The sequence below is a fragment of the Rhodococcus daqingensis genome (genome assembly GCF_042665615.1).
GTDB lineage: Bacteria > Actinomycetota > Actinomycetes > Mycobacteriales > Mycobacteriaceae > Rhodococcus_G > Rhodococcus_G daqingensis.
In genome coordinates this window covers 126,835-241,228 of sequence record NZ_JBHTCS010000009.1, presented here as the reverse complement: position 1 = coordinate 241,228, position 114,394 = coordinate 126,835, and the positions used below count along the sequence as shown (strand labels likewise).

Below are 114,394 nucleotides of genomic sequence, written 5' to 3'. Positions count from 1 at the left end.
GCCGGCCACGACCCGCGCGACTCCACCTCGGTGAACGCGCCGGTCCGTCCGGTGGTCGAGGCCGCGCGTCAGGGCGCGAGCGGCGACCTCAAGGGTTTGCGCGTGGGCGTCGTCAAGGAATTGCACTCGGAGAGTTACCAGCCCGGCGTGATCGCCTCCTTCGATGCGGCGGTCGCACAGCTCACCGAGCTCGGTGCGGAGGTCGTCGAGGTCTCCTGCCCGAGCTTCCTGCATGCCCTCGCCGCCTACTACCTGATCCTGCCGAGCGAGGTCTCCTCGAACCTGGCGCGCTTCGACGCGATGCGGTACGGCCTGCGCGTCGACGACGGCAACATGAGCGCCGACCAGGTGATGGCCGCGACGAGGGCCGCCGGATTCGGCAAGGAGGTCAAGCGCCGCATCATGATCGGCACCTACGCGCTGTCCTCCGGCTACTACGACGCCTACTACGGCTCGGCGCTGAAGGTCCGCACGCTCATCGCCCGCGACTTCGACAAGGCCTACGAGTCGGTGGACGTGCTGGTCTCCCCGACCAGCCCCTTCACCCCGTGGAAGCTGGGGGAGAAGGTCGACGACCCGCTCGCGATGTACCTCTCCGATCTGTGCACCCTGCCGACCAACCTGGCCGGGCACTGCGCGATGTCGGTGCCCTCGGGTCTGTCCGCGGACGACGGGCTGCCCGTCGGCCTGCAGATCATGGCGCCTGCGATGGCCGACGAGCGGCTCTACCGCGTGGGCGCGGCCTACGAGACCGCCCGGGGTCCGATCACGCGCTGACGCGCAGTGGAGTGCTTACGGAGTGTCCGCGCTCCGTTGGCACTCCACCGGCCCAGCCATTCAGCCGCCGAACCAGCGCTTGTGCCGGTCGGCCGCGAATTGCTTCTTCTCGGCGGCCAGTTCGACCGACGGCCCGAAGAACGGTGCGACCGGTGCTGGGCCGGAGAGGAAGTCGGCGTCGACCTTCCCGACGAGTCCGTTGCCGAACTCGATGTAGCACGACCCCCGGCCGCGGTACTTCTCCGGCGGCGGCGTTCCGTGCAGGGCGGCGACGATGCCGGACGCGACGGTGCGGGCCGCGTTCTCGGCGAACACGCCGGCGCGCGCGACGGGGGCGTCCGCGCAGTCCCCGACTGCGTAGACACCCGGATACGGGGTGGCGAGGGTAGCCGGGTCGACGTGGATCCAGCCATCCGTGCCGCCCTCGGTCAGGCCCGACGCCTCGACGACCCGCGGGACCGTGTGCTTCGGGATGCCGATGAACAGGTCGTATCCGAGTTCGCCGGCATGTGTCGCGGCGGTGTGGGCGTGCGGGTCCAGCGAACGCACCCGTGTCCCGGTCGTGTACTCGATCCCGCGCTCGGCCATGGCTCCGGTCAGTGCGGTGTTGGTGCCGGGGGACACCGGGACGGGCGAGTCCATCGGGGTGATCACGTGCATCCGAGTGGTGTCGCGCAGACCTCGGCGGACCAGTTCGTCGTGCAGGAGCAGGGCGCCCTCATACGGGGCGGGCGGGCATTTGAACGGGACGCTGAGAATCGAGAGCAGCACGGTGCCGCCGGTGAAGGCGTTGAGGCGGTCGCGGAGTCGGCAGGCGCCCTCGATCGAGTAGAACTCGTGCCCGTCCTCCACGAACCCCGGCGTGGCCGCCTGGTCGTAGTCGGCGCCGAGCGCTACGACGAGGGTGTCCGGCTCGTACTCGGAACGGTCGGTGACCACGCGGCGGGTCCGCGGGTCGATCGAGGTCACGGTCTCCTGCCGGAACTCGACTCCCGGCCGGGTGAGGTCGCGGTAGGGAATCCGGACCGATTCCGGCGGTCGGTCCCTGAACAGGATGTCGATCTTGGAGAATCCGAAGGTGAACGAGTCGTTCTGGTCGACGAGTACGACGCGGGCCTCGTCGGCGAGCGACTCGGACAGGCACGCGGCCAGCTCGAGGCCGCCGAAACCGGCGCCGAGGATCAGCACGGTGTGCATTCATCAAGGCTCCTCCTGCGTCCGGGCCGAGGCAAGGGCGGCCGAGCACTACGCCACCCGGCAAGACGTAACGTCTCGTCTCGCTGATAGGGTGGGCGAATGACGACGAAGCCCAAGGTCGTGCCCGCGCGCCGCAGCGAGCGCGCCCGCTCGGCGATTCTGGCCGCCACCGCGGAACTGGTGTTCGAGGTGCCGTACGGCAGGTTGTCCATCGAGGCGATCGCCGCGCGCGCCGGTGTCGGCAAGCAGACGATCTACCGCTGGTGGCCGACCAAGGGGGCGCTCCTGTTCGACGCGCTCCTCGAGCTTTCCGGCGGCCCGGACGGGGTCGCCCTGCCCGACACCGGTGACCTGCGCGCCGACCTCGGTCAGTTCCTGCGCGCGACCGTGGCGGAGATGGCCGAACCGCGCTTCGACGCCTTCCTCCGCGCGCTCATGATCGAGATCCAGTCGGACGCGGATCTCGCCGAGGTCTACCGCGATCGGCTGCTCGCGCCGCAGCGCGAGGCAATTCGCGAGCGGCTCCGGGTCGCGGCCCTGTCCGGCGGGATCCGGGCGGACGCCGACCTGGAGGTCGCGGTCGACCTGCTGGTCGGGCCCGTGCAGACCCGCTGGGCGCTCGGCCTGGGAGGCCTGAATGAGGGTTACGCGGACTCCCTGCTCGACCTGGTCCTGGCGGCGGTGCGCCCGCACTGAGCCATGCCGACCCGAACTGTGCATGATCTCGCCGTCATTGGGTGAAACACACGCACCGGCGGCGCAGCCGCGGTCGGGAATGCGGTTGGCGCTGCGTGCTGTGTCAGTCAGTCGCGGGAGGGAGCGACTGCGGCTAACGGGAGGATCCGACACGAGGGTGGTGCCAATCGAACAGTTCTTTCTGCTGCTCGGGGGAGTGCTTGAGCACGCGGCCCCGGTCCTTCCCCTGCTCCTTGGCCCTGACGCCGCCCGAGGTCCGCATCCGGATCAGCCCAGAATCGAACTCGGCGAACGTTGTGCGGAGCATGTCGAACACCTTCCGTCCGACCGGGTCCCCGACGTCGTAGGTCTGTCCGTCGAACGACAGCGTCACGCCCCGGTCCTCGAGTTCGGTGACCGTGTGGCTCAGATCAGCCACTGACCACGCGAGACGCTCCAGCTTCGTGACGACCAGGGTGTCGCCGGCCGACAGCCCAACGAGCGCGGCAGGCAACCCCTCACGTTCACGATCCGTGCCGGTCAACCCGTGATCGAAGAAGATACGGTCCGCCGGCACCCCGAACTCGACGAGGGCCGCACGCTGCTCGCGTTCGTCATCGCCCTCGGCGGCGCGCCGTGCCTATCCGGTGAACACGCCTACCGGTTACCCAAACGGCCAGGTTCTCGAATACAACACTCGGGAGCGATACCGCCTGGTGCGACGAAAAGGGGCCGCCACTGCCTCAATCGAGGTGGTGACGGCCCCTTCGGGCGCGACTTCTACGGGACGACGACCCAACTGCTGACGCCCTTGCTGACGTTCGGAACCGTCAGTGTGCAGACCAGCGAAACACCGGGCCCAGTGAAGATCTCCGTGCTCGTCGGCGCGCCGTCGACCTGAACAACCCTGGTCTGCTGGTTTCCGCCCGTCAGCGGACGAACCGTCACCGTCGTGACGCAGCCCGGCCCCGCGAGCTGTCCCTGCGGCACGAACCGGAAGGTGAGAAGCCGCTGCGGTGCGAGGGCGTTGCGGTAGCCGGGTGGCAATTCTCGGTTGACGATCGGCTTGTCCTCCTCCATGGACGGCAGGGTACGTCGGTGCGGCGAAACGAATCGCCACGGCGGGTGCCGAGCGAGGCGCGAGGTGTCGCGGAATCGGTCGTTTCGAGACACGTTCGCAGGAGCTGGCCTTCGATGGCGAAAGGTCCGGCTACACGTCGGCGTGCCAGTGGTGCCGAAGTCCGCACGGAGACTACGTTGCAAATCGAAGAAGGCACACGCAGGAGGAGACCGCTTTTGACGCCGGAGGCCATTCAAGGTTGGTTGGCTGTTGTCGGAGGCGTTCTTGCGGCGCTTCTCGGAATCTTCAAGTACTTCAACTATCGGAGCAAACGAGACCTACGTGCCGCTGTAGGCGCATCCTTCGCTTCGACCGTCGACGCATTGTCCTCCGACAACGAGACGTCACGCATGGCTGGTGCGGTGTTGCTTCGACGCTTCTTCGATCGCCGGACCGAACAAGGGGCCGCAGGCACTCCATACGTCACAGAGGCCATCGAACTCATCGCCGGCATGCTGCGTGAAGAGCAACCCCCGCGTATCCAAAAAGTGCTCGCTGATGGTCTGCGTTATGCGATCGACTTGCGAAGAGCCGATCTCCAGAACTGCGACTTGCGGAATGCCTACATCGGCATGAAAAGGGGCGATCGTCGCGGCGTGGACCTGTCCGCAGCGGACTTGTTTGAATCGGACTGCGCTGGTGCGTCCTTCAGGAAGGTTGTTGCGCTCAAGACTGTATTCTACAGGGCCCGGCTTGAGGGAGCGGTCTTGACAGATGCGGACTGCAGGGACGCCGACTTTCGTGAGGCTAAATTGATGGGCGCTATGTTTGATGGTGCTCAGATAGAGGGAGCACGATTTGCTGGGGCGGAGGGGATTCCAGTCGAGGTGGCGAATCTGCTCGACGAACACAAGGTCGGTCGGCCTGGAGCTGTTGTTCCGTCGGCAGGTTCCCAATGAGACCGATCGTCTTTCTGTGTGAACCAACCGGACTTACCTGTGAGCAACGTCGGATTAGTGACTGGTGGCACGAACGCTTGTGCGGTCTGGGCTTCGACGTCGAACAACTCCGTCGGGAGGAGTATCAACAGGACCCATGGCAGGATTTGCTACGTTTTTTTGGCTCCGCTGACGGGGTGCTCGTGCTCGGGTTCCGGCAGCTCACCATCGACTCAGCAGTTTGGCGAAACGGCACCCTCGAGGAGGCCAAGGTCGAAGCAGTCAACTGGACGTCCCCGTGGCTGCACACCGAGACCGGCATGGCGCTTGCCGCTGGGGTGCCCGTCCTGGTGGCACCCGAATCCGGGGTATGCGAGGGAGTATTCGCCCAAGCAACATGGACTGGCGCACTCCTGGGCACCAGTGCAGAAGCGCCCAGTTCCAACATTGTCGATCAGTGGGCATTCGAGGTTGCATCGCGAGTCCGCCCGTTTGCGGACAGGCAAAACGCACGCACTCTTCCATCGTGGGAGGTTCGACGCGACCGCACCGAGCCCAGCAGTCATCTCCGAGAAACTCGTCAAGACCACCATCCGTAACCGTCCGTTTCGACGGATACGCGAGGCGTGTCAGCTCGAAGCCCAGGAGCTTGACTGACGCCGGGCCAACTTTACGGGGTCGCGTCGGCGGCCGCCCCGCCGCGCTCAGCCCAGCAAAGAGGCGCCTAGCCAAGACGATGCGTGCAGAGGGCACGCCGATGGCGGAGATTGCCGAAGTGCTTGAAGTAGCCCGAAGCACGCTCTACCGACACATTGGATGAGGGTGCTAGGCGCGCTGTGTAGAACTGCGTAGTCCCTGCGAATCCGCGTTGCCGTGGACTTACCTCCCTGCTGGGTCAAGGGCTCCGCACCCAGGGTGTAGGACCTGTCCTTGACCACGCCATTCATCGACCTTGTCGGGTGGGGTGGCCCCGGTATGTCGGCGGCTGGCCGCGACTTGTGCGATTTGACGTTCCGGCCGCCACCTCCGTGACGGTCAACGAGTGACCTTTGCGGGCGCCCTCTTCGCCGCCTTCTTGGCCGGTGCCTTGCGGGCGGTTGCCTTTCTGGCCGGTGCCGCCATGGCGGGTATGTCGGCCGTCTCGCCATCCGGTGACGCACCGCCATCCCGTTGCGCCTGGAGCAGGTCGGCGAGGTAGTCGACGACCGTCTTGCCGCCGAGCTGGGGCCAACCGTTTCCGTCGGGTCCGCGAAGTGCCGTCCAGATCTCCTCCAGCAGAACACGATCCGATCGCGGATTGGGGGGCGGAGGGAGGATCGGCGGCGCGACCGGGGCCGGCGGTGGCACCACGACGGGCGGCGCGGCCTCGAACTCACCACGCATATCCTTGGCGACCTCGCCGCGGAACCAGTTCATGTCGATGTTGCCGGGGTCCCATTTCCCTTGCGCGGCACCGGCGTATTCCTTGTGTCCGATGACCTTGTCGGCGCCGACACCGAGCTTGAGCGCCAGCGCAGCGCAGGTGTCGCGCATCGAGATGATCTGTGCATCCGGCCAGAGCTCGTGAGCGTCGTATGTCGGCTCACCACGTGCGTCTGTGCCCGTGATGGTGGGCCAGGCGCATTCGATCCCGATCATGTGCGGATTGGCGTTATTCGTCGGCAGCCACGGATAGCTGCCCTTGCCGGCGTGCCAGCAGACGCCGACGGCGACGATGGTGACGGTGCCATCCGGCGCGATGTGCAGGTTGGCCAGCGGTCCCGCCAGGTCCGGTCGGCCCCTTTTGATCGACTCGGCCGTCTCGTTCTTGTTGCCGGTGTGGTGGACCATCACGCCGCGGATGTCCCTGAAATCGCCGTGACCCCGGTTTTGCCACCCGGGCAGCGTCTTGAGCCGATCACCCAGCACCGGCCGCAACACCTCTTCGAGCCAGACCGGGTCGCCTGTCCATGTTCCCATCGCGGTTACCTCCGTTGCGGGTGTTACCGGGCCTAGTTCGAGTGCGCGGCGCAACACCGACCACGCCTCGTCCCACTTTTCCGCGTAGCGGCCGGGAAAGGCGCTCTGCTGCACACGCTGCGCGAATTCGCCTGCCAGCGCGGCGTTGTTGGCCGCGCTGGTGTAGTTGTCGGCGAGCGCGGCGAGGAACATGTCGGCGCTGTCGGCCAACGTCATTCGCTTGCGGTTGCCGTTGATGTCGCCGAACAGGCCGCCCCAGCCCCACGGCCTGCCGGGCGCACCAGGCCGCGAGAGTTGCTGCTGGAAGTAGCCCGAGGAGAGGCCGTCGTCGGATCTGCTGTCGTGCGGGAACTGCTCGGACTGTGGATCTTTCCGGTTGAACGGACACCACCATTGACGTTCGCCATTGCGGTCGTTGTGGCCGACCTCGGTCGAAATGGTCATCAACGCGATGACGGTCGCGAGTTCATCCAGCCTGCGGCGAAGCGACACGGCGTGGACTTCGCGCGCGATCTGCTCGCGGGTACGCAATGGTCGGTCGGCGAATGATACGAAGCTCATGTGGGTGCCCTCCCGGTACGAATCGAGGTTGTGGTTGATGGCCTTGAATGTCGGCAACCGCGCGCAGTCGTCCCATGTGGGTCCAGCCCATCGGCAGTGGACTCCATGGGAAGCGTCGTTGGCCCCGGTGTGGTGGCAGTCGTTCTCGGCGGGTGTCCGGGGATCGCCGTGGCCGGGCTCACGCCGCCGCCCTGGGAACTCGACAGCATCAAAGCCCTCGTCACGCGGCAGATCCACGAGCCGGGGGCGGTCAATTGTCGCCATGGATCTCTCGGTTCTTCGTCAGACAACGAGCGCAGCGCAGTTCCCAGTATGGGCCCGTCACCCGTCGCTGATCACGAGTAGCGCACTACCCGAAGATGCGCCACGACCTCGGCCAGCGGCGTGGTGCAGCCACTTCGCCGGGATTGATCGGACCCCATGTGGCGCGTAGGTGCTGGTAGGGAGACCTATCGAGGTCCCCGTAGTAACGGCGGCGAAAAGGGCATATGTGCATATGCAGGTCGGACCGGCGTGGGGTGAGCCTCCGTCGGCTGGGCTTCCGTACGTCGCGAGCTCGGACTGCGTATGAGCCGGCGGCTCGCTGCCTCCCCCGCTGGAGTTGCCGAGTATCTGCCCCAGCGGCCGCGGATGCCCAGCGGTTGCCACCTCCATCGGTGAGAATCGCGATGCCGGGCGGCCGACGTCATGCATGGACCCCACCGGCGGCGCAGCCGCGGTCGGGGAGTGCGGTGCCCTGATCGGTTCCGTACCGGTGACCGTGTCCGGCCGGGGCGTCGAGTGCGGAGATCAGGTCCACGCTGGTCTGCACGAAGCTGACGACCGGCAGCCAGCTCGGGCGCGGGGCATCCGTCCTGGTCCGGTCCAGTGTCGGGGGGTGAAACAACAGTCGGGGCGACCACCACACCACCGGATCGGACGAGTTCGCGAGTACCACGGCTCCCGAGCCGTGGCCGGATCCCGCGGGCGCACCGGCGTAGAGAGCGCCGCAGGCCCGCTCGCCCAATCCGGCGTCCCGGAGGATCGCGCTCGCGCCGACGGCTCCGAGGCTCTGTCCGTAGACGTACAGCCGGGGGCGCTCGTCCGCGGGCAGCAGGGCGATCCGGTCCGACACCGCGGTGAACAGCGCCCGTGCGGACTGCTCGGCGGCATCGCGGTCGAACAGGAACGTCACCCAGCTGGGCGCGCTGGAATACTGCACCCCGATGACGGCGACGTCCCCGTCGAAGCGCTCCTCGAAACCCTGCGCGGCGTTGCCGTCGATCCATCCGGACCCGGTGGGGACGGCCACCACGATGTTCGACTTGGCCAGCCCGCCGCCGCGCTCGAGTTCGCGGACCGCCAGACGAACCCGGGCGTCCAGGCCGGGGGCGTTGTCGAGGCCCACGTAGGTCCGCATCGCACCGGAGGTCGCCGCGCCCGCGACGAACTTGCGTCCCTGCGCGCCCAGCGAGGCCCAGGCCGTCAGTGAGTCGTCGCTCCCGGAGGTCGACGTGGAAACCGGTTGCCGCAGTGAGGTGTCGATGATGGCGTTCGCCGCACGGTACGACTCGGCGCCCGACTTCCAGAGCGCCGGCCCGGCCCAGAACTGCACCGCGACGGCGAGCGCGAGGACGACCGCGGCCGCGCGCGGCGCGCCCAGTCGGCGGCAGCAGGCCGCCACGCCGGTCGCTGCGGCGGCCAGGATCAGCGCGATCGCGCCGCCACCCGCGACGACCTGCGCCCAGTGTTCGCCGCCGACCGTCGGCACCCCCATCGCGACACGGAGGGAGTCCTGCCAGTGGTCGGCGAGCAGCATCGTCCACGTCACGGTCACCGCGCCCGCCAGCAGCACCAGTAGCCGTGCGGAGTCACGCGAGGGCGCCGGACGGGTGGCGCCGCGCCGTCGGGGCCGGTGATGCCACACACTCGCCACACCCCAGCCGAGCGCCGCGAGCAGCCCGGTGAGGATCGCCTGGACCACCGCGCTGCGCGGGAGCAGGGACGGTGCGAGGGAGACCGTGACCATCGACGTGACGGCGACGCTGGTGAGCACCCGGGGCAGCGCGACGGATGCGGCGACGTCGACGGTCGCCGCGGGCCGGCCGAGCACGGCGGTCATGCGAGCACCGATCCGGTGCCGGCGACGGGCCCCGCCGCGTCTCGCCCGCGCCGCGCGGTCAGTGCGACCGCGCCGACGATCAACGCCGTCCCCAGCCCGCCGGCGAGCAGGTAACCGGTCATCGGCTCGGGCCGCGGGGCGATGTAACCCTGCCGCCAGGAGTTCGAGCTCACCGCGGTGGTCGCGATGTTGGCCATCACGTAGCAGGACGTCCGCGTCGCATCGGCCGGCCGGGCCTCGCAGGCGCGGTGCATGCGGCGGTCCAGCTGCGCGTCAAGGCTTTTCCGCGCCCACGGTCCGAGTGTCGTGCCCCGTCGGTCCGAGTAGCGGAGCAGGTCGTAGCCGAGATCGTGTGCCTTGCAGGCGGTCTCGAACTCTGCGGGCAGGGTGACCGGTGAGGAGCAGTTTCCGGTCGGGTTCACCAGCATCCCGGACTCGATGGTGGGGTGGTAGCCCATCGTCACGGCGAAGTCCGCCGGTATCGACGACTGTCCCGCGAGGTCGGCGGACGTGATCGAGGTGATCGCGGCCGCCGCCGGGGTGTTCTCGCGCAGCTGGGCGGCACCGGCCGGGCCTGCCATCAGTGTGGTCGTCAGGGTGGCGGCCGCGGCCACCGTCAGCGCTGTCCAGGTCGTCTTCCGCATGGTGGAGAACGGTAGAAATCGGCCCTACCCGGGCACATCACCCCGCGGCGTGGTCCGGGGGTGCCCCGGAGGTGCCGTCGGCGCGGCGCACTCATACCGTGGTGCCGCGCCGATCTCACCCCGCAGTATGAGGACTTTTCGGTTGCCGGTTCCTACTGTTCTCGGTGTGAGTAAGACACAGCGCGCGCTCAAGAAGGCCACGAACCAGGCTGCCGTCGCGGCCGCGCCGAGGCTTCGGCGGCTGAGCTCCAGCCAGTGGGTGGACATCGTCATCGTGTTCGTCACCGGCGTGCTGTTCGCCATCGCCTGGCCGACCCTGCAGCTGACCCATCACGTGCCGGCCGGGGTGCAACCGGTCATCGCCGGCCTCGCGGCGCTGCCCCTGCTGCTCGTTCGGGCGAATCCCGCTCTGGGGTGGGCGATCTCGGCCGCGGGCGCGCTGGTCATCCCGATCGTCTTCGATCGGGTCGACGGATATGACTTCCCGTGGCAGGTGGTCCACGTGATGGTCATGATGGTGTTGCTGGTCGCGGTCAGCATGCGGGCACCGATCCCGGTGGTGGGGGTGGCCTGGGTGTCGACGGTGCTGCTCTTCCTCGCCGAAGCTCCCGGCCAGGACGGTCGGGGATGGGCGGTGGGACTGACCGCGTTGGTGCTGTTCGGGCTGCTGATCCGCTGGCTGGTGCTGTCCCGTCGGCAGCTCGCCCAGCAGGAGGAGGTCACCGAGGTCGAGCGGGCGCGCCGCGCGATCCTCGAGGAGAAGGCGCGCATCGCCCGCGACCTGCACGACGTCGTCGCCCACCACATGTCGCTGGTCGTGGTGCAGGCGCAGAGTGCGCCGTACCGGATCGACGATGTCTCGCCCGCGGCACGGGCGGAGTTCGAATCGATCGGGGCCACCGCCCGCGACGCCCTCAACGAGATCAGGGGGATGCTCGGGGTGCTCCGCAGCGACGGTCAGCTCGCCGAGGATGCCCCGATGCCCGGGCTCGACCGGATCGACGAGCTGGTGGAGGGTAGCCGGAGGGCGGGCATGCAGGTGTCCGTCGATCGAGCGGAGATGCCCGGGCGGCTGTCGGATTCGGCGGGGCTCACGGTGTACCGGATCCTGCAGGAGTCGCTGTCGAACGCCGCCCGGCACGCGCCGGGGGCGCCGGTCCGCGTCGTCCTCGGCCGGGATGGGGACCTGGCCACCCTCGCCGTGGTCAACGACCCGCCCGCGGGTGTGCGCCCGAGCGCGGTGGTCGATCGGGCCGGTGGGCACGGCATCGCCGGCATGCGGGACCGGGCGTTGTCGGTGGGCGGGACCCTGTCCGCGCAGCCGCGCGCGAACGGCGGGTTCGAGGTCGTGGCGAGGGTGCCTGCGGTCCCCGGGGCGGCGGCGTCGAGCGGCCACGTCGCCCCGGCATAGGCTGGCCGGGTGGCGATCACGGTGTTCATTGCGGACGATCAGGCGATGGTGCGACAGGGCTTCGGGGCCCTGCTGCACGCCCAGCCCGACATCAGCGTCGTCGGAGACGCACCCGACGGGAAGGTCGCGGTCGCGGAGGTGACGCGGCTACGGCCGGACGTCGTCCTGATGGACGTCCGTATGCCCGAGCTCAACGGCCTGGAGGCGGCGCAGCAGATCTTGTCCGCGGCGTTCGACCCGCCGGTGCGGGTGCTGATGCTCACCACCTTCGACATCGACGACTACGTGTACGAGGCGCTGCGGATCGGCGCGAGCGGGTTCATGCTCAAGGACGCCCCGGCGGAGGAACTGATCCGCGCGGTACGGGTTGTCGCGGACGGCGAGGCGTTGCTCGCCCCCACCGTCACCCGCCGGCTCATCGCCGACGTCACCAGCAGGCGCGCGCCCGCACGACGAGAGCCCGCGCAGCTGGCGGCGCTGACCCCTCGCGAGCGCGAGGTGCTGGAACTGATCGCCAGGGGGTTGTCGAACGTGGAGATCGCGGAGTCCCTGTTCGTCGCGGAGCAGACGGTCAAGACCCACGTGGGCAAGGTGCTCGGCAAGCTGCACCTGCGCGACCGCGCCCAGGCCGTCGTACTGGCCTACGAGTCGGGACTGGTCACCCCAGGCTGACCGTCCGCGGGCCCGAACCGCCGGGCGGAGGAGGGGATGCAGTGGGACACTGGGCGCATCCACCTGCACCCAGAACAGGGGATCGACGATGACGACGATCGGCATTCTCACCAGCGGCGGCGATTGCCCCGGCCTCAACGCGGTGATCCGAGGTGCGGTGCTCAAGGGATCCGAGGTGCACGGACAGGAGTTCGTCGGGTTCCTCGACGGCTGGCGCGGCCTGGTCGAGGGCGATGCGATGCCCCTGGACCGCAGCCGCGTTCGGGGACTCTCGCACGAGGGCGGCACGATCCTCGGGACCAGCCGCATCGGTCCCTTCCAGGGGCCGCAGGGTGGGGCGGAGAACATCGCCCGCACCCTCGAGCGGCTCGGGGTGGACGCCGTGGTCGCCATCGGCGGGGAGGGCACCGCCGCCGCCGCCCAGCGCCTGTTCGACGAGGGCATCCGGATCGTCGGGGTACCCAAGACGATCGACAACGACCTCGATCAGACCGACTACACCTTCGGGTTCGACACCGCCGTGGAGATCGCGACCGAGGCCATCGACCGACTGCGGACCACGGGCAACTCTCACAAGCGGTGCATGGTGCTCGAGGTGATGGGCCGCAACGCGGGGTGGATCGCCCTGCATTCGGGGACGGCGGGTGGCGCGCATGCGATCCTGATCCCGGAACACCCCGAGAGCATCGAGCAGATCTGCGAGTGGACGAACAGCGTCCGCGAACGCGGCCGGGCCCCGATGGTGGTCGTCGCGGAGGGTTTCACCCTCCCGGACATGGCGCAGGCGCATTCGACCAAGGGCATGGACGGCTTCGACCGCCCGCGGCTCGGTGGGATCGCCGAGCTGCTGGCCCCGATGATCCAGGAGCGCACCGGAATCGAGACCAGGGCGACGGTGCTCGGCCACATCCAGCGGGGCGGCGTGCCGACTGCGTTCGACCGCGTCCTCGCGACCCGGCTCGGCATGGCGGTCACCGATCTGGTGGCGGACGAGCAGTGGGGCCACATGGTGGCACTGCACGGAACCGAGATCGTCCGGGTGGGTTTCGACGAGGCGCTCGTCGATCACAAATCGGTTCCGGCCCAACGGTATCAGGAGATGCGCGTCATCTTCGGGTGAGGCCGGCTCGGCGCCCCGTGATCCGCGGTAGCACGAACACGGCGACGGTCGCCACCGCCGCGATCGCCGAACCGGTCGCCATGACCGCGTTCAGTCCCTGAGCGGTGGCCCCGCCGGCCAACTCGGACAGCGCGGGCACCGCCGCGGCGAACTGATCGGGGACGAACTCGATGACCCGTTGTCCGGCACCGGATCCGAGTGCCTCGGTCAGCACGGCGGCCTGCTCGTCCGGCACCGCGACGGTCATCGTCCCGACGGTCAGTGCGGCGAGCCCGGCGCCCGCCTCGGTGGCGACCGCGGAGGAGAAGACCGCGCCGAGGCCCGCCACCCCCACCACGATGCCGATCTGGCGGGCGGTGTTCACCGCCCCGGTGGCCATGCCCGCCCGGTCCACCTCGACGAAGGTCAGCGCGGACTGTGAGGCGATCACGGTCACCGCGCCCAGCCCCGCGCCGCCGAGGATCGATCCGGCGATGAAGTGGGTCCAGGTGGTGGCGGCGTCCGCGCCCGTGCACAGCCACAGACCCGCGGCGACCACGGCCATCGAGGTCGGCAGCGACCACCGGACGGGCAGGCGGTCGTGCAGTACGGCGATCGGCGGGGCGACGACCAGGGCGGACAGGGTCAGGGGGAGGGCCCGCAGGCCCGCCTGGAACGGGTCGTGGCCGAGCGTGTTGATGAAGTACAGCGCCAGGAAATTGGTTGCGGCGACCAGGGTTCCGGCAGCGGCGAAGGCGGCGAGCGCGTTGGCTGCGAAGGCGGGCCGGATGATCAGGCGCAGGTCCAGCATGGGGTGCGCGGCGCGCAACTCCCAGGCGACGAAGGCGAGCAGGCTCGTGATCGACACGGCGCCGAGGCCGATCACCCGCGCGGAGGACCAGCCCCACGCGTTGCCCTCGATCAGGGCGAGCACTCCGGGCAGGAGGGTGAGGGTGAGCAGCCCGGTTCCGGCCCAGTCCGCGGGCGCGGCCCGGTCCGCGCGGGATTCGGTGACGTACCGGTAGGCCAGTGCCACCGCGATGATTCCGATCGGGACGTTGATCAGGAAGATCCACTCCCAGCCGATGGCCGTGACGAGGGCCCCGCCGACCAGGGGCCCGGCCGCGGTGGCCGAGGCCATCACCGCGCCGTAGACGCCGATTGCCTTGGCCCGCTTCGTCGGATCGGGGAAGGCGGCCGCGACGAGCGGCAGCGAGACGCCGAACAGCAGCGCGGCCCCGACGCCCTGGACCGCACGCACGATGTTGAGTGCGACGATGCCGTCGGCGAGGGCGCAGCCGAGCGAGGCCACGGTGAAGGTCGCCATGCCCGCGATGTAGAGCCGCCGCCGGCCCAGTCGGTCCCCGAGGGTGGCCGCGGTGAGGAGCAACGCCGCGACCGGCAGGGTGTAGGCGTCGACGACCCACTGCAGGCCGCTGAGGGAGGCGTCGAGGGACGTCTGGATGTTCGCCAGGGCGGCCGCGACGATCGTCATGTCCAGCATCAGCATGAACATTCCGATGCAGACGGTGACCAGCGTCGCGGTCGGGTGGGTGGGGGCCGACTCCGCGGTGATCTCGTCGGAAACATCGGTGAGCGAGCCGGTACCGGCCATCGGTCCTCCTGTGCGGACGCGCCGTGCCGGATCGGGTAGCGCTACGGGTGTAAATTAACAGGCGTAGCCCTACGGGTGTCAATGCGGAGCGCCCGGCACCGACCGGCCGGACCGCCCGCGGCTAAGGTGGCTCGCGTGATCTCGACGAGGAAGAAGGCCCAGCGCACTCCGTCCAGGAGGGGTGCGGGCGAGTCGCTGCGGACGGACATCCTCGCGGCCGCGGCGGACATGCTCGGCGAGACCGGGGACGTCGACGCGGTGTCGCTGCGCGGGGTCGCCAGGCGCGTCGGTGTCACGCCGACCTCGATCTACCTGCACTTCGCCGACCGCGAGGAGCTCCACCTCGCGGTGAAGCAGCTCCGGTTCGAGGAGTTCGCCGCGGTGCTCCAGGCGGCCGCCGAGGACGCGGGGGACGACCCGGCCGCCCGGCTGCGGGCGATGGGGCACGCGTACGTCGGGTACGGGCTGGCCAATCCCGGGCACTATCGGGTCCTGTTCGTCTCCAACCTGCGTCATCCGGCCGGTGAGAAACTGGCCGACTCGCATGCCCACCGCGCGATCCTGCTCATCACCGAGGAGGTCGGGCGATACCTGGCACTGCCCGCCGGGGCAAAGGAGACGGTGATGCTCGCGTTGCACCTGTGGAGCGCGACGCACGGCATGGTGGCGCTGCGGCTTGCGCAAACCCGCTATCCGCACGCTGAGGGTGCCCGCGACCCTTGGCCGGATGTGCACGAGCAGATCGACAACCTGGCCGATCTGCTGCTGCCGAAACGGGGCGCATAAACTCGTGATCATGACTGCAGCCGGCCGGGTGGCGACAAGTACTGACCTTCTCGACTACGACGAGGTGCTCGCCCGTTTCGAGCCGGTCATGGGCATGGAGGTGCACGTCGAGCTGCACACCGCGACGAAGATGTTCTGCCCGTGCCCGACGACGTTCGGCGCGGAGCCGAACACCCAGGTGTGCCCGGTCTGCCTGGGCATGCCGGGCTCGCTGCCGGTCGTCAACCAGGCGGCGGTCGAGTCCGCCATCCGCATCGGCCTCGCGCTGAACTGTTCGATCACCCCGTGGGGACGCTTCGCCCGGAAGAACTACTTCTACCCGGACCAGCCGAAGAACTACCAGATCTCCCAGTACGACGAGCCGATCGCCACCGACGGGTACCTCGACGTGGTGCTCGACGACGGCACCACCTGGCGGGTCGAGATCGAGCGCGCGCACATGGAGGAGGACACCGGCAAGTCGCTGCACGTCGGCGGCGCCACCGGCCGGATCCACGGCGCGAGCCACTCGCTGCTCGACTACAACCGCGCGGGCGTCCCGCTCGTCGAGATCGTCACCAAGACGATCGAGGGCGCGGGTGCGCGGGCCCCCGAGGTCGCCCGCGCGTACGTGACCGCGCTGCGGGACCTGCTCAAGTCCCTCGACGTGTCCGACGTCCGGATGGACCAGGGCTCGATGCGTTGTGACGCGAACATCTCGCTGATGCCGATCGGTGCCAAGGAGTTCGGCACCCGCACCGAGACCAAGAACGTCAACTCCCTCAAGAGCGTCGAGGTGGCGGTCCGCTACGAGATGCGCCGCCAGGCGGCCGTGCTCAGCGCGGGCGGCGAGGTCATCCAGGAGACCCGTCACTTCCAGGAGGCGGACGGCACCACCTCCGCCGGCCGGCGCAAGGAGACCGCGGAGGATTACCGCTACTTCCCGGAGCCGGACCTCGAGCCGGTCGCGCCGAGCGCGGAATGGGTCGAGGAGCTGCGCGGCACGCTGCCCGAGCTGCCGTGGATCCGGCGCGCCCGGATCCAGGCCGACTGGGGTGTCTCCGACGAGGTCATGCGCGACCTGGTCAACGCGGGTGCGCTGGAGCTGGTCATCGCGACCGCAGAGGCGGGTGCGTCCCCGGAGGCGGCACGGTCCTGGTGGGTCTCGTATCTCGCGCAGCAGGCCAACACCCGCGGCGTCGAGCTGGGGGAGCTGCCCATCACGCCCGCGCAGGTTGCGCAGGTGGTCGCGCTGATCGACAGCGGCAAGCTCAACAACAAGGTGGCCCGCCAGGTGGTCGACCACGTCCTCGAGGGTGAGGGCGACCCCGAGCAGGTCGTCGCCGCGCACCCCGAGCTGGTGGTCGAGCGCGACGAGACCAAGCTCAAGGCCGCCGTCGACGAGGCCCTCGCGGCCAATCCCGATGTGGCGGACAAGATCCGCAGTGGCAAGGTGCAGGCCGCGGGCGCCATCGTCGGTGCCGTCATGAAGGCAACCAAGGGCCAGGCCGACCCGGCTCGGGTCAAGGAACTCGTGATCGAGGCCTGCACGTAGCCGACACGCAGCCCGCCTGAGCGCTGTCGGAGGGATCGCCTGGGAGAGAATCAGGCGGTGCCCTCAGTCTCCGCCTCGTTCTTCTGGATAGCTCTCTGCGCTGTCGTCGCCCCGCTGATCGCCGGGTTGGTGCCCCGCAAGCTGGTGCCGGAGGTGGTGCTGCTGCTGATCGCCGGCATCGTCGTCGGGCCGCACGTCCTCGACCTCGCCGTCATGGGCAGCGAGATCGAACTGCTGCGTGAGCTCGGTCTCGGCATGCTGTTCCTGCTCGCCGGGTACGAGATCGACACCAGTGAGCTGACCGGTCGCGGCGGTCGGCGGGCGCTGATCACCTGGCTGGCCTGCCTGGTGCTGGCCTTCGTGGTGATCGGGTTGCTCGGCCTGACCGGCGCGATCAACGCGGAGATCGCGGTGGCGATCGCCCTGACCTCCACGGCGCTCGGCACGCTGCTGCCGATCCTCAAGGACAGCGGGATGATCGAGACCCGCTTGGGCAGAACCGTTCTCAATCACGGCGCCTTCGGCGAGCTCGGCCCGGTGATCGCGATGGCGATCCTGCTGAGCTCACGGAGTGCGGGCGCGTCGCTGGTCGTGCTGGCGGCGTTCGCGGCGGCCGCAGTGGGAGTCGCGTTCATCCCGAAGGGCCTGCGCCGTGAGGGCTCGAAGCTGGCCTCGATCATCCGGCTCGGCTCCGAGACCACGGCGCAGACGACCGTGCGGTTGACGATCCTGTTGCTGGTCACGCTGATCGCGGTCGCGGCCATCTTCGACCTCGACATCATCCTGGGCGCCTTCGCCGCGGGCTTCATCCTGCGCCGCGCGATGCCGTCGGGCGATGAGAAGCTGGAGGCGAAGCTGGACGGGCTCGCCTTCGGGTTGCTCATCCCGATCTTCTTCGTCACCTCGGGCATGGCGATCGATGTCAAGGCCGTGGCGGCCGCGCCGGGAGTCCTGCTCGCGTTCCTGGTGCTGATCCTGTTGGTGCGCGGGCTGCCGGTGTTCTTCGCCGAACGCTTCGACCGGGGTCCGGAGCTCAAGGATCCGCAGCCGACCGTGCGCGAGCGGGGGCAGGTGGCGTTGTACGCCGCGACCGGGCTGCCGCTGATCGTCGCGGTGACGGAGGTCGCGGTGGACGCCGGGCAGATGACCGCGTCCAACGCCTCGATCCTGGTCGCCGCGGGCGCGATCACCGTGCTGGTCCTGCCGCTGACCGCCTCGCTGCTCGCGCCGAAAGCGACGAAGAAGGTTCCGGCCCCCAGCACCGGCTAGCGCCGAGTGTGCAGTTGTCGGAGCATCACCCGAGTGCGGCGACGTTCCCCCTAGCACTTCGTGCAGGGAGGTGCCCCCAGGTGCACGCTCGACGGCTAGTCGAAGCCGCCGCCGCCCTGCGGTGCGGGGATCTTGACCACCCGGTCGTCGGTCGGGCCGCCCACACCGTCGGTCTTGTTGACGGTCGACACCCAGATCATGTTCTCGGCGCCGAGCGCGGCCGCGCCGAGCCGGCCGTACCGGTCCTCGGCGATCAGCGACGGCGCCGCGGTCACGGCTCCCGTCTGCGGATCGGTGTCGAGCAGCGCGAGTGCCCTGCCCGCGGTCAGCGCGATGGCGACGGAACCGCCGCCCGCCGTGCAGCCCGCGACACCGGGCCGGTCCGGCCAGGTCCAGACCGGGACGCCCGCCGCGCCGTTCGGCGCGACCTTCTGCAGGCGGTCCTCGAGCGGGGTCCGATCGGTCACCCAGATGTTCTGGTCGGTCGGGTCCACGCAGACGTCGCCCGCGCCGCCGATGCCCGACAGCGCGACCTGGGGGAACGGCTGTGCCCCGGGAGGTCCGGGCGTCAGCGCGGTCACGCGGAGCAGCTTTCCGGCCAGCGAGCCGGGATCGGTTGCGGCGGAGGGGTTCCCGGCATCGCCGGTGAGCACCAGCAGTTCGTTCGGGCCCGCGAAGGTCAGGGCCCCGGTGTTGCCGACGGGTCCGCGCGGGATACCGGTCAGGACGTCCTTGGGGACATCGCCCTGCGCGATCCGCACCACCCGGTTGTCGCCGGGGGTGGAGATGTAGGCGTACACCAGGCTGTCCTCGACGAAGGTCGGCGACAACACGACGTCGAGCAGGCCGCCGTCGGAGGAGCCGTCCACCTCGAGCCGGGCGAACTCCTCGGTGGGTTTTCCGGGGGTGACGCGGAGGATACGGCCGGTGCGGCGCTCGGTGACCAGTGCCGAATCGCCTCCGGGCAGCATGGCCATTCCGCCGGTGGTGTCCAGGCAGGTGGCCACCACGGCGGGGTCCGGGTCCACGCAGGGTGCCGGTTCGACGGTCGGGAGGGGCGTGCGGGGGCTGGTCGGGGGCGTGCCGGGCGATCGGGGCCGGACCTCGCCGCCGGCGTCGAACGTCGGCGCGGGGGTGAAGGGGCTCGTCGCGGAGTCGTCGAACCGGGCACAGCCCGCCACCGCGACGACGATGGACACGGCCGCCAACACCCTGACCCGACTTGCTCCCATGCCTGCAAACGGTACGGAATCCGGTGCGGGCGGCGCCACGGCGGCCCGGTGCGGCGCGCCGGGCCGCGTATCGGCCGCCCGCCCTTACGCTGTCCATCGTGACAGCGAAGCCGCAAGAGAATCCCGGCCGTGACGGTGCCGAGGGAACCGCCTCGAGCCCCTTCGACCTGCCGACCGAGCAACTCCCCGCCTCGTTTGACGGTGCGCTGCCGGTGTCGGACGACGATCTCGGGCTGATGCCCACCGAGCAGATCCCGACCTTTCGCGGCGCTTCGGTCGACGAGGTGTATCCCACCGAGGAACTTCGCTTCTCCGATTCGTCCGAGCCGGTCGGCGCGTCCGCCTTCGTCTCGCCCGTCTCGCAGGCCATGCCGGAAACGATCGCCCCCGAAACAACTTCCGGGCGTGGCACGCTCGACCTCGGCTTGCTGGTTCTCCGGCTGGGACTCGGAACGGTCGTGCTGTTCCACGGCCTGCAGAAGCTGTTCGGCTGGTGGAACGGCCCGGGACTCGAGGGCTTCGAGACGACGCTGTCCGACGCCGGCTTCGAGCAGGCCCGGCTGCTCGCGATCCTCGGTGCGGTGGGTGAGGTCACGGCCGGGACCCTGCTGATCTTCGGCCTCGCGACGCCGCTGGCAGGCGCCGCCGTCCTGGTGGTGCTGATCAACGCGTGGTGTGTCCGTCAGGTCGCGGAGCCGGGACTGCAGTTCTTCGCGCCGTCCGGCGTCGAGCACGAGACGATGCTCGTGGCCGCGGCCGTCGCGGTGGTGCTGACCGGTCCCGGCCGATTCTCCGTGGACGGCGGCCGGAAGTGGGCCACCAGGCCGCACATCGGGTCCTTCTTCGCGCTGATCCTCGGCGTCGCGGGCGGCGTCTGCCTGTGGATCTTCCTCAACGGGGCGAACCCCCTGATCTGAGTGATCAGGGGGTTCGCGCTCGGGCCGGTCAGGCGGTAACAGTCTCCAGCTGCTCCTCCGGGGGCGGCGTGGCCTGCGCGGCGAGCCGCTTGCCGAGCACCGACTTGCGCTTGCTGTAGGCGAAGTAGATCACCACACCGATCGCCATCCAGGCCAGGAACCGGATCCAGGTCTCCACGGACAGGTTCAGCATCAGCCACCCGCAGGCCAGGACCGCGAGGATCGGCACCAAGGGGACCAGTGGCACCCGGAAGCCGCGCGGCAGGTCGGGTCGCGTCTTGCGCAGCACCACGACGCCGATGCAGACCAGGACGAAGGCGAACAGCGTGCCGATGTTGACCATCTCCTCGAGGGTCCCCATCGGGAAGAAGGCCGCGAGCAGCGCGACGACCACGCCGACGATGACGGTGATGCGCACCGGGGTGCCCTTGGTGCCGGTCTTGGCGAGGCCGCGCGGCATCAGCCCGTCCCGCGACATCGCGAACAGCACCCGGGTCTGGCCGAGCATCATGACCATGACGACGGTCGTCAGTCCGGCGAGGCCGCCGAAGTTGATCGCCATCTGGGCCCAGGTGATCCCGTGCGCCTCGAATGCGGTCGCGAGGGTGGCGCTGCTGTCGCCGACGAGCGGGCTGCCGGTCCTCAGATCGGTGTACTTGACCATGCCGGTCAGGACCAGGGTGACCGCGACGTACAGGACGGTGACGATGGCGAGCGAACCGAGAATGCCGCGGGGCAGGGCCTTCTGCGGGTTCTTGGTTTCTTCGGCGGTGGTCGCGACGACGTCGAACCCGATGAACGCGAAGAACACGAGGCTGGCCGCGGCGAGCAGGCCGTACCAGCCGTAGCTGCTGCCCTCGGCGCCGGTGAGGAACGAGAACAGGGTCTGGTGGACGCCGCTGGCCGTGCTGGACGCGCCCTCGCTCGGCGGGATGTACGGCGCGTAGTTGTCCTTGTTGATGTAGAACGCGCCGACCACGATCACGAGCAGGACCACGGCGATCTTGATGGCGGTGATGATGGCCGACACCCGCGAGGAAACCTTGGTGCCGATGGCGAGCACGGTGGTGAGCGCGCCGATGATCAGCAGGGCGCCCCAGTCGAAGTCGATGGGGCCGAGATGTGCGGTGGTCGAACCGCTGGCCCCGATTACGTTCCCCAGGTAGAGCGACCAGCCCTTGGCGACCACCGCCGAGGCGAGCGCGAACTCGAGGATCAGGTCCCATCCGATGATCCATGCGACGAACTCACCGAACGTCGCATAGGAGAAGGTGTACGCGCTGCCTGCGACCGGCACGGTGGAGGCGAACTCGGCGTAGCAGAGGGCCGCGAGGCCGCAGGCGATGGCGGCGAGGACGAACGCCAATGAGATGGACGGTCCGGCAACGTTTCCGGCCGTCCTCGCGGTGAGGGTGAAGATGCCCGCCCCGATGACCACGGCGACGCCGAAGACGGTCAGGTCCCAGGCGGTGAGCTCTTTGCGTAGGCGGGTACCGGGTTCATCGGTATCAGCTATCGACTGTTCGACGGACTTGGTGCGCCAGATACCGACTCCGGGCATGGATGGGCTCCTTGGTTGACTCCCGACGACCTTGTGGGTCACCAGGTGGGGGTTGCGCTTGACCGAATGTGATCTGTGTCTCATCGGCGTGAAGAGAGAACCATCTGTGAACCCGATGCGCAACACCCGGTGGCTCGATGGTGCATCGTGCGCAGTTCCGTGCCGAATCGTTCGGGCGAGCTGAGCCGTGTGCGCACCAGGTTGCGTCGATTCGCCGAGTTTCGCTGTTCTCGGCCCGCGATGGGGACCCTGCTCGGCCCGTGGCCGAACGGGCCGTGGCTTGACATCCGTGTGACGCGCCTTACAGTTCATTCCGGGCAGGTACTCCGCCCGTCGCGGCCACAAGTGCCGTAATTCTATGTCCTACAACCGATTCGCCCCACAAGGGCGTCATCTGTCGTGGGCCGACCTCAGGAGCAGTATTGAGCGCCATCAACTCACTGGCCGAGCAGGACTTCGAGCAGCTGTCGATCCAGCGCACCGAGAACGGCATCGCCAGCATCATCGCCGTGCACGACACCACCCTCGGGCCCGCGCTCGGTGGCGTCCGGATCCGCAAGTACGAGTCCGACGATGCGGCGGCCGCGGACGCGATGCGGCTCGCCCGCGCGATGACCTACAAGGCGGCGCTCGCCGGGCTCGCGCTCGGCGGCGGGAAGAGCGTGATCAACGCCGATCCCCGCAGTGAGAAGACGCGAGCGCTCCTCGAGGCGCACGGCAGGCACATCGGGTTGCTCGGCGGCCGGTACATCCCGGGCGCCGACATGGGCACCGGCCCCGCGGACCTGAAGGTGATCGCGGAGCATGCTCCCCGGGTCTCCAGTGACGGACGGGACCCCTCGCCCTATACCGCCAGGGGAGTGGTCGCCTCGATCTCGGCGGTCGCGAACCATCTGGGCCGAGACGGCGTCGAGGGTCTGCGTGTGGCCGTGCAGGGGGCCGGCAACGTCGGGCTGGGGATCGTCGAACTCCTCTCTTCGGCCGGTGCCACCGTGCTGGTGGCCGACCCCGATTCGGAGCGGGTGCGTCTGGCCGTGGAAGGGTTTGGCGCCCAGGCGAGTTCGCTGGGCGAGATCCTGCACAGTGACGTCGACGTGGTCTGTCCGGCCGGTCCGGGGCTGGTGATCGACGAGCGGACGGTCGACCGGCTCAAGGCCGTGGCGGTGGTCGGCGCGGCGAACAACATGCTCGCGTCCACGGCGGCGCGTGACGCGCTGACCGCCCGCGGCATCGTGCACGTCCCGGACTTCGTGTCGAACGCCGGCGGACTGATCTCCTGCGATGCCGAGGTGAACGGGGTGACGGACTTCATCGGCAAGGTGGATCGGATCGGCGGCGTGGTGATGGAGATCCTCGACCGGGCCCGGGTGGCCGGGGTGGACACCACCACCGCCGCGATCGGGCTGGCCGAGCGGCGGATCGCGGCGGCCCGCGCGGCCTGAGGGCAGACACGAGCGCGCCCCTGCGGTTCCGGGGATTCCCGGGACCGCAGGGGCGCGTTGCGGATCGTGAGGACTACGGCACGTAGCGAACGGCGCCCTTGTCCGCGGAGGTCGCGAGCGCCGCGTACGCGCGCAGCGCGGTGGTGACGGTGCGCTGGCGGTCGACCGGCTGCCACGGCCGCTCGGACGCCTCCATCTTGGCGCGGCGCTCGGCGAGCACGGCGTCGTCGACGAGGATCTCGAGGGTCCGGGTCGCGACATCGATGCGGACCTGGTCGCCGTTCTCCACCAGGCCGATCACGCCGCCCGCCGCGGCCTCCGGGGAGATGTGCCCGATCGACAGCCCCGAGGTGCCGCCGGAGAAGCGGCCATCGGTGATCAGCGCGCACTCCTTGCCGAGGCCCGCGCCCTTGAGGAAGGCGGTGGGGTGCAGCATCTCCTGCATGCCCGGTCCGCCCTTGGGGCCCTCGTAGCGGACCACGAGGACGTCGCCGGGCTTGATCTTCTTCTGCAGGATCACCGAGACGGCCTCTTCCTGCGACTCGACCACGAGTGCCGGGCCCTGGAAGGTGAACAGCTCCTCGTCGATGCCCGCCGTCTTGAGGATGGCGCCGTCGAGCGCGATGTTGCCGCGCAGCACGACCAGCCCGCCCTCGACGGTGTACGCGTGCTCCTTGTCGCGGATGCACCCGCCGACGGCATCGGTGTCGAGTGCGCTCCAGCGGTTGGACGTGGAGAACGGCTCGGTGGTGCGGACCCCGCCCGGCGCGGCGTGGAACAGTTCGATCGCCTCGTCGGTTGCCTTGCCGGAGCGGATGTCCCAGTCGTCGAGCCACTGGTCGAAGCTCTCGGTGTGGACCGTCGAGACATCGGTCTCGAGCAGGTTCGCGCGCCGCAGTTCGCCGAGCAGCGCGGGGATTCCGCCCGCCCGGTGCACGTCCTCCATGTGGTAATCGGAGTTGGGGGAGACCTTCGACAGGCACGGCACCTTGCGGCTGATCTCGTCGATGGTGTCGAGATCGAAGTCGACCTCGCCCTCCTGCGCGGCGGCGAGGGTGTGCAGGACCGTGTTGGTCGAGCCGCCCATCGCGACGTCGAGGGCCATCGCGTTGCGGAACGCCTTGGGGGTGGCGATGTTCCGGGGGAGCACCGACTCGTCCTCGTCGCGGTAGTACTTGATCGCGGCCTCGACGACCGTGGTCCCGGCGCGGGAGAACAGCGCGCGGCGGGCCTCGTGGGTGGCCAGGGTGGAGCCGTTGCCGGGCAGCGCCAGGCCGAGTGCCTCGGTGAGGCAGTTCATCGAGTTCGCCGTGAACATGCCGGAGCAGGAGCCACAGGTCGGGCAGGCGCTGCGCTCGACCTCGTCGAGGCCCTCGTCGGACACCGCGTCGTTCGCGGATGCCGAGATGGCGGTGATCAGGTCGGTGGGAGCCTGTGCGACGCCGCCGACGACGACGGCCTTGCCCGCCTCCATCGGACCGCCCGAGACGAAGACGGTCGGGATGTTCAGGCGCATCGCGGCGTTGAGCATGCCGGGGGTGATCTTGTCGCAGTTGGAGATGCAGACGAGAGCGTCGGCGGTGTGCGCGTTCGCCATGTACTCGACCGAGTCGGCGATGATCTCGCGGCTGGGCAGCGAGTAGAGCATGCCGCCGTGGCCCATGGCGATGCCGTCGTCGACCGCGATGGTGTGGAACTCGCGGGGCACGCCGCCCGCGGCGCGCACGGCCTCGGCGACGATCTCGCCGACGTCCTTGAGGTGCACGTGCCCCGGGACGAACTGGGTGTAGGAGTTCGCGATCGCGACGATCGGCTTGCCGAAATCGGAATCCGTCATACCGGTTGCGCGCCACAGGGCGCGGGCTCCGGCGGCGTTGCGTCCGACGGTGGTGGTGCGTGACCTCAACGGGGGCATAGGGCTGTCCTTAATCGTCAAACTGCGAACGTTGCCGTGACTCGAGCGGCTCCGGCGGGCTGGGCCGGTGGGCGGGTCCTCGGCACGGGATGGATGCCGACGGCGCCCTGGGCGTCGAGTGTCCGTAGCAACGCTACTCGCGGGCTATTTCGTTCCCGGATCCGACTCCGGGCCGGACCCGGGCTCCGTGTCCTCGGGCGCGCTGTTCTCGGGCGCGGTGCTCTCGGGCGCGCTGCTCTCGGGCGCGCTGCTCTCGGCCGCGGCCTTCTCCCGCGCCGCGCGATCCGCCGCCGCGTACGGGTCGGTCACCCTGCCGCCGCTGGCCGCCGCGATCTGGGGGAGTCGGCCGAAGGTGACCACCGGCAGGCTCACCTCCCTGCCGTCGGTCAGGTCGGCCCGCGCCCACCCCCGCTTGGGGAAGCGGAACCCCTTGATCTCGCTCCACCCGATGGTCTCGCTGGAGAACATGCGTCGCAGACGCAGTCCGTCCGCGGTGACCGTGGTGCGCACCCGCAGCATCCACCAGCCCACCACGACGGGGATCACCAGCAGGACCGACAGGAGGGCCGGGTTGGTGAGCACGATCGGACTCAGGCAGATCGCCAGCAGGCCCACCGCGAGGAGCCCGAGCTTCGAGATGTGAACGGACTGCTCGATCGGATCGGCGATGTGCGAGGATGAGTGAGGTGGCACGGACTGCGATGAGGATGACACCGCACCATCCTTGCATTGCGGTCAGCGCTTCTCACATTCTGGGACAGCAGACTCACCAAGTTGACTGTTCACCCTTGACGCGCCTACCTTCGAGCGCGTGAAGCAGAATGAGTTGCTCGTAATCGGCCGGCGCGTCGTCGCCTGAGTCGATCTCGTCTACTCACAAGCACGACGCGCCACCCTCGTACAGCAAGATTGCTGACGGGGGTTTTTTCTTGCCCGGAGCCAGCTTGAATCGTCAAGACCAGAGGAATATGCAGTGAGCGCACCAACCGCACGGCCGCAGCCCACGCCGCGCAAGTCGGGGGGATCGGGTCAGCCCAGCCCCGCGGCAGCGCCGGCCGCCCAGCCCGGTACTCGCCGTCAGATCGCCCCCGAGCGAGTGACCGGTGCCCAGTCCGTGGTTCGGGCCCTCGAGGAGCTCGAGGTCGACACTGTATTCGGCATTCCCGGCGGCGCGGTCCTGCCCGTCTACGACCCGCTGTTCGACTCCAAGCGGGTCCGCCACGTCCTCGTCCGGCACGAGCAGGGCGCCGGACATGCCGCGACCGGGTACGCCCAGGCCACCGGCAAGGTCGGGGTCTGCATGGCCACCTCCGGGCCCGGTGCCACCAACCTGGTGACCCCGATCGCGGACGCGCAGATGGACTCGGTTCCGATCGTCGCGATCACCGGACAGGTCGGCCGCGGTCTGATCGGCACCGACGCGTTCCAGGAGGCCGACATCTCCGGCATCACCATGCCGGTGACCAAGCACAACTTCCTGATCACCGACGGCGCCGACATCCCGCGCATCATGGCGGAGGCCTTCTACCTGGCGTCCTCCGGCCGCCCCGGCGCCGTCCTGGTCGACATCCCGAAGGACGTGCTGCAGGCGCAGACCACCTTCTCCTGGCCGCCGGAGATGCACCTGCCCGGCTACCGGCCGGTCAGCAAGCCGCACGGCAAGCAGGTCCGCGAGGCAGCCCGGCTGATCGCCGAGTCGACGTCGCCGGTGCTCTACGTCGGCGGCGGCGTCATCAAGGCCAACGCCTCCGCCGAGCTGCTCGAGCTTGCGGAACTCACCGGTATCCCGGTCGTCACCACGCTGATGGCCCGCGGCGCGTTCCCCGACAGCCACCCGCTGCACTGCGGCATGCCGGGCATGCACGGCACCGTCGCGGCGGTCGGCGCGCTGCAGAAGAGCGACCTGCTGATCACCCTGGGTGCCCGCTTCGACGACCGCGTGACCGGTCAGCTCGATTCGTTCGCGCCCGACGCCAAGGTCATCCACGCCGACATCGACCCGGCCGAGATCGGCAAGAACCGCTACGCCGACGTCCCGATCGTCGGTGACTGCCGCGAGGTGATCACCGAGCTGATCGAGGCGATCAAGGCCGACCAGGCCACCGGGACCACGCTCGACTACGCCGAGTGGTGGTCGTACCTGGACGGTCTGCGCGCGACCTACCCGCTGGCATACGACAAGCCGTCCGACGGCGCGCTGTCGCCGGAATACGTGATCGAGGCGGTCGGCCGGCTCGCGGGCCCGGACGCGATCTACTGCGCAGGCGTCGGTCAGCACCAGATGTGGGCGGCTCAGTTCGTCAAGTACGAGAAGCCCCGTACCTGGCTCAACTCGGGCGGACTCGGCACGATGGGGTACGCCGTGCCCGCCGCGATGGGCGCCAAGATGGGCATGCCGGACACCGAGGTGTGGGCCATCGACGGCGACGGCTGCTTCCAGATGACCAACCAGGAGCTCGCGACCTGCGCGCTCGAGGGTGTGCCGATCAAGGTGGCGCTGGTCAACAACGGCAACCTCGGCATGGTCCGGCAGTGGCAGACCCTGTTCTACGACGAGCGGTACTCCAACACCAACCTCGGCACGCACGGTGCGGTCCGGATCCCGGACTTCGTCAAGCTCGCAGAGGCGTTGGGCTGCCACGGAATCCGTGTCGAGCGCGAGGAGGACGTCGAGGCGGCGATCCGCGAGGCGCAGTCCATCAACGACAAGCCCGTGGTGATCGACTTCATCGTCGGCGCCGACGCGCAGGTGTGGCCGATGGTGGCCGCAGGCACCAGCAACGACGAGATCCAGGCGGCGCGGGGCATCCGCCCGCTGTTCGACGACGACGAGACGCTCGCCGAGCCCGCCGTCATCCACGAGGCCATGGAGCGCGAGCAGCAGTCGGGTCAGGCCGCCGCCGCAGCAAGGGAGGACAACCAGTGAGCACCAGCCACACCCTCAGCGTTCTCGTCGAGGACAAGCCGGGAGTGTTGGCCAGGGTGGCCGCGCTGTTCTCGCGTCGAGGCTTCAACATCGAGTCCCTCGCGGTCGGGGGGACCGAACTCCCCGACGTCTCCCGCATGACGATCGTCGTCACGGTCGACGAGTTCCCGCTCGAGCAGGTGACCAAGCAGCTCAACAAGCTGATCAACGTGCTCAAGATCGTCGAGCAGGACACCGAGGCGTCGGTGGCCCGCGAGCTCGTGCTGATCAAGGTGCGCGCCGATGCCAGCGTGCGCACCCAGGTCATCGAGACGGTGAACCTGTTCCGCGCCAAGGTGATCGACGTCTCGCCGGAATCGGTCACCATCGAGGCGACCGGCACCCGGTCGAAGCTCGACGCGTTGCTGCGGATGCTCGATCCCTACGGCATCCGCGAGATCGTGCAGTCCGGCGTGGTGGCGGTCGGCCGTGGGCCGAAGTCCATCACCGCGGCCCGCTAGTACTTTCTATTCACGAACCAAGTCTTCAGATAACCCAGAGGAGAGGTAATACCAGTGGCAGTCGAGATGTTCTACGACGATGACGCCGACCTGTCGATCATCCAGGGCCGCAAGGTCGCGGTGATCGGCTACGGCAGCCAGGGACACGCGCATTCGCTCAGCCTGCGTGATTCGGGCGTCGATGTGCGCATCGGCCTCAAGGAGGGTTCGAAGTCGCGGGCCAAGGCCGAGGAGCAGGGCCTGACCGTCGGCACGCCGGCCGAGGTGGCCGAGTGGGCCGACGTCATCATGGTGCTCGCGCCCGACACCGCGCAGGCGTCGATCTTCACCAACGACATCGAGCCGAACCTCAAGGACGGCAACGCGCTGTTCTTCGGGCACGGCCTGAACATCCACTTCGACCTGATCAAGGCCCCGGAGTTCGTCACCGTCGGCATGGTCGCCCCGAAGGGCCCCGGCCACCTGGTGCGCCGTCAGTTCGTCGACGGCAAGGGCGTTCCCGCCCTCATCGCCGTCGACCAGGACCCGAAGGGTGAGGGCCAGGCCCTCGCGCTGTCCTACGCGAAGGCGATCGGCGGCACCCGCGCGGGCGTCATCAAGACCACGTTCAAGGAAGAGACCGAGACCGACCTCTTCGGCGAGCAGGCCGTGCTCTGCGGCGGCACCGAGGAGCTCGTCAAGACGGGCTTCGAGGTCATGGTCGAGGCGGGCTACGCGCCCGAGATGGCGTACTTCGAGGTGCTGCACGAGCTCAAGCTCATCGTCGACCTCATGTACGAGGGTGGCATTGCCCGGATGAACTACTCGGTGTCCGACACCGCGGAGTTCGGCGGATACCTGTCGGGCCCGCGCGTCATCGACGCCGGCACCAAGGAGCGCATGAAGGCGATCCTGGCCGACATCCAGTCCGGTGAGTTCACCCGCCGCCTCGTCGCCAACGTCGAGAACGGCAACACCGAGCTCGAGGGCCTGCGCAAGGCCAACGCCGAGCACCCGATCGAGGTCACCGGCAAGAAGCTGCGCGACCTGATGAGCTGGGTCGATCGTCCGATCACCGAAACCGCTTAGGCGGCTGCGTCGCTCGTGAGTCCTTCCGGTCCCACAGGGGAACCGAAGGACTCACGGGGCGCGAAGCGCAATTCGGGGCCCGATGTCACCCCATGACGGTGCAGACTGTCACGGAGGGCATCGGGCCCTGTGCGTTGTCCCGGTAGGTGGTCGATGGCACAACAAACGTCACTGCGGTCGTGGCTTCCCGGTCTGGAGGTGGCCCGCCGATATGAGCGGTCGTGGCTGCGCTCCGACCTCACCGCGGGGATCGCGCTCACCGCGCTGCTGATCCCCGCGGGCATGGGATACGCCGAGGCCGCGGGCCTGCCCCCGGAGACCGGCCTCTACGCGACCATCGTGCCGTTGCTCGTCTACGCCCTGGTCGGGCCGTCCAAGATCCTGGTGCTCGGCCCCGACTCCTCGCTCGCCCCGATCATCGGCGCGGCGGTCCTCCCGCTCGCCGCCGGGGACCCGGCGCGGGCGGTCGCCCTCGCCGGCCTGCTGGCGATCCTGATGGGCGTGATCCTGATCGTCGGCGGCCTGCTGAATCTGGGCTTTGTCACCGACCTGCTGTCCAAGCCGATCCGGCTCGGCTACCTCAACGGGATCGCCCTGGTGGTGATCGTCAGCCAGATACCGAAGCTGCTCGGATTCTCCGTCGACGGGGTCAACCTCATCGACGAGGCGCGCAACACCGTCGCCGCCATCGCGGACGGCGAGATCGATCCGATTGCCGCCGTGATCGGTGTCGGTGCCATCGCGGTCATCCTGGTCTTCAAACTGCTGCGCAGCCGCATCCCCGGCGTACTGGTCGCGGTGGTGGGCGCGATCGCCCTGGCGTATGTGCTGGGTCTGCAGGCCGACATCCCGATGGTCGGCGCGCTGCCGCACGGCCTGCCCGCGCCCGCGCTCGGCGGGCTGACCTGGTCGGATGTCGGCGACCTGATCGTCCCGGCCGCCGGTATCGCGCTGATCGCGTTCGCCGACACCGGGGTGCTCTCGCGCACCTTCGCGGCGCGGCGCGGCGAGAGCGTGAACGGCAGCGTCGAGATGCGCGCGATCGGCACCGCCAACGTGGCCAGCGGGCTGCTCGGCGGTTTTCCGATGTCCGCGAGCTCCTCGCGCACCCCGGTCGCGGAACAGAACGGCGCCAAGACCCAGCTCGTCGGGGTGATCGGCGCGCTGGCCATCGTGCTGTTCATCCTCGTCGCACCCGGCGTCACCGGCTACCTGCCGTCGGCGGCGCTGGCGGCGGTGGTGATCGTCGCAGCGACCTCGCTGGTGGACCTCCGCAGCATGGTGGCGATGTGGCGGATGAGCAAGGTGGAGGCGTCCCTGGCGATCGCGGCGTTCCTGGGCGTCGCACTGGTCGGGGTGCTGGAGGGCATCGTGGTGGCGATCGCCCTGTCGTTCGTGGCGGTGGTCGTGCACGCGTGGCAGCCGTACCGTGCGGAACTGGTGGTGGTGCCCGGCCTCGATGGCTACCACGACCTCGCCAGGCATCCCGAGGGCCACCGGATCCCCGGCCTGGTCATCGCGCGGTTCGACGCGCAGCTCTTCTTCGCCAACGGCGCCCTCTTCGACGACTACGTGCGGGGGCTCGTCGCCGACGCGCCCGACCCGGTCCGATGGGTGGTGATCGCCTCGGAGCCGCTGACCGGGCTCGATACGACGGCGGTGGACGAGCTGGTCGAGCTCGACCAGTACCTGGACAGCCGCGGGGTGCGATTGGTCTTCGCCGAGATGAAGGGCCCGATGAAGGATCGGCTGATCCGGTTCGGCGTCGGCGACCGCTTCGGCCAAGACCGGTTCTATCCGACGCTCGACGGCGCCGTGGAGGCGTTCGATGCCGGCCACCCCCACTGAGTGATCCGTCCCACGAGGCGTCCACTATCTGGTATCGACGCCCCCAGGGTGCGGAAACCCGGGGGCTCGCACACTAAGCTGTCTTCGGTCACGGCCTCACGTGGGCGCCCGAGGCGGCGCCGGGCCGCGGACGATCCGCCCGACACCTAACACAGGAGTTCACTCGTGAGCCAGCCAGGCCGTCCCGTTGTTCTGATCGCAGACAAGCTCGCGCCGTCCACGGTTGAGGCACTCGGCGATGGCGTGGAGGTGCGCTGGGTCGACGGTCCCGACCGTCCCGCGCTGCTGGCCGCCGTCCCCGAGGCCGACGCGATCCTGGTCCGCTCCGCGACCACGGTCGACGCCGACGTCCTCGCCGCCGGCACCAAGCTGAAGATCGTCGGCCGCGCCGGCGTCGGACTCGACAACGTCGACATCCCGGCCGCCACCGAGCGCGGCGTGATGGTCGTCAACGCGCCGACCTCGAACATCCACACTGCCGCCGAGCACGCCGTCGCGCTGCTGCTGGCCACTGCCCGCCAGATCCCGGCCGCGGACCGCACGCTGCGTGAGAAGACCTGGAAGCGTTCGAGCTTCAACGGCACCGAGATCCTGGGCAAGACCGTCGGCGTCGTCGGACTCGGTCGCATCGGTCAGCTGTTCGCGCAGCGACTCGCGGCCTTCGAGACCCACGTCATCGCCTACGACCCCTACCTGCCCGCGGCCCGCGCCGCGCAGCTCGGCATCGAGCTCGTCGACATCGACGAACTGGTCAAGCGCTCCGACTTCATCTCCGTGCACCTGCCGAAGACCAAGGAGACCGCGGGCCTGATCAACGCCGAGCGTCTCGCCACCGCCAAGGACGGCCTGATCATCGTCAACGCCGCGCGCGGTGGCCTGATCGACGAGGACGCCCTGTACGACGCGCTCGTCTCCGGCAAGGTCCGCGCCGCGGGCCTGGACGTGTTCAACACCGAGCCGTGCACCGATTCGAAGCTGTTCGACCTCGACAACGTCGTCGTCACCCCGCACCTCGGCGCGTCCACCTCGGAGGCGCAGGACCGCGCAGGCACCGACGTGGCCAAGAGCGTGCTGCTGGCGCTGGCGGGCGAGTTCGTGCCCGAGGCCGTCAACGTCTCCGGCGGCCCGGTCGGCGAGGAGGTCGCCCCGTGGCTCGACCTGGTTCGCAAGCTCGGCCTGCTCGCGGGCACCCTCTCCCCGGAGGCCGTGCAGAACGTGCAGGTCATCGTCAGCGGTGAGCTGTCGGCCGAGAACGTCGAGATCCTCGGCCTCGCCGCGCTGCGTGGACTCTTCTCCGCCAGCAGCGACGAGCCGGTGACCTTCGTCAACGCCCCGGCGCTCGCCGAGCAGCGCGGCGTGAGTGTCGAGGTCGACAAGCACAGCGAGGCGCTCACGCACCGCAGCGCGGTCGAGGTGCGGGCCGTCGCGGCCGACGGCACCGTCACCGCCGTCGCGGGCGCGCTGACCGGCCTGCAGCAGATCGAGAAGATCGTCAACGTCAACGGCCGCAGCTTCGACCTGCGTGCCGAGGGCCACAACATCGTCGTGCACTACCAGGATCGTCCGGGCGTGCTCGGCACCCTCGGCACGGTGCTCGGCAACGCGAGCATCGACATCCAGGCCGCCGCGCTGAGCCAGGACGTCGAGGGCGAGGGCGCCACCGTCATCCTGCGCGTGGACCGGGTTGTCGGGGATACCGAGGTCGCGGAGATCGTGACCCAGCTCGACGCCCGCGTCGCCCAGGTCGACCTGTCCTGATCCGTCTCCGCGAGGAAGTGAGTACGTTCATGAAGCTTGCAGTCATCCCCGGTGACGGCATCGGTGTCGAGGTCACGGCAGAGGCGCTCAAGGTACTGCGCAAGCTGGTCCCGGACCTGCAGACCACCGAGTACGACCTCGGCGCCAAGCGCTACAACGCGACCGGTGAACTGCTGCCGGACGCGGAGCTCGCCGAGATCCGTCAGCACGACGCGATCCTGCTCGGCGCTATCGGCGACCCGCGCCTCGTCGGCCCGGGCATCCTCGAGCGCGGTCTGTTGCTGAACATGCGGTTCCAGCTCGACCACCACGTGAACCTGCGCCCGTCGCGGTTGTACCCGGGCGCGACGTCGCCGCTGGCCGCGAACCCGGACATCGATTTCGTGGTCGTGCGTGAAGGCACCGAGGGCCCGTACACCGGCAACGGCGGCGCCATCCGCGTCGGCACCCCGCACGAGATCGCCACCGAGGTGTCGATCAACACCTGGTTCGGTGCCGTGCGTGTGGTCCGCTACGCCTTCGAGCTGGCACAGACGCGGCGCAAGCACCTGACCCTGATCCACAAGACCAATGTGCTCTCCAATGCGGGTGCGATCTGGTCGCGTGCGATGGAGACGGTCGGTGCCGAGTACCCGGATGTCGAGACCGCATACTGCCACATCGACGCCGCCACCATCTACATGGTCAGCGACCCGTCTCGCTTCGACGTGATCGTCACCGACAACCTGTTCGGCGACATCATCACCGACCTGGCCGGCGCGGTCACCGGTGGCATCGGACTCTCCGCGAGCGGCAACATCGACGCCTCCGGCACCAACCCGTCGATGTTCGAGCCGGTGCACGGCAGCGCCCCGGACATCGCGGGCAAGGGGATCGCCGATCCCACCGCCGCGATCCTGTCGGTGGCGCTGTTGCTGCGCCACCTCGGTCGTGACGAGGACGCGGCACGGGTCGAGCAGGCCGTCGAGGCCGATCTCGCGACCCGCGGCGACGGTCCGATCAAGACCACCGAGGTCGGCGACCGCATCGTCGCGAGCCTCTAGCCCCGCGCATTCGCGTCAACGCACTCCGCCCGCGAACCGAGAGGTTCGCGGGCGGAGTGCGTTCGGGGTGGGTCACGCCGACGGCGGCGGGTCGGCGGGGACCAGGGGGACCGCGGCCAGCGGCAGCGCGGCGGCGATCGCGAAGGCCGCAGGGAAGCCGAGCGTCCCGATCACCGCGCCGAACACCGGCGGCACGAACGCGGCGGCCAGGTACTGGCCGGTGTTCTGGGCGCCGAGGGCCCGTCCACTCCAATAGGGGCCGGCGATCTCCGCGACCGCGGTGAAGGCGAGTCCGTTGTCGGCCACGGTGATCACTGAGGCCGCGACCATCAGGGCGACGGATATCGGCGAGCCGAGCCAATCCGTGACGGCGAGCGCCGCCATGGACAGCGCCGCGGCGACCGCGACGGTGCGCAGCGGACCCATTCGGCTGCCGACGCGGTCCGACCAGATTCCCGCGCCGATCCGTCCAGCGGCGCCCAGCAGTTGGGTCGCAGTGACGAGGATGCCGGCCGCCGCCGCGGACCAGTGCCGATCGGTGATCAGCCACACCGGCACGAACGTCCACACCAGGTACTGCGGCACCACCAGTGCCGCCGAGACGGAGTGGATTCGCCACAGCACGGCCTGATTCCGGTAGGGGTTGGCCAGCAGGCCCTGTTCGGATGCGGCGGTGCGGGTCGGTCGCGGCGGGTCGACGACGAACAGCAGACACGCGATCGCGGCGACCGCGCCGAAGACCGCGGGCAGGACCAGTGCCCAGCCGACCCCGTGGTCGGCGGCGAGGCTCGGCACGGTGAGCGCGGCCACCGCGACCCCGAGGGGCAGGGCCATCTGGCGCACGCCCATCGCGAATCCGCGGCGGTGCGGCGGGTACCAGCCCACCACCACGCGCCCGCTGGCCGCGTTGGCGCTCGACGCGGCCATGCCGCCGAGGAACAGGAACAGGCCGAGCGCGGGGTAGGAGGTGCTCGTGGCGGCCGCGGCGGCGCTCGCGAGGGCGGCGGCGCCCAGTCCCATCACCAGAACCCGCCGTTCGCCGACCCGGTCGACCACCAGGCCCCACGCGAACAGGCTGACCAGGAAGCCGGCGGTCGGCGCTGCCGCGATCAGTCCGGCGCGGGCCAGGCTCATGCCGTCCGCGTCGTGCAGCGTCGGGATGAGGAATGCGGGCGCGTTGGCGAAGACGCCGCCCGCCGTCTGCGCGAGGACGCCGAGCCCGAGCATGGTCCAGCGCCTCGACGCGGTGCTCCGCTCGTCCTGCCTGTTCTGCACCTGAACACTCATGCTGCCGTACCAATATGTGGAATTCGTGTCTTATATTTTGGACTTCGGAATCGAGTGTATCTCGGGTCCTGGTGGTCCCGCGCCGCGGGCGGTCGAGGGCGCGCGGATGCGGTCGATAGACTGCCGCCATGCGCCTAGGTCGAATCGCCAGCCCTGATGGGGTCGCCTTTGTTTCCATCGAGGGGGAGGGTGACGCACAGACCGCGAAGGAGATCGCCGAGCATCCGTTCGGCACCCCCACCTTCACCGGTCGCAGCTGGCCGCTCGCCGATGTCCGTCTGCTGGCACCGATCCTGGCCAGCAAGGTGATCTGCATCGGCAAGAACTACGCGGCGCACGCGGCCGAGATGGGCTCCGAGGCTCCCGAGGATCCGGTGATCTTCCTCAAGCCGAACACCTCGATCATCGGCCCCGGCGTGCCGATCATGTTGCCGCCCAGCTCGAATGAGGTGCACTACGAGGGCGAGCTCGCGATCGTCATCGGCCGCCCCTGCAAGGACGTGCCCGCGTCGAAGGCGCTCGACGTGGTGCTCGGCTACACCGCCGCGAACGACGTGTCCGCGCGCGATCACCAGCGTCAGGACGGTCAGTGGACCAGGGCCAAGGGGCACGACACGTTCTGCCCGCTCGGGCCCTGGATCGAGACCACCCTCGACGCCTCAGATCTGGAGATCACGACCGACGTCGACGGTGCCGTCAAACAGCGCAGCCGCACTTCGCTTCTGCTGCACGACATCCCGAAGATCATCGAGTGGGTCTCCGCGGTGATGACGCTGCTCCCGGGTGACGTCATCCTGACCGGTACCCCCGAGGGTGTCGGCCCGATCGTCGCCGGCGACACCGTGAGCGTCACCATCGAGGGGATCGGCACGCTCACCAATCCGGTTGCCGCCAAGGGCTGAGCCGGGCGGCGCTCCGGGGACGGCGGTCACTGCCCAGTCGGGTGCGGGCGGGGAAGACTAACCTGTAAGGGACCGATCCCCCCTCCGACCCAAGTGAGCCATGACCTCCAGCGAAGTGCGTGTTCGTTTCTGTCCCTCCCCGACCGGCACGCCCCATGTCGGGCTGATCCGTACGGCCCTGTTCAACTGGGCCTATGCCCGGCATCACGGCGGCAAGTTCGTCTTCCGTATCGAGGACACCGACGCGGCGCGGGACTCCGAGGAGTCCTATCAGGCCATCCTCGACGCGCTGAACTGGCTCGGCCTGACCTGGGACGAGGGTCCCGAGGTCGGTGGCCCGTATGCGCCGTACCGGCAGTCTCAGCGTCGCGACCTGCACCTCGAGGTCGTCGCCAAGCTGCTGGAGGCGGGGGAGGCGTACGAGTCCTTCTCCAGCCCCGAGGAGGTGGAGGAGCGGCACAAGGCGGCCGGTCGCGACCCCAAGCTCGGGTACGACAACTTCGATCGTGATCTGACCGCCGAGCAGCGGCAGGCGTACCTGGACGAGGGGCGCAAGCCCGTCGTGCGGTTGAGGATGCCCGATCACGACCTGACCTGGAACGACCTGGTTCGCGGCGAGACCACCTTCAAGGCGGGCACCGTGCCCGATTTCGCGCTCACCCGGGGCAACGGCATCCCGCTGTACACCCTGGTGAACCCGGTCGACGACGCGTTGATGAAGATCACCCACGTGCTGCGCGGCGAGGATCTGCTCTCCTCGACGCCGCGACAGCTGGCGCTCTACGAGGCCCTGCAGCGAATCGGTGTCGCAGAGCTCACCCCGGAGTTCGGCCACCTCCCGTTCGTGATGGGGCAGGGCAACAAGAAGCTGTCCAAGCGCGATCCCGAGTCGAACCTGTTCATCCATCGGGACCGCGGCTTCATTCCCGAGGGCCTGCTCAACTACTTGGCACTGCTCGGCTGGGGCATCGCCGACGACCATGATGTGTTCTCGCTCACGGACATGGTCGCGGCCTTCGACATCTCGAAGGTCAATTCCAACCCGGCGCGTTTCGACCAGAAGAAGGCCGACGCGATCAACGCCGAACACATCCGGCTCCTCGAGCCCGCGGATTTCACGGCGCGGCTGCGTGCCTTCCTCGTCGCGCAGGGGCACCGTGTGGACGCGCTCGACGAGGCCTCGTTCGCGGTCGCCGCCGAACTCGTGCAGACGCGGATCGTCGTGCTGTCCGACGCCTGGGATCTGCTCAAGTTCCTCTTCGTGGACGAGTCCGAGTTCGCGATCGATCCCGCCGCGGCCGCGAAGAACCTGGGGGCCGACTCCGCGCCCGTCCTCGACGCGACGATCGCCGCACTCGACGCCACGCAGGACTGGGCGACCGCCGAGTTGGAGGAGTCACTCAAGACCGCCCTCATCGATGGCCTGGAACTGAAGCCGCGCAAGGCCTTTGCTCCGGTGCGGGTCGCGGTGACCGGTTCGCACGTCAGTCCGCCGCTGTACGAGTCGATGGAGTTGCTCGGTCGGGACAAGACGATGGCCCGGCTGCGCGCAGCACGCGCTCAGGTGGATCAGTAGGAGCTCCCGTCGGCTGGCCGGGGGGTCATTTCAGCCCCCTGACCAGCCGATTTGGAGAATCGCCCTAGGGCTTTGCTATTGTTCTCATCGGTTCGGACCAAGCGCTCAGGCCATGCGGCACAGGCGTTCGGGACAGGCCATTGGGGTATGGTGTAATTGGCAACACAGCTGATTCTGGTTCAGCCATTCTAGGTTCGAGTCCTGGTACCCCAGCGGAAAGTCCGGTGATTTTCTCCGGGCACTCCATGCAGTACAAGGCACGTTCCCTGGCCCCGTCGTCTAGCGGCCTAGGACGCCGCCCTCTCAAGGCGGTAGCGCGGGTTCGAATCCCGTCGGGGCTACCACAGAGAGCGTGCCTTAACATCCTGGCCCCGTCGTCTAGCGGCCTAGGACGCCGCCCTCTCAAGGCGGTAGCGCGGGTTCGAATCCCGTCGGGGCTACACATGAAGAAGACCCTCTGGTTCTGCCGGGGGGTCTTTTCTTTTGTCGGGAATTGCGGCCGGCAGTCGAAAGAGGCGCCCACCCGATTGGGTGAGCGCCTCGTTCGAAACCGTCAGCCGCTCTTGCGGCGAAATTCTCGTTTGTGATCGGCGGGGCCGTGCGTGTGATGAATCTTCGAATCGCCGGCCGGGGCGGCCGTCGGGTTCGCATGCTGATGATTCTTGCGTTCGAGCGCCTCGCGGTACTGCTGCTTGATCTTCTCGTTTTCCGAGTCCGTCACGTCTCGCTCCTCCCGTAGGTGGTTCAAGGCGACGGTACCGCCGTCGCGGCGTGAAGTCCCGTGAATTCTCCGGGCGCTACAGGTACGCGGCGGTGGTGCCACCGAGCGGCATCTGGGGCAGTCCGAGCTTGCGGTGATCCCAGGAACGGATGCGGTCGGGCTTCACCCGCACGGCGATGCGCTTGTTCAGCATCATCTCGATGGCCGGATCCACCTCCTTGCTGTACGGGCCGGTGTAGCGCTCCCAGATGCTGACGCCGACCTGCCACAGTGCGTCCGGGTCGTCGACGATCTCGCCGGTGCCCTCGATGGAGACGCCGCGGAGGGTGTCGTAGGTGTGGCCGTCCTCGATCATCGCGGTGATCCGGTTGTCCCGGCGGAGGTTGACGGCCTTCTGCGACTTCGCCTTCGTCTCGAACCAGAGTTCCCCGTCGATCACGGCGTACCACATGGCGATCAGGTGCGGCGCGCCCTTGGGGCCGACGGTCGCCATGGTGGCGACCCTGCTGTGGTCGATGAACGTGACGATCTCGTCGTCGGTCATCGTGATCTGACTTCGTTGGTTGGTGCCCACTGCGATGTCCTCCCATGGGAATTGGAACCTGTTCTCCCATGCACTGTGCCACGGGCCACATCGGGTGCGCAGGTGGCTACAGGCGTTTGTGCAGTGCGTCGGCCGCGGCGAGCAGGTCGGCGGCCCAGCGGGCGCCTGGGCGCCTGCCCATGCGATCGATGGGGCCCGAGACCGAGATGGCCGCGATCACGACGCCTGCGCCGTCGCGCACGGGAGCGGCGACGCTCGCCACGCCCGGCTCGCGTTCGGCCGCGCTCTGCGCCCAGCCCCGCTTGCGCACCTCGAGCAGGGCCCGTTCGCTGAACAGTGCGTCGGCCAGCACCGAGCGCTGTGTCTGTGGGTCCGCCCATGCCAGCAGCACCTTGGCGCCGGAGCCGGCGGTCATCGGCAGCCGCGCGCCGACGAGGACCGTGTCCCGAAGGCCGGTCGGCGGTTCCATGGAGGCCACGCACACCCGCTGGGTGCCTTCCCTGCGGTAGAGCTGCACGCTCTCGCCGGTGATCTCGCGCAGCCGCGGGAGGACCATGGCGGCGGCCTCGAGGAGGCTGTCGTGTGCGGTGGGGGCGAGCTCCGCGAGTCCGGGACCGGGGCGCCAGAGCCCGTCGCCGTCGCGGGCGAGGAGGCGGTGCACCTCGAGTCCGACCGCGAGTCGATGCGCCGTGGCCCTGGGCAGGCCGGTGCGGGCGCACAACTCGCCGAGGTTGCAGGGTTGCTCCGCAACGGCATGCAGGACTGTCATCGCCTTGTCGAGCACCCCGATCCCGCTGGAGGCGGGGGAGCCGCTATGCTGTCTCATAGGGCGATACTACCGTCTCGCATTTTGAGATGGAAATTCGGACGGCTTCGAGCGGGCGTCATCGGAGAGATGATGGAAGAGGCGCACTCCAGGCCGTCCGATGTCCGGGACGCACTAGTCACACTGAGAGGTGGAGAACATGGTCAGTACGAAGCGCACCCTGGCAGAGAAGGTGTGGGACGAGCATGTCGTCGTCCGGGGCGAGGGGGAAGGTTCCTCGCGTAACCCGGACCTCATCTACATCGATCTGCACCTCGTCCACGAAGTGACCAGTCCCCAAGCCTTCGACGGCCTTCGGCTCGCCGGCAGGCCGCTGCGCCGCCCCGATCTGACGATCGCCACCGAGGACCACAACGTACCCACCGTCGACATCGACAAGCCGATCGCGGACCCGGTCTCACGCACGCAGGTCGAGACCCTTCGTCGCAACTGCGAGGAATTCGGCGTCCGTCTGCACCCGATGGGCGATCTCGATCAGGGCATCGTGCACGTGGTCGGCCCGCAGCTGGGCCTGACCCAGCCCGGCATGACGGTGGTGTGCGGCGACAGCCACACGTCCACACACGGCGCCTTCGGCGCTCTCGCAATGGGTATCGGCACCAGCGAGGTCGAGCACGTGATGGCGACACAGACGCTGTCGCTGCGTCCGTTCAAGACGATGGCGATCAACGTCGACGGCGAACTCCAGCCCGGGGTGACGAGCAAGGACGTGGTGCTGGCCGTCATCGCGAAGATCGGCACCGGCGGCGGCCAGGGCTACGTGCTGGAGTACCGCGGCTCGGCCATTCGCCAGATGTCGATGGAAGCTCGAATGACGGTCTGCAACATGTCGATCGAGGCCGGTGCGCGAGCCGGCATGATCGCGCCGGACGAGATCACCTACGAATTCATCAAGGGGCGCCCGCACGCGCCGCAGGGTGCGGACTGGGATGCGGCCGTCGAGGCGTGGGACCAGTTGAAGACCGACGAGGGTGCGACTTTCGATCAGGAGGTCTACATCGACGCGAACACGCTCACGCCGTTCGTCACCTGGGGGACCAACCCCGGCCAGGGTGCGCCGCTCGGCGACTCGGTGCCGGATCCCACGCAGATGGTCGACGAGAGCGAACGCCTGGCGGCCGAGAAGGCGTTGACCTACATGGGCCTGACGGCGGGCACTCCGCTGCGTGAGATCGCCGTGGACACGGTTTTCGTCGGTTCCTGCACCAACGGCCGGATCGAGGATCTGCGGGCGGTGGCGGACGTGCTGAAGGGCCGCAAGGTGGCCGAGGGCGTGCGGATGCTGGTCGTCCCGGGCTCGATGAGGGTCCGCGCGCAGGCCGAGGAGGAGGGCCTCGGCGAGATCTTCACCGCCGCGGGCGCCGAATGGCGGCAGGCGGGTTGCTCGATGTGTCTCGGTATGAATCCCGATCAGCTGTCCCCGGGGGAGCGTTCGGCATCGACATCCAACCGGAATTTCGAAGGTAGGCAGGGCAAGGGCGGCCGGACCCATCTGGTCTCGCCGCTGGTTGCGGCGGCGACGGCGGTGCGAGGCACGCTCTCGGCGCCCGCGGACCTGGACTGAAGACCACCGGAACGACAGGAGTATTTGATGGAAGCCTTTACGACACACAAGGGAATCGGCGTCCCCCTGCGGCGCTCCAATGTCGACACCGACCAGATCATTCCGGCGGTCTACCTAAAGTCGGTCTCTCGTAGCGGTTTCGAGGACGGCCTCTTCGCGGGTTGGCGGGCCGACCCCGAGTTCATTCTGAACATTCCGCCGTACGACAAGGGCTCGGTTCTCGTCGCCGGTCCGGACTTCGGCACCGGCTCCTCCCGTGAGCACGCGGTGTGGGCGCTATCGGACTACGGATTTCGCGTTGTGATCGCGTCACGCTTCGCCGACATCTTCCGCGGCAACTCCGGCAAGGCGGGTCTGCTGGCCGCTCAGGTCGACCAGTCGGACGTCGAACTGCTCTGGAAGTTGCTCGAAGAGCAGCCCGGACTGGAAATTGTTGTGGATCTCACGGAGCGCACAGTTACCGCCGGAACGCTGGTGGTGCGCTTCAACATTGATGACTACACGCGGTGGCGTCTGCTCGAGGGTCTGGACGATATCGGATTGACGTTGCGGCAGGTAGATGCGATTTCGGAGTTCGAAAAGTCAAGGCCGTCATGGAAACCTGCCACCCTCCCGGCGCGGGTTGCCGACGGAAACTAATACGATCGACTAACGGGATTCGGGCACGAAAGAGGGTGCCACGCCGCTGAGAAGGGCATGAGAATTGGCGTGGCACATAGACTCTTGCCCTTTTCCGGATTACCGTGTTTGCTAGTCGGTCCGACAATGGGCCATCGGTTTGCGGAGGACTTCCATGAACAAAGCAGAGCTCATTGACATCCTGACCGAACGGTTGGACTCGGATCGCCGCACCGCCACCGACGCGGTCGAGCACATCGTCGACACCATCGTGCGCGCCGTGCACCGGGGTGAGAGCGTCACGATCACCGGCTTCGGCGTCTTCGAGCAGCGTCGCCGTGCGGCCCGCGTCGCGCGCAACCCGCGCACCGGCGAGACCGTCAAGGTCAAGCCCACGTCGGTTCCCGCATTCCGTCCGGGCGCCCAGTTCAAGGCCGTGATCGCGGGCAGCCAGAAGCTTCCGGCCAGCGGACCCGCGGTCAAGCGTGGTTCGGCGTCTGCCGCACCTGCGAAGAAGGCGGCCGCGAAGAAGGTCGCCGCGAAGAAGGTGGCGGCCAAGAAGGCGGCTCCCGCCAAGAAGGCTCCCGCGAAGAAGGTGGTGGCCAAGAAGGCAGCACCCGCGAAGAAGGCGGTCGTGAAGAAGGCGGCGCCCGCGAAGAAGGCGGCCGTGAAGGCGGCTCCCGCGAAGAAGGCACCCGCGAAGAAGGTGGTGGCCAAGAAGGCGGCTCCGGCCAAGAAGGCGGTCGTGAAGAAGGCGGCGCCCGCGAAGAAGGCTCCGGCCAAGAAGGCTCCCGCCAAGAAGGTCGTGGCCAAGAAGGCGGCTCCGGCCAAGAAGGCTCCGGCCAAGAAGGCCCCCGCCAAGAAGGCACCCGCGCGTAAGAAGTAGGCACGACCGACTACTCGTGCACCGCACGGGATCCAGGGCGGCGACGGGAAACCGTCGCCGCCCTGACTCGGATCGGGGGTCGACTCAGGCGTTCTCGGGCAGTGGGCTGTCGATGTGGCTGGCGTCCACGAGCTTGCCCCCGGAGAACGAGAGGGCCCAGGTGCTGCCCTTCCGATTGCGGGCAGGCGGCAGGGTGATCCCGTCCCGATCAGCCCACCAGCTCAACAGGTCGGGAATGACCCCGCTCTGGCTGCAGATCACCTGAACGCCTCCGAGAGTGGCGATCTTTCTCGCGCGTGATCGCGCCGCGGAGGGATCCTCGGCGTAGGCCTCCTCCGAGAGCAGCGGCTCCGGCACGATCTCCGTGCCCAGCGCTCGCGCCAGCGGTTCCATCGTCTGCACACAGCGGGTTCGATCCGCGGAGTGGACGGCGGTCGCGCCGAAGGCGAGGAGCTGGGGGACGAGTGCCTCGGCCTGGGCGCGTCCGACCTTGTCCAATTGCCGCAGTGTGTCGTCCGCTGAATCCTTTCTGCGTCCGGCCTTGCCGTGCCGGACGAGCAGCATCGTGGTGGTGTCGGCGGGCACCTTGAGGAACCGGCGCGTCACCTTGCCGTCCACCGAATACGAGAGCGCGCCGACCACGTCCTCGGGGGCCACCCATCGGAGCTCGTCGACCTCGTTGTTCGGGACGAATTCACCCCCGAGCGACTCGGCGGCCCAGTAGTCGACCCGCTTGCGCTTGCGGTGGCCCGGGATCTCGTAGGCGATCCGGGTCACGTGCCGGCCAAGGCGCACGCGCAGGCCGGTTTCCTCCTCTACCTCGCGCACCGCCGCGACGACGGGTGTCTCCCCGGGGTCGAGCTTGCCCTTGGGGAAGGACCAGTCGTCGTAGCGGGGACGGTGGATCAGTGCGATCTCGATCTCGTAGGGATTGGTCGGTGACTTGCGCCAGAGCACGGCACCTGCCGCGAAGATGTTGGCCTTGATCGGTCGATCCGACTTCGAGCTCACGTGCTGCCTTCCTGTGGTGACCGGAAAACGGACCTACGAGACGACCGCGCGCCGGCCGCGCATCAGCTCCTGCTGGTGCTCGCGGACGCGTTCACCCCGAGCGGGCGAGGCCGCCCAGTGACCGTCGGACTGGAGTACCCAGCACCGGGTGGTCGGGTCGAGCGCGGAGTCGAAGATGTCGCCGAGTTGTCGGGTCAGCCGGGGATCTTTCACCTGGGCCATCACCTCCACCCGCCGATCGAGATTGCGGTGCATCATGTCGGCGCTGCCGATCCAGAATTCCTCCGCGCCGACGAAATGCAGGACGCGTGAATGCTCGAGGAATCGCCCGAGAATCGAACGGACCTCGATGTTCTCGCTCAGTCCCGGCACCCCGGGCTTGAGGGCGCAGATGCCGCGGACCACCACCTGTACGGGGACACCGGCCTGCGAGGCCCGATAGAGCGCGTCGATCACCTGCTCGTCGACCAGTGCATTGGCCTTGAGGCGGACGCCTGCGGGCTTGCCCGCGAGCCGGCGCGTGACCTCGGCATCGATCCGCTCGATGATGCCGTCGCGGACCCCATATGGGGCGACCAGCAGATTCCGGTACTGCGCCTTGCGTGAATACCCGGTCAACGAGTTGAACAGGTCCGTGAGGTCCGCGCCGATCTCCGGGGCAGCCGTGAGCAGTCCCACATCCTCGTACAGGCGGGCCGTCTTCGGGTTGTAGTTCCCGGTGCCGATATGGCAGTACCTGCGGATCGCGGAGCCCTCCCGGCGCACCACAAGGCAAGTCTTGCAATGGGTCTTGAGACCGACCAGTCCGTACACGACGTGCACGCCCGCCTGCTCGAGCTTGCGCGCCCACTTGATGTTCGCCTGTTCGTCGAATCGAGCCTTGATCTCGACGAGCGCCACCACCTGCTTGCCCGCCTCGGCGGCATCGATCAGAGCGTTGACGATCGGGGAGTCGCCGGAGGTGCGGTACAGCGTCTGCTTGATCGCCAGCACGTGCGGGTCCGCGGCCGCCTGCTCGATGAAGCGCTGGACGCTGGTGGAGAACGAATCGTAGGGGTGGTGCACGAGCACGTCACCGTCGCGCAAGGTCGAGAACACGCTCTTCGGGGTCTCCCGCTCCCCGAAGGCCGGATGCGTTGCCGGTACGAAGGGCGCGTCCTTGAGGTTGGCGCGATCGACTCCGTACACCTGCCACAGGCAGGACAGATCGAGCAGGCCGGGGACCTGGATCACATCACCGGGATCCACGTCGAGCTCGCGCAGCAGCAGTTCGAGCATGTGCTCGGTCATGTCGTCCGCGACCTCGAGCCGCACCGGCGATCCGAACCGCCTGCGGGCCAACTCGCGCTCGAGGGCCTGCAGCAGATCCTCGTCGCGATCCTCCTCGACCTCGAAGTCGGCGTTGCGGGTGATCCGGAAGGCGTGGTGCTCCACGATCTCCATGCCGGGGAACAGCGCCTTCAGGTGCGCCGCGATGAGCGCCTCCATGGGGAGGAAGGCGGGGGTCGTCGCGGGTGAATCGGTGCGGTTGACGCGGACGAAGCGGTCGACATTGTCGGGCACCTTCACCCTGGCGAAGTGTTCGCCGCCGGTCGACGAATCCTTCACGGTCACCGCGAGGTTCAGGCTCAGCCCGCTGATGTAGGGGAAGGGGTGGGCCGGGTCGACCGCGAGCGGGGTCAGCACCGGGAACACCTGCTCGCGGAAGTGGGCGGACAGGCGTTCCTCCTCGTCGGCGTCGAGGTCGGCCCAGCCGATGATGGAGATGCCCTCCTCGGCGAGCTCGGGCAGCACCTTGTCCAGGAAGGTCCGCGCGTGCTTCTCCGCGATCTCCTGGGTTCGCCGGTTGATCAGCGCCAACTGCTCGCGTGGGGTCAGTCCGTCGGCGGAACGCACGGAGAGCCCGGTCTCGTCCCGTCGTTTGAGGCCCGCGACCCTGACCATGTAGAACTCGTCGAGGTTCGAGGCGAAGATCGCGAGGAACTTGGCGCGCTCGAGCAGCGGAATCGACGGATCCTCGGCCAGGCTGAGCACCCGGGAATTGAAGTCGAGCCAGCTCAGTTCGCGGTTGAGATAGCGCGCCTCCGGCAGGGGGATGATCGAACCGTCGATCGCCACCGGGGTGGCGGCGGGCGGCGCGGTCGGGATCACCGGCAGGTGATTGACGATCGGTGCGCTCCATTCGCGCTCGCCGGTGGTCGACGCCGTTTGCTGCCCGGTGTCCTGTCCGCGTACCTCACCGTTAGTCACGCGTAGATCATCCCCCAGATCGAGAGCCGGGGACAATCGATGAAGATTTAACTTCGGTGAATACGGCGGTCCGCCCCCGTGATGCCGGGCCAGCCGATCCGGTCGAGTTCCGCCGCGGTCGCCGCCCCGGGCCCCAGCCTGACCGCGGCGTCGAGATCGGCTGCGGTGTCGACATCGAGTCGCAGTCCCGGCCAGTCGCCGGTGAGCACCGCGGCCCCGGAAAGGCGGTGGCGCCGCGCCGAGTCCGGGCCGAACCGGGGGTCCAGATCGGCATCCGGGTCCAGCACGATCAGCGCCGCGGTCCCGGTGCCGTGATGATCGACCACGAGCGAGCGGGGCGCCCGCGCGGCCGCGAGCGCCGCGGACAGCTCGTGCGGGCGCAGGCACGGAAGGTCGCCCTGCAGTGCCACGACCGGCCCGCGTCCGCTGCTCGACTGCGCATCCGCCGCGGCAGCCCGCAGGACGGCATTGAGGCGATCGAGGTCCTCACCGGCGGGATCGGTGTAGTGCCCGGCCCCGCACTCGCGCGCGACGCGGGCGACGACCGGGTCCGGGGTGATGACCGTGAGCTCGGCGATCCCCGTCGCGCCCGCCGCCGCGGCGAGGGTGTCGCGCAGCATGGCCAGCACGAGCGCGGTCCGCTCCTGCGGCCCGAGGCGGCCGGCCAGCCGGCTCTTGGCCCGGCCGAGCTCCTTGACCGCGATCAACACGTGCGCCTGCCCGGCGGGCGGCGTGTGATGCGCTGGGTCCATGTCCGCAATCCTGCCAGCCCGCGGGTGCGGGTGAGCAGGCCGCGGTCCCGCCATGGCCGACTACTGTGGGATGCCGGCGGCAGCGGGTGGCGATGGGGAAGGAACTTCCATGAGCAAGGCAGCGGTACTGGGGGCGGGATCCTGGGGGACGGCGTTCGCGAAGGTGTTGGCCGATGCCGGCACCGATGTCACGTTGTGGGCCCGCAGACAGGAAGTGGCCGAGGCGATCTCGGTGGATCACGAGAATCCGTTCTATCTCGAGGGGATCGCGCTGCCGCCCTCGATGTCGGCGACGAGTGATCATCGCGTCGCGCTCGAGGGCGCCGACATCGTCGTGCTGGCGGTGCCCTCGCAGTCGCTGCGGGAGAACCTGGCGGTCTGGGCGCCGTCCATCGAGCCCGATTCGACCCTGTTGTCCCTGGCCAAGGGCATCGAGAGCGGGACGTTGATGCGTATGAGCCAGGTGATCGCCCAGGTGGCAGGGGCGGATCCGTCGCGGGTGGCGGTGCTGTCCGGGCCGAATCTCGCCAGGGAGATCGCCGCGGGACAGCCGGCGGCAACCGTGATCGCCTGCACGGATTCCGTTCGCGCGGTCGATCTTCAAAAGGCTTGTGCCACTGGGTATTTTCGCCCGTACACCAACTCCGACGTGATCGGCTGCGAGGTGGGTGGGGCGTGCAAGAACGTGATCGCCCTGGCCTGCGGAATGGCGTCGGGAATCGGCCTGGGGGAGAACACCAACGCCTCCATCATCACCCGGGGGCTGGCGGAGATGATCAGGCTCGGGGTGGCGCTGGGCGCGAATCCGGCGACACTGGCCGGGTTGGCCGGGGTCGGGGACCTCGTGGCGACCTGCTCCTCGCCGCTCTCGCGAAACCGGACCTTCGGCCACCATCTCGGCGCGGGTGGTTCCATGGAGAGCGCGCAGCGGGCGACCAAGGGGCAGGTTGCCGAGGGTGTGAAGTCCTGCACCTCGGTCCGGGCCCTGGCCGAGAGCTACGGGGTGGAGATGCCGCTCACCGATGCGGTGCATCGGGTGTGCCACGAGGGCATGTCGGTCCCCGAGGCCGTCGGACAGCTCCTGGGGCGGCGCACCAAGCCGGAGTGAGCACGCTCGAATGGTTCGGACCGCCCGATCAGCGGTGACCTGACGCGGCAGATGGGTTCGTCCAACGGTACGGTTCCGTATGTGAGTAATCCGCGTACGAGGGTGGCTGTGGTCTTCGGTGGCCGCAGCAGTGAGCACTCCGTCTCCTGTGTTTCCGCTGGCAGTGTGCTTCGCAACCTCGATCCCGAGCGGTACGAGGTGGTGCCGATCGGCATCACGCCGGACGGAGCCTGGGTGCTCGGCCCGACCGACCCCGACGCCCTCACCATCGCGGGACGCTCGCTGCCGACCGTCGATTCGTCGGGCACCGCCCTGACCCTCACCGCCGACCCGACCCGCTCGGGCGCCCTGGTGTCGCTGAGCAACGACGAGGCAGGCGCGGTCCTCGCGTCCGTGGACGTGGTGTTCCCGGTCCTGCACGGCGCCTACGGAGAGGACGGCACCATCCAGGGCCTGCTCGAGCTCGCGGGCCTGCCGTATGTCGGTCCCGGCGTGCTGGCCAGCGCGGCGGGCATGGACAAGGAGTTCACCAAGAAGTTGCTCGCGGCGGAGGGCCTGCCGATCGGGTCGCAGGTGGTGCTGCGGCCGGGCGTGGCGACGGTGTCGCCGGAGGATCGGGAGCGCCTGGGGCTGCCGGTGTTCGTCAAGCCCGCCCGCGGTGGCTCCTCGATCGGCATCTCCCGGGTGTCGTCCTGGGATGACCTCGACGAGGCGATCGCGGTTGCCCGTGGCCACGACCCGAAGGTGATCGTGGAGGCGGGCATCGTCGGCCGTGAGGTCGAGTGCGGTGTGCTCGAATTCCCCGATGGCACAGTGAAATCCAGTGTCGTGGCGGAGATCCGGATGCCGGAGTTCGCCGGCGACGACGGCGCCTTCTACGACTTCGACACCAAGTACCTCGACGACATCTGCGAGTTCGACGTGCCCGCCAAGCTCGAGGACTCGATCAGCGACGAGATCCGGGCGATCGCGGTGCGGGCCTTCGCCGCGCTGGACTGTCAGGGGCTCGCCCGCGTCGACTTCTTCATCACCGACGACGGCCCGGTGATCAACGAGATCAACACGATGCCCGGGTTCACGTCGATCTCGATGTACCCGCGGATGTGGGAGTCGGCCGGGATCGACTACCGCTCGCTGGTGTCCACTCTGGTCGAGACGGCTCTGGCCAGGGGGACCGGCCTGCGCTGACGGCAGGCCGGCCGGGCCCGGGGTCAGGGATTCGGCACGGGTGCCGGGTCGATCGGCCGCTGCTCCAACGCCCCGGAGATGGCGGCCGAGGCATCCTGGAGCGGGCTGGGTCCCGATCCGTGCGGCACGGTCAGCGCGACGTAGACCCCACGGTCCACGGCGAACCAGGTGCTGGCGTCCAGCCCCTCCTCGCCGGGCACCTCGAACCACTGCACCTCGTCGACCATCTGCAACGCCGAGGCCGCGTTGAACTCCAGTGGGCGGTCCACGCCGCAGCGCAGCACGACCTCCTTGGCATCGTCGGCCTGCCAGGCCGCCGCCCCGACAGGCGCCGGATCCACGAGCTCGGCCCTGCCGTAGTCGCCGAGGTCCTCGGGTAGCGCCTCGATCAGGGCAGCGCACTCGGGGGACTCGGCGGCGGGGGCGGGCACGGTGCCGAGGGCGACCGGTTCCTGGACGGGGTCGCGTCCGGCGATCACCGCGGCAACCAGCACGCCGACCACGAGGGCGACCGGGAGGGCGACCGCGACGGCGATCAGTGCAGGGCTGCGCCGGGCCGTGGGATGGGGCGCTGCGGGTTCGGGCTCGGTGGTCCTCGCGGATTCGGGGAGATCGGGGTCGTTCACGGTTACTAGTGTGCCGCAACCTGACATGTGAGGGTCCGGGTGATTCCCGAGACGCGCTGAATCTGCTTGACCACGCCGGGGAGCTCGGTGCCGTCGGCGGCCTCGACCCGGACCACCACGTCGTAGGGGCCGAGGACATCCTCCGCCGTGAGAACGCCGGGCAGCTGCCGAATCAGCTCGGCGATGAGCAAGGCCTTGCCGACCTCGGTCTGAACGAGAACGAAAGCCTGCATCGCTGACGCCCCTTCTCGGTGCGGTGCCCGCGACGTCGGTAGAGTCGCGGTGGCCCTGGCCTGCCACTCGCACGGCCGGGTCACTCCCGGCTGCGATAAAGGGTACCGCGGCTCGTTCATCGGAGGTGCGTCATCGAATCGACGGATCGTGGCGCCGACGCCGGGCGCACGGTCGCCGACCTCGGCGAGTTCGCGGTGATCGACCGGGCGGTGGCCGGGCGCGATCAACCCGCGACCACGCTGCTGGGGCCGGGTGACGACGCCGCGGTGGTGCGGGCACCGGACGGCGCGGTGGTGGCCTCCACCGACATGCTGGTGCAGGGCAGACACTTCCGATTGGACTGGTCGAGCCCCGAGCAGGTCGGTCGCAAGGCGGTGGCGCAGAACGGCGCGGACATCGTCGCGATGGGGGCCTGGCCGACCTCATTCCTGGTGGCGATCGGGTGCCCCCCGACCACGCCGGTGGCCGTCACCGACGCGCTCACGGCCGGGATCTGGGCCGAGGTGGCCGAGTTCGACGCGGGCGTGATCGGCGGCGACATGGTGCAGGCGGAGCAGTTGGTCGTGTCCATCACCGTGCTCGGCGACCTGGGCGGGCACGCGCCGGTGCTGCGGTCGGGGGCGCGCCCCGGCGATCAGGTGGCCGTCGCGGGTCGGCTCGGGTGGTCCGCCGCCGGACTGGCCGTGCTGCTCGCCGAGTTGGATGGATTTGCGGAACTGATTGCCGCGCACAAGGTTCCGAGACCGCCCTATCGGAGCGGCCCGATTGCTGCTCGCGCAGGCGCCACCGGCATGACGGATGTGTCCGACGGTTTGGTCGCCGACCTGGGGCACATGTGTACGGCCTCGGGCGTCGCCGTGGATCTGGACAGTGCGCTGCTCGAGCCGGGACCCGAGCTCGCGGCAGCAGCGGAGGCGCTGGGGGCCGACGCGCTCGACTGGGTGCTCACCGGCGGCGAGGACCACGCGCTGGTCGCGACCTTCCCCGCCGATGTGCCGCTGCCCGAGGGGTGGCGTCGGATCGGGTCGGTCCTGGCCGGCGAGGGCGTGCTGGTCGACGGCCGTTCCCGGGCGGGCGGCGGCGGCTGGCAGAGCTTCGATTAGATAGATTGCCCCAATGCCTATCTACGCCCTCGGTGATCGCGTGCCCGACATCCATCCGGACGCGTACGTCCACCCCGACGCCGTGGTGATCGGCGCGGTCACCCTGGCCGCGGGCGCCTCGGTGTGGCCGCAGGCGGTACTGCGCGGCGACTACGGCACCATCACCATCGGCGCGGACACCAACATCCAGGACGGCACCGTCATCCACTGCACCCCGGTCGATCCGACGGTGATCGGATCGGGCTGCGTGGTGGGACACAGCGCGCACATCGAGGGTGCCACGATCGGCGACAGCTGCCTGATCGCATCGGGATCGATCGTGCTGAACGGCGCCACGGTCGGTGCCGGCGCGATCGTCGGCGCGGGCGCGGTCATCCCGTTCGGGTTCGAGGTCCCCTCGCGCCGGATGGCGCTCGGTGTGCCCGCGAAGATCCGCGAGGGCTACGAGGTCTCCGAGGGCCACCTGGAGATCAACGTGAAGACCTACGTCGCGAACGCCGCGTTCTATCGGGACGCACTCCGGCGACTCGACTGATGCCGGTTCGACCGCTCGACGAGCTGATGGAGGCGGGCTGGGCGCAGGCGATGGAGCCCGTCGCCGGGCAGATCGCGTCGATGGAGGAGTTCCTGCGCGAGGAGACCGCCGCGGGGCGAGACCATCTACCCGCAGAGGAGAACGTGCTGCGGGCCTTCCGGCAGCCCTTTCGTGACGTCCGGGTGCTGATCGTCGGCCAGGATCCCTACCCGACGCCGGGGCACGCGGTGGGATTGAGCTTCTCGGTGGCGCCCGACGTGCGTCCCGTGCCCCGCAGCCTCGGCAACATCTTTACCGAGTACAGCGAGGATCTGGGTCTTCCGACACCCGACAACGGGGACCTGACCCCGTGGACAGGGCGGGGAGTGTTGCTGCTCAACAGGGTGCTCACCGTCGAGCCCGGCCGCGCCGCTTCGCATCGTGGCAAGGGCTGGGAAGCCGTCACCGAGCGGGCCATTCGGGCGTTGGTGGCCCGGCCCGAGAAGATGGTCGCGATCCTGTGGGGACGGGACGCGGGCACTCTCAAACCGATGCTCGGCGATGTGCCGGTGATCGAGTCCGCGCACCCGTCGCCGCTGTCCGCGCGACGCGGATTCTTCGGGTCGCGGCCGTTCAGTCGCGCCAACCGGCTCCTCGACGAATTGGGGGACGAGCCGGTCGACTGGCGGCTGCCCAGCGGCGCGCTGTTCTAGGCCGGCCTACTCGGCCGCGGAGAATCACCACCGTCCTCCCGCGCGGGAGGTGGTCGTCGCTGGTGGTCGTCCCGTCGCTTTCGTGCGTCGGTTTCATTGCGGGCCTGCGCTTTTCGTCTGGCGCGGTCGAGTAGCTCCTTGGGGTGGTGGCGGTGGTTGATGCGGGGTTTCTGCTCGGGGTCGATGTGCGGGGGTGGGATCCATTCGGTGCGTCCGGCGTATTCGGTGCCCTTGGGTGCGGTTTGGGTTTGCCAGCCGCCCGGGCCGTCGTGGATCAGCGCGTGGCAGGCGTCGCAGCCGAGGGTTAGGACCCTGATGTCGGTGGCGCCGCCCTTGGACCAGTCGCGGACGTGATGGACGGCGGTCATCGTGGCGGGGGCGTCGCAGCCGGGACGCGTGCAACCTCGATCGGCGGCGATCAGGGCCAGGCGTTGGTCGGCGGTGGCGAGGCGTTTGCTCCGCCCGAAGTGCAGCGGCCGGCCGTTGTGATCGAACAGCACCAGCACCGGGTGCGCTTGTTCGGCGAGCTTCAGTGCGTCCTTGATCGGGAGGATTCCACCGGATGCGGTCGTGGCGACGCCCGTGGCGTGTTCGAGTTGGTCGAGGGTCATGGTGATGATCGCGGTGGCCGGCAGCCCGCGATGCGAACCCAGTACTCCGGAACCGAGGAGCGCACGCAGCGCCTCCTTCACGGCATCGTGATTGCGTTGCGCAGCGGTGCGGGTGTCCCGGCCCGCCGCGGCAGCGAGCCTGTCGCGGTCGACGTTCGGGTGCTCGGCATCACCGGTCGGCGAGGCGGGGTCGTCGGGGTTGTTCATCCCGGGCCGCGCCCACTTGGCGAGGATCGGTTCGAGCAGTGCCCTGGTCTCGGGGTCGAGGTGACCGGAGATCGGTGTCATCAAATTCTTGTCTTGCCGGCCGAACCGGATCCCGCGCAGTCGTTTGCGATCCCTGTCGTCGGCGAGGTCACCGTCCGGGTTCAGATAGGCAAGCAGCTCGTGTCCGGCGTTCTCGACATCCTCCGGGGTCCCGGCCCGCGCCAGTTCGGCCAGGATCTGTTCCGCTGCCTCGACGTCGGACGCGGGCACCGCATGCGGGATCTTGCGGATGACATCGCGCACCGCCCGGCAATGGTCGGCGCCGATGTCGCCGTCACGTTGGGCTTGAGCGGTTTCGGGCAGATCAGCGGGCAAACTTTCACCCGATATGGCGTGCCAGGTCCCCAACGACTTCGCGGCGGTGACCCGCGCGGAGGCGTCCGCGGCGGAGATCCGCAACACCCCGACCAGCAGCTTGTTCACGGATCGATGGCCGAGCGTGCCCGGCAGGGATCGTTCGACCGCCTCGACGATCAGTTTGTGCCCCACCACCGAGGCCTGGCGAAGAGACTTCTCGGCCTGCTGCATGACCGTGGTCAGCTCGGAGTCCGGCAACCCCGTCAGGTCGCACTCACAGAGCCCCTCGACGGCGCCGGCCAACGCGTACAGGTGACCGCGTACCTGTTCCGAGACCCCGACCCCACTGATCGTACTCATGTTCGAATTCTACCGATGGGGTCCGACACGCCACGTCATCGCCAAGTCTGATCCGGTCGATGAACGACTCGTGGTCACCGGCCCCGAGTTCCTTCGGGTGGTCGGCGGTCGCGAGTACGCTGACGTCGCAGCCAGTCCGGGCAGATCCCACAGTGGAGGGTCATGTCATGCGATGTGTGGCGATTCATCGTCGGTTTGCCGCCGGAGCCGTTGCGTCCGTGGCCGTCTTGGCGCTCCCGCTCGGCCCACCCGCCGCTGCGCAGGCGGACGTGTTACCCATTCCGACCTCGGCGACCACGGTGTTTCGAGTCCCGGTGACGTTCGTCTCGGCGTGTAGCACGGTTGGGTTCAGGTGCTGGGTGCCGCACCGGCTGGCAACCGTGACACCGACGGCCACGACGGGTGCACCTGGCGTGGTGACCTTTGCGGCAGATCCTTCAGTGACGACCTCGATCACCATGCTCGACTGTATCGACGTGTCGGTGAACTGGCGAAATCTGACCACCGGCGCCGCCGGTACCGCCGTGCTCCGGGCCATGCAGCCCAACAACCTCAGTCGGCCTATCGCGCCGGACGAGTGGTGTCGATACGACCCTGCGACAGTGGTCGCCGGCAGCGGCACGGTCGCCTCGGTCGCCGCCGTCAACGCTCGCGTCTTTCCGCACGGGAGTGGCACCTGACCACAAGTGCCGGTCAATCCTGGGATCGGTATCTTCCAAGTCCCGTAGACGATCTCGGGCGCGAGGATCCGCAACTCCATCAGCTCACGCTGCCCCTGGCGTGAGCCCGTCGATCGGGTGGCATTCGATGTTGGCCCGACTGAGGCCAATACCGCAGGGACAGCCCACGAGCTGTCCCTGCAGTCTCCTATGGCACGGGCTACTCGCCGGCGGAGAAGTCGGCGCGGCGCTTCTCGACGAAGGCGTCGACGCCCTCCCGGCCGGTCGCTCCCGCCGCCGCCGCCGAGATCGAGGCGGTCTCCGCGTCGAGCTGGTCGGACAGCGAACGCTGACCCGACTGTGCGAGCAGGCGCTTGATGCCCGCGTATGCGGCGGTCGGGCCCGCCGCGAGGGTGCGGGCGACCCGCAGCGCCTCCTCACGGATCTCGTCGTCGCCGACCAGCCTGCTCAGGATGCCCAGCCGGACGGCCTCGTCGCCGCTGATGGCGGCATCGGTGAGGAGGATCTCGCGGGCCTTCGCGACGCCGACGATCCGGGGCAGCGTCCAGGACATGCCGCCGTCCGGGGTGTACCCGATCGAGGGGTAGGCCGGGCGGAGCTTGGTGGAGGGTCCGCCGATGGAGATGTCCGACGCGCAGACCAGGCTCATGCCCGCGCCCGCCGCCCAACCCTGGACCGCCGCGACCACGGGGACCTCGACGGCGTCGATGGCCCGGACGAAGTCGTGCAGGGTGGTCGCCAGGTACTCCACGAACTCGCCCCGGTTCTCCGCGGCGGCGAAGGCCCTGACATTTCCGCCCGCGCAGAAGTTGGCGCCCTCGCCGACCAGCAGGACACTGCGTGCGGCGAGGGTGCCCGCCGCCACGGATTGCAGGGCGGCGGTGCCCTGGCTCACCCCGTCGAAGTCGAGGGAGGTGCCGTTGTCGGCGGTGGCGATTGCGATTCGGAGTACGTCGCCTTCGAGGCGGACGTGGCTGAGGCCGTCGAGTGAAGTCACCGATGAACCATATCGGGGCCGCAGATACGACTGTGCCCCGACACCTGGGGTGTCGGGGCACAGTCGGAAAGCGATGGAACGCGTCAGCCGCGGACGACCTTGCCCGCCTTCAGGCAGGAGGTGCACACGTTGAGCTTCTGACGGGTACCGGGACCAACCTGGGCCCGGACAGTCTGAATGTTCGGGTTCCAACGACGGTTGGTACGCCGGTGCGAGTGCGAGACCGACTTACCGAAGCCGGGCCCCTTGGCGCATACGTCGCAGACGGCAGCCATAGTCGCGAACTCCTTGAATTGAGGTACGGATATCTTTTTGGTGCTGGCCTACGAACACGGGACGCCGAAGCGACCCTTGCGAGGCAACCCTGCAAGAGTAGCCGCATCCGCATCGATTGACCAAACCGGCCTGTCCCGCACCTGGAGCCGGGCAGACCGTCTGAGGAGAACGATAGTCTGGCCGAGCCGAGCAGTTCCCATCAGGGCAGAGAGGACGAACAGAGTTGCTCATTGCCCTGGACAGCGTGGACGGTGAGGCGCTGCTGAGTTGGTCGAGGCGGTGTGTGGACGGTCTCGACGCACGCTGCGAAGAGATCAACCGCCTCAATGTCTTCCCGGTTCCGGACTCGGACACCGGGACGAATCTCCTGTTCACCATGCGCGCGGCCGCCGACGGTGCCGAGGCCGTGGGCGCGGCCGCCTCGGTGGGTGTGGTGGCCTCGGCGCTGGCCCGTGGCGCGGTCGCGGGGGCCCGCGGCAATTCGGGCGTGATCCTGTCCCAGGTGCTGCGCGGTATCGCCGAGGTCGCGGGCGACGAGCCCCTGGACGCCCGTCTGCTGTGCGGTGCGCTGAACGAGGCCGCTGTGCTGGCGACCGAGGCGATCAGCATCCCGGTCGAGGGCACGATCGTGACGGTGCTCCGGCACGCGGCAGCGGCAGCGGACGCATGCCCGCACGATGCCCCCCTGTCCCTGGTGGCGGCCGAGGCCGCCGACGCCGCGGCCGAGGCGCTCGCGCGCACCCCCTCTCAGGTGCCTGTGCTCGGCGCGGCCGGGGTCGTCGACGCGGGCGGCCTCGGGCTGCTGGTCATCCTCGACGCGCTGGTCGGCGTCGTGACGGGCGTGACCCCCGAGCGTCAGGACATCGTGGTCGCGCCGGTCGCACCGAGCCGTCCGCGCCCCTCCGTTCCGGTGCCCGGTTGCGTGGACGAGCCGGGCGATCAGGACTACGAGGTGATGTACCTGCTGTCCGGTTCCGATGCGAGGCGCGTGGACACATTGCGGTCCCGGCTCGGAGAGCTGGGCGACTCGGTGATCATCGTCGGCGACGGCGATGGTTCCTGGTCGGTGCATGTGCACTGCTCGGACCCCGGCCCCGCGGTCGAGGCCGGACTGGCCGCGGGCCGCACCCACGACATCCGGATCTCCTGCTTTGCGCTCGACGAGGCGCGCGCGGGCAAACGCGGGGCCTTCGGCGGTCGGGGCCGGCGGATCGGTGCGGCCGATCGTGGAGTTCTCGCGATCGTCGCGGGCGAGGGCGCCGCCGGTCTGTTCGCGGGCGAGGGCGCGACGGTGCTCCGCTGCGACGAACCGGTCACCCCCGATCAGCTCCTCGACGCGATTCGCGCGCTGGACTGCGGCGAGGTGCTGGTGCTCCCGAACGGTGCGCTGTCGGCGCCCGAGCTGGTGACCATCGGTGTCGCGGCCCGCGACGAGGGTCACGAGGTGCTGCTGCTGCCCAGTTCGTCGATGGTGCAGGGGCTGGCCGCCCTCGCCGTGCACGACCCCGGGCGGGCCGCGGCCGACGACGTCTTCGCGATGTCCGAGGCGGCCGCGACCACCCGCTGGGGATCGCTGCGTGTCGCGGAGGAGCGTGCGCTCACGCTGATGGGTACCTGCGAGGCGGGTGACGGCCTCGGGCTGATCGGTCGGGAGGTGGTGGTGATCGCCCCCGACGCGGCGGAGGCGGGCCGTCGCCTGATCGACCAGGTGCTCGGGGTCGGCGGAGAACTGTTGACGTTGTTGTTGGGGGCCGAGATCCCTGCGGGCTTCGCCGACCTCCTCTCGGAGCATGTCGCGGCGAACCATCCGGGTATCGAGGTGTTGATCTACGAGGGCGGGCAGTCCGGGGATCTGCTGCAGCTCGGCGTCGAATAGGTGGTGTCATGGCAACTCTGACCGATCGGATCGATCACCTCCTCGGCCGCAAGGTCGCCGAACCGCTGGCCGAGGCGTTCGGGATCCACACCGTGCAGGACCTGCTGCGGCACTATCCGCACCGGTATGCGACGCAGGGCGCCGAACTCGGCGAGAAGGAACCGCCGGAGGGCACGCACCTGACGATCCTGGCGACGGTGACCTCGGCCGCGCTCGTGTCGATGAAGTCGCGCAGCGGGAAGATGCTCAAGGTTGTGCTGACCTCCGACAAGCAGAGCGTCGACGCCACCTTCTTCAACCCGCATAAAGTGGCGCATGCCATCAAACCCGGTGTGCGGGCTATGTTCTCGGGCAATGTGAAGTACTTCCGGGGCAAGCTGGGGCTGACCCATCCGAGCTATCTGATCCTGCCGAACCGCGACGAGGACGACGGATCGGTGGTCGCGGCGGGCAAGGTTCGCGGTGGCGGCGCGCTGGCCGGGATGGCGCGCAGCGCACAGGATCCGGGGTCGGGCGTGGACATGTCGATCTTCGAACGCAACCTGATCCCGCTGTATCCGGCGACGCGCGAGGTGGAGAGCTGGACGTTGCTGCGGTGCATCCGCCAGGTCCTCGATCAGCTCGACGAGGTGCAGGACCCGCTGCCGGAGGCGATTCGGCGCGAGCACGGCCTGATCGGTCTCGACGAGGCGCTGCGGTCGGTGCACCTGCCGGAGACGAAGGACGAGGTGGATCGTGCCCGCGATCGCCTCCGATTCGACGAGGCGGTCGCACTGCAGCTGGTCCTGGCGCAGCGCAGCCACGAGGTCGCGGGACGGGTGGCGCCCGCCTGTCCGCCCAAACCCGACGGGGTGGCGGCGGCGTTCGAGACCCGGTTGCCGTTCACGCTGACCGAGGGGCAGCACGAGGTCGCCGAGGAGATCTCCGCCGATCTCGGCCGGGCTCATCCGATGAACCGGTTGCTGCAGGGCGAGGTCGGCTCCGGCAAGACGGTGGTCGCGCTGCGCGCAATGCTGCAGGTGATCGACGCCGGCTATCAGTGCGCGTTGCTGGCGCCGACGGAGGTGCTCGCCGCGCAGCACGCCCGGTCGCTGCGTCAGATGCTCGGGAATCTCGCCATGGCAGGCGAACTCGGGGCCGACGACCTGGCGACGCGAGTGACGCTGCTCACCGGGTCGATGTCGGTGTCGGCCCGCCGCACCGCATTGCTGGAGGCGGTGAACGGCGATGCCGGCATCGTGATCGGTACCCATGCGCTCATTCAGGACGGTGTCGAGTTCTTCAACCTCGGCATGGTGGTGGTCGACGAGCAGCATCGGTTCGGTGTCGAGCAGCGCGACGAGCTTCGTGGCCGGGCGCGCGAGGGACTGAGCCCCCACCTGCTGGTGATGACGGCGACGCCGATTCCCCGGACCATCGCGATGACCGTGCTCGGCGATCTGGAGACCTCGACACTGCGGCAGCTGCCGAGCGGACGCTCGCCCATCGTCAGCAAGGTGGTGCCCGCCCTGACCCAGCCGGCCTGGGTGGACCGTGCCTGGGAACGGATCCGGGAGGAGGTCGCCGACGGCAGGCAGGCCTACGTGGTGTGTTCGCGGATCGGGGAGGGTGACGACGCCCCCGACGCGAAGGAGCAGCAGACGACGGCGGCACTGGCGCTGTTCGAGGAGTTGCGGTTCGGCCCACTGTCCGATCTGCGGGTCGGCCTGCTGCACGGCAGGCTCCCCGCGGACGAGAAGGACGCGGTGATGCGCGATTTCACCGCGGGGCTGATCGACGTGCTGGTGTGTACCACCGTCGTCGAGGTCGGCGTCGACGTGCCGAACGCCACGGTGATGGTGCTCAAGGACGCGGACCGGTTCGGGGTCAGTCAGCTCCACCAGCTCCGCGGCCGGGTCGGTCGTGGCGCGCACCAGGGGCTGTGCCTGCTGATCACCGACACGAAGCCGGGCTCGCCGCCGTTCGAGCGTCTGACCGCGGTGGCGGGCACCAACGACGGCTTCGAGCTCGCCCAGCTCGACCTCGCGCAGCGGCGCGAGGGCGACGTGCTCGGCGCGGCGCAGTCCGGTAACACCACGACTCTCCGGTTGCTCTCGTTGCTCGACCACGAGGACGTGATCGTCGCCGCACGGGAGTTCTCGCGCACGGTGATCGACGCTGACCCGGGGCTGGCCCGGCACCCGGGCCTGGCCTCGATGGTGACCGCCGCGATCGATGCAGACCGGATCGAGTTCCTGGAGAAGTCGTGACCCGCGGTGATCGGCCCGGCGCACGAGTGGCTCGATCAGTCCTCCGGGCCGAGGACCGACGCGCCCCGCGCCGCCAGCCACGCCAGGGGATCGACGGTGTCTCCCGACGGTGATTCCACCTCGAAATGCAGGTGTGGACCGGTCGAATTGCCGCGATCGCCGACCGTCGCGATCCGCTGACCGGCCCTGACTCGTTGGCCGACCGACACGGTGTTGTCGTTGTTGTGGCCGTAGGTGGTGACGGTTCCGTCGTCGTGCCGGATGCGTACCCACAGTCCGAAGCCCTGGGCCGGACCAGCACTGATCACCTCGCCGTCCGCGACCGCGACAATCGGCGATCCGAGGGTGTTCGCGATGTCGATGCCCGCGTGCCTGCGTCCGTCCCCGAAGGTCGAGGTGACACTGCCGGCGGTGGGTGCCACGACCCGGCGGGTCGACGGGTCGCCCCCCGTCCGGCTCCCGGATCCGTCCTCGGCCGAATCCGGCTCCGAATCGGTTGGGCCGGAAGGTCTCTCGCCCGACAGAGTCGCGGTGCCGGCGTCGTGGCTCGGGTGTTCGGCGTCCGTCCGGCCGAGTTCGAGGGCGTCGAGCAGTCGGACGATGAGCATCGGATCGATCGCCGTGAACTCGTCCGAGCACGCCGCCACCGCAAGCTCCGCATCGGCGGCGCCGTAGGGGCTCAGGCACTCGGTGAGTCCCCGCTGGGCAGACGTCAGGTCCGCGAGGGATCCGTTCGCCTCCGCGTTCTCCAGGCTGGCGTCGGTGATGTTCGCGATCGTCTGCCACAGGGCGGGGTCGACGAGCGCGTCCGCCCTCTCGTCAGGGGTCGAGGACAGCAGGCCGGCCACCAATCCCACGAGTGAGGGTTCTGCGGCGTCCGGACGGGGAGCTGCGCCCGCGGTCCCGGCGGCCAGGGCCGCAGCGGTGGCGGCGGCGAGGACACCGGCTGTCGACCGGGCGATTCGTCGATGGGCGGCACGAGTATTCGTCGAGCGCATCTGGGAGCCTTCCGTCTGGGCGGCCGGGGCCCGGTGACGGTCATGCCGGACCGGGTCAGGGTAATCTACTATTTACGTACGTAGGTAGTAGGTGAATCGGCTCGTCGTGTTCGTGGCGGCGGATGGCGGCGGGAGGCAGCGGTGCGTGTGCGGGGGTTCGGCGAGCTCGAGGCGGCCGTGATGGATCGGCTGTGGAGCCGCGAGGGGCCGACGACGGTGCGTGAGGTGTTCGACGACCTGTTGGCGGATCGCGAGATCGCGTACACCACGGTGATGTCCACGATGGACAACCTGCACCGCAAGGGCTGGCTCGAGCGGGAACGCACCGGCAAGGCCTTCGCCTATTGGCCCACGCTGACGCGGGAGCAACACACCGCGCGGCTGATGCGGGAGGCCTTCGAGGGGGGCGGTCGATCCGACGTCGTCCTCACGCACTTCCTGGAACAGATGAGCGAAGAGGAATCGGCGACGCTGCGCGACGCGCTGCGGCGCCTCGCGGATCCCGGGTGCGCCTGATGGGGGTGGGGGCGTTCCTGCTGCTCTACTCGGTGCTGATCGCTGTGTTCGCGCCTTCGTTGCTGACCCGGCTCACGCACCGTGGCAACGCCCCCCGGCTCGGGGTCGCCGCCTGGACGACCGCCATCGCGAGTGTGCTGGCATCGTGGGTCGCCGGCGCGGCGCTGCTCGCGGTCGAACTGGTACACGCAATGCCGACCTCGGGTGGGTCGGTCGTCGGATCCTGTCTTCGGTTGCTGCGCGGCCTCGTCGGTGACGGCGTGACCGTCGCGGTACAGATCTGCCTGTTCGTGTCGGCGACCGCGGCAGCGGTCGTGGTGGGGTGGAGGCTCGTTCGCGGGCTGGGCACCGCGCGCAGGCGCACCCACGCACACGCTCGCGACGCGCGGGTGGTGGGGCGACGCGTCCCTGGGATCGATGCACTCGTCCTCGACGCGGGGGAGCGTGCGGCCTACTGCGTCCCCGGGCGGCCGAACGTCATCATCGTCACCAGTTCCGCCCTGGACGCGCTCGGGGCGAACGAACTCGACGCGGTCCTCGCGCACGAGCGGGCCCACCTGAACGGACACCACCCGCAATTGCTCGCGGTGCTCCGGGTGCTGGCCGAGACCCTGCCGCGCGTCGCCTTGTTCAGAGTCGGGGCCGCCCAGGTCTCTCGGCTGCTGGAGATGTGCGCCGACGACGCGGCGACGCGGATCCACGGCAGGAGCGCGCTCCTCGCCGGACTGATCGCCCTGGCCGGATCGGGTCCGGCTCCAGCCGAGGGGATGGGCGCCACCTCCGTCGCCGTTCTCGACAGGGCCGGCCGCCTGGCGGCACCCCTTCCGGCGCCGGACCGTGTCCGCGCGCGGGCACGGCTCGCGGTCGCGAGTGTCGCGCTCGCCTCGGTTCCCGCCCTGATGGCAGTCGTCGGAGTGATGTGGTGTCCGCCGGTGGTCCTGTGATCGGACTGCCCCGCGTGCGTGCTGCGATCCTGGTCGGAGTGGCCTATCTGCTCGTGCACACGATCGCGCAGTGCGCGTTCGCGGTCGCGCACGGCGAGTCGGAGCCCGCGCACGTGTTGTCGGCGTCGACGATCGAGACGGAACTCTCGCCCGCGCACGCCCACATCGGCGAAGTCGCGGGGCACGCGGCGCACGGGGAGCACGCCGTCGCGTCGCTGCCTCGCGTCGAGAACCCGCTCCGGCTGTTCGCCCTCGCGGTCGCGATCCTGGCAGTGGCGGCGGCGTCGATGTTGTGGTCCGCGCCGGCCCCGCGCGCCCCTCCCGCGGTGTCCGAACCCGCGCGCCAGGGGCGCGCCGTCCTGATCGAGCTGTGTATCGACAGGTGCTGACCGGTTGCCGGCGGGCCGCCGAGGGTCTCCTCGGCCGGTCCGTCACCGCTGCCACCGATCACACCGACTGCGCCCGGCGCAGCCGACACACAGGGACTTGATGTCACATGAACATGTTCGCGACCACAATCGACACCGCGCCGCCGGCCGCCTCCGTGGCGGCGCCGGCGGCGCAGCTGCTGACCACCGCCGGACGCTGCCCGCAGCCGAGCACGATGGTGGGGAACACACCCGTGCTCTGGATCGGCGAACCCTTCGCCGACGCCGGCCGTGGGTTCTGGGCGAAACTCGAGGGTGCCAACCCCGGCGGGATGAAGGATCGGCCCGCGCTGCACATGGTGGAACGGGCACGGCTCCGAGGGGACCTGGCTCCCGGCGCGATGATCATCGAATCAACAAGCGGCACATTGGGTCTCGGTCTCACGCTGGCCGGAATCGTGCACCGTCACCCCGTCACGCTCGTCACCGACCCGGGAATGGAGCCGATCGTGCATCATCTGCTCGCGGCCTACGGGGCATCGGTGGAGCTGGTCACCGAACCGCACGCGACCGGTGGATGGCAGCAGGCGCGGCGGGACCGGGTGCGCGAACTCCTCGAACGACATCCCGGATCGTGGTGCCCGGACCAGTACCAGAACCCCGACAACGTCGACGCGTACAGCTCGCTCGCGCTCGAGCTGATCGCCCAGCTCGGCAGGGTCGACGTGCTGGTCTGCTCGGTCGGGACCGGGGGGCACTCCGCCGGTGTGGCCAGGGTGCTGCGGCAGTACTGCCCCGATCTCAGGTTGGTGGGGGTGGACACGGTCGGCTCGACGATCTTCGGGCAGCCGGCGGGCACCAGGATCATGCGCGGCCTGGGGTCGAGCATCTACCCGGCGAACGTCGACTACCCGGCGTTCGACGAGGTCCACTGGGTGGCACCCTCGGAGGCGGTGTGGTCGTGCCGGACGCTGGCCGCGACCCATCACGCGAGCGGCGGGTGGAGCGTCGGAGCCGTCGCGCTGACCGCGGGCTGGGTGGCGCGGACCTCGGCCCCCGATGTCCGCGTGGCCGCGATCTTCCCGGACGGGCCGCAGCGGTACTTCGACACCGTCTACAACGACGAATTCTGTGCGTCGCACGGATTGCTCGACGGTCGGCCCCCGGCCGAGCCCGTGACGATCGAGCGACCCGATGACCAGGTCGTGGACCGATGGACGCGCTGTGCCACGGTCATCGATCCGAGCGGGCCGGCCGCATGAGGCGGCTCGTCGTCCAGTTCCGGAGCTTCGATCGGCCGAGCCGGGTCTTGATGGTCAACCAGTTCTCGATCAACATCGGCTTCTACATGCTGATGCCGTATCTCGCGGGGTATCTCGCGGGTCCGCTCGGGCTGGCGGCCTGGGCGGTCGGGCTCGTGCTCGGGGTCCGCAACTTCTCCCAGCAGGGCATGTTCCTGGTCGGTGGCACGCTGGCCGACCGATGGGGATACAAGCCACTGATCGTCGCCGGCTGTCTGCTGCGCACCGGTGGCTTCCTCCTGCTCGCTGTGGTCGACTCGCTGCCCGCGGTCCTTGTCGCCGCGGTCGCGACCGGATTCGCGGGGGCACTGTTCAACCCCGCGGTGCGCGCGTATCTCGCCGCGGACTCGGGTCCGCGCCGCATCGAGGCATTCGCGGTGTTCAACGTCTTCTACCAGGCGGGGATCCTGCTGGGCCCCCTCGTGGGACTCGCCCTGACCGCCTTGGACTTCCGCGTCACCGCCATGGTCGCGGCGGCGGTGTTCGCGGTCCTGACCGTTGTGCAGATCTGGGCCCTGCCGAGGCGCCGGGGTGAGTCGGCGGTGGCTCGAACGTCCGTCCTCGACGACTGGCGAGTTGTCATGTCGAATCGTCCTTTCGTGCTGTTCGCGGTGGCGATGATCGGGTCGTACGTTCTCTCGTTCCAGGTCTACCTCGCCCTGCCGTTGCAGGCGGCGGTCGTGGCGGGCGACCCCCGCGCCGAGACCGTGCTGGTGACGGCGATGTTCGTCCTGTCGGGGACCGTGGCGATCGCGGGCCAACTCCGGATCACGTCGTGGTTCGCACGCCGATGGGGTTCGGGCCGAAGCCTGGTCGTCGGGATGGCCGTGATGGCCGCGGGATTCGTGCCGGTGATCGCGGTGCCGGGGACAGGGCTCGGGTGGTGGCCCGCGGCGGGCGCGGTGCTGCTGACGGCGGTCCTGCTGGCGGTCGGGACGGCCGCGGTGTTCCCTTTCGAGATGGACACCATCGTCGCGCTGTCGGGCAATCGACTCGTCGCAACGCACTACGGCTTCTACAACACCGTTGTGGGGGTGGGCATCCTCCTCGGGAATCTCGGCACCGGCGCGGTGTTCGGGCGGGCCCGCGAGGCGGGCATGGGTGCGGTGACGTGGGTGGCGCTCACCCTCGTCGGCGTCGTGTGTGTCGGTTCGCTGTATCTGCTCGAGCGTTCGGGTCGGCTGGACCCGCCGCCGCGGTCCGATGTCGCCCGCCGGGGCGATTCGGTGCGCACGGCCGGCTGACGACGGCGGGTCGGGCGCGGCCGCGACCGAGATGCGGCACCCGACGGCGTCGCCTCACGCATACTGAACGCCATGCGGCGTCTGGGGTTTCGCGGGGGTCTCGGGCTCGTCGTGGTGCTCGCCATCGTGATTCTGGTCGTCGTCGGGTTGCTGCAGTCCCGCGGATCGGACTCCGGGGGGTCGGGCGGGTCCGGCGCCGTGAGCGCCGAACCACCCGGAGACCAGGCACCCGACCCGCTGGCGGGCATCGTGGTGGTGGACAGGCGCACCAAGGTGCCCGGCTACGACCGCGGCGACTTCGGCCCCGCGTGGACGGACGACACCGACGCCCCGCTGGGCCGCAACGGCTGTGACACCCGCAACGACATCCTCGAGCGTGACCTCGTGGACCGGGTGAACTTCGACATCTGGCGCTGCCCGTGGGCGGTCCGGAGCGGGACCCTGCACGACCCGTACAGCGGCGTCGTGATCGCCTTCCAGCATGGGGACGACACCAGCAATGCGGTCCAGATCGATCACATCGTCTCGCTGGCACTCGCCTGGGACATGGGCGCGAGCACCTGGACCCCGGAGCGCCGCGGCAGGTTCGCGAACGATCCCGCGAACCTGATCGCCGTGGCGGGGGAGGCCAACTTCGCCAAGGCCTCCCACACGCCCGCCAGTTGGATGCCCCCGAACGAGGCGTTCCGCTGCGACTATGCGCGCCGGTTCACGGCGGTGCTCCGGGAGTACGGGCTGCCCATCGACAGGGCGTCCGCCGAGGCGTTGCGCGGTGCCCTGCGGGCCTGCTGACCCGGACTCAGGCGACGACCGTGCGCTGCGGCACCCCCGAGTACTGGCTCAGCGGGCGGATCAGCGCGTTGGCGCCGCCCTGCTCGATGATGTGCGCTGTCCACCCGGTGATCCGGCTCATCACGAACATCGGCGTGAACATCTCGACGTCGAAGCCCATCAGGTAATACGCGGGCCCGGTCGGGAAGTCGAGGTTCGGTTTGATGCCCGTCGCGCCCACCATCGTCTTCTCGAGGATCTCGTACATCCGCACCCAGTTCTCGCCGCCGGTGTGCTCCGCGACATCGACCAGCGCGGACTTCATCGTCGGCACCCGCGAATCGCCGTTCTTGTAGACGCGGTGCCCGAAGCCCATCACCTTCTCCTTGGCGGCGAGCCTGGCGCGCATCCACTCCTCGGCGCGCTCGGGATCACCGATCTCGAGCATGTCGTGCATGACGGCCTCGTTGGCGCCGCCGTGCAGCGGGCCCTTGAGCGCGCCGATCGCGGCGGTGACCGCGCTGTAGATGTCCGAGAGCGTCGAGGTGACCACCCGCGCCGCAAACGTCGACGCGTTGAAGCTGTGCTCCGCGTACAGGATCAGCGACACCTCGAACGCCCGCACGATCGACGGGTCGGGGACCGCGCCGAAGCACATGTGGAGGAAGTTCTCCGCGAAGCCCCGGTGTGAGTGCGGGGCGATCGGATCGAGCCCGCGCCGGCGCCGGAAGTCGGCGGCGACGATCGTCGGGAGCACCGCCGTCATCCGCAGTGCCTTCGCGAGGTTCTCCTCGGGCGAGTTGTCATCCTCCGCAGGGTCTTCCGCGCCAAGGTAGCTGATCGCGGTGCGCACGACGTCCATCGGATGACAGTTGTCCGGCATCTTCGCGAGCAGCGACAGCAGCGAGCGGTCGGCGCGTCGCGCCGCTCGCTCGCGCTGGCACATGAGCTCGAGCTGCGTCGGCGTCGGGAGCTCGCTGTGCCAGAGCAGGTATGCGACCTCCTCGAAGCTGCAATGCGCCGCGAGGTCCTGCACCGCGTACCCGCGATAGGTCAGCGAGTTGGTCTCGGGCACCACCTTGGAGATCGCGGTGGTGTCGACGACGACGCCCGCGAGTCCCTTGAAGATGGTCGGAATCGCCTCGGTCATGAGCCACTCTCCTCAATGCGGAAGTTGAAGATGCCGCTGTCGAATTCGTTGTAGCGCTCGTACTCGAGCAGTTCGTAGAGCCGGCTGCGGTGCTGCATCTTGTCGAGCAGACCGGATTGCGTTCCCTTCTCCGCGATCTCCCGCAGGCCGACCTCGGCTGCGTGCATGGCCAGCCGCAGCGTCGAGACCGGGTAGATCACCGCGTTGAAGCCGATGTCCTCGAGCGTCTTCGCCGAGAGGAGTTCGGACTTGCCGAACTCGGTCATGTTCGCCAGCAACGGAATGTCCACGGCGGCGCGGAACTTCTCGAACTCGGCCTCGGTGTGCAGGGCCTCGGTGAAGATCAGGTCGGCGCCTGCGTCCGCGTACGCCTTGGCCCGCTCGATCGCGTCATCGATTCCGCCTTTGCCGGAGGCGGTCGTGTCACTGATGCCCGCCGCGTCGGTGCGGGCGCAGATCACGAAGGTCGGGTCCCGGCGGGCGGAGACCGCCGCGCGCAGGCGGCGCACCATCTCGGCAGTCGGCACAACGGCCTTGCCGTCGAGGTGTCCGCACCGCTTCGGATTGACCTGGTCCTCGAGGTGGCAGCCCGCGATCCCGGCGTCCTCGAGCACGGTGACCGTGCGGGCCGCACTCATCGGTTCGCCGAACCCGGTGTCCGCGTCGATCAGTACGGGCAGGTCGGTGACACGGGCGATCTGCCGGCCGCGCTCGGCCACCTCGGTCAGGGTGGTCAGTCCGATGTCGGGCAGCGCGAGGTCCGCGGACACGACGGCGCCGGAGACATAGACACCCTCGAAGCCGATCTCCTGGATCAGCTTGGCGACAAGCGGATTGAACGCGCCGGGCAGGCGCTGTATCGAACCCGACGTGAGCCCGCGCCGAAACGCGATCCGCTTGTCGGATGCGGAGGTGGCGGCGGCGATCAGGCCCGACATCAGAACAGGCCCTTCGGCGACTTCGGTGCCCGGGCGAGCACGTCGTCGGCGACGGTGAACGTCAGCTGGTTCAGCTCGCCCGACTTCAGTTCGGGGGTGCGCTGCGCGGCATCCAGGAAGCGGTCCTGCTCGGCCGGGTCGACGATGCCCTCGGCGAGCGTGCGGAACTTGGCGATGTACTGATCCCGTGCGAACGGGCGCGCGCCCAACGGATGTGCGTCGGCGATCGCGAGCTCGTCGACGATCACCTCGCCGCTCTTGAGTGTCACCTCGGCGCGGGCGCCGAAGGCCTTCTCGTCCGGGTCGGCGGAATGGTAGCGGCGGGTCCACTCCGGGTCCTCGGCCGTGGAGATCTTCTTCCAGAGCTCGATCGTGTCCGGGCGTTGCGCGCGCTCGGGCGCGTACGAGCGCTCGTGATGCCAGGTGCCGTCCTGCAGCGCGACGGCGAAGATGTACATCACCGAGTGGTCCAGGGTCTCGCGGGAGGCGGTGGGGTCGAACTTCTGCGGATCGTTCGAGCCGGTGCCGATCACCACGTGTGTGTGGTGGCTGGTGTGCAAGACGACCGAGGCGACCTGATCCAGGTCGCCGATCCGCTCGCGCATGCGGCGGGCCAGGTCGATCGGGGCCTGGCTCTGGTACTCCGCGGAGTGTTCCTTGGTGTAGCTGTCCAGGATCGCGCGCTTTGCCTCGCCGGGGCCGGGCAGCGGTACGTGGTATTCGGCGTTCGGCCCGCCGAGCAGCCACGCGATGACGCCGTCCTCGCCCTCCCAGATGGGGGAGGGTGCGCCCTCGCCGCGCATGGCGCGGTCGACGGACTCGACCGCCACCTTGCCCGCCAGCGCCGGGGCGTAGGCCTTCCAGCTGGAGATCTGGCCCTTGCGGGACTGGCGGGTCGCCGTCGTCAGGTGCAAGGCCTGGCCGATCGCCTGGTAGACGGTCTCGGTGTCCAAGCCGAGGAGGGTGCCGATGCCCGCGGCCGCGGACGGGCCGAGATGGGCGACGTGGTCGATCTTGTGCTCGTGCAGGCAGATCGCGCGCACCAGGTCGATCTGGATCTCGTACCCGGTGGCCAGCCCGCGGATCAGGTCACGGCCGCTGCGACCGGCGTGCTGGGCGACGGCGAGGACCGGCGGGATGTTGTCACCGGGATGGGAGTACTCGGCGGCCAGGAAGGTGTCGTGGAAATCGAGTTCGCGGACGGCGACGCCATTGGTCCAGGCGGCCCACTCCGGAGAGTAGGTGCCGGCCACGCCGAACACGGTCGACCCGGGGCCGAACGGGTGCGACCGTGCTTGGGCGCGCGCGTTCGCGACGGGCCGGCGCACGAGTGCGGCGGCCGCGACGGCCGCATTGTCGATGATCCGGTTGACGATCATTTCGGAGGTGACGGCGGGGACCTCGACCGCGTCGGTGGCGACCTCGGCGATCTTCCACGCCAGGTGCTCCTGTCGGGGGAACTCCTCCGCGGACCGGTGCGTGCGTACGAGATGTGTCTTCATCAATCCTCCGTGCCGATGCCCTGTTCTGCTGTTCCTTCGCACGCTACGCATCACGTGGGGCGCATCAAATACGTTGCACTTGCCTATTTTTGCGTGGGGTGCGCCGGAAGACTGCGAATCTTGTGAATCGGTGCGCGGTACCCTCACCTGGCGAGCGAGGAGGAGATCGATGAAGAAGATGTACGCCGGAGCCCGACTGCGGCGGCTCCGCGACGAACGGCAACTCTCGCAGCTGGCGCTCGCCAAGACGCTGGGGCTCTCGCCGAGCTACGTCAACCAGCTCGAGAACGACCAGCGCCCGCTCACGGTGCCGGTGCTCCTCAAGCTCAACGCCGAGTTCGATCTCGACGTCCAGTTCTTCGCGGCGGACTCCGATGCGCGCCTGGTCGCCGATGTCCATCAGGCGCTGGCGGAGACGTCCGAGTCCGGTGACGTCTCGCTCGCGGAGTTGGACGAGTTGGTGGCCCGCATGCCCGCGGTGGGCCGAACCCTGGTGACGCTGCACCGCCGCCTGCACGCGGCGACCGATCAGCTGGACCAGTTCTCGGCGCAACTGTCCGGGGAGGCGTCGGCCGGGTCCGCGCGCGTTCCGATGCCGTACGAGGAGGTTCGCGACTTCTTCTACGATCGTCGCAATCACATCGCCCGGCTCGACGACGCCGCGGAGCAGATGTTCACCCGTAACGAGCTCACCATCGGCGCGCTCGATCTGCAGCTCGCGAGGCTGATGCGCGATCGGCACGGCGTCACGGTCCGGATCCGGACCGACGAACCGGATCAATTGGGTCCCAAGCGTTTCTATGACGCGGGACGGTCGACCCTCACGCTCGCGCGGCGGCTCACCGCGGGTCAGCGCGCCTTCCAGATCGCGATGCAGCTCGCCTTCCTGACGCAGGCGGAGACGATCGACGCCATTGTCGCGGAGGATGATTCGCTGAGTGCCGAATCGGCGGCACTGGCGCGGATCGGACTGGCGCACTACTTCGCCGGAGCACTGATCCTGCCGTACAGCCAGTTCCTGGACTCGGCCGAGTCGTTGCGCTACGACATCGACCTGCTCAGCCTCAAGTTCGAGGTCGGCTTCGAGACCATCTGCCACCGGCTGTCCACGCTGCAGCGGCACCGCCAGCGCGGGGTCCCGTTCTTCTTCGTCCGCACCGATCGCGCCGGGAACATCTCCAAACGCCAGTCCGCCACCGCCTTTCATTTCTCCCGGGTGGGCGGGAGCTGCCCGTTGTGGGTGGTCCACGAGGCCTTCGGCAACCCAGGCCGGATCCACACCCAGGTGGCGAAGATGCCCGACGGGCGAACCTATCTGTGGGTGGCGCGGACCACGCACAGCGGCGGCCTCGGCTACCTGGCGCCCGAACGCAACTTCGCGATCGGGCTCGGCTGCGATATCGCCTACGCCGATCGGATGGTGTACTCGCACGGAATCCAGACCGACGACCCGGCCACGATCGTGCCGATCGGCGCGGGCTGCAAGGTGTGCGACCGCCCCGCCTGCGCACAGCGGGCGTTCCCGCAGTTGGGGCGGTCGGTCCTGGTGAACGAGGACAGCAGCGGCCACCTGCCCTACCCGCACGCGTAGCCGCACCCGCGCCCGCCATGGTGGGCGCGGGCGCGGGTGCGGCGCCGGCCTAGAGCTCGGCTCGAACCAGTTCGGTCGCGGCGACCAGGTTGCGCAGCGACGCCTCGACCTCGGCCCGGCCGCGGGTCTTCAGTCCGCAGTCGGGGTTGACCCAGAGCCGCTCCACCGGAACGGCCCTCAGTGCGGCACGCAGCGAATCGGCGATCTCCTCGACCGAGGGCACCCTGGGGGAGTGGATGTCGTAGACACCGGGGCCGACACCGAGATCGAAACCGACCGAGTTGAGGTCGTCGAGGATCTCCATGCGTGAGCGCGCCGCCTCGATGGAGGTGACGTCGGCGTCCAGGCCGGCGATCGCTCCGATCACCTCGCCGAACTCCGAGTAGCACAGGTGGGTGTGGACCGCGGTCGCGTCGGCGACCCCGGAGGTGGCCAGCCGGAACGCTCCGACCGACCAGTCGAGGTAGGCGGGCTGATCCGCCGCCCGCAGCGGCAACAGCTCGCGCAGCGCCGGTTCGTCCACCTGGATCACCTGGGCACCCGCGGCCTCCAGGTCGACGGTCTCGTCGCGGATCGCGAGCGCCACCTGGTCGGCCGACTCGGACAGTGGCTGGTCGTCACGGACGAACGACCACGCCAGGATCGTCACCGGTCCGGTGAGCATGCCCTTGACCGGCTTGGCCGTCAGCGACTGCGCGTAAGAGGTCCACTCGACCGTCATCGGCTGCGGTCGACGAACGTCGCCGAACAGGATCGGCGGTCGCACGCAACGGGTCCCGTAGGACTGCACCCACCCGTTTGAGGTGGCGAAGAAGCCGTCGAGCTGTTCGGCGAAATACTGCACCATGTCGTTGCGCTCGGGCTCGCCGTGCACCAGCACGTCGAGGCCCAGCCGTTCCTGAAGGGCGATCACATCGGCCACCTCGCCGCGCATCCGGCGGACGTACTCGGCCTCGTCGATCTCGCCCTTCCGCAGCGCGGCCCTGGCCACCCGGATCGCGGTCGTCTGCGGGTACGAGCCGATCGTGGTGGTGGGCAGTTGCGGCAGCGGCAGGACGGCCGCCTGCACCTCGCGACGCTCCGCGGCGGGACTGCGTCCGTCGTCGGACGCCCGCAGGGTGGCGAGTCGCTTCCGGATCGCCTGGTCGTGCAGCCGGGGATCGGCCGCCCGGGTGGCCTGGGCAGCCGCTGCCTGCGCCAGCTCCGCGGCGACGGCCTCGCGACCGGAACGCAGGCCGGTCGCGAGGGTGGTCACCTCGCGCACCTTCTCGGATCCGAAGGCCAGCCAGGACCGCAGCGCGTCGTCGAATCCGGTCTCGCTCTCGAGCGAGTACGGCACGTGCAGCAGGGAGCAGGAGGTGGAGACCGCGACCGAACCGACACTCTCACGCAGGGTTTCGAGGGTCGTCAGGGATTCGGCCAGGCCGTTGCGCCAGATGTTCCGCCCGTCGACGATCCCGGCGACGAGGTGTTTGCCCGCCAGTTCGGGGATCCCGGCCAGCGTCTCCGGGTCACCGGCGACGAGGTCGATCGCCAGTCCCTCGACGCCGGTCCTCGCCAGTGTGGGCAGCGCGGCGCCGAGGTCGCCGAAGTAGGAGGCGAGCAGGATCGCGGGCCGGTGTTCGAGCGCGGACAGCGCCCGGTACACCTCGCCCGCGGTCGCGGTCGCGATCTCGGACTCCGTGCGATCGGCGACCAGCCCGGGCTCGTCGATCTGGACCCACTCGACGCCTGCGTCCACCAGCAGCCCGAGCAGCGCGGCGTACAGAGGGAGCAGCTCCCCGACGCGGGAGAGGAGCGACGACTCGAAGTCGGTCGCCTTCGACAAGAGCAGGAAGGTGACCGGTCCGATCAGCACCGGCCGAGGTGCGATGCCGAGGGCCTGCGCCTCCGCCACCTCGCCCAGCACCTTCGAGGGGTCGAGGGTGAACCGCGTCGAGGCGGTGATCTCCGGGACCAGGTAGTGGTAGTTGGTGTCGAACCACTTCGTCATCTCGAGCGGGGTGATGGTGGCGGTGCCGCGGGCCGCGGCGAAGTAGCGGTCCAGCGCCGTCGGCTCCCCGGCGACCCGTTCCGGTAGCGCGCCGAGCATCGCGGCGGTGTCGAGCATCTGGTCGTAGTACGAGAAGACGTTGACCGGAACGGAATCGATCCCGGCATCGCGCAGATCGGTCCAGCTCTGTGTGCGCAGGTCCCGCGCGACGGCGTCGAGCGCGGAAGCGTCGAGCCTGCCGGCCCAGTAGGACTCGACGGCCTTCTTGAGTTCGCGGCGGGGGCCGATGCGCGGGGAGCCCAGCACGGTTGCGGTGAAGGTGGATGTCACGGTGTTCTCCAGTTGCTGACAGCTTAGGCGGCCACCACCGGCAGACGAAGAGCACGAACCGAGCCCTGTGTGGCGCCCACATGCGGGCAGCGGTCAGCACCGATCCGATCTACTCGCCCATTCCACGAGGCGGTGGACCGTCGGGCACGGCGTGCCCGACGCAGTCGGCAGGTCTTCGGACTCGCAGGCGCCCGGTGATCGACACCGGTCCTAGTGGCCGTCGCTTCCCAGACGTGCGTCCAGTGCGTGATGACGGCGGTCGTTCCTGCATACCGCTGCGGGACAGTCCCGGATTCTCACCGGGTTCCCTCTCACACGTGTCCCTGTCGACAGGGACACGTGCTTCGACGCCGGGCGGGGACTTCGGGGCTCCTCACGACCACACCGGGCGGACCGATTGCACTGCCGAGTATATGAGGCGGACCGGGAGCGATCGACCAGCCCGCTGCGGAGGCGTTCGCCCGCGGTTCGGGCCATCGGCGAACCCTGCGAAGGCGGCCGAGAAGAAGTCGAATCCGCAGTTCACGGCGGGTGCCGTAGTCCTGTGAGGTGGGGGCCGGTAGCGTACTGCATCGTTACAGCGGGTCGAGTATGCGGAAATTTCCCGGATGCTAGGACGCCGTCCGGCGAGCGGTACGAGAGCAAGGGTAATTTTCAGCGATGTTCTCAAAAGTTTTGGTTGCCAATCGCGGGGAAATCGCGATCAGGGCGTTCCGTGCCTCCTACGAGCTGGGCGCGGGAACCGTAGCTGTCTTTCCGTACGAGGACCGCAACTCGGTCCACCGTCTGAAGGCTGACGAGAGTTACCAGATCGGGGAGGAGGGGCACCCGGTCCGGGCCTACCTGTCGATCGCCGAGATCGTCGCGGCGGCGAAGAAGGCGGGCGCCGATGCCATCTACCCCGGTTACGGCTTCCTCTCTGAGAATCCGGACCTCGCCGCGGCCTGTGCCGCCGAGGGCATCACCTTTGTCGGCCCGTCCGCCGAGGTGCTCGAGCTGACCGGCAACAAGGCCCGCGCGATCGCCGCCGCGAAGGCCGCCGGCCTCCCCGTGCTCTCCTCGTCGGAGCCCTCCGCGAACGTGGACGAGCTGCTCGCCGCCGCCGAGTCCATGCAGTTCCCGCTGTTCGTCAAGGCGGTCGCGGGTGGCGGTGGTCGCGGCATGCGCCGCGTCGGCGAGCGCGCTCAGCTGCGTGAGGCGATCGAGGCCGCGGCCAGGGAGGCGGAGTCCGCCTTCGGTGACGCCACCGTGTTCCTCGAGCAGGCCGTGGTCGACCCGCGGCACATCGAGGTGCAGATCCTGGCCGACGGTCAGGGCAATGTCATCCACCTGTTCGAGCGAGACTGCAGCGTGCAGCGACGTCACCAGAAGGTGATCGAGCTGGCGCCCGCGCCGAACCTGCCGGAGGAGCTGCGCGCGCGGATCTGCGCCGACGCGGTCGCCTTCGCCAAGGAGATCAACTACAGCTGCGCCGGCACCGTCGAGTTCCTCCTCGACACCCGCGGCAACCACGTCTTCATCGAGATGAACCCGCGCATCCAGGTCGAGCACACCGTCACCGAGGAGGTGACGGACGTCGACCTGGTCCAGGCCCAGCTCCGGATCGCCTCCGGCGAGACGCTGGCAGACCTCGGGCTGTCCCAGGACTCGATCAAGCTCCGCGGCGCGGCACTGCAGCTGCGCATCACCACCGAGGACCCGGCCAACGGATTCCGCCCCGACACCGGCCGGATCACCGCGTACCGGACCCCCGGCGGCGCAGGCGTGCGCCTCGACGGCGGCGCGAACCTGGGCGCCGAGGTCGGCGCCTACTTCGACTCGATGCTGGTCAAGCTCACCTGTCGCGGCCGGGACCTGCCCGCCGCCGTCGCCAGGGCGCGACGGGCCGTGACCGAGTTCCGGATCCGCGGCGTGGCCACGAACATCCCGTTCCTGCAGGCCGTCCTCGACGACCCGGACTTCCGGGCGGGCAACGTGACGACCTCGTTCATCGAGGAGCGCCCGGCCCTGCTGACCTCGAGGGCGTCCGCGGACCGCGGCACCAAGATCCTGACCTACCTCGCCGACGTGACTGTCAACAAGCCACACGGCGAACGGCCCACGACGATCTACGCGCACGACAAGCTGCCCAAGATCGACCTGACCACACCGCCGCCCGCGGGTTCGAAGCAGCGGCTGGTGGAGCTCGGTCCCGAGGGGTTCGCCGCCGCGCTGCGGGCGCAGGACGCGCTCGGCGTCACCGACACCACCTTCCGCGACGCGCACCAGTCGTTGCTCGCGACCCGGGTGCGCACCGGCGGCCTGCTCGACGTCGCCGGGCACGTCGCCCGGATGACGCCCGAGCTGCTGTCGGTGGAGGCCTGGGGCGGCGCGACCTACGACGTCGCGCTGCGCTTCCTGCACGAGGACCCGTGGGAGCGGCTCGCCGCGCTGCGCGAGGCGATGCCGAACATCTGCCTGCAGATGCTGCTGCGCGGGCGCAACACCGTCGGCTATACGCCCTACCCCGAGACCGTCACCCGCGCGTTCGTGCGCGAGGCCACCTCGACGGGCGTGGACATCTTCCGGATCTTTGACGCGCTCAACAATGTCGACCAGATGCGGCCGGCCATCGACGCGGTCCGCGAGACCGGCACGGCGGTCGCCGAGGTCGCGATGAGCTACACCGGTGACCTGTCGAACCCGAACGAGGACCTCTACACCCTCGACTACTACCTGAAGCTGGCGGAGCAGATCGTGGACGCGGGCGCCCACGTGCTGGCCATCAAGGACATGGCCGGGCTGCTGCGCGCTCCGGCGGCCACCACCCTGGTGTCGGCGCTGCGCAGCAACTTCGACCTGCCCGTGCACGTGCACACCCACGACACCCCGGGCGGCCAGCTGGCCACCTACCTGGCGGCGTGGCAGGCGGGGGCCGACGCCGTCGACGGTGCCAGCGCCGCGCTCGCGGGCACGACCAGCCAGCCGGCGCTGTCGGCGATCGTCGCGGCCGCCGCCCACACGCCGCGCGACACGGGCCTGGACCTGCAGGCCGTCTGCGACCTCGAGCCGTACTGGGAGGCGCTGCGAAAGGTGTACGCGCCGTTCGAGTCCGGGCTGCCCGCCCCCACCGGTCGCGTCTACACGCACGAGATCCCGGGCGGTCAGCTGTCGAACCTGCGCCAGCAGGCCATCGCGCTCGGGCTGGGGGACCAGTTCGAGGAGGTCGAGGCGAAGTACGCGGCGGCGGACCGGATGCTCGGCCGCCTGGTGAAGGTGACCCCGTCCTCCAAGGTGGTCGGCGACCTGGCGCTGCATCTCGTCGGCGCGGGGGTCTCGACCGACGAGTTCGCGGAGAACCCCGCGGGGTACGACATCCCGGAGTCCGTGATCGGGTTCCTGCGGGGCGAGCTGGGCAACCCGGCCGGTGGCTGGCCCGAGCCGTTCCGCACCAGGGCGCTCGAGGGCCGCGGCGACGCGAAGCCCGAGACGCCGCTGACCGCGGAGGACCAGGCCGGACTCGACGGATCCCCGGATGAGCGTCGTGGCACCCTGAACCGGCTGCTGTTCCCCGGCCCCACCCGCGAGTTCCTCGAGCACCGCGAGAAGTACGGCGACACCTCGAGGCTGTCGGCGAACCAGTTCTTCTACGGCCTGCGCCGCGGCGAGGAGCACCGTGTCGAGCTGGCACCCGGCGTCGACCTGCTCATCGGGCTGGAGGCGATCTCCGAACCCGACGAGCGCGGCATGCGCACGGTGATGTGCATCCTCAACGGCCAGTTGCGTCCGGTGTCCGTGCGCGACCGCTCGATCGCCAGCGAGATCCCCGCGGCGGAGAAGGCGGACCGGGGCAACCCCGGTCACGTCGCCGCGCCGTTCGCCGGCGTCGTGACCCTCGTCGTCGCCGAGGGACAGAAGGTTTCCGCTGGCGACACCATCGCGACGATCGAGGCGATGAAGATGGAGGCGGCGATCACCGCCACCCGCGGAGGCGTCGTGAGCAGGCTCGCGATCGCTCCGGTCCAGCAGGTCGAGGGCGGCGACCTCTTGGCCGTGATCTCCCTCGTGTCGACGGAGGAGGACGGACCGCAGTGACCCGGATCGTGGCCGGCGCCGCGGGTGGGCGCCGGCTCCGGGTCCCGCCCAAGGGCACCCGGCCCACCTCGGAACGGGTGCGGGAGGCGTTGTTCAGTTCGCTCGACGCCCGCATGCACCTCGACGGTGCTTCGGTGCTGGACCTGTTCGCCGGCTCGGGAGCGCTTGGGCTGGAGGCACTCTCGCGGGGGGCCGAGCACGTCGTGCTGGTCGAGTCGGACGCGAAGGCCGCCGCGGTGGCGCGCGAGAACGTGGCGACACTCGGCTTGCCGGGCGCGGTGGTGCGGTCCGCGCCGGTGGCGGCGGTTGTCGCGGGCAGTCCCGACCGCGAGTACGACCTGGTCTTCCTGGACCCCCCGTACGCGATGGGCGAGGACGAGGTCGGATCGGTGCTGGGCGCGTTGGTCTCCGGTGGCTGGATCGGCGAGGACTCACTCGTCGTGCTCGAGCGGTCCTCGCGATCGCCGGAAACGGTGTGGCCGGCGGGCCTGTCCGCGGACCGGGTGCGCAAGTACGGCGAGACCCGGATCGAGATCGCCTGTTACGGTCTGCAGTCATGAGCAGTGCGGTCTGCCCCGGGTCCTTCGATCCCATCACCAACGGGCATCTCGACGTGATCGGCCGGGTGGCGGTCCAGTTCGACGAGGTCATCGTCACGGTGATGGTGAACAAGAACAAGAAGGGGCTGTTCACCATCGACGAACGCCTCGAGATGCTGCGCGAGGCCATCGCGGATCTGCCGAACGTGCGGGTCGATGCCTGGCAGGGACTGCTCGTCGACTACGCAAAGGCCAACGGCGCCAGCGCGATCGTCAAGGGCCTGCGCGGTGCCAACGATTTCGACTACGAGCTGCAGATGGCGCAGATGAACCACAAGCTCACCGGCGTCGACACTCTCTTCATCGCGACGAACCCGCGCTACAGCTACCTCTCCAGCTCGCTGGTCAAGGAGGTCGCGACCTACGGCGGCGACGTCGCGGACATGGTGCCCGCGAAGGTGCACGAGCGGTTGCTGGCCCGGCTGGCCGAACGCGCCGCGGAGCAGTAGATCCTCGACACACCGGGCGTGGCGGCGCGCCCGTGGGCGGCGCGACGGGCAGACTGGTTCGGTAAGCCGTCGTCGACGATTGGGGTTTGGCGTGTACCGGGTATTCGAGGCGCTCGACGAGCTCGTCGCGATCGTGGAAGAGGCGCGCGGGGTCCCGATGACGGCGGGGTGCGTGGTGCCCCGCGGCGATGTGCTCGAGCTCCTCGACGACGTTCGCGAGGCGATTCCCGGCGAACTCGACGACGCGCAGGATGTGCTCGACCACCGGGACAAGCTCGTCGGTGACGCCCGCGCGCACGCCGAGAAGGCAGTCACGAGCGCCGACGCGGAGGCTGCGGCCACCCTGTCCGAATCGCGCGCCGACGCCGACCGGATCCTCGCCGACGCCAAGGCGAAGGCCGACCGAATGGTCTCCGAGGCGCAGGCGCACGCCGAGGAACTGGTCGCCGACGCGCGCGAGGAGGCCGACCGAACCATCGCGGAGGGGCAGCACGAGTACGACACCCTCACCGGACGGGCCGCGGCGGAGACGGAGCGCCTGGTCGAATCCGGCCGCGCCGCGCACGACCGGTCGGTCACGGACGGCCGCGCCGAGCAGGAGCGGCTGGTGTCGCAGACCGAGGTGGTGCAGGCCGCGCACGCCGAGTCGGCGCGTGTCATCGATTCGGCGCACGCGGAGTCGGACCGACTGCGGGGCGAGTGCGACCTGTACGTCGACGGCAAGCTCGCGGAGTTCGAGGAGTTCCTCTCCGGGACCATCCGCTCGGTGGGCCGGGGCCGCCAGCAGCTGCGCACCGGATCCGGGATCCCCGACTACGACGAGCCGGAGGATCGGCACGCCGCGCGTCGTCGCTGAGTCGGCCCGGGTTCCTCGATTTCGGCCGCCGGTCGATATCGCGTACCCTGGGGTGGTTGCCCATTCTTGTCAGTTGCTTGAACGAAAGCGATGTCGCGTGTCCTCCCACCGCTCCACCTCGCACCGTCCGCAGGTCGGTGGCTTCGTGCTGGACACCCTCAGCCTCGGACGTCGCCCCGGGTCGATGACCACGGTCACCCGCACGGTCCCCACCGCCTCCCGGATCGGCCTCGACCTGGTCGCGGTGCCGGTCGGCGGCGAGGTCGAACTCGACCTGCGCCTGGAATCCGTCTCGGAGGGAGTGCTGGTCACCGGCACCGTCCGTGCGGCCACCGAGGGGGAGTGCTCGCGCTGCCTCGAACCGTTCGCGGGCGAGCTGGACATCTACCTGACGGAGCTGTTCGCCTACCCGGACAGCACCACCGAGGCGACCACCGAAGAGGATGAGGTCTACCGCATCGTCGACGACCTGATCGACCTCGAGCCGGTCATCGTCGACGCGGCCGGGCTAGAACTTCCGCTGCAGCCGTTGTGCAGCGAAGATTGCCAGGGACTGTGCCCCGAATGTGGGGTTCGCCTGGCGATTGCAGAATCTGGGCATGGGCATGAGATACTTGATCCTCGCTGGGCTGCCCTCGCGGGGAAGTTCGACGCTGAGGATGCATCATCCCAGCCCAGCACGAGTCGTGTGAACACCGAAGCCGAGGAGAAGTAGAAGTGGCTGTCCCCAAGCGCAGAATGTCGCGATCCAACACCAGGTCGCGTCGCAGCCAGTGGAAGACCACTGCGCCCACCCTCATCACCTGCCCGAACCGTGGCTGTGGCGAGAAGACGCTGCCCCACATTGCGTGCCCCTCCTGCGGCACCTACAAGGGTCGTCAGGTCACCGCTGCGGTCTAGTCGCGCAGTGACAAGTAGTAGTAACGCAGCACCCGCCGGCGGCGAGGGGGAGCACGATTCCCTCCTCGCCGCTCTTGGCGTTGTCCTGGACGAATCGCTGCTCACGCTCGCGTTGACCCACCGCTCGTACGCGTACGAGAACGGCGGGTTGCCGACGAACGAGCGGCTCGAGTTCCTCGGCGATTCCGTGCTCGGACTCACCATCACCGAGAAGCTCTACATCTCGCATCCGGACAAGTCCGAGGGCGAACTCGCCAAGATCAGGGCCAGCATCGTCAACATGCACGCCCTCGCGGAGGTCGCCCGCGGCCTCGGCGATGGTGGCCTCGGCGCACATCTGCTGCTCGGCAAGGGCGAAGAGATGACCGGGGGCCGCGGTAAGGCGAGCATCCTGGCCGACGGGATGGAGTCCCTGCTCGGTGCGGTGCACCTCCAGCACGGCATCGACGTCGCACGGACCGTGGTGCTGTCGTTGTTCGGCGACCTCCTCGAGCGCGCACCCAAGCTGGGCGCGGGCCTCGACTGGAAGACCAGCCTTCAGGAGCTGACCGCGGAGCGCGGTGCGGGTGTGCCGGTCTACGAGATCAGCGCGACCGGGCCCGATCACGACAAGGAGTTCACCGCGACCGTGGTGGTCGCGGGGAGCCCGCTCGGTGTCGGTGTCGGGCGCTCGAAGAAGGAAGCCGAGCAGAAGGCGGCCAGTACCGCCTGGAAGTCCCTCTCGGAGGGCGACTCCGACCAGGACGGCTGACGCCGTGCCGGAGCTGCCCGAGGTCGAGGTGGTCCGGCGCGGGCTCGCGGCTCACGTCGTCGGGTCCCGGATCGATGCCGTCGAGGTCCTGCATCCGCGCGCGGTGCGGCGTCACGTCCTCGGCGGTCACGACCTCGCGGCCCAACTGACCGGCCTCGCGGTCACGGGCGCCAGTCGTCGCGGCAAGTACCTCTGGCTCGAGGTGGCACCCGGTGACCTGGCCGTGGTGGTCCATCTCGGGATGAGTGGCCAGATGCTGGTCCAGCCGCCGAGCGCGGCCCGTGAGAAGCACCTGCGGATCCTGGCCGCGCTGGACAACGGCACCGAACTCCGCTTCGTGGATCAGCGCACCTTCGGCGGCTGGGCGCTCGCCTCGATGGTGGAGGTGGGCGGCACCGCGCTGCCCGAGCCGGTGGCTCATATCGCTCGGGATCCCCTCGACCCCGAGTTCGACCCCGACGCGGTGGTCGCGGCGATCCGCGGCAAGCGCAGCGAGATCAAGCGTGTCCTCCTCGACCAGACGGTGTTGTCCGGGGTCGGCAACATCTATGCCGACGAGGCGTTGTGGCGCAGCGCGATTCACGGGAACAGGCCGGCGGACCGGCTGTCCCGCAGGCAGGTCCGTCTGCTGCTCGACTCGGTGACCGACGTGATGGGCGAGGCGCTGGCGCAGGGCGGAACCTCGTTCGATGCGCTGTACGTCAACGTGAACGGGGAGTCCGGCTACTTCGACCGATCGCTGTCCGCCTATGGTCGCGAGGACCTGCCCTGCCCGCGCTGCGGTGCGCCCATCCGGCGGGAGAAGTTCATGAACAGGTCCTCCTACAGCTGCCCGAAGTGCCAGCCGCGCCCGCGAGGCTTGTAGGCCACACACGCGACGCGCAGACTGGGTGCAGTGTCACTCGGTGAGGAGGCCCCGTGGCCGACTACGACGACATGCTCACGGTGCGTCAGCTCGTCGACGACGTCCTGCTGGTGTTGCGCTGGTCAGCGCAAGCGGATGCGACCCTCGGTGACGACAGCGGCGGGCAGAGTCCCGTCGTGCCCGACGCGGACCTCCGGCGCCAGTTCGCTTCGGCGGTCGAACGACTCGTGGCGAACCAGGGGCGGTCGGCGCTCCGCACACTCGGCGGCGAGGACCCGGATTTCCACGCCGACACCGTGATTGCCGCGTTGGAATCGGCGGGCTGGGACGGCGCCCCTCGCGACTTCACCCTCTCGGTGATCGAGCTGGCCGGCCGCAGCGAGGTGATGGGGGTCGTCCGCGGAGGCGGGACGATCGGGCGCAGGGCCTTTCGGGCCCTTCTGGCCGCGCTGAACGCGGCACTGGGCAGCCTCGGCGCTATCCCGGGCGTGGCCGCGATCCGGGAACTGGAGGAGATGCTGGAGAAGATCCTCGACATGGAAGCGGCCGAGCAGGTGTGAGTCGTCGATCACGGATACGGCAATGGGTCCGCACCCCGGGCGCGAAGCATCCCGGTCATGACCTCGATCTCCTCGGACTGGGACTTGACCATGGCGAGCGCAGCCTGCCGCACCGCCGGCAGCGCGCCGACCCGAAAGCCTGCGGTCGCCATGTCGATGCCGCCGTTGTGATGCCGGACCATCAGCTGGAGAAAGCGCACCTCGGCCTCCGGGCCGGTGAGTCCGCGCAGCCCGTCGATGTCCTGCCAGCCGGCCATCCCCGGCATGGTGGCGGTCTGACCGCCGGCCTCGGATGGCCGCATCTTTCCGTGGTGCCCTCCCGCATCCGCGGCCATCCAGAGCATGGGTGACGGGGATTGCGGCGGAAGCGAATACAACCGCAGCCAGCCGCGCAGTTCGCCGATCTCGCGCATCTGCTCGAGCTCGATCTGGTCGGACAGCACCCGAAGGTTCGGGCTCACCTGGTCCGAGAGGTTCTGTGTCAGCAGGATGGCCTGCTCGTGATGGGCCGCCATGTCCTGCACGAAGCCGACCTCGGCATCGGACAGGGCGATCGCGCCGTCGGTTCGGTCGGCCCGCGCCTGGAACCACATTCCCGCCGCGACACCGAAACCCACGAGCCCGACGATCGCGCAGCCGGAGAGAGCGAGGGAGATCCACCGTCGACGCATGTGGCGCTACCGGATCGGGTAGACGTCGTTGGTGAGCTGAAGGACCATGAATCCGTTGTCGGAGCAGGTGACCCAGAGCTGGTCGCCGTGGAACTCGGGCGGCGACAGGCACCAGTCGGCCGAGAGGTCGGTGCCGAACAGGCGTGCCCGCGGGCCGAGGGTGGCGAGCGGGTCGAGCTTCTCCTCGAGCAGCGCGCGACCCACGGAAAGGAAGCCGCTGGCAGGCACGCCTGCGATGGAGGCGACGGCGTGCGGGGAGTTCGCGAGCTCGAAATGCTTGTTCGTCTGCGCGGGTGGGTTGTAGTACGCGATCTCGCGGATGTCGTCCAGGTCGCGGACGTCGAACACCCTGATCCCGGATTGCACCCAACCGCACGCGAGGGTGGTCGGATCCTGCGGTCGGTCCACCGAGCAGTAGTGCGATTCGTAGCCGAAGATCGAGTTGCCCTGGCTCGAGCTCGACCAGCGGTCCATGTTCTGGGGCAGGTTGATCTCCAGTTTGATGTTCGCGGCGACCTTCACGTTCTGCTCATCCGCGAGGTCGAGGGCCTTCACGCCGCCGGACCCGAACTCGTCCACGGAGAAGATGTAGGGGTGCCCGTCAAAGGAGACCGGGATGCTGTGCTGGGTGATCTGGCCGTCGCTCCAGAACAGCCGAGACACGTGCGGCACCTGCGGATTCGGGTCGCGGCGCTGGACCGCGCGGACGTCGAGGATGGTCACACCCGCCAGGTGCGAGAGGTAGAGCCTGTTGCCGTCATCGCTCACCCCGAAACCGTGTTCCTCGAGCCCGGTCAGGCCCTGCCAGACGACCCGCGGGTGTGCCGGGTCGCTGATGTCGATCGCGTGCAGGAGCCCGGGTGCGATGCCGGAGGCCCAGTAGGTGTTCCCGTCCGGGGAGAAGCCGCCCTCGTGGGTGGTGATCGGCAGCGGGAGCGTCAACTGGCTCCCGACGCCGGTGTTGAGCAGTCGCGGGTGTGCGCAGTCCTCGGAGATGTCGTAGACCGAGAAGTAGCCGACCGCCTCCAGGAGGCCGACCCCGGTCGCGGCGAGCAGGCCGCGTTCCTCGTTGACCTTCAAGGTCTCCCAGGTGCCGCCCGCCATCGCCGGCTCGGTCAGGGTGGTCGACAGCCTCGGGTTGGCAGGATCCGACGCGTCGATGACCTGCACCCCCGGCTGGGTCGGTCCCAGGCCCTGGGAAGGCCAGAACGACCCCATGTACGCGCAATTCCGGTACGACGCGCTGACGATGCCGCCGCCGGTGCCCTGGAACCGGCCGACCAGCGCGGCGTTGCAGCTGTACCCGGCCGTGCTGCGGCCGCTCGCGCGGTCCGCCACCGTGACCTCGCCCTGCAATCCGGGCTCCGGTGCCGAACCGGGCCCGCATTCGGCGCGGGGGACCGCCTCGCGGTGCACGTCGAGTAACTCCTGCGGTGTCTGCGCGCCGGCGAGCTGGCCGGGGAGGGCGATCCCGACGATCAGAACGAGGGTGGCAAGCAGAGCCGGTCGCGTGAGCTTCACAAGCATCCCCCCAGATGTCAGCGCCGACGGGTCGCGATGTGGGTGACTGTAACCGTCTGACTCAGACACTGTCCCGGGATTGGCCGAACGGACATCGGTGCACCCGCCGGTGAATCCACACCACGGTCAGCGCAGGTGACCACCCACGACCCGGGCGATCGTCTCGGCCGCGGCTTCGGCCCGGGTCTCCGGCAGCCGCGCGTATCCGCACATCAGCCCGCGCGGGCCGTCGACGGTGGTGCGGTACGGGGCCAGTCCCGGTACGGCGAGGCCGTGGCCGCCGAGCGCGGCGGCGATGGCCTCGTCGTCGACCCCGTCGGGCAGGCGCAGCACCACGTGCAGCCCCGCCTCGATGCCCGCCAGATCGACCCCCGGCTGTTCCATCAGGTCGCGCTGGCTCCGGAGGGCACCGACGAGTGCCGTCCGCCGCGCCGAGTAGGTGCGCGACGCGCGAGCGAGATGCCGGGTGAGGGCGCCGGAATCGATGAACTCCGACAGTGCGAGTCCCGTGACCTCGCAGGCGTTCTCGCCGCTGAGCCGGAGCGAGTCGTGTACCCCGCGCAGCAGCGGTCGTGGCGGGAGCAGCCAGGCCAGGCGGATCGAGGGTGAGAGGATCTTCGATGCGGTACCGACGTAGGCGACGCAAGCGTCGCCGCCCTCGAGGCTCCGCAGCGCGGGTAGGGACGAGACGTCGTAGCGGAACTCGCCGTCGTAATCGTCCTCGATGATCAGCATCCCGGATTCGCGCGCCAGGGCGACCAGCCGGGCCCGGCGCGAGACCGGCATCCGTGCGCCGAGTGGATACTGGTGCGCCGGAGTGCAATACACGGCCGCATCCGATTCGCGCAGCGCGGCCGGGTCGAGGCCGTCCTCATCCACCGTGACCGGGCGGAGGCGAGCGCCCGCGATTTCGAGCGTCAGTCGGGCCTTGCGGTACCCAGGCTCCTCGAATGCGACCTCCTGTCCGGCGAGGTCGGCGGCCGCGGCGAGGGCGCGCAGCGCGGCGTTGACGCCGGGGACGATGACCAGTTCGTCCGGGTGGGCGACGATCCCGCGAGTGCGCCGCAGGTGCACCGTCAGGGCGCGGCGCAGCTCCGGATGGCCGTTCGGGCCGGGTGGGTGCGGGCGGATCGGCGCCGCCGCGGCCGAGCGCCAGGCGCGCCGCCAATCATCTGGGGAGATGAGGCCGGTGTCCGGGCATCCCGGGGTCAGGTCCCACGTCGGCGACGCCGGGGTCGGTTCGGTGACGGGGACCGGCGCCGGACGGTCCGACACGTGGGAGCCGGCGCCCGCCGCGGCCGCGGCGTCGGCGCCAGGCGCGATCAGGGTCCCGGATCCCGGCCTCGCGCAGGCATATCCGGCCGCACAGAGCTCGTCGTAGGCCTCGACCACGCCTGCCCGGGCCACGCGCAGCTCGGCCGCGAGCGCCCTGGTCGGCGGCAGCGCATCGCCGGGGTGGAGCCGGCCGAGCCGGATCGCGTCGATGATCGCCTCCGCGATGCGGTGCCGGAGGGCCTCACCGGTGGGCGGCAGCGTCAGCGTCAATTGGACGTCGTGCGGGTGGCGGGCCATGGGCCCACCCTCGCCACCGTCGTCGACGGCATGCCGTGGGCGGTGCCGATGCTCTATGCCAGGGACGGCGACCGGATCCTTCTGCACGGATCCACCGGAGCAGGCGCCCTGCGTCAGGTCGCCGCGGGCGCGCCTGCGGCGCTCTGCGTCGCCATGCTCGACGGAATCGTGGTGGCGGACAACCTCTTCAACTCGTCGGCCAACTACCGCTCCGCTGTGGTCCGTGGGCACCTGACGGCGCTGTCACCGGACGAGTCCGCCAACGCTCTGACCGCACTCTCGGATGCCCTGATCCCGGGACGCGGCGCCGAGGTGCGCACCCACACCAAGAAGGAACTCGCCGCCACCCTGACCATCGCGCTGCCGATCGCCGCCGGCCAGTGGACCGTGAAGGTGCGCGATGCACCGCCGAGCGGTCCGGGCGGCGACCATGGCGAGTGGGCGGGTGTCGTGCCGCTGCGGACCGTGACAGGCGCGCCGATCCCGGCGCCATGGGTGGATGAACTCACCCCGGTGCCGGCATCGGTGCGGCGGCTCGCGCACGGTGCTCCGTGATCGCCGTCGCATATGCGTAAAGAACGCGTCAACAGCCCAGGTAGCGGCGTTAGCGAGCCGTAAGGAAGTCCCAATTCGTCCCCGGCCGGGAGCACGCTGCACTGTGCCCGAAATCGGGGACGGAACCCGCCGACGGACGGCGGGCACGAGACTTTCGAAAAGGAACTGTCATGGCTGATCTGGCCTACGTGGCGCTCATCATCGGCACCTTCAGTCTCTGCGCGCTGGTGCTGCGCGGGTTGCAGACAAAGCGTGCGCAGTGACCGCCGGTGGGACGCTCAGCGTCATCCTGATCGCCATCGCGGCGGCCCTCGTGATCTACCTGCTGATCGCGCTTCTTGACCCCGAGAGGTTCTGATACATGAATCCCGCGCTTGCTGCGGGACTGCAGATAGCACTGGTGATCGCCGTGCTAGCGATTCTGTATGTCCCCGTCGGTGACTACATGGCCAAGGTCTACACCACCGACACCGATCTCCGTTCCGGGGATCTGCGCATCGAGACGGTCCTGTACCGGCTCTGCCGCATCAACGCCCGCGCCGACCAGACCTGGTACGGCTACGCCGGGAGCCTGCTCGGCTTCTCGGCCGCGAGCGTGCTGTTCCTCTACTTCCTGCAGCGCGTCCAGGGCGTGCTGCCGCTCAGTGGCGACCTGGCCGGCGTGAGCCCGGCGATGGCGTTCAACACCGCAGCATCGTTCGTGGCGAACACCAACTGGCAGTCCTACGCGCCCGAGACCACGATGAGCAATCTGACCCAGCCGATCGGCCTGGCGGTGCAGAACTTCGTCTCCGCCGCCGTCGGCATGGCGGTGGCGGCCGCGCTGATCCGCGGCTTCGTCCGCGTCTCCCGCGGCGGCGAGATCGGTAACTTCTGGGTGGACCTGACCCGTGGCTGCCTCCGGATCCTGCTGCCCATCTCGTTCGTCATCGCGCTGATCCTGTTGAGCCAGGGCGTGATCCAGTCGTTCCACAGCGGGTTCGGGTCCACCGGGCTCGACGGCAACTCCGTGACGAACGCGCTGGCCCCGGTCGCCTCGCAGGAGGCCATCAAGGAGCTCGGCACCAATGGTGGCGGCATCCTGGCCGCGAACTCGGCGCACCCCTTCGAGAACCCGACGCCGCTGAGCAATATCGTCGAGATCATCGCGATCCTGCTCATCCCGGTGGCACTGACCCGCACCTTCGGCACCATGGTCGGCGACCGCAAGCAGGGCCTGACCCTCCTGGCCGTCATGGGCATCCTCTGGTCCGGCCTGTTGGCCGTCACCCTCGCCGCCGAGTCCGGCCAGCGCGGCGTCGCGGCCACCGCGGCGGGCGCCATGATGGAGGGCAAGGAGGTCAGGTTCGGTATCCCGAGCACAGCCCTGTTCGCCGTGAGCACCACGGGAACCTCGACCGGCGCGGTGAACGCCGCGCACGACAGCATGTCGCCGCTCGGTGGCGGTGCCGTGCTGCTGAACATGCTGCTCGGCGAGATCGCGCCAGGCGGCGTCGGCACCGGCCTGTACGGCATCCTGGTCCTGGCCCTCATCGCCGTGTTCGTCGGCGGCCTGCTCGTCGGACGGACCCCCGAGTACCTCGGCAAGAAGCTGGGGCAGCGGGAGATCACCCTCGCCGCACTCTCGGTGCTGGTCATGCCCGCGCTGGTCCTCATCGGAACCGGTATCACCGTGATCCTGTCGTCGACGACGGGATTCCAGGGCAACAGCGGCGATCCCGGCACCCCGGGATCCATCCACGGATTCTCCGAGGTGCTCTACGCCTTCGCCTCGGCGTCCAACAACAACGGCAGCGCCTTCGGTGGCCTCACCGTGACGAGCGACTGGTTCCAGTCCTCGCTCGGCGTCTGCATGTTGCTGGGCCGCTTCCTGCCGATCATCTTCGTCCTCGCGCTCGCCGGCTCGCTGTCGTCGCAGAAGAGGACGGCGGCGGGCGCGGGCACCCTGCCCACCGCCGGACCGATGTTCGCCGGGCTCCTCACCGGAACCGTCGTGCTCGTCGCGGCGCTGACCTTCTTCCCGGCCCTTGCTCTTGGCCCGATCGCGGAGGCTCTTCAATGAGTGTGAACACAACCGATCGACCCCGCGTCACCCCGGGCACCGGGGTCGATGCGGGCGAGGATCACCACCACCTGCACCGGGTGCAGGGCGGGATCTTCAATCCGCGGCAGCTGCTCACCTCGCTGCCCGGCGCCGTCCGCAAGCTGGACCCGCGGCACCTGGCCCGCAACCCCGTCATGTTCGTCGTCCTCATCGGCTCGGTCATCACCACCGTGATGGCGATCGCCGATCCGTCGGTGTTCTCGTGGGTGGTCGCGGCCTGGCTGTGGTTCACCGTGCTGTTCGCGAACCTGGCGGAATCCGTCGCCGAGGGGCGCGGCAAGGCCCAGGCCGCCAGCCTGCGGAAGGTCAAGCAGGACACCACCGCCCACCGCATCACGGCAAGCGGCGGAACCGAGTCCGTCCCGGGTGCCGAGCTGGTCGTCGGCGACCGGGTGGTCGTGGTGGCGGGAGAGGTGATCCCCGGCGACGGCGACGTCGTCGAGGGCATCGCCACCGTCGACGAGTCGGCGATCACCGGCGAGTCCGCGCCCGTGGTCCGCGAGTCCGGCGGCGACCGGTGCGCGGTGACCGGCGGCACCATCGTGCTGTCCGATCGGATCGTCGTCCAGATCACCGCGGCACCCGGGCACTCCTTCGTGGACCGGATGATCGCCCTGGTCGAGGGCGCCGCGCGGCAGAAGACGCCGAACGAGATCGCGCTGAACATCCTGCTGGCCTCGCTGACGATCATCTTCATGCTGGCCGTGGTCGCCATCGGTCCGATGGGCATGTACGCAGGGCAGGAGCAGGACCCGATCAAGCTGATCGCCCTCCTGGTCTGTCTGATCCCCACCACGATCGGTGCCCTGCTCTCGGCCATCGGCATCGCCGGCATGGACCGACTGGTGCAGCGCAATGTGCTGGCCATGTCGGGCCGGGCCGTCGAGGCGGCCGGCGACATCGACACGCTGCTGATGGACAAGACCGGAACCATCACCTACGGCAACCGTCGGGCCACCGCGCTGCACCCCGCCCCCGGCGTCATCGCGGCGGAGCTCGCGGCGGCTGCGCGACTGTCCAGCCTGGCCGACGGCACCCCCGAGGGTCGCAGCATCGTGGAGTTGTGCGCCAAGGACTTCGGGCTCGCCCCGGATCCCACCGAGGCGGAGAAGAACGGCGAGTTCGTGGCGTTCACCGCACAGACCCGGATGAGCGGTCTCGACATAGGGGGCGAGCGAAGCGACGGGGGATCAGGCGCCGCCGGAACGCAGATCCGCAAGGGCGCCAGCGACGCCGTGCTGTCCTGGGTGCGGTCGCAGGGGGGCGGCGTGGCGCCCGCCGTGACCGACACCGTCAACGAGATCGCCCAGGTCGGCGGCACGCCGCTCGTGGTGGCCGTGGTCGAGGCGGGGAGCCCGAGGGTCCTCGGTGTCATCCAGCTCTCCGACGTGGTCAAGCCGGGCATCGCCGAACGGTTCGCCGAGCTGCGTGCCATGGGCATCCGGACGGTGATGATCACCGGGGACAATCCGCTGACCGCCAAGGCGATCGCGGACGAGGCCGGAGTCGACGACTTCATGGCCGAGGCGACGCCGGAGGACAAGCTCGAGCTGATCCGCAAGGAACAGCGCGGCGGCCGCCTCGTCGCGATGACCGGCGACGGGACCAACGACGCTCCCGCGCTGGCACAGGCCGACGTCGGTGTGGCGATGAACACCGGTACCTCCGCGGCCAAGGAGGCCGGGAACATGGTGGATCTCGACTCGGATCCCACCAAGCTCATCGAGGTGGTGGAGATCGGCAAGCAGCTGCTCATCACCCGCGGGGCGTTGACCACCTTCTCGCTGGCCAACGACCTGGCGAAGTACTTCGCCATCCTGCCCGCGCTGTTCAGCGGGATCTACCCGCAGCTCGACACGCTGAACATCATGCGCCTGGCGACGCCCCAGTCGGCGATCGTGTCGGCGGTGATCTTCAACGCGCTGGTGATCGTGGCGCTGATTCCCTTGGCGCTCAAGGGCGTGCGGTACCGGCCGTCCTCGGCCTCGCAGCTGCTGGGCAGGAACCTCTTGATCTACGGACTCGGCGGCGTGATCACGCCCTTCATCGGCATCTGGCTGATCGACCTCGTCGTGCGACTTATTCCTGGAATTGGGTGAGCTTGAATGCGATTCACTATCGGTTTCGTGAAACAGGTGTGGGCCGGCCTGCTGGTGCTGCTCGCGCTCACCGTGATCCTCGGGGTGATCTATCCCGCCGCGGTGTGGGGGGTGGGCCGGATCAGCTCCGGATCCGCCGAGGGCTCGCCGGTGCGCGACAGCAACGGATGCGTGGTCGGCAGCCGCTGGGTCGGCGTGGACCCGCAGGTCGAGGCCGGCGCGCCGGATCCGTTCTTCCACAACAGGGTCACCGGTTCGGTCTCCGATGAGGACCCGTTCGCGCCGGGCGACCCGGCGACCGCCCTGCCGACCAACCAGGGGCCCAGCAGCGAGATCCTGGCGTCGTTCATCGCCGAGCGTCGCACGGCGATCGCGGAGCGGGAGGACGTGCGCCCCGATCAGGTTCCCGTCGACGCGGTGACCGGGTCCGGTTCCGGCATCGACCCGCACATCAGTCCTGCCTACGCCGCCATCCAGGTGCCCCGGGTCGCCGCGGCCAACGGGCTCGGCGAGGATCGGGTCCGCCAGCTCGTCGACGAGAACACCGAGGGACGCCAGCTCGGGCTGCTCGGCGAGGAACGGGTGAACGTGCTCGAGCTGAACCTCGCGCTGGGCTTGACCGCGCCTTCCTGCGACTGACGTGTCCACTGGTGGATGATGACGGAGTGAGTCGTAGCGGTTCCGAGGTCGAGGTCGAAGGTAGGCGCAGGCGCGGTGAGCTGCGTATCTATCTCGGCGCCGCGCCGGGGGTGGGCAAGACGTTCGCGATGCTCGGCGAGGCCCATCGCCGTCGGGAACGGGGCACCGATGTGGTCGCGGCCGTGGTGGAAACCCACGGCCGCGCCCGCACGGCCGCGCAGATCGGCGACCTGGAGGTGGTGCCGCCGAAGCTGATCGCCTACCGCGGCACCACGATGCCCGAACTGGACGTGGACGCGGTGCTCCGCCGCAGGCCCGCACTGGTGCTGGTCGACGAACTTGCCCACACCAACACCCCCGGCAGCCGGAACGAGAAGCGGTGGCAGGACGTCGAGGAGGTGCTCGCCGCGGGCATCGACGTGCTCAGCACGCTCAACGTGCAGCACCTGGAGAGCCTCAACGACGTCGTCCAGCAGATCACCGGGGTGACGCAACGGGAGACCGTCCCCGACGAGGTCGTGCGTGCGGCCACCCAGGTCGAGCTCGTGGACGTCACCCCGGAAGCGCTGCGTCGCAGGTTGTCCCACGGAAACATCTACGCCGCGGAGAAGGTCGATGCGGCGCTGAGCAACTACTTCCGCCGTGGCAACCTCACCGCGCTGCGCGAGCTAGCCCTGCTGTGGGTCGCCGATCAGGTGGACGCCGCGCTCGCGAAGTACCGCGCGGAGAACGAGATCACCGACACCTGGGAGGCCAGGGAGCGTGTGGTGGTGGCCGTCACCGGGGGGCCCGAGTCGGAGACCCTCGTGCGCCGGGCCGGCCGGATCGCCTCGAAGTCCAGCGCCGAGCTCATCGTCGTGCACGTGGTGCGCGGCGACGGGCTCGCCGGGGTGTCCGCGCCGGAGATGGGCAAGGTGCGCAAGCTGGCGACCAGCATCGGTGCGAGCCTGCACAGCGTGGTCGGCGACGACGTGCCGTCGACCCTGCTCGAGTTCGCGCGAGCGGCCAACGCGACCCAGCTGGTGCTGGGGACCTCGCGACGGTCGCGCTGGGCCCGCATCTTCGACGAGGGCATCGGTGCGGCCGTCGTGCAGGAGTCCGGATCCATCGACGTGCACATGGTCACCCACGGCGAGTCGAGCACGCCGCGCAAACTGACGCCGGCAGGCACCCGTTCGCGGAAGATCCTGGCCTGGGTCGCAGCCGTTCTGGTGCCTTCGGCGGCCGCGGTGGTCATGGGCCTCGTGGACCGGCACCTCGGGTGGGGCGGGGAGAGCGCATTGTTCTTCATCGTCGTGCTCATGGTCGCGCTGCTCGGGGGCGTCGCGCCCGCGGCCCTGTCCGCGTTGATCTCGGGGCTGCTGCTGAACTACTTCTTCACCCCGCCGCTGCGCAGCTTCACGATCGCCGAGCCGGACAACTTCATCACGACCGTGGTGCTGCTGGTGATCGCCGTTGCCGTCGCCGTGCTAGTCGACGCGGCGGCCAAGCGGGCCAGGGAGGCGCGTCGCGCCTCCAAGGAGGCCGAACTGCTCGCCCTGTTCGCCGGGTCGGTGCTGCGCGGCGCCGACCTGCCCGCCCTGCTGGAGAAGGTGCGCGAGACATACGCCCAGCAGTCGGTGAGCATGCTCCGTCGCGGGCCCGAGGTGGTCAGCTCGGTCGGACCGAACCCGCCAGCCGCGGTCGGCGAGGCCGACACCGTGTGCGAGGTCAACGACGGCGAGTACGCGCTGGCGCTGCGCGGCGACGAACTGCACGCACGCGATCGGCGGGTACTGCTCGCCGTCGCGAATCAGGCGGTGGGACTGATCCGTCAGAGTCAGCTCGCCGAGGAGGCCAGCAAGGCACAGGCGCTCGCCGAGGCCGACCGGCTGCGACGCTCACTGCTCTCCGCGGTCAGCCACGACCTGCGGACCCCGCTGGCTGCAGTGAAGGCGGCGGTCTCCAGCCTGCGCAGCGACGACGTGGAGTTCTCGCCGGAGGACACGGCGGAACTGCTTGCCACGGTGGAGGAGTCGGCCGACCAGCTGACCAATCTCGTGGGAAATCTGCTCGACTCGTCGCGGCTGGCGGCGGGTGTCGTGCGGCCCACCCTGCGCCCGGTCTACCTCGAAGAGGTGGTCCATCGGGCCCTGGTCGGTGTCGGGGTGGGGTCTCCGGGATTCGGCAGGGCGGGCCCGGACCGCGTTCAGGTCGATGTCGGGGGTAATGCGGTGATGGCCGACAGCGGCCTGCTGGAGCGGGTACTGGCGAACCTGGTGGACAACGCGCTCCGATATGCCCCGGACTCGAAGGTGCGGATCGCCGCGGCACCGGTGAAGGATCGGGTGGTGATCACGGTGGCGGACACGGGGCCGGGGATCGCCCGCGGCGCGGAGGACCAGATCTTCGACTCGTTCCAGCGGCTCGGCGATCGGGACGTGACCACCGGCGTCGGACTCGGATTATCGGTGGTGCGGGGGTTCGTGGAGGCGATGGACGGAACGGTCAGCGCCACGGATACCCCCGGCGGCGGGCTGACAATGGTGGTGGACTTGGCGGGGATCGGGAAGGTGACTGCGTGACACGGGTGTTGGTGATCGATGACGAACCGCAGATCCTGCGGGCGTTGCGGATCAATCTGAGCGTGCGGGGGTACGAGGTGACGACCGCGGCGACCGGGGCCGCGGCGCTGCGGGCCGCCGCCGAGAAGCATCCGGAGGTGATCGTGCTCGATCTCGGCCTGCCGGACATGGACGGCATCGAGGTGCTGGCCGGGCTCCGGGGCTGGTCCACCGCCCCGGTGATCGTGCTCTCGGCTCGAACCGACTCGGCCGACAAGGTGGAGGCCCTCGACGCGGGCGCCGACGACTACGTCACCAAGCCCTTCGGCATGGACGAGTTCCTGGCCCGGCTACGGGCCGCGGTGCGTCGACACTCCGCCGCCACCGATGTGGGGGAACCGGTGGTGGTGACCGAGTCGTTCACCGTCGATCTGGCCGCGAAGCGGGTGATCAAGGACGAGCACGAGGTGCACCTGACCCCCACCGAATGGGGGATGCTGGAGATGCTGGTGCGCAACAAGGGCAAGCTGGTCGGGCAGAAGGAGCTGTTGCGGGAGGTGTGGGGCCCGTCGTACGCCACCGAAACCCACTATCTGCGTGTGTATCTCGCGCAGCTGCGCCGCAAGCTGGAACGCGACCCCTCGCAGCCGAAGCACCTGATCACGGAGTCCGGGATGGGGTACCGGTTCGAGGTGTAGATCAGCTCACCGCTCGAAGATGTTGGGCAGGCCCACCGCATGCCGGTCGGCGTCGATGCGCTTCAATCCGTCGAGCTCCGGTGGAACGTAGTAGTCGTAGCGGACCACCTCCTCCGCGTTCCTGCCCGAGGCGTCGAGCACGGCCTGAGCGGCGATCCGCCCGCCCTGATTCGCGCCCTCCATGCTCACCACGTTCGCGTTGGTCTGAATCCAGTCGCCCGCGATGAACAGGTTCGGAATTGCCGTCGACCCCTTCGGGCGCTTGTCCCATGTGTTCACGGTCTGCACGGTCAAGGGTTCGGCATTGTGAGTCCTTCCCTCGGCATTCCAGCTGATCGCCGGGTCCAGGAACCACGAGTGCACGTTGGCATCGGACAGCGCGGGATCGAAGGCACCGAAGCGGGATTTCAGCGTCTCCCAGACCTCGGTGAAGATCTCGTCCCTGGTGCACTGTTTCGCCGCCTTCGGAATCGCCGTCGTGCCGATTCCGTCCCAGTTGGAGATGTCCACCGAGACGATGTCCGACACCGTGCCGTCGCCGTACTGCTCGGCGATCGTTCGATTCCAGGCCTGCGACTGCGCGATTGCGCTGATCGACCAAGGGTGGTCGAGGACCCCGATGGGTCCCTTCGCGGCCTCGAGTGGCCGGCGCAGGTAGATCATCAAGCCGTTCATCCACTCGACGGTCAGTTCCTTGATCGCGTCCAGGCTCGGATCGAGGCGGAGCAGCGGCGTCGTCCGCAGTAGGCCGACCGCTCGGTCGATCGGTATCGCCGACACGTAGAAATCCGCGTCCATCGTGTGGACGGTCTCGCCTGCGTCGATCAACCGTGCCCCGCTGATGGTGGCCCCGGCCGTTTCCAGGGAGTGCAGTGCCTGTCCGCCGTGGAATCGCACACCCAAGCGGGTGAGCTCGCGCACCCACGGGGTGATCCAGACCTCGGACGTGGGCCCGTTCAACAATCGGGCCCCGAAGGCGTCGTCAGGGCCGGGCAGCGGCACCAGCAGATTCCAGACGAAGGCCTCGACGATGTTTCCTGCCGAACTGACGCTGCACACCTGTGGCTTCACCGCCACCAACCCCACGCTGGTCGTCTTCGCCACGGCGTCCTGGAAGAAGGTGCTCTTGTCGCCGGCCCCGAGGAAATCCCACCAGCTGATCTTGTCCCACTGCGTGTGCCGGCGTTCCGCGCTGCTGGTCACATAGGCCGCAACGCATCTGCCGAAATCGGCCAGTTCGAACGGAAGCCGATCCGCAGGCACACCGATCAGAAGTGCTGCCGCCTGTCCGACAACGTCGGCCAGGTAGCGCGGGTCCGCCAGGCGGCCGCGGTCCGTGGGTCGCAGCGCGGCGAGGTCCACCGGCAGGAAGCCGGCGACCGAGCGCCCCGGGCCGATGCTTGCGGCACCACCGAAGCCATCGTCGTCGAGCAGACCGGTGATGTCGCGGAGGTTGCCAAGGACTCCATCGCTGTTGCCCTCGAACGGAATTCGCCGCATCGAGTCCGGAACGTTTCGATAGAACCCGGGGAAGAAGCGAAAGCCGTGTTCGGCGGGAAGCTCGCGTCGGCCGGCCGACTGTGAGCCCGGTACCCCGAAACTGCGGGCCTTGCCGCCCATCTCCTGCCTCGCGTCGAACACGTGTACCTCGAAGCCGCGTTCGATCAGCTCGTGAGCGGCGACCAGGCCGGACATTCCGCCACCGAAAATCGCGACGCGATTGCCTCGATTGTGGGTGCGAGCCCGGGGCGACGGCAGGAAGGCAGCCGCGCCGAGTGCGGCCGCGCCGGCCCCGAAGGTGCGCCGGGAGATCAGGATGCGGGCAGGCTCGGGGGTGGTCCTCATGTCGGCGTCTGACCTCGTTCGAAGCGCTGAGCCTGCTCGATGCGAGCCACCAGGCTGCGGATGTGCTCGAACATTCCGACCGAGCCGGCGACCGTGGTGTAGGGCGCCTCCAGGCTGAGTGCGAGCAGCCCGGTGTCGGCGACGACCGGCTCCGTGAGGTGGAAGGTCTTGGAGAACTGGTACGGCTCCCGCGGTCCGCACGTGGCGGTGATCCGCCCGGGAAGCGCGAACGTGGCGCCCTCGAGCGGGGCGGAACCGTGCGTCCATTCGGTGAGGTCGAGCCGTGAACTCGTGCACAGCCTCGTTCCCGAGGGTCGGACGTCGATCACCGAGCCGACCCACTCGGCGCCCCGGCGAACCACCCCGGCGACGATCGAGGCACCCCCGTCCGGCTCGTGCGAGACGCCCCACTCCCAGCCGTCCGCGAGCTGATCGACCATCGTGAAATTGCCCCAGTTGTGATCGTGATAGCCGCGCCAGCCGGTCAGGTCGATTAGTTCACCGCCGGGAAGTAGCGCAGCCCCCGTCACCTCGCTGGTCGCGACGGGAGAGGTCCAGCCCATCCACTGGCCCTGATTCTTCAGATCGATGAGGCCGGTGGCCCCGGGGAGCTGACCCCTGTCCAACCAGGCGTCGACCCTGAACGGCGAGTCCACACGTACGTGGTACGCCCCGCGAGCCTCGTCGTAGGTCATCTCGCCCCGGTCGGTGCGCACCCCGGGCAACCCGTCGATGACGGCGCCACGGTGCGGCGTGTAGCCGAGGGGCAACGGAGCGTCCGGCCCTGGTGACAGCGGATTCACGTCGTCGCCGTACATCATCAGGGCGCCGACCAGCGGCACGGGCGCGGTGAAGATCGCGACGACGAGCTGGCGTTTGGAGTGCGGATCCATGAAGCTCGCGTACCACCATTCGGTGGTCACGCCGGGATGTGCGACATCGTCTCCCGGCTCGGCGAGTTTTCCGGTGGGATTCGGGGTGAGGTCGCTGCTCAGCACGGGTGTGCCCGGCGGAATCGGAGCGGCGGTGGCAACGCCCGGCCCGAAGATCGTGAGGCCGGTCGCAACCAGCGCCGCAACACCCGTGACGAGGACATTTCTGGCGTTGCTCAGCATGAGGGCCTTCCGCACCTGCATCCTGGCGTCGCTGCTCGCTGTTGAGTACCGACGGTGCTGCAGTTCGGAGCCTAACCCAGCGAATCGAGCTGGGAAACGATCACTTCGTCGCGCACCCCGCGGCAGCGTCGGCGTACGATTTTTGGATCAGGGGTAAGTTGGCGCCTCAGGTCGCAGGGCACCCGAAGCTGCGGGTCGCGCCAGTTCGATCGATGTAAGTGTGATCACGGTGGAACTACCCGGACTGCGGGGTGAGGTCGCTGCACGGGCACGGATGCCGTCGGCGCTGACCACCCCTACGGTCATGGCCCGGACCACCGGCGGATTCTTTCTCATCGGCGGTCTCCTCGGCCTCACGCTCACCGCCCTGATGCCCGACGGACCCGGCAATCTCGCTGTGGTCTACGGGTCGGCTGTGGCCGCCGTCTGCTTCGGGGTCGGGGTCTTGGTGTGGGGGGAGCGTCTGGAGCCGTCCTTCTATCACCCGCTCGTCGCCGTCGCCACCGTGCTCATCTCGGTGGCGATGTATGAATCGACCAGTTCCATCGCGGCGGTGTCGCTGGCGTCTTTCTATGTGTTCATCGCCTGCGACGCATCGTTCTTCTTCTCCTGGCCGATGGCAGCAGGCCACATGATCTTCGCCGTTGCCTGTTGCATGACGGTGCTGGCCGTACGTCCCGGATTGCCCTGGTGGTCCGGCCTGATCGCATCGGGCGTGACGGTGGTGGTCGGATGCGTGGTGGGGGTGTTGCGCCGGTTGGCCTCAGACGCGGAAGTCGACGTCCTGACCGGATTGCTGAACCGGAGAGGGTTCGACCGAACGCTGAGCCTCGAGATCACCCGCGCGGCGCGCACCGGACGGCGGCCCGCATTGATCATGTTCGACCTCGACCGCTTCAAGACGATCAACGATCAGCACGGCCACCGCGCAGGCGACGCCGTGCTCCGGCAGGTCGCCGACTCCTGGTCGAGACTGCTCGGGACAGGCCGGATACTGGCGCGGTACGGCGGCGACGAATTTGCGTTGCTACTTCCGGATGCGACGGAGCAGGACGCGATCTCGCTGACCGAGCAGCTGCGCCAGTCGATCGCGCCGGGATGCTCTGCGGGAGTCACCTCCTGGCAGCCGGGTGAGTCCGCGTCCCTCCTCGTCTGCCGAGCCGATGTCGGGCTGTACCGGGCCAAGCAGGCGGGGCGCAATCGAACTGTCCTCGAAATGTCTGAGCGACCTCCCCTCGCGATCGAGCTTCGCGAGGCCATGGAACGTGGCGCGCTCGACGTGCAGTATCAGCCCATCGTGAGCCTCCCCGACGGCACCACCGTGGGGGTCGAGGCGCTGCTGCGGTGGACGTCGACCACCCGGCCCGACATCACTCCCAGGGAAGTGATTCGGGTCGCCGAGGAAAACGATCTCATCGGGAGTCTGGACTGGTTCGTGCTCCGGCGGGCCTGCCTGGATGCGGCCATCCTGCAAGACGCCGTGGGCGGCCATGCCCTGATGTTGAACGTCAACGTGTCCGGCCTCGAGATAGCCGAGAAGGGCTATGTCGCACGAGTCGACGAGGTGCTGCGCGCGACCGGGTGGCCGCCGACTCAGCTCGTGCTCGAGGTGACCGAAAGTGTGCTCGACGCAGACTCGCCCGCCGCCATCGCGAGCGTGCGCCGGCTTCGCGAGCGGGGTATCCGGATCGCCATCGACGATTTTGGTACCGGGTACTCCTCGCTGAGCAGAGTGGAAGCCCTCCCGAGCGACTTCCTCAAGCTCGACCGTTCTTTCGTCTCGTCCATAGCGCCCAATTCGACTGCGCCGCCCCTGCTGAGCGTCATCGCTGCGCTGAGCGTCGCGCTGGGCCTCCCGGTGATTGCCGAAGGCGTCGAAACTGCGGAGCAGGCCGCTCTTCTCACGGAGCTGGGCTTTCCCCTCGCACAGGGTTACTACTACGGCCGACCGCAGCCGGTTGTCGCGTTGTTCGCCGAACTCGCCGGCTCGCGCCCCTCGGTGGCGGCCGACATCGGGCCGGGCGCGCAAGCGCCGACTCGGCGATAGCGCACCGCCACCCGTGGATTCGGGTGCGGATCGCGTTCGATGCCCGCGTGGCATGTTGTCGTTCGTACGGCCCGGGGCGATGATCCTCGCTGTCAGGATCGACCTCCGACAGCAGAGGATCCCTCATGGACACGGCGACAGACTTCGTCTCCGCAGTCAACGACAAGTTCTGGTACCTGATCATCGCCCTGCTCGTGGGCCTCGGCCTGTACTTCTCGATCCGGTCCCGCTTCGTCCAGGTTCGCCTGATACGGGAGATGTTCCGGGTCATCACCGACAAGCCAGACGACCTCGCGGACGGTCGCCCCGGGATCTCCTCGTTCCGCGCGTTCTCCATCTCGGCGGCCTCGCGGGTGGGCACCGGCAACATCGCGGGCGTCGCGATCGCGATCAGTGTCGGCGGACCCGGCGCGATCTTCTGGATGTGGGCGATGGCGATCGTCGGAGGTGCCACCGCCTTCGTCGAATCCACCCTCGGACAGTTGTACAAGGTCCGCGACAAGGACAGCTTCCGTGGCGGTCCGGCGTACTACATGCAGTACGGGCTCGGAAAGCGGTGGATGGGCGCGATCTTCGCGGTGGTCATCACCGTCACCTACGGGTTCGTGTTCGTTGCCGTGCAGTCCAATTCGATCGCGGATGCCGTCGGCACCTCGGTGGGTGGGCCGGACGGTGCGTGGAACGTGATCGTCGGCGTGGTGGTCGCGGCGCTCACGGCGGCGGTGATCTTCGGTGGCGTGCGCCGGATCTCGTCTGTCTCGCAGGTGGTGGTGCCCTTCGTCGCCGGGATCTACCTGCTGCTCGGCCTGATCGTGGTGCTGATGAACATCGGCCGGGTGCCCGAGATGTTGAACCTCATCGTGGCGAACGCGTTCGGGATCAGGGAAGTGGTCGGCGGCGGCATCGGCGCGGCGATCATGCAGGGCGTGCGGCGGGGCCTGTTCTCCAACGAGGCGGGCATGGGATCGGCACCGAATGCGGGCGCCACCGCGTCGATCTCCCACCCGGCGAAACAGGGCCTGGTCCAGAGTCTCGGTGTGTACTTCGACACCCTGCTCGTGTGCACGATGACCGCGTTCATCATCCTGCTGGCCAACCCCGACTACGGGACCGAGGCAGGCGCATCGCTCACCCAGCTCGCCCTCGCGGAGCATCTCGGGGAGTGGACGATTCACTTCCTCACCGTGGCGATCTTCTTCCTGGCCTTCACCTCGGTGATCGGCAACTACTACTACGGTGAGTCCAACATCGGGTTCCTGACACCGTCGACCGGCGCGCTCCAGGGGTTCCGGGTGCTGGTGGTCTTGTGCGCCTTCGGCGGTGCCGTCGGATCGCTACCGCTGATATGGAGCCTGGCGGACCTGTCGATGGGGGTGATGGCGACGATCAACCTGGTCGCGATCGCACCGCTGTCGGTGCTGGCGTTCCGGCTGATGCGGCACTACACCGATCAGCGCAAGCAGGGACTCGACCCGGTCTTCAACCGCTCGGAGATGCCGGACATCAGGGGAATCCAGGCCTGGGACGACACGCCCTCCTCCACCGACCGGCTGACGACCGAGTTCCGGTCCACCACCGTCAAGGACGGCTGAGGCCGTACGTCGGCTGTGGAGCCGACTTCGTGAGATGGCAGGATTCGGGGCATGGCTGATCAGAGTTCCGTTCCCGTCCCCGCCGCGTCCACCGAGTTGTGGGTCGAGCGCACCGGTACGCGCCGCTACACGGGCCGCAGCTCGCGCGGCGCCGAGGTGCTGATCGGCTCGGAGACGGTCGACGGCGTGTTCACTCCCGGTGAGCTGCTGAAGATCGCGCTGGCCGCGTGCAGCGGCATGAGCTCGGACCTGCCGCTCTCGCGCAGGCTCGGGGACAACTACGACGCGACCGTGCGGGTGTCGGGCGCTGCGGACCGGGAGAACGAGGTGTACCCCCGAATCGATGAGGTCATCGAGGTCGATCTCAGCGAACTCGACGCCGAGGCGCAGGAGCGTCTGGTCACCGTGGTGCTCAAATCGGTGGACAAGGTGTGCACGGTCGGACGAACTCTGAAAAGTGGCACCGTGGTGAACCTGACGGTTGAAACTGATTCGTGATCAAATAGGCGCCATGTTGCTCTCTCGTGTTGCGATGGTCGGTGCCCTCGTGGTCACCGGCGCGGTCGTGGGTGCCCCGATCGCCGTCGCCCAGCCTGCTCCCGCCGAGCCCGCTCCCGCCGCGCCGGCGACGACCACGGTGACGTCGACTCCCGCCGCCCCGACGCCGACCACCGCGACGGCGACGCCCACCGCGACGGCGACTCCCGCCGCCCCGACGACGACCACCGTCGCTGCGACACCGGCCGTCGCGCCGCCCTTCTCGCTGCCGGGCCTGACCGCGCCGTTGCCGGGATCGGCTGCGCCGTCGGCCGTTTCGTCGACGACTCCCGCGCCGGTCGCGACGTCGACCTCCGCGACGTCGGCGCCCGCGAGCCCGGCGCCCGCCCCCGCCGCCGCGACCACGACGTCGTCCCCGGCCGCCGCGGTCACCGCCGCGCAGACCTGTACGCCGTGGACGGCGAGCGAGGTCGCCAGCGGGTTCGGCATGCTGGAGAACCTCGCGTTCGACGGCCGCGGGAAGATGCTGTTGTCGGAGGGCACCCTGTTCGGCGACGGTGCCATCCGCACGCTGAGCCCGGCCGGCAAGACCGGAACGCTGGTGTCGGACTTCACCGGACCTGGCGGCATCGTGCTGCACGGCGACAACGTCCTGTTCACCACCGGGAACACCGCGATGGCGGGCCTGTCGAACAGCAAGAACGGCACCGTCGAGTCCGTGAACCTGGACACCGGCGAGCAGACGACCGTCGCCAAGGGCCTGACCATGCCGAACGGGCTGGCCCGGCTGGCGAACGGTGACCTGCTCGTCACCAGGAACCTCGGGTCCGACCAGGGCCTGACGCGCATCCCGGCCGCGCAGCCGCACACGCCCGCGTCGGTGCGCACCGACCTCGGCTCCGCCAACGGCCTCGCCGTGTCGGCGGACGGCGCGGCCATCTACGTCGGCAACACCTTTGATTCGAACACCGAGATCCGGGAGTTGGACGCAACCGATCTCACCGGCACGATCCGCACCCTGAAGGTCGCGGGTTCCGGTGCGACCAACGCGGGTGACGACCTCACTGTCGGGGCCGACGGCAACGTGTACATGGCGCTCAACGGTGCGGGCAAGGTCGTGCGGGTCGATCCCGCCACCGGTACCACCTGCGAGATCGGCTCCGATCTGCCGCTGACGAGCTCCGTCCGGTTCGGATCCGGCCCCGGCTGGGATCCGGCGGCGTTGTACACCACCAGCTTTGACGGCAGCGTGCACAAGCTCGTGCCGCCGAAGAGCAGCTGAGCGAGCCTCCGATGCGCCCACCGGAGCAGGTGCGCCTGACCGCCTGGGTGCACGGGTTCGTGCAGGGCGTGGGATTTCGGTGGTGGGCGCGGTCGAGGGCACTCGAACTCGGCCTGGTCGGGCACGCCACCAATCGCCCGGACGGCCGGGTGCTCGTGATCGCTGAGGGGCCCCGGCCGCAGTGCGAGCTGCTGCTGGAGCTGCTCCGGTCTGGTTCGACACCCGGACAGGTCGATCTCGTGGTGGAGAGCTGGTCGGAGGCCACGGGGAACCTCACCGGTTTCGACGAACGCTAATCTCGGTGCGAAGACGTCAGAGGATGGGGAGGGACGAGTGGGACCCGATCAGGGCGAACCCGACGACCGGAACGGCGGGGACCAGTCGGCAGCCGCCGCCGGGTCGGATGCCGGCGACGAGACCACGCAGGCTCCCTCCGCCGGCCGGATCCGGCGTCAGGAAGCAGGGACCACCGTTCCCCGTCCCCCCACTGTCGGGGAGGCGCGCGCCAGGGACAAGGCCCGCAAGGACCGCGCCGAGCAGGAGCGGCTGGCGGCAGAGGCCGCGGCCAAGGCCGAGGAACGCCGCAAGAAGCGGCGCAAGGGACTGATCGGTGGCGTCGCGGTGGTCGGCGTGGTCGGGCTCGTCGCGCTCGGGTACACCGCGCTGTCCTCTGACGAGGTCGAGGCCACCTGTATCGACCCGAACACCGAGGTCGAGGTCGACGAGAAGTACTGCACGACAGGGACACCCGGCACCGGCGGCATGGCAGGCATGTTCATCTTCGCTGGCTCGCCGTATCGCTACTACTACGGTGGCAGCAGCGGCGGCGTGGGCACCAAGATGACCGGCGGCACGGTCGTCACCCCCAAGGGGTCCACCACCGTCGTGACCAAGTCCGGCACCACGATTCAGCGCGGCGGGTTCGGCAGTAAGTCGACCGGCAGCGGTGGGAGCTGACGTGCGCAGAGTCCGGAGCACCCCGCGTCCGGGGTGGCAGAAGATCGTCGAATCCCAGGGCCTGGTCTACGGCACCCCGGCTCGGCTCGGCGACGGCACCGCCCGCCCCTACTGGGACGAGTCGGTGCACTACGAGTTCGAGATGGACGAGATCCTGGCGATCGAGGCGGATGTCGAACTGCTGCACTCGATGTGCCTCAACGCGGTCGAGCACGTGATCCTCACCGAGCGATTCGCCGACTTCGGTCTGCCGGAGTGGACCTGGGGTCCGATCGCCGAATCCTGGCGTCGCAGCGACCCGCACGTCTACGGCCGATTCGACCTCCGATACGACGGTCGACGTCCCGCGAAGCTGCTCGAGTACAACGCGGACACCCCGACCACGCTGCTCGAAGCGTCCATCCTGCAATGGCATTGGCTCAAGGACACCCACCCGGACGACGACCAGTGGAACTCGCTCCACGAGGCGCTGGTCGAGCGATGGGGAGCGATCCGAGACCGGTTGCCCGGCGACGAGGCCCATTTTTCGTGGTCGTCCGCCGATGCCAGCGGTGAGGACAACATCACCGTCGCCTATCTCCAGGAGACCGCCGCCGAGGCGGGACTGAACACGGTGGCACTCGCGATCGAGGAGATCGGCTACGACGAGGACCTGCACCGGTTCGTCGACCTCGAAGAGGCACCGATCTCGACCCTGTTCAAGCTGTACCCCTGGGAGTGGGTGCTCGACGACGACTTCGGGAAGAAGGCCCTCGCGCTGCTTCCGGAGACGATGTGGATCGAACCGCTGTGGAAGACGCTGCTGAGCAACAAGGCGATCCTGGCCGTGCTGTGGGGCATGTACCCCGGACACCCGAACCTGTTGCCCGCCTACCTCGACGACCCGCACGAGCTCACCGAGTACGTGCGCAAGCCCAGGCTCGGCCGCGAGGGCGCGAACATCTCGGTCGTGGGCGCGGGCATGGAGACGACCACGGGCGGCATCTACGGCGACGAGGGTTTCGTCTACCAGTTGCTCGATCCGCTGCCGGAGTTCGACGGCATGAGGCCCGCGCTCGGCGCCTGGATCGTCGGCGACACGGCCGCTGGGCTGGGCATCCGGGAGACCTCGGGGCTGATCACCGATGACGGTGCGGCCTTCGTGCCGCACCGTATTCCGCAGTAGCGACAGCATTCTCCCACCCCCGACGCATACCGAAACGGAGCAAGTGATGACGACTGAGGTGCTGGCCCTGGGCAGCGACTACTGGTCCGATCTGGGCAGGGGAGTCGCCGCGATCGCGCTCTACGCGATCGTCGGCCTGGTGCTGATGGTCCTCGGCTTCTATGCCATCGACTGGACCACACCCGGCCACCTGCGGACGCTGGTGCGTGAGGGCAGGCCCAACGCGGCCGCGGTCACCGCGGCCGGGATGGTGAGCATGGCGCTGATCATCGTGCTCGCCATCTTCGCGTCCTCGGGCCAGCTGGTCGAGGGGCTGATCTACACGCTGGTCTTCGGTCTGCTCGGGATCGTCGCGCAGGTGTTCTCGGTGCGGTTCATCGAGCTGGTCACCGGCATCGACATCGGCGAGGTTCTCGCCGAGGAACGCTTCACCCCCGAGGTGCTCGTCGTCGCCGCCGCGCATGTCGCGCTCGGCCTGATCGTCGCGGTCGCGATCCTGTAGGGACGCCCCGCTCCCACGGTGGGGGTAGGTTGACGGCATGAGCGAATTCGCAGGCCGGGTCGCAGTTGTCACCGGCGCAGGCTCCGGCATGGGGCGAACTCTGGCACTCGGTCTGGCCCGCCGCGGGGCGCGGCTGGCGGTCTCCGACGTGGACACCGAGGGTCTCGCCGCGACCGTCGCGCTGCTCGAGGAATTGGGCGCCGAGGTGAGGTCGGACCGGCTCGACGTGTCCGAACGTGAATCGGTCCTGCGGTATGCCGATGCCGTCGTCGAACATTTCGGCGTCGTCAACCAGGTCTACAACAATGCGGGAATCGCCTTCTCCGGCACCATCCTCGAATCCGAGTTCAAGGACATCGAGCGGGTCGTCGACGTCGACTATTGGGGCGTCGTCAACGGCACCAAGGCCTTCCTGCCGCATCTCATCGAGTCGGGCGACGGCCACGTGATCAATACGTCCAGCCTCTACGGCATTCTCGCCCTGCCCCGCCAGAGTGCCTACAACTCAGCGAAGTTCGCGGTGCGCGGGTTCACCGAGTCGTTGCGACTGGAGATGCTTGCGGGTGGACACCCCGTGCGCGTCACGTGTGTGCACCCGGGAGGCGTCAAGACCAACGTCGCCGACAACGCCGGGCACGCGGGTCCGACAAAGGACGCGGCGGAGACCGCGCTCTACAACGAGAAGCTGCTGAGGATGAGCCCGGAGAAGGCGGCGGAGATCATCCTCGACGGCGTCGCGAAGAACCGGGCCCGGGTGCTCGTCGGGGGCGATGCCCGCGGGCTGGACCTCATGGTGCGCGTCCTCGGGTCGTGGTACCAGCGCCCCATGCTCGAGGTGCTCAAGCGGGTCATGCCGTCCGCCAAGCGCATCTGACGCCGGCGTAGCGGGGACGAAGGGCGACCTCAGGCGACCGGTTCGCGGTCGCGGGCCTCGGATCCGGGCATTCGGCGCTCGATGGTCTCGCCGTCGAAGAACGCCCGGTTGCGGCTGCGCCACCACCACATCAGCGGCAGGCCCAACAGCATCGATCCGACGCCGAGGATGAACACGCCACCGATCTGCCAGTGCGGGGCGAACGGCAGCGTCCAGCTGGTCTCGCCGTAGTCCGCGGCGAAGGAGGTGACGGCCGTCCAGCCGGCCGCGAACAGCAGCATCGCGCCGCCGAGCAGCGGCAGGACGACCCGCATCCACAGCGCGCGCCCGCCCTCGCGCAGGGTGCCGCGGTACAGCCAGGCGCAGGACACCCCGGTGATGCCGTAGTAGAAGCCGACGGCGATCCCGATCGCGGACACCGAGTCGAAGATCAGGTTGCCCGCGGAGACGAAGTTGAACGCGATGTAGAGCCCCGCGGACACCGCGCCCATCGCGAGGGTGGACACCGTCGGTGTCAGGAATCGGGGATGCACCGTCGCGAAGCGGTCCGGCAGCGCCTTGAACACGCCCATCGACAGGGTGGTGCGGGCGGTCGGCAGGATCGTCGTCTGCGTCGAGGCGATCGCCGAGGTGAGGATCATGAGCAACAGCACTTGCACGAGCAGCTGCCCCAGCAGGCCCTCGCCGAACACCGCGGTCCCGATCGCGGCGAAGAAATCGTCGAAGTGCTCGGGATTGGCCAGCCCCGTGCCCTCGGTGCCGACTCCGGCGAAGGACTGCGCGGCGACCGTCACCAGCACGTACAGCGAGACGAGCACGACGGTGGAGATGACCGCGGACCGGCCAGGGGTGTGCCGTGAGTCCACCGTCTCCTCGTTCACGGACACCACCGAGTCCCAGCCCCAGTAGATGAAGACCATCAACAGGATCGCGTTGACGAACGTGGAGAACGATCCGATCTCGAAGGGGTTGAACCAGCTCCACTGCGGCGTCAGCGCCGCGGCTCCCGCGTTGCCGAGCCACACCCGGGCCAGGGCGACCACCGCGAACACCACCAGCGCCACGAACTCGATCGTCAGCAGCACGGACTGGAAGCGCGCCGAGATGTCGATGCCGCGAAAGCACAGGTAGGTCATCGCGACCATGAACGAGACCCCGAGCTGCAGCACCCAAACACTGGTCGCATCGTGGCCGATCCCGTCCGCACCGAACAGGAGAAAGGTGTATTGGCCCGCGACCTGGGCCATGCTCGCCATCACCAGTACGTCCGCGACCACGATGGCCCAGCCGGCCATCCAGCCCCAGGAGGGGCCAAACGCACGCGTGGCCCAGACGAAGGTGGTGCCGCAGTCCGGGTCGGCTCGGTTGAGCTCCTTGTAGCCGAGCGCGGCGAACAGGATCGGGACGAACGCGAGCAACGCGACCACGGGGGCTTGCAGCCCGACCGCCGCGACGACGAGGCCGAGGGTGGCGGCGATGCTGTAGGCGGGGCCTGCGGAGGCCACCCCGATCACCACGCTGGAGGTCAGGCTCAGGGCCCCCGCCCGGAGCCCCTTGGAACTGGTCACGTCATCGATCACTCGGGGGAGAGTAATGCAGGGTCCCTGTCGGTGCCGAAGGCTAGCGTCGACGGACGTACCCGACAGTTGAGGAGTAGCGATGAGCGCCGTCACGACGAACCAACCGCTTGGCACCCCCACCTGGATCGACCTGGGCATCCCCGACCTGGAAAGGGCGATGTCGTTCTACGGGCAGGTCTTCGGCTGGGAGTTCGACGTCGGACCCGAAGAGTCCGGGCGGTACACGATGTGTCTGTTGCGCGGGAAGAAGGTCGCCGCGCTGATGCCGAACCCCGACGAGAACGCGACCGATTTCTGGTGGAACGTCTACCTGGCGACCGAAGATGTCGACGAGACGGTCGCTCGATCCAGGGACGCGGGCGGTGTCGTGCTGGTCGAGCCGATGGACGTGATGGGCCAGGGCCGGATGGCGATCATGCGAGATCCCTCGGGTGGACAGTTCGGGCTGTGGCAGGGGCAGGCGCACGTCGGATGCGAATTGGTGAACGAACCGAACACGCTGCTGCGCAACGACCTGGTGACGCCGAATCCCGGCCCGGCTCGCGACTTCTACGCCGGGGTGTTCGACTTCACACTCGATGGGAACGACGACCTGCCCGGCATGGACTTCACGTTCCTGCGCAGACCGGACGGACACGAGATCGGCGGCATCATCGGTGACCCGAGCGCGCCCGCATCGGCCTGGGGCACGCTGTTCCAGGTGGAGGACGCCAACGCGGCGGTCGCAGCGGCCCGAGCAGCCGGGGGGACCGCGGACGACCCGACCGACATGCCGTACGGGCGGACCGCGGAGATCACCGACCCGTTCGGTGCGAAGTTCACGGTGGGCTCCCCGATCCCGGGCGCGCAGGGGTAGCTCGTAGGCGCCGGGGCGAAGGTCTGGTGTTCGCCCCGGCGCGGCGTTCAATGGCCGAGTCGGTCGGTGCGGTGCAGTAACGTCATTCGCCATGCATCTCAAGAGTCTGACGCTGAAGGGCTTCAAATCCTTCGCGTCCGCCACGACTCTGCGGTTCGAACCCGGCATCACCTGCGTCGTCGGGCCGAACGGGTCCGGCAAGTCGAACATCCTCGACGCCCTCACCTGGGTGATGGGCGAGCAGGGCGCGAAGGCGCTGCGCGGCGGCAAGATGGAAGACGTCATCTTCGCCGGCACCTCCGGCCGGCCCCCGCTCGGCCGCGCCGAGGTGACGCTCACCATCGACAACTCCGACGGCGCGCTGCCGATCGAGTACTCCGAGGTCTCGATCACCCGGAGGATGTTCCGCGACGGCGCGGGCGAGTACGAGATCAACGGCAGCTCGTGCCGGCTGATGGACGTCCAGGAGCTGCTCAGCGACTCCGGCATCGGCCGGGAGATGCACGTCATCGTCGGCCAGGGCCGCCTGGCCGCCATCCTGGAGTCCCGGCCGGAGGACCGCCGCGCGTTCATCGAGGAGGCCGCGGGCGTCCTCAAGCACCGCAAGCGCAAGGAAAAGGCCGTCCGCAAGCTGGACGCCATGCAGGCCAACCTCGCCCGGCTGACCGACCTCACGACCGAACTGCGCCGTCAGCTCAAGCCGCTGAGCAGGCAGGCCGAGGTCGCCCGCCGCGCGCAGACCGTGCAGGCCGACCTGCGCGACGCCCGGCTGCGGTTGGCGGCCGACGACCTGGTGACCCGGCGGGCCGAGCTGGCCTCGCAGTCCAAGGACGAGGCGATGGCCCGCGCCCAGCAGGAGCACGTGCAGGCCGAGCTCGAGGCGGCGTCCGCGGAGCTCGGCGCCCACGAGCAGGCAGTGGCCCGTCTGACCCCGAGCGCGGAGGCCGCCGGCCAGACGTGGTTCCAGCTCTCCGCGCTGGCGGAGCGGGTCAACGCGACCATCCGGATCGCCACCGAACGGGCCCGCCACCTCGACAGCGCGCCCGCCGCGAGCCGCGGACAGGACCCCGACCAGCTCGAGGCGCAGGCCGACCGCGTCGCGGCCGAGGAGGCGGAGCTGGCGGCGGCGGTGGAGATGGCCAGGGCCACCCTCGACGCCGCGAAGGACCAGCTGACCGAGTACGAGGAGGCCTCGGCCGCCGCCGAACGCGCGCACATGGCCGCCGTCCGGGCCATCGCCGACCGTCGCGAGGGCCTGGCCCGGCTCTCCGGTCAGGTGGATACCCTGCGCACCCGCGCGGACTCCGTCGATGCGGAGGTGGCGCGGCTGACGCTGGCCATCGAGGACGCGCGCGCCCGCGGCGACGCGGCGCAGGCGGAATTCGAAGGCGTGCAGAACCAGATCGGTGATCTGGACGAGGGCGAACTCGGGCTCGACACCCAGCACGAACGCGCCGTCGCCGCCCTCGAGGCGGCCACCGCGCGGGTCACCGAACTGCAGGACGCCGAGCGCGCAGCCGGCCAGGAAGTCGCATCGCTGCGGGCCAGGATCGAGGCGCTCTCGATCGGGTTGCAGCAGAAGGACGGGGCGGCCTGGCTGATCGAACACCGCGCCGGGGACGGATTGATCGGCCCGCTCGCCGGGATGCTCCGCATCAGTCCCGGATACGAGGTGGCGATCGCCGCGGCGCTCGGGCCCGCCGCCGACGCCGTCGCGGCGCAGACGGTCATCGACGCGAGTGCGGCCGTCACGGCGCTCAAGGAGGCCGACGGGGGCCGGGCCGCGCTGGTCATCGGAGGCGTCGCCGCGGCGCCGCCGCACGACGGCGCCGCGTTGCCCGGATCCGCGCGGCGCGCCCTCGACCTGGTCGAACACCCCGACAACCTGCGCGGGGCGCTGAGCGCGCTGCTCGGTGAGGTCGCGGTGGTGGACACCCTCGACGAGGCCGCCGAACTCGTGGTCGGACGACCCGGACTGTGCGCCGTCACCAGGGACGGCGACCTCGTCGGGTCCGGCTGGATCACCGGCGGCTCCGATCGGCGTCCCTCCACCCTCGAGGTGCAGTCGGCCATCGACGCGTCCAGGGCCGGCCTCGTGGACGCCGAGCGTCGCGCCGACGAGCTGTCCGCCGCGCTGTCCGGGGCCACCGCGGAACGCGAACACCGGGCGGAATCCGCCGAGCAGACCCTCGCCGCGCTCAACGAGTCCGACGCCGCGCTGTCCGCGATCTATGAACAGCTCGGCCGGCTCGGCCAGGTGGCCCGCGCCGCACACGCCGAGTCCGAGCGGCTGGCGAACCAGCGGACCGCGGCGGAGTCCGGGCGCGAGGAGGCGGTCGCAGCCCTGCAGGAGCTGGAGGAGCGCCTCGCGCTGGCCCAGCAGGAGCAGACGCTGGACGGCGATCCGGCGGCCACCGACCCCAGCAGTGGCGAGCGGGAGGCCGCGGCCGCGGCGCTCGCCGAGGTGCGGGCCGTGGAGATGGAGGCGCGCCTGACGCTCCGGACCGCCGAGGAACGGTCGGAATCGGTTCGGGGTAAAGCTGATTCGCTGCGGCGCGCGGCACAGGCGGAGCGGGAGGCCCGGGCACGCGCCGAACGGGCGATGGCCGCGCGGCAGAATGCGGCCGCGGTTGCCGCCGCGGTCGCGGAGTCCGGCCGGCGGGTCGCGGCTCACCTGGAGGAGGTGGTCGCGTCCGCGGTGGCGCACCGCGACGAGCTGACCCGGCAGCGGACCGAACGCACGCAGCAGCTCGAGACGGTCAAGGAGCGGGTGCGCCAGTACACCGGGCAGCTGACCGCGCTCACCGACGCCGTGCACCGCGACGAGGTCGCCCGCGCACAGGCCGCGCTGCGGATCGAGCAGCTCGAGGAGACCATCTCCGAGCAGCACGGCATCGGTCTGGACGACCTCATCGCGGAGTACGGACCCGAGGTGCCACTGCCGCCGTCCGCCCTGGAGATGGCCGAGTACGAGCAGGCTCGCGAGCGCGGCGAGCAGGTGGTCGCCCCCGCGCCGATGCCGTACGACCGGGACACCCAGGAGCGGCGGGCCAAGCGGGCCGAGCGGGATCTCGCGACCCTCGGCAAGGTCAATCCCCTTGCGCTGGAGGAGTTCGCGGCCCTCGAGGAACGCTACAACTTTCTCGCCACCCAGCTCGAGGACGTCAAGACCGCGCGCAAGGACCTGCTCGGGGTGGTCGCCGACGTCGACGCCCGGATCCTGCAGGTGTTCACCGAGGCGTGGCTGGACGTCGAGCGCGAGTTCGTCGGGGTGTTCGCGAAACTGTTCCCCGGCGGCGAGGGCAGGCTGGTGCTGACCGATCCCTCCGACATGCTCACCACCGGCATCGAGGTGGAAGCGCGTCCGCCAGGCAAGAAGGTCAAGCGGCTCTCGCTGCTCTCCGGTGGCGAGAAGTCGCTGACCGCGGTGGCCATGCTGGTGGCGATCTTCCGTGCCCGGCCCTCCCCGTTCTACGTGATGGACGAGGTGGAGGCTGCCCTCGACGACACCAACCTCCGGCGCCTGATCGGCCTGTTCGAGCAGCTGCGCGAGAAGTCGCAGCTCATCGTCATCACACACCAGAAGCCGACCATGGAGGTGGCCGACGCGCTGTACGGCGTCAGCATGCGCGGCGACGGCATCACCCAGGTGATCTCGCAGCGTCTGCGCGGGCAGAACCTGGCGGTGCCCCAGCCCGTCGCGGAGTGAGGTTCGGGGCACCCACCTCGGACGACACAAGATCAACTTTCCACGCATTTGCCGCAAGTGCAGGTCAGCGGTGCCTAGGCTCCGGTGAGGCCCATCGTGGGTGACTTCGCATCAGCGACAAGGAGTTCTACATGGAATGGCTGTTGGGTGTTCTGGGTGGCCTCGTCGGTGGCAACCTCGCCGGTGCCAACAAGGGTCTCGGGGTCGCGGTCAACAGTGCGAGCGGCGCGGTCGGCGGCGGCATCACCGGTGCGATCATCCAGGCCGCCACCGGTAGCGGGCTGGACTTCGGGCAGATCGTCGCGCAGATCGGCGCGGGCGGCGCCGTCGGCGGATTGCTGACCGCCGTCATCGGGATGGCCACCAAGGGGCGCTCGACCGCGCGCTGACCGGCCGAACTTCCCAGGACAGCCGCGCGAGCCAGGTGCCCGCGCGGCTGTCGCCTTTCTGCGTCGGAACGGTGCCTGAAAGGATGGGGGCGTGACTACCGGAGCTTGGATCGCAATCGCGGCCGTCGTGGCCGTCCTTCTCGTCGCGCTCGTCGTGGGCTGGGCGCTGTACCGGAGGCGGCGGGTCAGCCTGCAGCCCGGGCAGCCGGCACCGGGCGAACTGGGTGCGCCGAAGGATCGATCCGGCGGGTATCAGCCCGAGAGCGGGATCAGCTTCAGTCAGGGGGCGACGGCCACCGCTCCGCCCGTGACGCGGCCGACGCCGCCGGTGGCGCCG

100 protein-coding genes, 3 tRNA genes, 2 pseudogenes and 1 riboswitch (2 of these 106 running past the window's edge) are annotated in these 114,394 nt (G+C 69.2%); of the genes and pseudogenes, 70 read left to right on the top strand and 35 right to left on the bottom strand.

Translation table 11 applies throughout. The features are described from left to right. Positions 1-777 carry the 3' portion of an Asp-tRNA(Asn)/Glu-tRNA(Gln) amidotransferase subunit GatA gene (gatA, locus tag ACFQS9_RS05590; RefSeq protein ID WP_378402382.1) on the top strand. 699 nt of this gene lie to the left of the window's left edge, so 777 of the gene's 1,476 nt are visible here — the last part of the coding sequence; its start codon lies off the left edge, out of view; the stop codon is at positions 775-777. A gap of 60 nt (positions 778-837) precedes the next feature. Here the strand turns inward: gatA and ACFQS9_RS05585 are convergent, their stop codons facing one another. Next, positions 838-1,974 (bottom strand): NAD(P)/FAD-dependent oxidoreductase, encoded by a 1,137-nt coding sequence (locus ACFQS9_RS05585; RefSeq protein WP_378402380.1) that lies wholly within the window; start codon positions 1,972-1,974, stop codon positions 838-840. Positions 1,975-2,073: 99 nt separating this feature from the next. On the opposite strand from ACFQS9_RS05585, the gene ACFQS9_RS05580 reads away from it, so the two are divergent. Continuing rightward, positions 2,074-2,670 (top strand): TetR/AcrR family transcriptional regulator, encoded by a 597-nt coding sequence (locus tag ACFQS9_RS05580; protein WP_378402378.1) that lies wholly within the window; start codon positions 2,074-2,076, stop codon positions 2,668-2,670. A gap of 133 nt (positions 2,671-2,803) precedes the next feature. On the opposite strand, the pseudogene ACFQS9_RS05575 reads toward ACFQS9_RS05580, so the two are convergent. Beyond that, a pseudogene (locus tag ACFQS9_RS05575) lies at positions 2,804-3,259 on the bottom strand (recombinase family protein); the annotation flags it as partial. A gap of 170 nt (positions 3,260-3,429) precedes the next feature. Next, positions 3,430-3,729, bottom strand: a complete 300-nt coding sequence (locus ACFQS9_RS05570; protein WP_378402376.1) for a hypothetical protein — start codon at positions 3,727-3,729, stop codon at positions 3,430-3,432. Positions 3,730-3,945: 216 nt separating this feature from the next. Between ACFQS9_RS05570 and ACFQS9_RS05565 the strand changes: the two genes are divergently transcribed. Together ACFQS9_RS05565 and ACFQS9_RS05560 are read left to right on the top strand one after the other, a co-directional pair. Next, positions 3,946-4,668 (top strand): pentapeptide repeat-containing protein, encoded by a 723-nt coding sequence (locus ACFQS9_RS05565; RefSeq protein ID WP_378402374.1) that lies wholly within the window; start codon positions 3,946-3,948, stop codon positions 4,666-4,668. A gap of 349 nt (positions 4,669-5,017) precedes the next feature. Continuing rightward, on the top strand, positions 5,018-5,467 hold the full coding sequence (locus ACFQS9_RS05560) for a helix-turn-helix domain-containing protein (protein WP_378402372.1): 450 nt from the start codon (positions 5,018-5,020) through the stop codon (positions 5,465-5,467). Between the two features lie 215 nt (positions 5,468-5,682). Here ACFQS9_RS05560 and ACFQS9_RS05555 read toward each other — a convergent pair whose 3' ends face one another. The 3 genes from ACFQS9_RS05555 to ACFQS9_RS05545 all read right to left on the bottom strand — a co-directional run bounded on the left by ACFQS9_RS05555 (position 5,683) and on the right by ACFQS9_RS05545 (position 9,912). Beyond that, complete coding sequence (locus ACFQS9_RS05555; protein ID WP_378403155.1) at positions 5,683-6,606, bottom strand: N-acetylmuramoyl-L-alanine amidase; 924 nt, start codon at positions 6,604-6,606, stop codon at positions 5,683-5,685. Positions 6,607-7,852: 1,246 nt separating this feature from the next. Next, entirely contained in the window at positions 7,853-9,268 is a 1,416-nt protein-coding gene (locus ACFQS9_RS05550) for an alpha/beta-hydrolase family protein (RefSeq protein ID WP_378402370.1), read from the bottom strand. Further along, positions 9,265-9,912 (bottom strand): hypothetical protein, encoded by a 648-nt coding sequence (locus tag ACFQS9_RS05545; protein WP_378402369.1) that lies wholly within the window; start codon positions 9,910-9,912, stop codon positions 9,265-9,267. The genes ACFQS9_RS05550 and ACFQS9_RS05545 overlap by 4 nt, the downstream gene beginning before the upstream one ends. 166 nt (positions 9,913-10,078) lie before the next feature. On the opposite strand from ACFQS9_RS05545, the gene ACFQS9_RS05540 reads away from it, so the two are divergent. The 3 genes from ACFQS9_RS05540 (at position 10,079) to ACFQS9_RS05530 (ending at position 13,115) form a co-directional block, all read left to right on the top strand. Continuing rightward, positions 10,079-11,323 (top strand): sensor histidine kinase, encoded by a 1,245-nt coding sequence (locus ACFQS9_RS05540; protein WP_378402367.1) that lies wholly within the window; start codon positions 10,079-10,081, stop codon positions 11,321-11,323. Positions 11,324-11,332: 9 nt separating this feature from the next. Further along, positions 11,333-11,995, top strand: a complete 663-nt coding sequence (locus ACFQS9_RS05535) for a response regulator (RefSeq protein ID WP_378402365.1) — start codon at positions 11,333-11,335, stop codon at positions 11,993-11,995. An 88-nt stretch (positions 11,996-12,083) separates the two neighbouring features. Then, on the top strand, positions 12,084-13,115 hold the full coding sequence (locus ACFQS9_RS05530) for a 6-phosphofructokinase (protein WP_378402363.1): 1,032 nt from the start codon (positions 12,084-12,086) through the stop codon (positions 13,113-13,115). On the opposite strand, the gene ACFQS9_RS05525 is transcribed toward ACFQS9_RS05530, so the two are convergent. Then, positions 13,102-14,709, bottom strand: a complete 1,608-nt coding sequence (locus tag ACFQS9_RS05525; RefSeq protein WP_378402362.1) for an MFS transporter — start codon at positions 14,707-14,709, stop codon at positions 13,102-13,104. The genes ACFQS9_RS05530 and ACFQS9_RS05525 overlap by 14 nt on opposite strands. Positions 14,710-14,844: 135 nt before the next feature. Here ACFQS9_RS05525 and ACFQS9_RS05520 point away from each other — a divergent pair, with 135 nt between their 5' ends. The 3 genes from ACFQS9_RS05520 to ACFQS9_RS05510 are packed head-to-tail and all read left to right on the top strand — an operon-like array spanning position 14,845 to position 18,298. Next, positions 14,845-15,495 carry a TetR/AcrR family transcriptional regulator gene (locus tag ACFQS9_RS05520; protein ID WP_378402360.1) on the top strand — a complete coding sequence of 217 codons (651 nt, stop codon included), beginning with the start codon at positions 14,845-14,847 and terminating at the stop codon, positions 15,493-15,495. Between the two features lie 10 nt (positions 15,496-15,505). After that, positions 15,506-17,029 (top strand): Asp-tRNA(Asn)/Glu-tRNA(Gln) amidotransferase subunit GatB, encoded by a 1,524-nt coding sequence (gatB, locus tag ACFQS9_RS05515; protein WP_378402358.1) that lies wholly within the window; start codon positions 15,506-15,508, stop codon positions 17,027-17,029. 57 nt (positions 17,030-17,086) lie between these two features. Beyond that, positions 17,087-18,298: a cation:proton antiporter gene (locus ACFQS9_RS05510; protein WP_378402357.1), complete on the top strand. Its 1,212-nt coding sequence runs from the start codon at positions 17,087-17,089 to the stop codon at positions 18,296-18,298. Positions 18,299-18,393: 95 nt separating this feature from the next. On the opposite strand, the gene ACFQS9_RS05505 is transcribed toward ACFQS9_RS05510, so the two are convergent. Next, positions 18,394-19,530, bottom strand: coding sequence for a PQQ-dependent sugar dehydrogenase (locus tag ACFQS9_RS05505; protein ID WP_378402355.1), 1,137 nt, complete (start codon positions 19,528-19,530; stop codon positions 18,394-18,396). 98 nt (positions 19,531-19,628) lie between these two features. On the opposite strand from ACFQS9_RS05505, the gene ACFQS9_RS05500 reads away from it, so the two are divergent. Then, complete coding sequence (locus tag ACFQS9_RS05500; RefSeq protein ID WP_378402353.1) at positions 19,629-20,447, top strand: DoxX family protein; 819 nt, start codon at positions 19,629-19,631, stop codon at positions 20,445-20,447. 28 nt (positions 20,448-20,475) lie between these two features. On the opposite strand, the gene ACFQS9_RS05495 is transcribed toward ACFQS9_RS05500, so the two are convergent. Further along, positions 20,476-22,008, bottom strand: a complete 1,533-nt coding sequence (locus tag ACFQS9_RS05495) for an amino acid permease (protein WP_378402351.1) — start codon at positions 22,006-22,008, stop codon at positions 20,476-20,478. 422 nt (positions 22,009-22,430) lie between these two features. Between ACFQS9_RS05495 and ACFQS9_RS05490 the strand changes: the two genes are divergently transcribed. Then, on the top strand, positions 22,431-23,450 hold the full coding sequence (locus ACFQS9_RS05490) for a Glu/Leu/Phe/Val dehydrogenase dimerization domain-containing protein (RefSeq protein WP_378402350.1): 1,020 nt from the start codon (positions 22,431-22,433) through the stop codon (positions 23,448-23,450). A gap of 73 nt (positions 23,451-23,523) precedes the next feature. On the opposite strand, the gene ilvD is transcribed toward ACFQS9_RS05490, so the two are convergent. Together ilvD and ACFQS9_RS05480 are read right to left on the bottom strand one after the other, a co-directional pair. Further along, positions 23,524-25,365, bottom strand: coding sequence for a dihydroxy-acid dehydratase (gene ilvD, locus ACFQS9_RS05485; RefSeq protein WP_378402348.1), 1,842 nt, complete (start codon positions 25,363-25,365; stop codon positions 23,524-23,526). Positions 25,366-25,509: 144 nt separating this feature from the next. Further along, positions 25,510-26,058, bottom strand: a complete 549-nt coding sequence (locus ACFQS9_RS05480; protein WP_378402347.1) for a PH domain-containing protein — start codon at positions 26,056-26,058, stop codon at positions 25,510-25,512. Positions 26,059-26,338: 280 nt separating this feature from the next. Between ACFQS9_RS05480 and ACFQS9_RS05475 the strand changes: the two genes are divergently transcribed. The 6 genes from ACFQS9_RS05475 (at position 26,339) to ACFQS9_RS05450 (ending at position 34,508) form a co-directional block, all read left to right on the top strand. After that, the gene (locus tag ACFQS9_RS05475) at positions 26,339-28,291 is read left to right on the top strand and encodes an acetolactate synthase large subunit (RefSeq protein WP_378402345.1); all 1,953 of its coding nucleotides are present in this window, start codon (positions 26,339-26,341) and stop codon (positions 28,289-28,291) included. Then, on the top strand, positions 28,288-28,791 hold the full coding sequence (gene ilvN / locus ACFQS9_RS05470) for an acetolactate synthase small subunit (protein WP_378402343.1): 504 nt from the start codon (positions 28,288-28,290) through the stop codon (positions 28,789-28,791). The genes ACFQS9_RS05475 and ilvN overlap by 4 nt, the downstream gene beginning before the upstream one ends. A gap of 66 nt (positions 28,792-28,857) precedes the next feature. Beyond that, positions 28,858-29,859, top strand: coding sequence for a ketol-acid reductoisomerase (ilvC, locus tag ACFQS9_RS05465; RefSeq protein ID WP_378403152.1), 1,002 nt, complete (start codon positions 28,858-28,860; stop codon positions 29,857-29,859). Positions 29,860-30,012: 153 nt separating this feature from the next. After that, positions 30,013-31,707: a SulP family inorganic anion transporter gene (locus tag ACFQS9_RS05460; protein ID WP_378402341.1), complete on the top strand. Its 1,695-nt coding sequence runs from the start codon at positions 30,013-30,015 to the stop codon at positions 31,705-31,707. A gap of 165 nt (positions 31,708-31,872) precedes the next feature. Then, positions 31,873-33,465, top strand: a complete 1,593-nt coding sequence (gene serA / locus ACFQS9_RS05455; protein ID WP_378402339.1) for a phosphoglycerate dehydrogenase — start codon at positions 31,873-31,875, stop codon at positions 33,463-33,465. 29 nt (positions 33,466-33,494) lie between these two features. Continuing rightward, on the top strand, positions 33,495-34,508 hold the full coding sequence (locus ACFQS9_RS05450; RefSeq protein WP_378402337.1) for a 3-isopropylmalate dehydrogenase: 1,014 nt from the start codon (positions 33,495-33,497) through the stop codon (positions 34,506-34,508). Between the two features lie 72 nt (positions 34,509-34,580). Here the strand turns inward: ACFQS9_RS05450 and ACFQS9_RS05445 are convergent, their stop codons facing one another. Then, positions 34,581-35,795 (bottom strand): MFS transporter, encoded by a 1,215-nt coding sequence (locus tag ACFQS9_RS05445; protein ID WP_378402335.1) that lies wholly within the window; start codon positions 35,793-35,795, stop codon positions 34,581-34,583. Positions 35,796-35,923: 128 nt separating this feature from the next. Between ACFQS9_RS05445 and ACFQS9_RS05440 the strand changes: the two genes are divergently transcribed. The 5 genes from ACFQS9_RS05440 (at position 35,924) to ACFQS9_RS05420 (ending at position 38,713) form a co-directional block, all read left to right on the top strand. Next, positions 35,924-36,697, top strand: a complete 774-nt coding sequence (locus ACFQS9_RS05440) for a fumarylacetoacetate hydrolase family protein (RefSeq protein ID WP_378402333.1) — start codon at positions 35,924-35,926, stop codon at positions 36,695-36,697. Between the two features lie 100 nt (positions 36,698-36,797). Then, positions 36,798-38,273: a glutamate--tRNA ligase gene (gene gltX, locus ACFQS9_RS05435; protein WP_378402332.1), complete on the top strand. Its 1,476-nt coding sequence runs from the start codon at positions 36,798-36,800 to the stop codon at positions 38,271-38,273. A 141-nt stretch (positions 38,274-38,414) separates the two neighbouring features. Beyond that, positions 38,415-38,486: transfer RNA gene (locus ACFQS9_RS05430), tRNA-Gln, on the top strand. Positions 38,487-38,541: 55 nt separating this feature from the next. Beyond that, positions 38,542-38,617 (top strand) — tRNA-Glu (locus ACFQS9_RS05425). Between the two features lie 23 nt (positions 38,618-38,640). Continuing rightward, a tRNA-Glu gene (locus tag ACFQS9_RS05420) sits at positions 38,641-38,713 on the top strand. Between the two features lie 113 nt (positions 38,714-38,826). On the opposite strand, the gene ACFQS9_RS05415 is transcribed toward ACFQS9_RS05420, so the two are convergent. The 3 genes from ACFQS9_RS05415 to ACFQS9_RS05405 all read right to left on the bottom strand — a co-directional run bounded on the left by ACFQS9_RS05415 (position 38,827) and on the right by ACFQS9_RS05405 (position 40,364). Beyond that, the gene (locus ACFQS9_RS05415; protein WP_378402330.1) at positions 38,827-38,994 is read right to left on the bottom strand and encodes a DUF5302 domain-containing protein; all 168 of its coding nucleotides are present in this window, start codon (positions 38,992-38,994) and stop codon (positions 38,827-38,829) included. 76 nt (positions 38,995-39,070) lie between these two features. Then, complete coding sequence (locus ACFQS9_RS05410; protein WP_378402328.1) at positions 39,071-39,568, bottom strand: pyridoxamine 5'-phosphate oxidase family protein; 498 nt, start codon at positions 39,566-39,568, stop codon at positions 39,071-39,073. A gap of 76 nt (positions 39,569-39,644) precedes the next feature. Continuing rightward, positions 39,645-40,364, bottom strand: a complete 720-nt coding sequence (locus ACFQS9_RS05405; RefSeq protein ID WP_378402326.1) for an IclR family transcriptional regulator — start codon at positions 40,362-40,364, stop codon at positions 39,645-39,647. 139 nt (positions 40,365-40,503) lie between these two features. Here ACFQS9_RS05405 and leuC point away from each other — a divergent pair, with 139 nt between their 5' ends. From leuC to ACFQS9_RS05390, 3 genes are all read left to right on the top strand, one after another. After that, positions 40,504-41,928 carry a 3-isopropylmalate dehydratase large subunit gene (gene leuC / locus ACFQS9_RS05400; protein ID WP_378402324.1) on the top strand — a complete coding sequence of 475 codons (1,425 nt, stop codon included), beginning with the start codon at positions 40,504-40,506 and terminating at the stop codon, positions 41,926-41,928. Between the two features lie 27 nt (positions 41,929-41,955). Beyond that, positions 41,956-42,567 (top strand): 3-isopropylmalate dehydratase small subunit, encoded by a 612-nt coding sequence (gene leuD / locus ACFQS9_RS05395; protein WP_378402322.1) that lies wholly within the window; start codon positions 41,956-41,958, stop codon positions 42,565-42,567. 154 nt (positions 42,568-42,721) lie between these two features. Continuing rightward, positions 42,722-43,432 (top strand): HU family DNA-binding protein, encoded by a 711-nt coding sequence (locus ACFQS9_RS05390; protein ID WP_378402320.1) that lies wholly within the window; start codon positions 42,722-42,724, stop codon positions 43,430-43,432. Positions 43,433-43,516: 84 nt separating this feature from the next. On the opposite strand, the gene ACFQS9_RS05385 is transcribed toward ACFQS9_RS05390, so the two are convergent. From ACFQS9_RS05385 to cofC, 3 genes are all read right to left on the bottom strand, one after another. After that, complete coding sequence (locus tag ACFQS9_RS05385; protein WP_378402318.1) at positions 43,517-44,443, bottom strand: NUDIX hydrolase; 927 nt, start codon at positions 44,441-44,443, stop codon at positions 43,517-43,519. 33 nt (positions 44,444-44,476) lie between these two features. Then, positions 44,477-46,612, bottom strand: a complete 2,136-nt coding sequence (locus ACFQS9_RS05380; RefSeq protein ID WP_378403150.1) for an RNA degradosome polyphosphate kinase — start codon at positions 46,610-46,612, stop codon at positions 44,477-44,479. 128 nt (positions 46,613-46,740) lie between these two features. Beyond that, a complete protein-coding gene (gene cofC / locus ACFQS9_RS05375) occupies positions 46,741-47,445 on the bottom strand; it encodes a 2-phospho-L-lactate guanylyltransferase (protein ID WP_378402316.1) in 705 nt (234 codons plus the stop codon). Positions 47,446-47,554: 109 nt separating this feature from the next. Here cofC and ACFQS9_RS05370 point away from each other — a divergent pair, with 109 nt between their 5' ends. Beyond that, the gene (locus tag ACFQS9_RS05370) at positions 47,555-48,553 is read left to right on the top strand and encodes an NAD(P)H-dependent glycerol-3-phosphate dehydrogenase (RefSeq protein ID WP_378402314.1); all 999 of its coding nucleotides are present in this window, start codon (positions 47,555-47,557) and stop codon (positions 48,551-48,553) included. Positions 48,554-48,634: 81 nt separating this feature from the next. Next, complete coding sequence (locus ACFQS9_RS05365) at positions 48,635-49,741, top strand: D-alanine--D-alanine ligase family protein (protein ID WP_378402313.1); 1,107 nt, start codon at positions 48,635-48,637, stop codon at positions 49,739-49,741. 23 nt (positions 49,742-49,764) lie between these two features. Here ACFQS9_RS05365 and ACFQS9_RS05360 read toward each other — a convergent pair whose 3' ends face one another. Further along, positions 49,765-50,394, bottom strand: coding sequence for a DUF3515 domain-containing protein (locus tag ACFQS9_RS05360; protein ID WP_378402311.1), 630 nt, complete (start codon positions 50,392-50,394; stop codon positions 49,765-49,767). Beyond that, a complete protein-coding gene (locus tag ACFQS9_RS05355; protein ID WP_378402309.1) occupies positions 50,373-50,600 on the bottom strand; it encodes an Lrp/AsnC ligand binding domain-containing protein in 228 nt (75 codons plus the stop codon). Before ACFQS9_RS05355 ends, ACFQS9_RS05360 begins: the two co-directional genes overlap by 22 nt. A gap of 195 nt (positions 50,601-50,795) precedes the next feature. Between ACFQS9_RS05355 and ACFQS9_RS05350 the strand changes: the two genes are divergently transcribed. From ACFQS9_RS05350 to ACFQS9_RS05340, 3 genes are read left to right on the top strand one after another with little or no spacing between them, the layout of a single operon-like run. Next, positions 50,796-51,704 (top strand): thiamine-phosphate kinase, encoded by a 909-nt coding sequence (locus tag ACFQS9_RS05350; protein WP_378402307.1) that lies wholly within the window; start codon positions 50,796-50,798, stop codon positions 51,702-51,704. Between the two features lie 13 nt (positions 51,705-51,717). Further along, positions 51,718-52,239 carry a gamma carbonic anhydrase family protein gene (locus ACFQS9_RS05345; protein ID WP_378402305.1) on the top strand — a complete coding sequence of 174 codons (522 nt, stop codon included), beginning with the start codon at positions 51,718-51,720 and terminating at the stop codon, positions 52,237-52,239. Next, on the top strand, positions 52,239-52,931 hold the full coding sequence (locus ACFQS9_RS05340) for a uracil-DNA glycosylase (protein WP_378402303.1): 693 nt from the start codon (positions 52,239-52,241) through the stop codon (positions 52,929-52,931). Before ACFQS9_RS05345 ends, ACFQS9_RS05340 begins: the two co-directional genes overlap by 1 nt. Here ACFQS9_RS05340 and ACFQS9_RS05335 read toward each other — a convergent pair. Next, positions 52,928-54,466, bottom strand: coding sequence for an HNH endonuclease signature motif containing protein (locus ACFQS9_RS05335; RefSeq protein ID WP_378402301.1), 1,539 nt, complete (start codon positions 54,464-54,466; stop codon positions 52,928-52,930). The genes ACFQS9_RS05340 and ACFQS9_RS05335 overlap by 4 nt on opposite strands. A 440-nt stretch (positions 54,467-54,906) precedes the next feature. Between ACFQS9_RS05335 and ACFQS9_RS05330 the strand changes: the two genes are divergently transcribed. After that, positions 54,907-55,146 carry a hypothetical protein gene (locus ACFQS9_RS05330; RefSeq protein ID WP_378402299.1) on the top strand — a complete coding sequence of 80 codons (240 nt, stop codon included), beginning with the start codon at positions 54,907-54,909 and terminating at the stop codon, positions 55,144-55,146. 199 nt (positions 55,147-55,345) lie between these two features. Here ACFQS9_RS05330 and ACFQS9_RS05325 read toward each other — a convergent pair whose 3' ends face one another. Next, positions 55,346-56,143, bottom strand: coding sequence for an enoyl-CoA hydratase/isomerase family protein (locus ACFQS9_RS05325; RefSeq protein ID WP_378402297.1), 798 nt, complete (start codon positions 56,141-56,143; stop codon positions 55,346-55,348). A gap of 83 nt (positions 56,144-56,226) precedes the next feature. Next, entirely contained in the window at positions 56,227-56,418 is a 192-nt protein-coding gene (rpmB, locus tag ACFQS9_RS05320) for a 50S ribosomal protein L28 (protein ID WP_072750141.1), read from the bottom strand. Between the two features lie 224 nt (positions 56,419-56,642). Between rpmB and ACFQS9_RS05315 the strand changes: the two genes are divergently transcribed. Next, entirely contained in the window at positions 56,643-58,295 is a 1,653-nt protein-coding gene (locus ACFQS9_RS05315; RefSeq protein ID WP_378402294.1) for a DAK2 domain-containing protein, read from the top strand. 8 nt (positions 58,296-58,303) lie between these two features. Next, positions 58,304-60,544 carry an ATP-dependent DNA helicase RecG gene (gene recG, locus ACFQS9_RS05310; protein ID WP_378402292.1) on the top strand — a complete coding sequence of 747 codons (2,241 nt, stop codon included), beginning with the start codon at positions 58,304-58,306 and terminating at the stop codon, positions 60,542-60,544. Positions 60,545-60,579: 35 nt separating this feature from the next. On the opposite strand, the gene ACFQS9_RS05305 is transcribed toward recG, so the two are convergent. Beyond that, positions 60,580-61,542 carry a M23 family metallopeptidase gene (locus ACFQS9_RS05305; RefSeq protein WP_378402290.1) on the bottom strand — a complete coding sequence of 321 codons (963 nt, stop codon included), beginning with the start codon at positions 61,540-61,542 and terminating at the stop codon, positions 60,580-60,582. Between the two features lie 141 nt (positions 61,543-61,683). Between ACFQS9_RS05305 and ACFQS9_RS05300 the strand changes: the two genes are divergently transcribed. The 6 genes from ACFQS9_RS05300 to ACFQS9_RS05275 all read left to right on the top strand — a co-directional run bounded on the left by ACFQS9_RS05300 (position 61,684) and on the right by ACFQS9_RS05275 (position 66,707). Then, the gene (locus ACFQS9_RS05300; protein ID WP_378402288.1) at positions 61,684-62,058 is read left to right on the top strand and encodes a BlaI/MecI/CopY family transcriptional regulator; all 375 of its coding nucleotides are present in this window, start codon (positions 61,684-61,686) and stop codon (positions 62,056-62,058) included. Beyond that, positions 62,058-63,002 carry a M56 family metallopeptidase gene (locus ACFQS9_RS05295; RefSeq protein WP_378402286.1) on the top strand — a complete coding sequence of 315 codons (945 nt, stop codon included), beginning with the start codon at positions 62,058-62,060 and terminating at the stop codon, positions 63,000-63,002. The genes ACFQS9_RS05300 and ACFQS9_RS05295 overlap by 1 nt, the downstream gene beginning before the upstream one ends. A 14-nt stretch (positions 63,003-63,016) precedes the next feature. Beyond that, entirely contained in the window at positions 63,017-63,391 is a 375-nt protein-coding gene (gene lpqS / locus ACFQS9_RS05290; RefSeq protein WP_378402284.1) for a putative copper homeostasis (lipo)protein LpqS, read from the top strand. Positions 63,392-63,606: 215 nt separating this feature from the next. Further along, entirely contained in the window at positions 63,607-64,632 is a 1,026-nt protein-coding gene (locus tag ACFQS9_RS05285) for a PLP-dependent cysteine synthase family protein (protein ID WP_378403148.1), read from the top strand. Continuing rightward, positions 64,629-65,915 carry an MFS transporter gene (locus ACFQS9_RS05280; protein WP_378402282.1) on the top strand — a complete coding sequence of 429 codons (1,287 nt, stop codon included), beginning with the start codon at positions 64,629-64,631 and terminating at the stop codon, positions 65,913-65,915. Before ACFQS9_RS05285 ends, ACFQS9_RS05280 begins: the two co-directional genes overlap by 4 nt. 72 nt (positions 65,916-65,987) lie before the next feature. Further along, entirely contained in the window at positions 65,988-66,707 is a 720-nt protein-coding gene (locus ACFQS9_RS05275) for an HNH endonuclease family protein (protein ID WP_378402280.1), read from the top strand. Between the two features lie 7 nt (positions 66,708-66,714). Here the strand turns inward: ACFQS9_RS05275 and ACFQS9_RS05270 are convergent, their stop codons facing one another. Genes ACFQS9_RS05270 through prpD form a run of 3 tightly spaced genes read right to left on the bottom strand, consistent with a single transcriptional unit; the run spans position 66,715 to position 70,276 of the window. Then, a complete protein-coding gene (locus tag ACFQS9_RS05270; protein ID WP_378402278.1) occupies positions 66,715-67,836 on the bottom strand; it encodes a bifunctional 2-methylcitrate synthase/citrate synthase in 1,122 nt (373 codons plus the stop codon). Further along, positions 67,833-68,774 carry a methylisocitrate lyase gene (prpB, locus tag ACFQS9_RS05265; protein ID WP_378402276.1) on the bottom strand — a complete coding sequence of 314 codons (942 nt, stop codon included), beginning with the start codon at positions 68,772-68,774 and terminating at the stop codon, positions 67,833-67,835. The genes ACFQS9_RS05270 and prpB overlap by 4 nt, the downstream gene beginning before the upstream one ends. Further along, positions 68,774-70,276 (bottom strand): 2-methylcitrate dehydratase PrpD, encoded by a 1,503-nt coding sequence (gene prpD, locus ACFQS9_RS05260; RefSeq protein ID WP_378402274.1) that lies wholly within the window; start codon positions 70,274-70,276, stop codon positions 68,774-68,776. Before prpD ends, prpB begins: the two co-directional genes overlap by 1 nt. 169 nt (positions 70,277-70,445) lie before the next feature. Between prpD and ACFQS9_RS05255 the strand changes: the two genes are divergently transcribed. After that, complete coding sequence (locus ACFQS9_RS05255) at positions 70,446-71,867, top strand: short-chain fatty acyl-CoA regulator family protein (protein ID WP_378402272.1); 1,422 nt, start codon at positions 70,446-70,448, stop codon at positions 71,865-71,867. A 49-nt stretch (positions 71,868-71,916) separates the two neighbouring features. Here the strand turns inward: ACFQS9_RS05255 and metE are convergent, their stop codons facing one another. Beyond that, a complete protein-coding gene (gene metE / locus ACFQS9_RS05250; RefSeq protein WP_378402270.1) occupies positions 71,917-74,190 on the bottom strand; it encodes a 5-methyltetrahydropteroyltriglutamate--homocysteine S-methyltransferase in 2,274 nt (757 codons plus the stop codon). A gap of 149 nt (positions 74,191-74,339) precedes the next feature. Further along, a riboswitch (cobalamin riboswitch) is annotated at positions 74,340-74,536 on the bottom strand. A gap of 314 nt (positions 74,537-74,850) precedes the next feature. Here metE and ACFQS9_RS05245 point away from each other — a divergent pair. The 9 genes from ACFQS9_RS05245 (at position 74,851) to ACFQS9_RS05205 (ending at position 83,244) form a co-directional block, all read left to right on the top strand. Continuing rightward, positions 74,851-78,264 carry a pyruvate carboxylase gene (locus ACFQS9_RS05245; protein ID WP_378402268.1) on the top strand — a complete coding sequence of 1,138 codons (3,414 nt, stop codon included), beginning with the start codon at positions 74,851-74,853 and terminating at the stop codon, positions 78,262-78,264. Next, a complete protein-coding gene (gene rsmD, locus ACFQS9_RS05240) occupies positions 78,261-78,824 on the top strand; it encodes a 16S rRNA (guanine(966)-N(2))-methyltransferase RsmD (RefSeq protein WP_378402267.1) in 564 nt (187 codons plus the stop codon). The genes ACFQS9_RS05245 and rsmD overlap by 4 nt, the downstream gene beginning before the upstream one ends. Beyond that, positions 78,821-79,312: a pantetheine-phosphate adenylyltransferase gene (gene coaD / locus ACFQS9_RS05235; RefSeq protein WP_378402265.1), complete on the top strand. Its 492-nt coding sequence runs from the start codon at positions 78,821-78,823 to the stop codon at positions 79,310-79,312. Before rsmD ends, coaD begins: the two co-directional genes overlap by 4 nt. Positions 79,313-79,403: 91 nt before the next feature. Next, positions 79,404-80,168, top strand: a complete 765-nt coding sequence (locus tag ACFQS9_RS05230) for a DivIVA domain-containing protein (protein ID WP_378402263.1) — start codon at positions 79,404-79,406, stop codon at positions 80,166-80,168. A gap of 97 nt (positions 80,169-80,265) precedes the next feature. Beyond that, complete coding sequence (locus ACFQS9_RS05225; RefSeq protein ID WP_378402261.1) at positions 80,266-80,883, top strand: YceD family protein; 618 nt, start codon at positions 80,266-80,268, stop codon at positions 80,881-80,883. 2 nt (positions 80,884-80,885) lie between these two features. Beyond that, complete coding sequence (rpmF, locus tag ACFQS9_RS05220; RefSeq protein ID WP_137799096.1) at positions 80,886-81,068, top strand: 50S ribosomal protein L32; 183 nt, start codon at positions 80,886-80,888, stop codon at positions 81,066-81,068. A gap of 7 nt (positions 81,069-81,075) precedes the next feature. Beyond that, positions 81,076-81,819, top strand: coding sequence for a ribonuclease III (rnc, locus tag ACFQS9_RS05215; protein WP_378402259.1), 744 nt, complete (start codon positions 81,076-81,078; stop codon positions 81,817-81,819). A 4-nt stretch (positions 81,820-81,823) separates the two neighbouring features. Then, positions 81,824-82,684 carry a bifunctional DNA-formamidopyrimidine glycosylase/DNA-(apurinic or apyrimidinic site) lyase gene (mutM, locus tag ACFQS9_RS05210; protein WP_378402257.1) on the top strand — a complete coding sequence of 287 codons (861 nt, stop codon included), beginning with the start codon at positions 81,824-81,826 and terminating at the stop codon, positions 82,682-82,684. A 53-nt stretch (positions 82,685-82,737) separates the two neighbouring features. After that, entirely contained in the window at positions 82,738-83,244 is a 507-nt protein-coding gene (locus ACFQS9_RS05205; protein ID WP_378402255.1) for a hypothetical protein, read from the top strand. A gap of 8 nt (positions 83,245-83,252) precedes the next feature. On the opposite strand, the gene ACFQS9_RS05200 is transcribed toward ACFQS9_RS05205, so the two are convergent. From ACFQS9_RS05200 to pdxR, 3 genes are all read right to left on the bottom strand, one after another. Then, the gene (locus ACFQS9_RS05200) at positions 83,253-83,915 is read right to left on the bottom strand and encodes a DUF305 domain-containing protein (RefSeq protein WP_378402253.1); all 663 of its coding nucleotides are present in this window, start codon (positions 83,913-83,915) and stop codon (positions 83,253-83,255) included. 6 nt (positions 83,916-83,921) lie between these two features. After that, positions 83,922-85,442, bottom strand: coding sequence for an LVIVD repeat-containing protein (locus ACFQS9_RS05195; RefSeq protein ID WP_378402251.1), 1,521 nt, complete (start codon positions 85,440-85,442; stop codon positions 83,922-83,924). A 120-nt stretch (positions 85,443-85,562) separates the two neighbouring features. Beyond that, entirely contained in the window at positions 85,563-87,008 is a 1,446-nt protein-coding gene (gene pdxR, locus ACFQS9_RS05190) for a MocR-like pyridoxine biosynthesis transcription factor PdxR (RefSeq protein ID WP_378402249.1), read from the bottom strand. On the opposite strand from pdxR, the gene ACFQS9_RS05185 reads away from it, so the two are divergent. From ACFQS9_RS05185 to ACFQS9_RS05155, 7 genes are all read left to right on the top strand, one after another. Continuing rightward, positions 86,997-87,563, top strand: a complete 567-nt coding sequence (locus ACFQS9_RS05185) for a pyridoxamine 5'-phosphate oxidase family protein (protein WP_378402247.1) — start codon at positions 86,997-86,999, stop codon at positions 87,561-87,563. The two genes, pdxR and ACFQS9_RS05185, sit on opposite strands and share 12 nt — an antisense overlap. Positions 87,564-87,822: 259 nt before the next feature. Beyond that, the gene (kdpF, locus tag ACFQS9_RS05180) at positions 87,823-87,921 is read left to right on the top strand and encodes a K(+)-transporting ATPase subunit F (RefSeq protein WP_099459055.1); all 99 of its coding nucleotides are present in this window, start codon (positions 87,823-87,825) and stop codon (positions 87,919-87,921) included. Between the two features lie 3 nt (positions 87,922-87,924). Next, on the top strand, positions 87,925-89,625 hold the full coding sequence (gene kdpA / locus ACFQS9_RS05175) for a potassium-transporting ATPase subunit KdpA (protein WP_378402244.1): 1,701 nt from the start codon (positions 87,925-87,927) through the stop codon (positions 89,623-89,625). Then, complete coding sequence (kdpB, locus tag ACFQS9_RS05170) at positions 89,622-91,766, top strand: potassium-transporting ATPase subunit KdpB (protein WP_378402242.1); 2,145 nt, start codon at positions 89,622-89,624, stop codon at positions 91,764-91,766. Before kdpA ends, kdpB begins: the two co-directional genes overlap by 4 nt. Before the next feature lie 6 nt (positions 91,767-91,772). Beyond that, on the top strand, positions 91,773-92,405 hold the full coding sequence (locus ACFQS9_RS05165) for a potassium-transporting ATPase subunit C (RefSeq protein WP_378402240.1): 633 nt from the start codon (positions 91,773-91,775) through the stop codon (positions 92,403-92,405). Positions 92,406-92,431: 26 nt separating this feature from the next. Further along, complete coding sequence (locus tag ACFQS9_RS05160; protein WP_378402238.1) at positions 92,432-94,969, top strand: sensor histidine kinase; 2,538 nt, start codon at positions 92,432-92,434, stop codon at positions 94,967-94,969. Then, on the top strand, positions 94,966-95,646 hold the full coding sequence (locus ACFQS9_RS05155) for a response regulator (protein WP_378402236.1): 681 nt from the start codon (positions 94,966-94,968) through the stop codon (positions 95,644-95,646). Before ACFQS9_RS05160 ends, ACFQS9_RS05155 begins: the two co-directional genes overlap by 4 nt. A 6-nt stretch (positions 95,647-95,652) precedes the next feature. On the opposite strand, the gene ACFQS9_RS05150 is transcribed toward ACFQS9_RS05155, so the two are convergent. After that, positions 95,653-97,491, bottom strand: a complete 1,839-nt coding sequence (locus ACFQS9_RS05150) for a hydroxysqualene dehydroxylase (protein ID WP_378402234.1) — start codon at positions 97,489-97,491, stop codon at positions 95,653-95,655. Then, positions 97,488-98,627 (bottom strand): hypothetical protein, encoded by a 1,140-nt coding sequence (locus tag ACFQS9_RS05145; RefSeq protein ID WP_378402232.1) that lies wholly within the window; start codon positions 98,625-98,627, stop codon positions 97,488-97,490. The genes ACFQS9_RS05150 and ACFQS9_RS05145 overlap by 4 nt, the downstream gene beginning before the upstream one ends. A gap of 208 nt (positions 98,628-98,835) precedes the next feature. Between ACFQS9_RS05145 and ACFQS9_RS05140 the strand changes: the two genes are divergently transcribed. The 3 genes from ACFQS9_RS05140 (at position 98,836) to ACFQS9_RS05130 (ending at position 102,743) form a co-directional block, all read left to right on the top strand. Next, positions 98,836-100,653: a putative bifunctional diguanylate cyclase/phosphodiesterase gene (locus tag ACFQS9_RS05140; protein WP_378402230.1), complete on the top strand. Its 1,818-nt coding sequence runs from the start codon at positions 98,836-98,838 to the stop codon at positions 100,651-100,653. Positions 100,654-100,778: 125 nt separating this feature from the next. Then, positions 100,779-102,245: an alanine/glycine:cation symporter family protein gene (locus tag ACFQS9_RS05135; protein WP_378402228.1), complete on the top strand. Its 1,467-nt coding sequence runs from the start codon at positions 100,779-100,781 to the stop codon at positions 102,243-102,245. 51 nt (positions 102,246-102,296) lie between these two features. Then, on the top strand, positions 102,297-102,743 hold the full coding sequence (locus tag ACFQS9_RS05130; protein WP_378402226.1) for an OsmC family protein: 447 nt from the start codon (positions 102,297-102,299) through the stop codon (positions 102,741-102,743). Here ACFQS9_RS05130 and ACFQS9_RS05125 read toward each other — a convergent pair whose 3' ends face one another. Beyond that, positions 102,744-103,232, bottom strand: coding sequence for a hypothetical protein (locus ACFQS9_RS05125; RefSeq protein WP_378402224.1), 489 nt, complete (start codon positions 103,230-103,232; stop codon positions 102,744-102,746). It abuts the gene before it with no gap. Between ACFQS9_RS05125 and ACFQS9_RS05120 the strand changes: the two genes are divergently transcribed. The 6 genes from ACFQS9_RS05120 to ACFQS9_RS05095 are packed head-to-tail and all read left to right on the top strand — an operon-like array spanning position 103,231 to position 107,523. After that, entirely contained in the window at positions 103,231-104,025 is a 795-nt protein-coding gene (locus ACFQS9_RS05120) for an SMP-30/gluconolactonase/LRE family protein (RefSeq protein ID WP_378402222.1), read from the top strand. The genes ACFQS9_RS05125 and ACFQS9_RS05120 overlap by 2 nt on opposite strands. 11 nt (positions 104,026-104,036) lie before the next feature. Beyond that, on the top strand, positions 104,037-104,321 hold the full coding sequence (locus ACFQS9_RS05115) for an acylphosphatase (protein WP_378402220.1): 285 nt from the start codon (positions 104,037-104,039) through the stop codon (positions 104,319-104,321). Between the two features lie 37 nt (positions 104,322-104,358). Then, positions 104,359-104,982: a hypothetical protein gene (locus ACFQS9_RS05110; protein WP_378402218.1), complete on the top strand. Its 624-nt coding sequence runs from the start codon at positions 104,359-104,361 to the stop codon at positions 104,980-104,982. Between the two features lies 1 nt (position 104,983). After that, entirely contained in the window at positions 104,984-106,147 is a 1,164-nt protein-coding gene (locus ACFQS9_RS05105) for a glutathionylspermidine synthase family protein (RefSeq protein WP_378402216.1), read from the top strand. A 46-nt stretch (positions 106,148-106,193) separates the two neighbouring features. Further along, positions 106,194-106,649, top strand: coding sequence for a DUF350 domain-containing protein (locus ACFQS9_RS05100; RefSeq protein WP_378402214.1), 456 nt, complete (start codon positions 106,194-106,196; stop codon positions 106,647-106,649). Between the two features lie 37 nt (positions 106,650-106,686). Continuing rightward, on the top strand, positions 106,687-107,523 hold the full coding sequence (locus ACFQS9_RS05095; RefSeq protein WP_378402212.1) for an SDR family NAD(P)-dependent oxidoreductase: 837 nt from the start codon (positions 106,687-106,689) through the stop codon (positions 107,521-107,523). A 29-nt stretch (positions 107,524-107,552) separates the two neighbouring features. Here ACFQS9_RS05095 and ACFQS9_RS05090 read toward each other — a convergent pair whose 3' ends face one another. Next, the gene (locus ACFQS9_RS05090; RefSeq protein ID WP_378402210.1) at positions 107,553-109,103 is read right to left on the bottom strand and encodes an APC family permease; all 1,551 of its coding nucleotides are present in this window, start codon (positions 109,101-109,103) and stop codon (positions 107,553-107,555) included. Positions 109,104-109,182: 79 nt separating this feature from the next. On the opposite strand from ACFQS9_RS05090, the gene ACFQS9_RS05085 reads away from it, so the two are divergent. The 4 genes and pseudogenes from ACFQS9_RS05085 to ftsY form a co-directional block, all read left to right on the top strand. Beyond that, complete coding sequence (locus ACFQS9_RS05085; RefSeq protein WP_378402208.1) at positions 109,183-109,959, top strand: VOC family protein; 777 nt, start codon at positions 109,183-109,185, stop codon at positions 109,957-109,959. 91 nt (positions 109,960-110,050) lie between these two features. Continuing rightward, a complete protein-coding gene (gene smc, locus ACFQS9_RS05080) occupies positions 110,051-113,668 on the top strand; it encodes a chromosome segregation protein SMC (RefSeq protein ID WP_378402206.1) in 3,618 nt (1,205 codons plus the stop codon). A gap of 131 nt (positions 113,669-113,799) precedes the next feature. Next, positions 113,800-114,057: a hypothetical protein gene (locus ACFQS9_RS05075; protein WP_378402204.1), complete on the top strand. Its 258-nt coding sequence runs from the start codon at positions 113,800-113,802 to the stop codon at positions 114,055-114,057. A gap of 91 nt (positions 114,058-114,148) precedes the next feature. Continuing rightward, positions 114,149-114,394 (top strand): annotated as a pseudogene (gene ftsY / locus ACFQS9_RS05070) (signal recognition particle-docking protein FtsY); it runs 1,079 nt beyond the window's last position.

Bases quoted from the DNA above. Each gene is read 5' to 3' on its own strand.
- ACFQS9_RS05460 (WP_378402341.1), top strand. From the start codon at position 30,013: ATGGCACAACAAACGTCACTGCGGTCGTGGCTTCCCGGTCTGGAGGTG.
- ACFQS9_RS05345 (WP_378402305.1), top strand. From the start codon at position 51,718: ATGCCTATCTACGCCCTCGGTGATCGCGTGCCCGACATCCATCCGGAC.
- ACFQS9_RS05100 (WP_378402214.1), top strand. From the start codon at position 106,194: ATGACGACTGAGGTGCTGGCCCTGGGCAGCGACTACTGGTCCGATCTG.
- leuC (WP_378402324.1), top strand. From the start codon at position 40,504: ATGGTCAGTACGAAGCGCACCCTGGCAGAGAAGGTGTGGGACGAGCAT.
- kdpA (WP_378402244.1), top strand. From the start codon at position 87,925: ATGAATCCCGCGCTTGCTGCGGGACTGCAGATAGCACTGGTGATCGCC.
- ACFQS9_RS05450 (WP_378402337.1), top strand. From the start codon at position 33,495: ATGAAGCTTGCAGTCATCCCCGGTGACGGCATCGGTGTCGAGGTCACG.
- ACFQS9_RS05585 (WP_378402380.1), bottom strand. From the start codon at position 1,974: ATGCACACCGTGCTGATCCTCGGCGCCGGTTTCGGCGGCCTCGAGCTG.
- ACFQS9_RS05280 (WP_378402282.1), top strand. From the start codon at position 64,629: ATGAGGCGGCTCGTCGTCCAGTTCCGGAGCTTCGATCGGCCGAGCCGG.
- ACFQS9_RS05530 (WP_378402363.1), top strand. From the start codon at position 12,084: ATGACGACGATCGGCATTCTCACCAGCGGCGGCGATTGCCCCGGCCTC.
- ACFQS9_RS05405 (WP_378402326.1), bottom strand. From the start codon at position 40,364: ATGAGACAGCATAGCGGCTCCCCCGCCTCCAGCGGGATCGGGGTGCTC.
- ACFQS9_RS05130 (WP_378402226.1), top strand. From the start codon at position 102,297: ATGGCTGATCAGAGTTCCGTTCCCGTCCCCGCCGCGTCCACCGAGTTG.
- pdxR (WP_378402249.1), bottom strand. From the start codon at position 87,008: ATGGCCCGCCACCCGCACGACGTCCAATTGACGCTGACGCTGCCGCCC.
- ACFQS9_RS05245 (WP_378402268.1), top strand. From the start codon at position 74,851: ATGTTCTCAAAAGTTTTGGTTGCCAATCGCGGGGAAATCGCGATCAGG.
- ACFQS9_RS05075 (WP_378402204.1), top strand. From the start codon at position 113,800: ATGGAATGGCTGTTGGGTGTTCTGGGTGGCCTCGTCGGTGGCAACCTC.
- ACFQS9_RS05165 (WP_378402240.1), top strand. From the start codon at position 91,773: ATGCGATTCACTATCGGTTTCGTGAAACAGGTGTGGGCCGGCCTGCTG.
- ACFQS9_RS05295 (WP_378402286.1), top strand. From the start codon at position 62,058: ATGGGGGTGGGGGCGTTCCTGCTGCTCTACTCGGTGCTGATCGCTGTG.
- ACFQS9_RS05285 (WP_378403148.1), top strand. From the start codon at position 63,607: ATGGTGGGGAACACACCCGTGCTCTGGATCGGCGAACCCTTCGCCGAC.
- smc (WP_378402206.1), top strand. From the start codon at position 110,051: ATGCATCTCAAGAGTCTGACGCTGAAGGGCTTCAAATCCTTCGCGTCC.
- ACFQS9_RS05195 (WP_378402251.1), bottom strand. From the start codon at position 85,442: ATGCTTGTGAAGCTCACGCGACCGGCTCTGCTTGCCACCCTCGTTCTG.
- ACFQS9_RS05505 (WP_378402355.1), bottom strand. From the start codon at position 19,530: ATGGGAGCAAGTCGGGTCAGGGTGTTGGCGGCCGTGTCCATCGTCGTC.
- ACFQS9_RS05275 (WP_378402280.1), top strand. From the start codon at position 65,988: ATGCGGCGTCTGGGGTTTCGCGGGGGTCTCGGGCTCGTCGTGGTGCTC.
- ACFQS9_RS05555 (WP_378403155.1), bottom strand. From the start codon at position 6,606: ATGGGAACATGGACAGGCGACCCGGTCTGGCTCGAAGAGGTGTTGCGG.
- ACFQS9_RS05135 (WP_378402228.1), top strand. From the start codon at position 100,779: ATGGACACGGCGACAGACTTCGTCTCCGCAGTCAACGACAAGTTCTGG.
- ACFQS9_RS05445 (WP_378402335.1), bottom strand. From the start codon at position 35,795: ATGAGTGTTCAGGTGCAGAACAGGCAGGACGAGCGGAGCACCGCGTCG.
- ACFQS9_RS05255 (WP_378402272.1), top strand. From the start codon at position 70,446: ATGAAGAAGATGTACGCCGGAGCCCGACTGCGGCGGCTCCGCGACGAA.
- coaD (WP_378402265.1), top strand. From the start codon at position 78,821: ATGAGCAGTGCGGTCTGCCCCGGGTCCTTCGATCCCATCACCAACGGG.
- ACFQS9_RS05085 (WP_378402208.1), top strand. From the start codon at position 109,183: ATGAGCGCCGTCACGACGAACCAACCGCTTGGCACCCCCACCTGGATC.
- ACFQS9_RS05305 (WP_378402290.1), bottom strand. From the start codon at position 61,542: ATGCGCTCGACGAATACTCGTGCCGCCCATCGACGAATCGCCCGGTCG.
- ACFQS9_RS05095 (WP_378402212.1), top strand. From the start codon at position 106,687: ATGAGCGAATTCGCAGGCCGGGTCGCAGTTGTCACCGGCGCAGGCTCC.
- ilvC (WP_378403152.1), top strand. From the start codon at position 28,858: ATGTTCTACGACGATGACGCCGACCTGTCGATCATCCAGGGCCGCAAG.
- ACFQS9_RS05145 (WP_378402232.1), bottom strand. From the start codon at position 98,627: ATGCAGGTGCGGAAGGCCCTCATGCTGAGCAACGCCAGAAATGTCCTC.
- ilvD (WP_378402348.1), bottom strand. From the start codon at position 25,365: ATGCCCCCGTTGAGGTCACGCACCACCACCGTCGGACGCAACGCCGCC.
- ACFQS9_RS05335 (WP_378402301.1), bottom strand. From the start codon at position 54,466: ATGAGTACGATCAGTGGGGTCGGGGTCTCGGAACAGGTACGCGGTCAC.
- ACFQS9_RS05370 (WP_378402314.1), top strand. From the start codon at position 47,555: ATGAGCAAGGCAGCGGTACTGGGGGCGGGATCCTGGGGGACGGCGTTC.
- ACFQS9_RS05125 (WP_378402224.1), bottom strand. From the start codon at position 103,232: ATGCCGAACCCGCTGGCGACCTCGCTCGCCGTCCACGGCGTACAGGTC.
- ACFQS9_RS05390 (WP_378402320.1), top strand. From the start codon at position 42,722: ATGAACAAAGCAGAGCTCATTGACATCCTGACCGAACGGTTGGACTCG.
- rpmB (WP_072750141.1), bottom strand. From the start codon at position 56,418: ATGGCTGCCGTCTGCGACGTATGCGCCAAGGGGCCCGGCTTCGGTAAG.
- prpB (WP_378402276.1), bottom strand. From the start codon at position 68,774: ATGTCGGGCCTGATCGCCGCCGCCACCTCCGCATCCGACAAGCGGATC.
- ACFQS9_RS05440 (WP_378402333.1), top strand. From the start codon at position 35,924: ATGCGCCTAGGTCGAATCGCCAGCCCTGATGGGGTCGCCTTTGTTTCC.
- leuD (WP_378402322.1), top strand. From the start codon at position 41,956: ATGGAAGCCTTTACGACACACAAGGGAATCGGCGTCCCCCTGCGGCGC.
- ACFQS9_RS05270 (WP_378402278.1), bottom strand. From the start codon at position 67,836: ATGACCGAGGCGATTCCGACCATCTTCAAGGGACTCGCGGGCGTCGTC.
- ACFQS9_RS05560 (WP_378402372.1), top strand. From the start codon at position 5,018: ATGCGAGGGAGTATTCGCCCAAGCAACATGGACTGGCGCACTCCTGGG.
- recG (WP_378402292.1), top strand. From the start codon at position 58,304: ATGGCAACTCTGACCGATCGGATCGATCACCTCCTCGGCCGCAAGGTC.
- cofC (WP_378402316.1), bottom strand. From the start codon at position 47,445: ATGGACCCAGCGCATCACACGCCGCCCGCCGGGCAGGCGCACGTGTTG.
- gltX (WP_378402332.1), top strand. From the start codon at position 36,798: ATGACCTCCAGCGAAGTGCGTGTTCGTTTCTGTCCCTCCCCGACCGGC.
- ACFQS9_RS05360 (WP_378402311.1), bottom strand. From the start codon at position 50,394: ATGTCAGGTTGCGGCACACTAGTAACCGTGAACGACCCCGATCTCCCC.
- ACFQS9_RS05340 (WP_378402303.1), top strand. From the start codon at position 52,239: ATGCCGGTTCGACCGCTCGACGAGCTGATGGAGGCGGGCTGGGCGCAG.
- ACFQS9_RS05525 (WP_378402362.1), bottom strand. From the start codon at position 14,709: ATGGCCGGTACCGGCTCGCTCACCGATGTTTCCGACGAGATCACCGCG.
- ACFQS9_RS05550 (WP_378402370.1), bottom strand. From the start codon at position 9,268: ATGACCGCCGTGCTCGGCCGGCCCGCGGCGACCGTCGACGTCGCCGCA.
- ACFQS9_RS05200 (WP_378402253.1), bottom strand. From the start codon at position 83,915: ATGCGTCGACGGTGGATCTCCCTCGCTCTCTCCGGCTGCGCGATCGTC.
- ACFQS9_RS05115 (WP_378402220.1), top strand. From the start codon at position 104,037: ATGCGCCCACCGGAGCAGGTGCGCCTGACCGCCTGGGTGCACGGGTTC.
- kdpB (WP_378402242.1), top strand. From the start codon at position 89,622: ATGAGTGTGAACACAACCGATCGACCCCGCGTCACCCCGGGCACCGGG.
- ACFQS9_RS05570 (WP_378402376.1), bottom strand. From the start codon at position 3,729: ATGGAGGAGGACAAGCCGATCGTCAACCGAGAATTGCCACCCGGCTAC.
- ACFQS9_RS05120 (WP_378402222.1), top strand. From the start codon at position 103,231: ATGCTGGAGAACCTCGCGTTCGACGGCCGCGGGAAGATGCTGTTGTCG.
- ACFQS9_RS05355 (WP_378402309.1), bottom strand. From the start codon at position 50,600: ATGCAGGCTTTCGTTCTCGTTCAGACCGAGGTCGGCAAGGCCTTGCTC.
- ACFQS9_RS05580 (WP_378402378.1), top strand. From the start codon at position 2,074: ATGACGACGAAGCCCAAGGTCGTGCCCGCGCGCCGCAGCGAGCGCGCC.
- prpD (WP_378402274.1), bottom strand. From the start codon at position 70,276: ATGAAGACACATCTCGTACGCACGCACCGGTCCGCGGAGGAGTTCCCC.
- ACFQS9_RS05545 (WP_378402369.1), bottom strand. From the start codon at position 9,912: ATGCGGAAGACGACCTGGACAGCGCTGACGGTGGCCGCGGCCGCCACC.
- gatB (WP_378402358.1), top strand. From the start codon at position 15,506: ATGACTGCAGCCGGCCGGGTGGCGACAAGTACTGACCTTCTCGACTAC.
- ACFQS9_RS05495 (WP_378402351.1), bottom strand. From the start codon at position 22,008: ATGCCCGGAGTCGGTATCTGGCGCACCAAGTCCGTCGAACAGTCGATA.
- ACFQS9_RS05150 (WP_378402234.1), bottom strand. From the start codon at position 97,491: ATGAGGACCACCCCCGAGCCTGCCCGCATCCTGATCTCCCGGCGCACC.